General features: G+C 70.7%; 100 protein-coding genes, 3 pseudogenes and 1 riboswitch (1 of these 104 running past the window's edge). Of the genes and pseudogenes, 47 read left to right on the top strand and 56 right to left on the bottom strand.

What is annotated here, in order from left to right; translation table 11 throughout:
- The 3 genes from ACFWP5_RS00845 to ACFWP5_RS00835 form a co-directional block, all read right to left on the bottom strand.
- Nucleotides 1-553, bottom strand: partial view of a 7-epi-alpha-eudesmol synthase gene (locus ACFWP5_RS00845; protein ID WP_384148481.1) — the 5' portion only. Its footprint begins 479 nt before the window's first position; the window shows 553 of its 1032 coding nt (coding positions 1-553); it begins with the start codon at nucleotides 551-553; its stop codon lies beyond the left edge, outside the window.
- Between the two features lie 178 nt (nucleotides 554-731).
- A complete protein-coding gene (locus ACFWP5_RS00840) occupies nucleotides 732-2363 on the bottom strand; it encodes an amidohydrolase (RefSeq protein WP_384148479.1) in 1632 nt (543 codons plus the stop codon).
- Nucleotides 2364-2382: 19 nt separating this feature from the next.
- A complete protein-coding gene (locus ACFWP5_RS00835) occupies nucleotides 2383-3873 on the bottom strand; it encodes an APC family permease (RefSeq protein ID WP_384148477.1) in 1491 nt (496 codons plus the stop codon).
- Between the two features lie 134 nt (nucleotides 3874-4007).
- Between ACFWP5_RS00835 and ACFWP5_RS00830 the strand changes: the two genes are divergently transcribed.
- Together ACFWP5_RS00830 and ACFWP5_RS00825 are read left to right on the top strand one after the other, a co-directional pair.
- A complete protein-coding gene (locus ACFWP5_RS00830) occupies nucleotides 4008-4730 on the top strand; it encodes a TetR/AcrR family transcriptional regulator (protein WP_384148474.1) in 723 nt (240 codons plus the stop codon).
- Between the two features lie 16 nt (nucleotides 4731-4746).
- Entirely contained in the window at nucleotides 4747-5211 is a 465-nt protein-coding gene (locus tag ACFWP5_RS00825; RefSeq protein ID WP_384148472.1) for a pyridoxamine 5'-phosphate oxidase family protein, read from the top strand.
- Between the two features lie 29 nt (nucleotides 5212-5240).
- Here the strand turns inward: ACFWP5_RS00825 and ACFWP5_RS00820 are convergent, their stop codons facing one another.
- A complete protein-coding gene (locus ACFWP5_RS00820; protein ID WP_384148470.1) occupies nucleotides 5241-6686 on the bottom strand; it encodes an FG-GAP repeat domain-containing protein in 1446 nt (481 codons plus the stop codon).
- A gap of 169 nt (nucleotides 6687-6855) precedes the next feature.
- Here ACFWP5_RS00820 and ACFWP5_RS00815 point away from each other — a divergent pair, with 169 nt between their 5' ends.
- The gene (locus tag ACFWP5_RS00815; RefSeq protein ID WP_384148468.1) at nucleotides 6856-7248 is read left to right on the top strand and encodes a VOC family protein; all 393 of its coding nucleotides are present in this window, start codon (nucleotides 6856-6858) and stop codon (nucleotides 7246-7248) included.
- Nucleotides 7249-7296: 48 nt separating this feature from the next.
- Here ACFWP5_RS00815 and ACFWP5_RS00810 read toward each other — a convergent pair whose 3' ends face one another.
- Nucleotides 7297-7599, bottom strand: coding sequence for a DUF4235 domain-containing protein (locus ACFWP5_RS00810; protein WP_384148466.1), 303 nt, complete (start codon nucleotides 7597-7599; stop codon nucleotides 7297-7299).
- Nucleotides 7600-7717: 118 nt separating this feature from the next.
- Between ACFWP5_RS00810 and ACFWP5_RS00805 the strand changes: the two genes are divergently transcribed.
- Nucleotides 7718-8761 (top strand): cation diffusion facilitator family transporter, encoded by a 1044-nt coding sequence (locus ACFWP5_RS00805; RefSeq protein WP_384148464.1) that lies wholly within the window; start codon nucleotides 7718-7720, stop codon nucleotides 8759-8761.
- Between the two features lie 78 nt (nucleotides 8762-8839).
- On the opposite strand, the gene ACFWP5_RS00800 is transcribed toward ACFWP5_RS00805, so the two are convergent.
- Entirely contained in the window at nucleotides 8840-9289 is a 450-nt protein-coding gene (locus ACFWP5_RS00800) for a nitroreductase family deazaflavin-dependent oxidoreductase (RefSeq protein WP_384148462.1), read from the bottom strand.
- A gap of 213 nt (nucleotides 9290-9502) precedes the next feature.
- On the opposite strand from ACFWP5_RS00800, the gene ACFWP5_RS00795 reads away from it, so the two are divergent.
- The 3 genes from ACFWP5_RS00795 to ACFWP5_RS00785 all read left to right on the top strand — a co-directional run bounded on the left by ACFWP5_RS00795 (nucleotide 9503) and on the right by ACFWP5_RS00785 (nucleotide 11549).
- Nucleotides 9503-9979, top strand: coding sequence for a nuclear transport factor 2 family protein (locus ACFWP5_RS00795; protein WP_384148651.1), 477 nt, complete (start codon nucleotides 9503-9505; stop codon nucleotides 9977-9979).
- A 138-nt stretch (nucleotides 9980-10117) separates the two neighbouring features.
- Nucleotides 10118-11332 (top strand): cytochrome P450, encoded by a 1215-nt coding sequence (locus ACFWP5_RS00790; RefSeq protein ID WP_384148460.1) that lies wholly within the window; start codon nucleotides 10118-10120, stop codon nucleotides 11330-11332.
- Nucleotides 11333-11345: 13 nt separating this feature from the next.
- On the top strand, nucleotides 11346-11549 hold the full coding sequence (locus ACFWP5_RS00785) for a ferredoxin (protein WP_384148458.1): 204 nt from the start codon (nucleotides 11346-11348) through the stop codon (nucleotides 11547-11549).
- A 122-nt stretch (nucleotides 11550-11671) separates the two neighbouring features.
- Here ACFWP5_RS00785 and ACFWP5_RS00780 read toward each other — a convergent pair whose 3' ends face one another.
- Nucleotides 11672-12550 (bottom strand): sigma-70 family RNA polymerase sigma factor, encoded by an 879-nt coding sequence (locus ACFWP5_RS00780; RefSeq protein WP_384148456.1) that lies wholly within the window; start codon nucleotides 12548-12550, stop codon nucleotides 11672-11674.
- Between the two features lie 68 nt (nucleotides 12551-12618).
- On the opposite strand from ACFWP5_RS00780, the gene ACFWP5_RS00775 reads away from it, so the two are divergent.
- Entirely contained in the window at nucleotides 12619-13293 is a 675-nt protein-coding gene (locus ACFWP5_RS00775) for an FMN-dependent NADH-azoreductase (RefSeq protein ID WP_384148454.1), read from the top strand.
- Here the strand turns inward: ACFWP5_RS00775 and ACFWP5_RS00770 are convergent.
- Complete coding sequence (locus tag ACFWP5_RS00770) at nucleotides 13271-13846, bottom strand: TetR/AcrR family transcriptional regulator (protein WP_384148452.1); 576 nt, start codon at nucleotides 13844-13846, stop codon at nucleotides 13271-13273. The genes ACFWP5_RS00775 and ACFWP5_RS00770 overlap by 23 nt on opposite strands.
- Nucleotides 13847-13967: 121 nt before the next feature.
- Between ACFWP5_RS00770 and ACFWP5_RS00765 the strand changes: the two genes are divergently transcribed.
- Together ACFWP5_RS00765 and ACFWP5_RS00760 are read left to right on the top strand one after the other, a co-directional pair.
- Nucleotides 13968-14426 (top strand): nuclear transport factor 2 family protein, encoded by a 459-nt coding sequence (locus ACFWP5_RS00765; protein ID WP_384148450.1) that lies wholly within the window; start codon nucleotides 13968-13970, stop codon nucleotides 14424-14426.
- 9 nt (nucleotides 14427-14435) lie between these two features.
- On the top strand, nucleotides 14436-14960 hold the full coding sequence (locus ACFWP5_RS00760; protein WP_384148448.1) for a flavoprotein: 525 nt from the start codon (nucleotides 14436-14438) through the stop codon (nucleotides 14958-14960).
- On the opposite strand, the gene ACFWP5_RS00755 is transcribed toward ACFWP5_RS00760, so the two are convergent.
- The 6 genes from ACFWP5_RS00755 to ACFWP5_RS00730 all read right to left on the bottom strand — a co-directional run bounded on the left by ACFWP5_RS00755 (nucleotide 14957) and on the right by ACFWP5_RS00730 (nucleotide 21392).
- Nucleotides 14957-15811, bottom strand: coding sequence for a hypothetical protein (locus ACFWP5_RS00755; protein WP_384148446.1), 855 nt, complete (start codon nucleotides 15809-15811; stop codon nucleotides 14957-14959). The two genes, ACFWP5_RS00760 and ACFWP5_RS00755, sit on opposite strands and share 4 nt — an antisense overlap.
- 130 nt (nucleotides 15812-15941) lie before the next feature.
- Nucleotides 15942-17252, bottom strand: a complete 1311-nt coding sequence (locus ACFWP5_RS00750; RefSeq protein WP_384148444.1) for an alpha-glucosidase/alpha-galactosidase — start codon at nucleotides 17250-17252, stop codon at nucleotides 15942-15944.
- A gap of 38 nt (nucleotides 17253-17290) precedes the next feature.
- Nucleotides 17291-18118, bottom strand: coding sequence for a carbohydrate ABC transporter permease (locus tag ACFWP5_RS00745; protein ID WP_384148442.1), 828 nt, complete (start codon nucleotides 18116-18118; stop codon nucleotides 17291-17293).
- Entirely contained in the window at nucleotides 18115-19077 is a 963-nt protein-coding gene (locus tag ACFWP5_RS00740; protein ID WP_384148440.1) for a carbohydrate ABC transporter permease, read from the bottom strand. The genes ACFWP5_RS00745 and ACFWP5_RS00740 overlap by 4 nt, the downstream gene beginning before the upstream one ends.
- Before the next feature lie 23 nt (nucleotides 19078-19100).
- The gene (locus ACFWP5_RS00735; RefSeq protein ID WP_384148438.1) at nucleotides 19101-20384 is read right to left on the bottom strand and encodes an ABC transporter substrate-binding protein; all 1284 of its coding nucleotides are present in this window, start codon (nucleotides 20382-20384) and stop codon (nucleotides 19101-19103) included.
- 39 nt (nucleotides 20385-20423) lie between these two features.
- Complete coding sequence (locus ACFWP5_RS00730; RefSeq protein WP_384148436.1) at nucleotides 20424-21392, bottom strand: endo alpha-1,4 polygalactosaminidase; 969 nt, start codon at nucleotides 21390-21392, stop codon at nucleotides 20424-20426.
- A gap of 258 nt (nucleotides 21393-21650) precedes the next feature.
- Here ACFWP5_RS00730 and ACFWP5_RS00725 point away from each other — a divergent pair, with 258 nt between their 5' ends.
- Both ACFWP5_RS00725 and ACFWP5_RS00720 read left to right on the top strand, forming a co-directional pair.
- Nucleotides 21651-22622, top strand: a complete 972-nt coding sequence (locus tag ACFWP5_RS00725) for an aldo/keto reductase (RefSeq protein ID WP_384148434.1) — start codon at nucleotides 21651-21653, stop codon at nucleotides 22620-22622.
- Nucleotides 22623-23360: 738 nt separating this feature from the next.
- On the top strand, nucleotides 23361-25154 hold the full coding sequence (locus ACFWP5_RS00720) for a ricin-type beta-trefoil lectin domain protein (protein ID WP_384148432.1): 1794 nt from the start codon (nucleotides 23361-23363) through the stop codon (nucleotides 25152-25154).
- Nucleotides 25155-25157: 3 nt separating this feature from the next.
- On the opposite strand, the gene ACFWP5_RS00715 is transcribed toward ACFWP5_RS00720, so the two are convergent.
- The 4 genes from ACFWP5_RS00715 to ACFWP5_RS00700 all read right to left on the bottom strand — a co-directional run bounded on the left by ACFWP5_RS00715 (nucleotide 25158) and on the right by ACFWP5_RS00700 (nucleotide 29191).
- Nucleotides 25158-25649, bottom strand: coding sequence for a universal stress protein (locus ACFWP5_RS00715; protein WP_384148430.1), 492 nt, complete (start codon nucleotides 25647-25649; stop codon nucleotides 25158-25160).
- Nucleotides 25650-25665: 16 nt separating this feature from the next.
- A complete protein-coding gene (locus ACFWP5_RS00710) occupies nucleotides 25666-26916 on the bottom strand; it encodes an arsenic transporter (protein WP_384148649.1) in 1251 nt (416 codons plus the stop codon).
- A gap of 69 nt (nucleotides 26917-26985) precedes the next feature.
- Nucleotides 26986-27690, bottom strand: coding sequence for a DUF4232 domain-containing protein (locus tag ACFWP5_RS00705; protein WP_384148428.1), 705 nt, complete (start codon nucleotides 27688-27690; stop codon nucleotides 26986-26988).
- Nucleotides 27691-27820: 130 nt separating this feature from the next.
- On the bottom strand, nucleotides 27821-29191 hold the full coding sequence (locus ACFWP5_RS00700) for a serine/threonine-protein kinase (RefSeq protein WP_384148426.1): 1371 nt from the start codon (nucleotides 29189-29191) through the stop codon (nucleotides 27821-27823).
- A 46-nt stretch (nucleotides 29192-29237) separates the two neighbouring features.
- On the opposite strand from ACFWP5_RS00700, the gene ACFWP5_RS00695 reads away from it, so the two are divergent.
- The gene (locus ACFWP5_RS00695; RefSeq protein ID WP_384148424.1) at nucleotides 29238-29789 is read left to right on the top strand and encodes an RNA polymerase sigma factor; all 552 of its coding nucleotides are present in this window, start codon (nucleotides 29238-29240) and stop codon (nucleotides 29787-29789) included.
- Between the two features lie 25 nt (nucleotides 29790-29814).
- Here the strand turns inward: ACFWP5_RS00695 and ACFWP5_RS00690 are convergent, their stop codons facing one another.
- Nucleotides 29815-32190 (bottom strand): SpoIIE family protein phosphatase, encoded by a 2376-nt coding sequence (locus ACFWP5_RS00690; protein ID WP_384148422.1) that lies wholly within the window; start codon nucleotides 32188-32190, stop codon nucleotides 29815-29817.
- 256 nt (nucleotides 32191-32446) lie between these two features.
- On the opposite strand from ACFWP5_RS00690, the gene ACFWP5_RS00685 reads away from it, so the two are divergent.
- Entirely contained in the window at nucleotides 32447-35545 is a 3099-nt protein-coding gene (locus ACFWP5_RS00685; protein ID WP_384148420.1) for a glycoside hydrolase family 2 TIM barrel-domain containing protein, read from the top strand.
- A 76-nt stretch (nucleotides 35546-35621) separates the two neighbouring features.
- Here ACFWP5_RS00685 and ACFWP5_RS00680 read toward each other — a convergent pair whose 3' ends face one another.
- Both ACFWP5_RS00680 and sigJ read right to left on the bottom strand, forming a co-directional pair.
- On the bottom strand, nucleotides 35622-37022 hold the full coding sequence (locus ACFWP5_RS00680; protein ID WP_384148647.1) for a cytochrome bc complex cytochrome b subunit: 1401 nt from the start codon (nucleotides 37020-37022) through the stop codon (nucleotides 35622-35624).
- Nucleotides 37023-37132: 110 nt separating this feature from the next.
- Nucleotides 37133-38071: an RNA polymerase sigma factor SigJ gene (gene sigJ, locus ACFWP5_RS00675; RefSeq protein WP_384148418.1), complete on the bottom strand. Its 939-nt coding sequence runs from the start codon at nucleotides 38069-38071 to the stop codon at nucleotides 37133-37135.
- A gap of 179 nt (nucleotides 38072-38250) precedes the next feature.
- Here sigJ and ACFWP5_RS00670 point away from each other — a divergent pair, with 179 nt between their 5' ends.
- Both ACFWP5_RS00670 and ACFWP5_RS00665 read left to right on the top strand, forming a co-directional pair.
- Nucleotides 38251-39864 carry a DHA2 family efflux MFS transporter permease subunit gene (locus tag ACFWP5_RS00670; RefSeq protein WP_384148416.1) on the top strand — a complete coding sequence of 538 codons (1614 nt, stop codon included), beginning with the start codon at nucleotides 38251-38253 and terminating at the stop codon, nucleotides 39862-39864.
- Nucleotides 39861-40469 carry a hemerythrin domain-containing protein gene (locus tag ACFWP5_RS00665; RefSeq protein WP_384148414.1) on the top strand — a complete coding sequence of 203 codons (609 nt, stop codon included), beginning with the start codon at nucleotides 39861-39863 and terminating at the stop codon, nucleotides 40467-40469. The genes ACFWP5_RS00670 and ACFWP5_RS00665 overlap by 4 nt, the downstream gene beginning before the upstream one ends.
- 117 nt (nucleotides 40470-40586) lie before the next feature.
- Here the strand turns inward: ACFWP5_RS00665 and ACFWP5_RS00660 are convergent, their stop codons facing one another.
- Both ACFWP5_RS00660 and ACFWP5_RS00655 read right to left on the bottom strand, forming a co-directional pair.
- On the bottom strand, nucleotides 40587-41303 hold the full coding sequence (locus ACFWP5_RS00660; RefSeq protein ID WP_384148412.1) for a 2OG-Fe(II) oxygenase: 717 nt from the start codon (nucleotides 41301-41303) through the stop codon (nucleotides 40587-40589).
- Between the two features lie 14 nt (nucleotides 41304-41317).
- Nucleotides 41318-41815 carry a methylated-DNA--[protein]-cysteine S-methyltransferase gene (locus ACFWP5_RS00655; protein ID WP_384148410.1) on the bottom strand — a complete coding sequence of 166 codons (498 nt, stop codon included), beginning with the start codon at nucleotides 41813-41815 and terminating at the stop codon, nucleotides 41318-41320.
- A 137-nt stretch (nucleotides 41816-41952) separates the two neighbouring features.
- Here ACFWP5_RS00655 and ACFWP5_RS00650 point away from each other — a divergent pair, with 137 nt between their 5' ends.
- Together ACFWP5_RS00650 and ACFWP5_RS00645 are read left to right on the top strand one after the other, a co-directional pair.
- Nucleotides 41953-42198, top strand: a complete 246-nt coding sequence (locus ACFWP5_RS00650; protein WP_019057811.1) for a hypothetical protein — start codon at nucleotides 41953-41955, stop codon at nucleotides 42196-42198.
- Between the two features lie 3 nt (nucleotides 42199-42201).
- Nucleotides 42202-42579, top strand: a complete 378-nt coding sequence (locus ACFWP5_RS00645; RefSeq protein ID WP_384148408.1) for a toxin Doc — start codon at nucleotides 42202-42204, stop codon at nucleotides 42577-42579.
- 72 nt (nucleotides 42580-42651) lie between these two features.
- On the opposite strand, the gene ACFWP5_RS00640 is transcribed toward ACFWP5_RS00645, so the two are convergent.
- Complete coding sequence (locus ACFWP5_RS00640; RefSeq protein ID WP_384148407.1) at nucleotides 42652-43545, bottom strand: helix-turn-helix domain-containing protein; 894 nt, start codon at nucleotides 43543-43545, stop codon at nucleotides 42652-42654.
- A 143-nt stretch (nucleotides 43546-43688) separates the two neighbouring features.
- Between ACFWP5_RS00640 and ACFWP5_RS00635 the strand changes: the two genes are divergently transcribed.
- Nucleotides 43689-44564, top strand: a complete 876-nt coding sequence (locus ACFWP5_RS00635) for an oxidoreductase (RefSeq protein ID WP_384148405.1) — start codon at nucleotides 43689-43691, stop codon at nucleotides 44562-44564.
- A gap of 391 nt (nucleotides 44565-44955) precedes the next feature.
- Nucleotides 44956-46584: an RICIN domain-containing protein gene (locus ACFWP5_RS00630; RefSeq protein ID WP_384148403.1), complete on the top strand. Its 1629-nt coding sequence runs from the start codon at nucleotides 44956-44958 to the stop codon at nucleotides 46582-46584.
- Here ACFWP5_RS00630 and ACFWP5_RS00625 read toward each other — a convergent pair.
- From ACFWP5_RS00625 to ACFWP5_RS00605, 5 genes are all read right to left on the bottom strand, one after another.
- Entirely contained in the window at nucleotides 46577-47554 is a 978-nt protein-coding gene (locus ACFWP5_RS00625; RefSeq protein ID WP_384148401.1) for a 2-hydroxyacid dehydrogenase, read from the bottom strand. The genes ACFWP5_RS00630 and ACFWP5_RS00625 overlap by 8 nt on opposite strands.
- Nucleotides 47555-47688: 134 nt before the next feature.
- Entirely contained in the window at nucleotides 47689-48384 is a 696-nt protein-coding gene (locus ACFWP5_RS00620; protein ID WP_384148399.1) for an alpha/beta fold hydrolase, read from the bottom strand.
- 45 nt (nucleotides 48385-48429) lie between these two features.
- On the bottom strand, nucleotides 48430-49101 hold the full coding sequence (locus ACFWP5_RS00615; protein ID WP_384148396.1) for a cyclase family protein: 672 nt from the start codon (nucleotides 49099-49101) through the stop codon (nucleotides 48430-48432).
- Complete coding sequence (locus tag ACFWP5_RS00610) at nucleotides 49101-50687, bottom strand: purine-cytosine permease family protein (RefSeq protein ID WP_384148393.1); 1587 nt, start codon at nucleotides 50685-50687, stop codon at nucleotides 49101-49103. Before ACFWP5_RS00610 ends, ACFWP5_RS00615 begins: the two co-directional genes overlap by 1 nt.
- 202 nt (nucleotides 50688-50889) lie before the next feature.
- The gene (locus ACFWP5_RS00605; protein WP_384148391.1) at nucleotides 50890-51441 is read right to left on the bottom strand and encodes a hypothetical protein; all 552 of its coding nucleotides are present in this window, start codon (nucleotides 51439-51441) and stop codon (nucleotides 50890-50892) included.
- Between the two features lie 359 nt (nucleotides 51442-51800).
- On the opposite strand from ACFWP5_RS00605, the gene ACFWP5_RS00600 reads away from it, so the two are divergent.
- Nucleotides 51801-52238, top strand: coding sequence for a protease inhibitor (locus tag ACFWP5_RS00600; protein WP_384148389.1), 438 nt, complete (start codon nucleotides 51801-51803; stop codon nucleotides 52236-52238).
- Between the two features lie 138 nt (nucleotides 52239-52376).
- Here ACFWP5_RS00600 and ACFWP5_RS00595 read toward each other — a convergent pair whose 3' ends face one another.
- Nucleotides 52377-52754 carry an STAS domain-containing protein gene (locus ACFWP5_RS00595; RefSeq protein ID WP_384148387.1) on the bottom strand — a complete coding sequence of 126 codons (378 nt, stop codon included), beginning with the start codon at nucleotides 52752-52754 and terminating at the stop codon, nucleotides 52377-52379.
- A 253-nt stretch (nucleotides 52755-53007) separates the two neighbouring features.
- Nucleotides 53008-54510 carry an MFS transporter gene (locus ACFWP5_RS00590; RefSeq protein ID WP_384148385.1) on the bottom strand — a complete coding sequence of 501 codons (1503 nt, stop codon included), beginning with the start codon at nucleotides 54508-54510 and terminating at the stop codon, nucleotides 53008-53010.
- A 123-nt stretch (nucleotides 54511-54633) separates the two neighbouring features.
- Between ACFWP5_RS00590 and ACFWP5_RS00585 the strand changes: the two genes are divergently transcribed.
- Nucleotides 54634-55476 carry an alpha/beta fold hydrolase gene (locus ACFWP5_RS00585; protein ID WP_384148383.1) on the top strand — a complete coding sequence of 281 codons (843 nt, stop codon included), beginning with the start codon at nucleotides 54634-54636 and terminating at the stop codon, nucleotides 55474-55476.
- Here ACFWP5_RS00585 and ACFWP5_RS00580 read toward each other — a convergent pair.
- A complete protein-coding gene (locus tag ACFWP5_RS00580; RefSeq protein ID WP_384148381.1) occupies nucleotides 55470-56123 on the bottom strand; it encodes a TetR/AcrR family transcriptional regulator in 654 nt (217 codons plus the stop codon). The genes ACFWP5_RS00585 and ACFWP5_RS00580 overlap by 7 nt on opposite strands.
- A gap of 76 nt (nucleotides 56124-56199) precedes the next feature.
- On the opposite strand from ACFWP5_RS00580, the gene ACFWP5_RS00575 reads away from it, so the two are divergent.
- The 3 genes from ACFWP5_RS00575 to ACFWP5_RS00565 are packed head-to-tail and all read left to right on the top strand — an operon-like array spanning nucleotide 56200 to nucleotide 57587.
- Nucleotides 56200-56637: a VOC family protein gene (locus ACFWP5_RS00575; protein ID WP_384148379.1), complete on the top strand. Its 438-nt coding sequence runs from the start codon at nucleotides 56200-56202 to the stop codon at nucleotides 56635-56637.
- Nucleotides 56638-56693: 56 nt separating this feature from the next.
- On the top strand, nucleotides 56694-57053 hold the full coding sequence (locus tag ACFWP5_RS00570) for an ArsR/SmtB family transcription factor (protein ID WP_384148377.1): 360 nt from the start codon (nucleotides 56694-56696) through the stop codon (nucleotides 57051-57053).
- Between the two features lie 6 nt (nucleotides 57054-57059).
- The gene (locus ACFWP5_RS00565) at nucleotides 57060-57587 is read left to right on the top strand and encodes an SRPBCC family protein (protein WP_384148375.1); all 528 of its coding nucleotides are present in this window, start codon (nucleotides 57060-57062) and stop codon (nucleotides 57585-57587) included.
- Nucleotides 57588-57675: 88 nt separating this feature from the next.
- On the opposite strand, the gene ACFWP5_RS00560 is transcribed toward ACFWP5_RS00565, so the two are convergent.
- From ACFWP5_RS00560 to ACFWP5_RS00545, 4 genes are all read right to left on the bottom strand, one after another.
- Nucleotides 57676-60492: an NHLP bacteriocin export ABC transporter permease/ATPase subunit gene (locus tag ACFWP5_RS00560; protein ID WP_384148373.1), complete on the bottom strand. Its 2817-nt coding sequence runs from the start codon at nucleotides 60490-60492 to the stop codon at nucleotides 57676-57678.
- 1 nt (nucleotide 60493) lies between these two features.
- Nucleotides 60494-62716 carry an NHLP family bacteriocin export ABC transporter peptidase/permease/ATPase subunit gene (locus ACFWP5_RS00555; protein WP_384148371.1) on the bottom strand — a complete coding sequence of 741 codons (2223 nt, stop codon included), beginning with the start codon at nucleotides 62714-62716 and terminating at the stop codon, nucleotides 60494-60496.
- A complete protein-coding gene (locus ACFWP5_RS00550; RefSeq protein ID WP_384148369.1) occupies nucleotides 62713-63519 on the bottom strand; it encodes an HlyD family efflux transporter periplasmic adaptor subunit in 807 nt (268 codons plus the stop codon). Before ACFWP5_RS00550 ends, ACFWP5_RS00555 begins: the two co-directional genes overlap by 4 nt.
- A 125-nt stretch (nucleotides 63520-63644) precedes the next feature.
- Nucleotides 63645-63860 (bottom strand): hypothetical protein, encoded by a 216-nt coding sequence (locus ACFWP5_RS00545; protein WP_019068576.1) that lies wholly within the window; start codon nucleotides 63858-63860, stop codon nucleotides 63645-63647.
- A gap of 782 nt (nucleotides 63861-64642) precedes the next feature.
- Between ACFWP5_RS00545 and ACFWP5_RS00540 the strand changes: the two genes are divergently transcribed.
- Nucleotides 64643-66016 (top strand): S1 family peptidase, encoded by a 1374-nt coding sequence (locus ACFWP5_RS00540; protein WP_384148367.1) that lies wholly within the window; start codon nucleotides 64643-64645, stop codon nucleotides 66014-66016.
- Nucleotides 66017-66106: 90 nt separating this feature from the next.
- On the opposite strand, the gene ACFWP5_RS00535 is transcribed toward ACFWP5_RS00540, so the two are convergent.
- Nucleotides 66107-68251: a SpoIIE family protein phosphatase gene (locus ACFWP5_RS00535; protein WP_384148645.1), complete on the bottom strand. Its 2145-nt coding sequence runs from the start codon at nucleotides 68249-68251 to the stop codon at nucleotides 66107-66109.
- Between the two features lie 227 nt (nucleotides 68252-68478).
- Here ACFWP5_RS00535 and ACFWP5_RS00530 point away from each other — a divergent pair.
- Nucleotides 68479-69060, top strand: a pseudogene (locus ACFWP5_RS00530) (LuxR C-terminal-related transcriptional regulator); the annotation flags it as partial.
- Here ACFWP5_RS00530 and ACFWP5_RS00525 read toward each other — a convergent pair.
- From ACFWP5_RS00525 to lanKC, 4 genes are all read right to left on the bottom strand, one after another.
- Nucleotides 68983-70812 carry an ATP-binding cassette domain-containing protein gene (locus tag ACFWP5_RS00525; RefSeq protein WP_384148643.1) on the bottom strand — a complete coding sequence of 610 codons (1830 nt, stop codon included), beginning with the start codon at nucleotides 70810-70812 and terminating at the stop codon, nucleotides 68983-68985. The pseudogene ACFWP5_RS00530 and the gene ACFWP5_RS00525 sit on opposite strands and share 78 nt — an antisense overlap.
- A gap of 320 nt (nucleotides 70813-71132) precedes the next feature.
- Nucleotides 71133-72956 carry an ABC transporter ATP-binding protein gene (locus tag ACFWP5_RS00520; RefSeq protein ID WP_384148365.1) on the bottom strand — a complete coding sequence of 608 codons (1824 nt, stop codon included), beginning with the start codon at nucleotides 72954-72956 and terminating at the stop codon, nucleotides 71133-71135.
- Between the two features lie 91 nt (nucleotides 72957-73047).
- The gene (locus tag ACFWP5_RS00515; protein WP_363093761.1) at nucleotides 73048-73164 is read right to left on the bottom strand and encodes a SapB/AmfS family lanthipeptide; all 117 of its coding nucleotides are present in this window, start codon (nucleotides 73162-73164) and stop codon (nucleotides 73048-73050) included.
- Nucleotides 73165-73208: 44 nt separating this feature from the next.
- Nucleotides 73209-75809: a class III lanthionine synthetase LanKC gene (lanKC, locus tag ACFWP5_RS00510; RefSeq protein WP_384148362.1), complete on the bottom strand. Its 2601-nt coding sequence runs from the start codon at nucleotides 75807-75809 to the stop codon at nucleotides 73209-73211.
- Between the two features lie 207 nt (nucleotides 75810-76016).
- On the opposite strand from lanKC, the gene ACFWP5_RS00505 reads away from it, so the two are divergent.
- The 6 genes from ACFWP5_RS00505 (at nucleotide 76017) to ACFWP5_RS00480 (ending at nucleotide 82647) form a co-directional block, all read left to right on the top strand.
- Nucleotides 76017-78461 (top strand): SpoIIE family protein phosphatase, encoded by a 2445-nt coding sequence (locus ACFWP5_RS00505; protein WP_384148360.1) that lies wholly within the window; start codon nucleotides 76017-76019, stop codon nucleotides 78459-78461.
- Nucleotides 78462-78554: 93 nt separating this feature from the next.
- A complete protein-coding gene (locus ACFWP5_RS00500; protein ID WP_384148358.1) occupies nucleotides 78555-78839 on the top strand; it encodes a hypothetical protein in 285 nt (94 codons plus the stop codon).
- A gap of 91 nt (nucleotides 78840-78930) precedes the next feature.
- Entirely contained in the window at nucleotides 78931-79998 is a 1068-nt protein-coding gene (locus ACFWP5_RS00495) for a glucose-1-phosphate thymidylyltransferase (protein WP_384148356.1), read from the top strand.
- A complete protein-coding gene (gene rfbB / locus ACFWP5_RS00490) occupies nucleotides 79995-80966 on the top strand; it encodes a dTDP-glucose 4,6-dehydratase (RefSeq protein WP_262056813.1) in 972 nt (323 codons plus the stop codon). The genes ACFWP5_RS00495 and rfbB overlap by 4 nt, the downstream gene beginning before the upstream one ends.
- Nucleotides 80966-81847 (top strand): dTDP-4-dehydrorhamnose reductase, encoded by an 882-nt coding sequence (gene rfbD / locus ACFWP5_RS00485; protein WP_384148353.1) that lies wholly within the window; start codon nucleotides 80966-80968, stop codon nucleotides 81845-81847. Before rfbB ends, rfbD begins: the two co-directional genes overlap by 1 nt.
- Nucleotides 81844-82647, top strand: coding sequence for a class I SAM-dependent methyltransferase (locus tag ACFWP5_RS00480; protein WP_384148351.1), 804 nt, complete (start codon nucleotides 81844-81846; stop codon nucleotides 82645-82647). The genes rfbD and ACFWP5_RS00480 overlap by 4 nt, the downstream gene beginning before the upstream one ends.
- On the opposite strand, the gene rfbC is transcribed toward ACFWP5_RS00480, so the two are convergent.
- The 5 genes from rfbC to ACFWP5_RS00455 form a co-directional block, all read right to left on the bottom strand.
- Nucleotides 82637-83245 carry a dTDP-4-dehydrorhamnose 3,5-epimerase gene (rfbC, locus tag ACFWP5_RS00475; RefSeq protein WP_384148349.1) on the bottom strand — a complete coding sequence of 203 codons (609 nt, stop codon included), beginning with the start codon at nucleotides 83243-83245 and terminating at the stop codon, nucleotides 82637-82639. The two genes, ACFWP5_RS00480 and rfbC, sit on opposite strands and share 11 nt — an antisense overlap.
- Before the next feature lie 50 nt (nucleotides 83246-83295).
- Nucleotides 83296-85266 (bottom strand): glycosyltransferase family 2 protein, encoded by a 1971-nt coding sequence (locus tag ACFWP5_RS00470; protein ID WP_384148347.1) that lies wholly within the window; start codon nucleotides 85264-85266, stop codon nucleotides 83296-83298.
- A 137-nt stretch (nucleotides 85267-85403) separates the two neighbouring features.
- On the bottom strand, nucleotides 85404-85997 hold the full coding sequence (locus ACFWP5_RS00465; RefSeq protein WP_384148345.1) for an isochorismatase family protein: 594 nt from the start codon (nucleotides 85995-85997) through the stop codon (nucleotides 85404-85406).
- A gap of 39 nt (nucleotides 85998-86036) precedes the next feature.
- On the bottom strand, nucleotides 86037-87434 hold the full coding sequence (locus tag ACFWP5_RS00460; protein ID WP_384148344.1) for an MFS transporter: 1398 nt from the start codon (nucleotides 87432-87434) through the stop codon (nucleotides 86037-86039).
- Nucleotides 87431-87892 carry a MarR family winged helix-turn-helix transcriptional regulator gene (locus ACFWP5_RS00455; protein WP_384148342.1) on the bottom strand — a complete coding sequence of 154 codons (462 nt, stop codon included), beginning with the start codon at nucleotides 87890-87892 and terminating at the stop codon, nucleotides 87431-87433. The genes ACFWP5_RS00460 and ACFWP5_RS00455 overlap by 4 nt, the downstream gene beginning before the upstream one ends.
- Before the next feature lie 109 nt (nucleotides 87893-88001).
- On the opposite strand from ACFWP5_RS00455, the gene ACFWP5_RS00450 reads away from it, so the two are divergent.
- Both ACFWP5_RS00450 and ACFWP5_RS00445 read left to right on the top strand, forming a co-directional pair.
- Nucleotides 88002-88505 carry a metallophosphoesterase family protein gene (locus tag ACFWP5_RS00450; RefSeq protein WP_384148340.1) on the top strand — a complete coding sequence of 168 codons (504 nt, stop codon included), beginning with the start codon at nucleotides 88002-88004 and terminating at the stop codon, nucleotides 88503-88505.
- A gap of 38 nt (nucleotides 88506-88543) precedes the next feature.
- Nucleotides 88544-89956: an MFS transporter gene (locus ACFWP5_RS00445; RefSeq protein ID WP_384148338.1), complete on the top strand. Its 1413-nt coding sequence runs from the start codon at nucleotides 88544-88546 to the stop codon at nucleotides 89954-89956.
- A gap of 453 nt (nucleotides 89957-90409) precedes the next feature.
- Here the strand turns inward: ACFWP5_RS00445 and ACFWP5_RS00440 are convergent, their stop codons facing one another.
- Nucleotides 90410-91558 (bottom strand): XdhC family protein, encoded by a 1149-nt coding sequence (locus tag ACFWP5_RS00440; protein WP_384148641.1) that lies wholly within the window; start codon nucleotides 91556-91558, stop codon nucleotides 90410-90412.
- Between the two features lie 114 nt (nucleotides 91559-91672).
- Nucleotides 91673-91894 (bottom strand): annotated as a pseudogene (locus ACFWP5_RS00435) (XdhC family protein); the annotation flags it as partial.
- A 271-nt stretch (nucleotides 91895-92165) separates the two neighbouring features.
- On the opposite strand from ACFWP5_RS00435, the gene ACFWP5_RS00430 reads away from it, so the two are divergent.
- The 3 genes from ACFWP5_RS00430 to ACFWP5_RS00420 all read left to right on the top strand — a co-directional run bounded on the left by ACFWP5_RS00430 (nucleotide 92166) and on the right by ACFWP5_RS00420 (nucleotide 96909).
- Nucleotides 92166-94133 (top strand): GTP-binding protein, encoded by a 1968-nt coding sequence (locus ACFWP5_RS00430; RefSeq protein ID WP_384148336.1) that lies wholly within the window; start codon nucleotides 92166-92168, stop codon nucleotides 94131-94133.
- Nucleotides 94134-94220: 87 nt separating this feature from the next.
- Nucleotides 94221-96077: an endoglycosylceramidase gene (locus tag ACFWP5_RS00425; protein ID WP_384148334.1), complete on the top strand. Its 1857-nt coding sequence runs from the start codon at nucleotides 94221-94223 to the stop codon at nucleotides 96075-96077.
- A 178-nt stretch (nucleotides 96078-96255) separates the two neighbouring features.
- The gene (locus ACFWP5_RS00420) at nucleotides 96256-96909 is read left to right on the top strand and encodes a TetR/AcrR family transcriptional regulator (protein ID WP_384148639.1); all 654 of its coding nucleotides are present in this window, start codon (nucleotides 96256-96258) and stop codon (nucleotides 96907-96909) included.
- Between the two features lie 102 nt (nucleotides 96910-97011).
- On the opposite strand, the gene ACFWP5_RS00415 is transcribed toward ACFWP5_RS00420, so the two are convergent.
- Nucleotides 97012-98034: a helix-turn-helix transcriptional regulator gene (locus tag ACFWP5_RS00415; RefSeq protein WP_384148332.1), complete on the bottom strand. Its 1023-nt coding sequence runs from the start codon at nucleotides 98032-98034 to the stop codon at nucleotides 97012-97014.
- Nucleotides 98035-98165: 131 nt separating this feature from the next.
- Between ACFWP5_RS00415 and ACFWP5_RS00410 the strand changes: the two genes are divergently transcribed.
- Nucleotides 98166-98564, top strand: a complete 399-nt coding sequence (locus ACFWP5_RS00410) for a VOC family protein (protein ID WP_384148330.1) — start codon at nucleotides 98166-98168, stop codon at nucleotides 98562-98564.
- Nucleotides 98565-98583: 19 nt separating this feature from the next.
- On the opposite strand, the gene ACFWP5_RS00405 is transcribed toward ACFWP5_RS00410, so the two are convergent.
- Nucleotides 98584-99813 carry a glycosyltransferase gene (locus ACFWP5_RS00405; RefSeq protein ID WP_384148637.1) on the bottom strand — a complete coding sequence of 410 codons (1230 nt, stop codon included), beginning with the start codon at nucleotides 99811-99813 and terminating at the stop codon, nucleotides 98584-98586.
- 178 nt (nucleotides 99814-99991) lie between these two features.
- Between ACFWP5_RS00405 and ACFWP5_RS00400 the strand changes: the two genes are divergently transcribed.
- Nucleotides 99992-101950: a ricin-type beta-trefoil lectin domain protein gene (locus tag ACFWP5_RS00400; protein WP_384148328.1), complete on the top strand. Its 1959-nt coding sequence runs from the start codon at nucleotides 99992-99994 to the stop codon at nucleotides 101948-101950.
- Nucleotides 101951-102015: 65 nt separating this feature from the next.
- Here ACFWP5_RS00400 and ACFWP5_RS00395 read toward each other — a convergent pair whose 3' ends face one another.
- Together ACFWP5_RS00395 and ctaD are read right to left on the bottom strand one after the other, a co-directional pair.
- On the bottom strand, nucleotides 102016-102357 hold the full coding sequence (locus ACFWP5_RS00395; RefSeq protein WP_384148635.1) for a hypothetical protein: 342 nt from the start codon (nucleotides 102355-102357) through the stop codon (nucleotides 102016-102018).
- Between the two features lie 5 nt (nucleotides 102358-102362).
- Nucleotides 102363-103979, bottom strand: a complete 1617-nt coding sequence (gene ctaD, locus ACFWP5_RS00390; RefSeq protein ID WP_384148326.1) for a cytochrome c oxidase subunit I — start codon at nucleotides 103977-103979, stop codon at nucleotides 102363-102365.
- Between the two features lie 105 nt (nucleotides 103980-104084).
- Here ctaD and ACFWP5_RS00385 point away from each other — a divergent pair, with 105 nt between their 5' ends.
- Nucleotides 104085-104606 (top strand): RNA polymerase sigma factor, encoded by a 522-nt coding sequence (locus tag ACFWP5_RS00385; RefSeq protein ID WP_384148324.1) that lies wholly within the window; start codon nucleotides 104085-104087, stop codon nucleotides 104604-104606.
- 144 nt (nucleotides 104607-104750) lie between these two features.
- Nucleotides 104751-105650 carry a CU044_5270 family protein gene (locus ACFWP5_RS00380; protein WP_384148322.1) on the top strand — a complete coding sequence of 300 codons (900 nt, stop codon included), beginning with the start codon at nucleotides 104751-104753 and terminating at the stop codon, nucleotides 105648-105650.
- On the opposite strand, the gene ACFWP5_RS00375 is transcribed toward ACFWP5_RS00380, so the two are convergent.
- A complete protein-coding gene (locus ACFWP5_RS00375; RefSeq protein WP_384148320.1) occupies nucleotides 105651-106499 on the bottom strand; it encodes a bifunctional 5,10-methylenetetrahydrofolate dehydrogenase/5,10-methenyltetrahydrofolate cyclohydrolase in 849 nt (282 codons plus the stop codon). It lies immediately after the preceding gene.
- 21 nt (nucleotides 106500-106520) lie between these two features.
- Nucleotides 106521-106605, bottom strand: a riboswitch (ZMP/ZTP riboswitch).
- Nucleotides 106606-106864: 259 nt separating this feature from the next.
- Entirely contained in the window at nucleotides 106865-107230 is a 366-nt protein-coding gene (locus tag ACFWP5_RS00370; RefSeq protein ID WP_384148318.1) for a nuclear transport factor 2 family protein, read from the bottom strand.
- 171 nt (nucleotides 107231-107401) lie between these two features.
- On the opposite strand from ACFWP5_RS00370, the gene ACFWP5_RS00365 reads away from it, so the two are divergent.
- Nucleotides 107402-107695 (top strand): hypothetical protein, encoded by a 294-nt coding sequence (locus ACFWP5_RS00365; RefSeq protein ID WP_384148317.1) that lies wholly within the window; start codon nucleotides 107402-107404, stop codon nucleotides 107693-107695.
- 80 nt (nucleotides 107696-107775) lie between these two features.
- Here ACFWP5_RS00365 and ACFWP5_RS00360 read toward each other — a convergent pair whose 3' ends face one another.
- Nucleotides 107776-109530: an ABC transporter ATP-binding protein gene (locus ACFWP5_RS00360; protein ID WP_384148315.1), complete on the bottom strand. Its 1755-nt coding sequence runs from the start codon at nucleotides 109528-109530 to the stop codon at nucleotides 107776-107778.
- A 244-nt stretch (nucleotides 109531-109774) separates the two neighbouring features.
- Here ACFWP5_RS00360 and ACFWP5_RS00355 point away from each other — a divergent pair, with 244 nt between their 5' ends.
- From ACFWP5_RS00355 to ACFWP5_RS00345, 3 genes are all read left to right on the top strand, one after another.
- Nucleotides 109775-110863: an S-(hydroxymethyl)mycothiol dehydrogenase gene (locus tag ACFWP5_RS00355; protein WP_384148633.1), complete on the top strand. Its 1089-nt coding sequence runs from the start codon at nucleotides 109775-109777 to the stop codon at nucleotides 110861-110863.
- The gene (locus ACFWP5_RS00350; protein ID WP_384148313.1) at nucleotides 110863-111492 is read left to right on the top strand and encodes an MBL fold metallo-hydrolase; all 630 of its coding nucleotides are present in this window, start codon (nucleotides 110863-110865) and stop codon (nucleotides 111490-111492) included. The genes ACFWP5_RS00355 and ACFWP5_RS00350 overlap by 1 nt, the downstream gene beginning before the upstream one ends.
- An 85-nt stretch (nucleotides 111493-111577) precedes the next feature.
- Nucleotides 111578-112492, top strand: coding sequence for an SDR family oxidoreductase (locus tag ACFWP5_RS00345; RefSeq protein WP_384148311.1), 915 nt, complete (start codon nucleotides 111578-111580; stop codon nucleotides 112490-112492).
- A 9-nt stretch (nucleotides 112493-112501) separates the two neighbouring features.
- On the opposite strand, the gene ACFWP5_RS00340 is transcribed toward ACFWP5_RS00345, so the two are convergent.
- Nucleotides 112502-113029 (bottom strand): hypothetical protein, encoded by a 528-nt coding sequence (locus ACFWP5_RS00340; protein ID WP_384148309.1) that lies wholly within the window; start codon nucleotides 113027-113029, stop codon nucleotides 112502-112504.
- A gap of 49 nt (nucleotides 113030-113078) precedes the next feature.
- Between ACFWP5_RS00340 and ACFWP5_RS00335 the strand changes: the two are divergent.
- A pseudogene (locus tag ACFWP5_RS00335) lies at nucleotides 113079-113163 on the top strand (oxidoreductase); the annotation flags it as partial.

The raw sequence follows: 113163 nt of genomic DNA, 5'->3' as shown, positions 1-113163 counted from the left end.
GGTGGATGCCGACCGTACGGCGCCGGAACTCCGTGTACTCGTCGAGGTCCAGTGTGCCCGCGATGCCCCGGGCCGCCAGGTCGACCTCCTCGCAGTGCGCCACCAGGAACCGCCCCCAGGACGCGGCGAACCGGGTCCGCCACGTCAGGGACATGCCATCCGAAAGGTGGTCCCAGACCTGCGCCCAGGCCACGGTGATCGGGCAGACCACCCGGGGCCTGCTGCCCGCCGGACGCAGGGGCGTGACGATCAACTCCCGCGCCACCTCCAGTATCCGGTCGGCGCGGTCGGGCCTGCTCGCGTCGAACTGGTCGTCGAAGAGGAACGCCAGCGAGAACCAGTTCATCAGGACGACCATGTCCGCGGCCGACGCGTGCGGATAGGTGCGGGCCGCGGCCTGCGGGAGATCCCACGACCGGTACTCCTCGAACCCGGCCTGGCTGCGTACCAGGCCCATGTCCCAGATCCAGCGCAGATGACGGGCCCGGGCGTACTCCAGATGGTCGCTGACGGGGGTGTCGAAGGGGAGGTCGAAGGTGACGTCCTGAGGCATGCGCTTCCTTTCGGGAGACGGAACACTGAGTCCCCCCACTGCGAGCGGGCGGTCCGTTCGACCGCCCGCGCCCTCGAACTACGCTTCGTGGTGCGAAAGTTGGACCTAGAAGCGGTTACGAGGCTGCCCAGAGCCTAGATGATCTACACCGTGCCCCGATCGTGATCCCCGTTACTGCTCACGCCTCCTGAGCTGCGTACACTCCCGTCCCTCCCACATAAGTAAGCGCTACCTGCGTCTCCGCGATCTCCTCCGGCGGACCGGCGAACGGATCGCGGTCCAGGACCACCAGATCCGCCAACGCCCCGGCCTCCACCCGGCCCGTTTCGTCGAGATGGTTCGCGTACGCCGAACCCGCGGTGTACGCCGTGATCGCCTCCGCGAGATCGAGACGCTCGCCCGGCAGGAACACCGGTCCCGCGCCCCCGGGTTCGATCCGGTTGACCGCGACATGGATGCCCTGCAGCGGGTCGGGACTGCTCACCGGCCAGTCGCTGCCCGCCGCGAGGGTGGCCCCGGAGCGCAGCAGCGCCCCGAACGGGTACTGCCACAGGGCCCGTTGGGGCCCGAGGAACGGAATCGTCAGCTCGTCCATCTGCGGTTCGTGCGCGGCCCACAGCGGCTGGATGTTCGCCACCGCACCGAGCCGTACGAACCGCGCCACGTCGTCCGGATGCACCACCTGAAGGTGCGCCAGATGCGGCCGGGTGTCACTCGGCCCGTTGGCCGCCCGTGCCGCCTCCACCGCGTCCAACGCATCCCGTACGGCCCGGTCGCCCAGCGCGTGGAAGTGGCACTGGAAGCCGAGCGCGTCCAACTCGGTGACGTACTTGGGCAGGTGCCCCGGGTCGATGAAGCTGGTGCCCCGATTGGCCGTCGCGCAACCGCACTTGTCCAGGTAGGGATCGAGCAGGGCGGCGGTGCCGGTCTCGGCGACCCCGTCCAGCATCAGCTTCACGCTGCTCGCCCGGAACCGGCCGTGACTCAACGCGGCCCGCCGCTCGACGAGTTCGGGGATCTGCTCGGCCCCGCGCTCCCGGTCCCACCACAGCGCGCCGACGACCCGCGCGGTGAGCGAACCGCCCCGGGCGGCGGCGAGATACGCGTCCGACGGGTCGTCCATCCCCAGGAACTCCCCGACCAGCGCGTCCTGCCAGGCCGTGATGCCGAGCGCGTGCAGATGCCGCTGGGCGTGCAGCAGCGCGGCGAGCCGGTCGGCCTGCGTGGTCGGTGGCGTGAGGCGTCCGACCAGCTGCATCGCGCCCTCCTGAAGCGTCCCGGCCGGCTCGCCCGACGCGTCCCGCTCGATCCGTCCGTCCACCGGGTCGGCCATGTCCCGTGTGATGCCCGCGAGTTGCAGGGCCCGGCTGTTGACCCAGGCGCCGTGATGGTCCCGGTTGGGCAGATACACGGGCCGGTCCGGTACGACCGAGTCCAGCAACTCCTTCGTCGGCGTACCGCCCTCGAACGCCTCCATCGACCACCCGCCCCCGGTGATCCACTCCCGCTCGGGATGCGCGTCCGCATAGGCCCGCACGGCGGCGATCGTGTCCTGCGCCGTCTTGGCCCGCGTCAGATCGCACTGGGTCAGCTCCAGCCCCGCCGGCACCGGATGCACATGCGCGTCCTGGAACCCGGGCAACAGCAACCGCCCCGCCAGATCGACGACTTGAGTGCGAGGCCCGGCAAGGTCGTGCACCTCGGCATGGCCTACGGCGGTGACGCGGTCGCCGGTGACGGCCACGGCGGTCGCGGTGCGGCCCTCGGGGGTGAGGACAGGGCCGTTGGTGAAGAGGAGGTCTGCGTGCATGGTTCGTATCCTTGCGGGGTTATCGAGAGGTGGCGAGGAGCTGCGGTGCGTCGGCGTCGGTGCCTTCGCCCGAGTGGAAGTACGGGGACCTGCGCACCCACTTCGCCCACGCGGCGGCCAGGAAACCGGACGCGATCATCGCCAGCGGGGTGAGCAGCAGGAACCAGCCGTTGTCCGCGCTGACTTCGAGGTGGTCGGTGGACGTGTAGAAGGACCAGCAGAGGTAACCGCCGAGCCCCAGCAGGGTCAGGGCGCTCAGTGTGGGCAGCACCACCGCGCGCACGCCCTGCCGCCAGTCCTCTCGCAACAGCGAGCGGAACCGCACGGCTGCCGCGAGGGCGGTCAGCGCGTAGGAGAGCGCTACGACGATCCCCACGGCGTTCACCGTCGCCATGATCATGTCGGCGAGACGGGGTATCACCAGCGCCAGTGCCGCAACTGCCGTCGCCAGCGCGCCGATCAGCAGGGTGCCGAGGGCCGGAGTGCCGTAGCGGGAGCTGACCTTGGACCAGACCGGGCCGAGGGTGCGGTCGCGGCTCATCGCGAACATGCCGCGGGCGGTGGGGATCACGCCGGCCTGGAGCGATGCGACCGCCGAGAACATCAGCGCGACCAGGGGGAGAGCGGCCAGCGGCTGGGAGGCGAGGCGGTCGCCGAAGTACGCCAGGCCCTGGGCGCCGTGGCCCGCCAACTCGTCCTCGGACAGCACCCGTTGGAAGGCGATCGAGCCGAGCAGGAACAGGCCCAGCATCGTCACCAGGGTGATCAGCCCGGCCCGGGACGCGTCACGCGGGTCGCGCACCTCCTCGTTCACGGTGAACGCGGCCTCGAATCCCCAGTAGCAGAACACCGACAGCAGCAGGCCCTGAGCCAGCGCCGACGCCGAGGGGATCGCGAACGGGTCGAACCAGCTCAGGCTGAAGGCGTGCGGGCCGGTGACGATGCCGTATCCGCAGAAGCCGAGCAGGACGACGTACTCGAAGATCAGCAGTCCGGTCTGGAGGCGGGCGGCGGTGCGGACGCCGGTGACGGCGGTCAGGGTGACGGCGATCAGGACCACGATGCCCACGGCGGTCGTCTGCGCCGTCGAGCCCGGGTCGAGGGCGAGGCCGCCCGCCTCGTGCACTCCGGCCTCCCCGGCGAGCTGGATCATGGCCGAGCCGGTCACCGCCGTGGTGTACGCGAGGAACGCGATCGTGGCGACGATGTTCACCCAGCCCACCAGGAAGCCCAGCCACGGCGTGAGTGAACGGCCCACCCACACATAGCCGTTGCCCGCGTTCGGCTCCACCCGGTTGAGCCGGGAGTAGGCGCCCGCGATGCCCAGGATCGGCAGGAACGCGAGCAGCATGATGGCCGGCAGATGCAGCCCGACCACCCCGGCGGTCACTCCCAGACCGATGCCGATGCTGGTGGTCGCGGCCGTGCTGGAGGCGGCGATGGCGACGCCGTCCAACAGGCCGAGGGACTTGCGCAGTGCGGGCCCCGACGGGGGTGGCGTGTCGTTCATGGCGTGCTCTCCGCTCGCACCGGGGGGCCCGAACGGCCCCGGTGAACGCACATGAAACTGCCCGCGCGCTTAACAGGTCAACGGTGTTGTCGTAAGGTGCGGGCACCCGGACGAGACCATCGAGGAGGTTCCGTATGAGCGAGCGTGTCGTCCCGGCCGCCGCCCGGCAGCGCAGGCGCCCCACCAAACAGGGCGTCGTCCTGTCCGAGGAACTGATCGTCGAGACCGCCCTCCGACTGATCGAGGAACACGGCACCGAAGCTCTCTCCGTGCGCCGCCTCGGCCGCGCCCTCGGCGCCGACCCCAGCTCCCTGTACCGCTACTTCCGGCACACCGACGACCTGATGCTGGCGGTCGCCGACGAGCTGATCGGCCGGACGCTGCGCACCTGGCGGCCCAGCGGCGACTGGCGCGCCGACCTGCGGGAACTGGGTCTGCGCGTGCACGCCGGGGCGCTCGCGCATCCACGGGCGGCGGTGCTCAGCTCGTACCGGGTGACCGGGCGGGCCCACGAGATCCAGGCCGTGGAGGCGATCCTCGCGGTGCTGCGCGGGGCCGGGTTCCCCGACGCCGAGGCGGTGCGGATCTACCACGCCTACGTCGACCAGGCCCTCGCCTTCGGCGCCCTCGACTCCGCGAACACGGCGCTGCCGAAGCCGGCCCGCGAGGCGGAGGCAGCCGTATGGCAGGCGACGTATGCCCGGCTGCCCGCCGACACGTACCCGCACATCGCGGCCACGGCCCGGCACCTTGTGGCCACGATGCGGCACAGCTCCTACCCGGCCGCCCTGGATCTGCTGCTGAGCGCGGCGGCGGCGCGGCTCGCCGAGATCCGGGCGGCGGCGGAGGGGGGCTGAGCGGCAGACTGGGTCCATGACTCAAGAGCCCGCACGTACCGCGAAGCAGCGCTTGCAGGACACGCTCCGTCGGCTGGAGCAAGACGAGGACGCGTGGGTCGCCACGGCCGGCGAGGACGGGGGAGCGCCCTATCTCGTGCCGCTGTCGTTCGTGTGGGACGGCACGACCCTGCTGTTCGCGACCCCGGCCGCGAGCCCCACCGGCCGCAACCTCGCCTCGACCGGCGTCGCCCGGCTCGGCATCGGGCCGACCCGTGACGTGGTGCTGATCGAGGGCACGGTGGTGATGCTGACGCCGGCCGACCTGCCCGAGGAGGACGCGGAGATCTTCGCCTCGAAGACCGGCTTCGACCCGCGCCAACTGGCCACGCCCTACCTGTACTTCAGGATCCGCCCGCAGCGCGTGCAGGCCTGGCGGGAGGCCAACGAACTCAAGGGGCGGGACCTGATGCGCGGAGGGGAGTGGCTGGTGGCGGACTGAGCCCGTTTCCCAGGGGGTCGCGAGGCTTCCTACGAGGATGAGGAGCGCGGGGCGAAGTCCGTCGTCGTGAACGTCGCCTTGTTCGCGGTCGTCGTGCCGTCGGTGATCCACCAGCGCGTGGCGCGCTCGCCGTAGACGCCGAACTTTGCGTCCGCGCCCCAGTTCAGGACCAGTTCGTCCTTGCCGTCACCGTCGAAGTCGGCGGCCCCCGCGGGCCGGGCGTGCCGCCACTCCGCCGGGATCTTCTTGCCGTCCTCCGTTGCGGGCCCGTCGCGCAGGACCGTGGTCCGCCGGGTGCCGTCGATGAGCGTCGCGCCCTCGTAGGTGGCGACGAGGATGCCGTCGCGGCCGTCGCCGTCCGGGTCGGCGGACACATAACCACCGGGTCCGTAGTCGGTGCGCGCGGACTTCGGTGCCTCGGGCAGGCGGTACGTCACCGGTGCGCCGCCCGTGCCGGGATACACGGCGAGTGAGCCGTCGACGTCGGCCGGCTCGGTCTCGTAGCCGGGTTCGTCGTTACGGCTGCCGTCGTCGCCCACGGCCACATCGCGCTGCCCGTCGCCGTCGAAGTCGCCGAACGCGTGGGCGTTCCCGCTCCTCAACTGTCGTCCGGTGGAGGACAGTTGGGAACCTCGGTGGGCCGTGTAGAGCGTGTTGCCGGACTGCTCGCCGTCGCTCACCGCGTGCATCAAGAGCGAGGTCGCGTGGGGCGTGCCGGACGGGGCGATGGCGTCGGCGGTGAGATCACCGTCCGTCCAGGGGAGGCTCGTGTCGGTGCGGGCGGGGGCGCCCGAGCGCGTGAACGGGCCGTACATCACCACCATGGACGAGTGGTTGTACGCGAACCCGGCGAGATCGTGGTGCCCGTCGCCGTCGAAGTCACCGCGCACCACGGACTGGATGCCCACCTTCGTCGCGCTCCGCGGCAGTTGGACCGGCGTGGCGGAGGTCTTCCCCGTAGGTCCGCCCGGGCCGCCCCACGCTATGTACGGGAGGGTGCGCGGGGCGATGACGTTGTTGTCCGACGTCATCGCGCCCTGGACGGTGGTGACGAAGTCGGGGAAGCCGTCGCCGTCCAGATCGGCGGTGGTGAGGTCGGCCGCGGACAACGAGTCCTTCGGGGCGAGGAGTTGCCTGCCGGGTTCGGGCAGGCCCAGGTCGGCGCGGCCGTAGACCGTGCGCGTCGACGGGTCGAGTCCCTTGGCCGATCCGTAGACCACACCGACCCGTTCGTCGGTCGCGCCCTCACCGCCGCCGACGACGATCGGCACCACGAGGTCGCGGTGACCGTCGCCGTTGATGTCGTCGGGGTCCTTGGAACCCTTGCCCGGAGCGGGAGTTCGGCTCGCGGTGGCCGTGGTCGGCTTGCCCGAGGAGGGCGACGACTCGTGGGCGGTGGTGCCGCTCCCGCATCCGCCGAGCGGAGCGAGCGCGGTGCAGACGGCGAGAGTCACTACGGCTATACGGGGCTTCACCCGCCTCACTCTTACATCCGGCGTCTCACCCGAACCAGGGGAGCCGCGCGGGTTGTTGCCCATTCGTTGATCGACGCCGGTCGTCGGCATCAACTGGCCGAACGGGGATATCCGTTGGGTGCGTCGCAACCGGACTCGACCCTTGCGCGCCTGAATCTTCGGAGGACACATGGCACTGGTCAACGCTAGCTTCGTGGTGCTCGACGCGGTCGAGCCGGAGAAGCTCGCCGTGTTCTACACGGAGTTGCTGGACGGCGAGCAGACGGACATCACCCTCGACCAGGTGGAGATCAGGGGTGCCGACGGAACCCGGCTGGCGTTCCGCCGGGACCTCAGCGCCACCCCGCCGAGCTGGCCCCGCGCCGAGAACAACCAACAGGTCCACCTGGACTTCCTGGTGGAGGACCTGGACGAGGCGGAGCGCAGGATCGTCGGCCTCGGCGGACGCCCGCTGGAGACCAAGGACATGCCGGGCCCGTACGAGGAGCGCGTGTACGCGGACCCGGCCGGCCACTCCTTCACGCTCCGCCCGGTACCGCCGACGGCCACCGATCAGGGCTGAGGCGGTTTTGGGGACGCCCTGTTCCCGAGCACCCTGGTCCCAACTGCCCTACTCCCTGCCGCTCTTGTCCTTCACCGGCCAGATCCCGGTCGAGCGTTCGATGACCTTGGCGCCGGTGCGGTCCGCCGCGCTGCGCGCCACCGCGAAGAGGGCGCCCTGGAGCGCGGCGGCGAGCAGGATCTCGGCCCAGCCGCGGTCCCGGTCCAGCGGGTCGGGGGCGTTGTCCTCGTGCCGTATCGCCTTCCACGTGGCACGGAAGGCACGGCCGGCGAGGGCACCGCTCACCAGGCCCAGAACGAGGCCGACGGGCTGGTAGACGAGCGGGATTTTCTTCTTCTTGATCTTGGCCACGCGGATCTCCTTCTGCGGACGAGCGGGCGGGTCGGCACGGTCGGCACCCCGACGGTGTCATCGAAACCGGTCCTTCGGTAGAGGGTGTGAGCAGCACCTTCAGGGGCAGTCGGCGTAGATGAGCGACAAAGCCGCCGACCCTGCGAAGGATCACCCGTCCGACCGTACGACGGACCCCGAACCGGACCGTGCGACGGACCAGGAATCCGATGGCGCGACGGACCGGAAGACCCGGGTCACCGTCCTCGTCGCACTCGCCGCCAACCTGGTGATCGCTGCCGCCAAGGCCGTCGGCGGTCTGATCGCGGGGTCGCCCGCGCTGCTCTCGGAGGCCGCGCACTCGGTGGCCGACAGTCTCAACGAGGTCTTCCTCCTCGCGGCCCTGCGCCGCAGCCGCCGCCCCGCCGACCGGCAGCACCCGTTCGGCTACGGCAAGGAGCGGTTCTTCTGGTCGCTGCTCGCGGCCGTGGGGATCTTCGTGATGGGCGCCTGCTTCTCCGTGTTCCAGGGGATCGAGGCCCTGCGGAACGGAGCGGAGGAGACGTCGAGCGGTTATGTGGTGGGCCTGATCGTGCTCGCCGTGGCCCTGGTCGTGGAGGGGATCTCGCTGCTGCGGGCCCTGCACCAGGTGCGCGCCCAGGGCGGCGGCATGGACGCGCTGCGTGACCCCGCGCTGCGGACCGTCGTCGCCGAGGACGGCACGGCCGTGCTCGGCGTGACCCTCGCCATCCTCGGCATGGCGCTGCACATGATCACCGGGCAGGTGGTGTGGGAGGCGTCCGCCTCGCTCGCGATCGGAGTGCTGCTCGGCTACGTCGCCTACCGCCTGGGCCGCGACGCCCGAGACCAGCTCATCGGCGAGGCCGTCGACCCGGAACTGAGCGACAGGATCCGCTCGCTGCTGGCGGCCGAGCCCGAGATCGACAGCGTGGAAGCGCTGTTCACGATGCGGATGGGGCTCGACTCGACGATGGTCGCCGCCCGGATCGACCTGGTTCCCGGCATGGACAGCGAGCGGGTCGAGGAGGTCTCCGTGCGCATCAAGCGGTCGCTCGGCCGGGCGGTGTCCGAGGCCGGCGAGATCTTCCTCGACATCACCGACCGGCCGGTGGAGGAGGCACGGGAAAGCCCCGCCGCGACGGGGGAGCGCGGCGGGGCCTGAACGTCGGATGCCCGACGGTCACCGGTTCATGCGCCCCGGAAACAAGAAACTTTCTCCGGGCCGGTCAGGCTCCGGGACTCAGCTTCCGGCGGCCGGTTCGAGGACGAACACGGGGATCTGCCGGTCCGTCTTCGTCTGGTACTCGGCGTACGGGGGATACGCGGCGACCGCCCGCTCCCACCACGCTGCCTTCTCGTCGCCGGTGACCTCGCGGGCGGTCAGGTCCCACTTCTGCGGGCCGTCCTGAAGCTCGACGTGCGGGTCGGCCTGGACGTTGAAGTACCAGACCGGATGCGTGGGCGCGCCGCCCTGCGAGGCGACCACGGCATAGGTCCCGTCGTGCTCGACACGCATCAGCGGGGTCTTGCGGATCTTCCCGCTCTTGGCGCCCACCGTCTTCAGCAGGATGACGGGCAGACCCGTGTCCGCCAACGTCGTCCCCTTGGTGCCGCCGGAGCTCTCGTACAGCTCGACCTGGTCGCGCACCCACTGCGACGGGCTGGGTTCGTACTCGCCCTCAAGAGGCATGTCATTCGTCCCATCTCGCGTTCTACGGCTGTCTCGCACCGAGATTCAACACCAGCCGGTGCGTGATTCATCCATACCGCGACTCTCTTCGGCCACGCCCCCTCCACCGGGTGATGACCTCGGAGGTAATCGCACCGGAACGACCTCTCCGGCACAGTCGACACCCGTACGACAACCATCCGGAACCGTCCGAGAGAGGGCCGCCCCATGTCCATGACCCCGACCACGCGCACCGTCGTGGAGGACCTGCTGCACCGGATCGGCCACGCCGGGCCCGAGCACATCGCCGAGCTGTACGCCGAGCACGCCGACTGGAGACTCGACTGGCCCGAGGACCAGCACGGCAGTCCCGCCACCCCGTGGATCCGGCACCGCGCCACCCGCGCCGACGCCGCCGACCACTTCCGGGACCTCGCCGAGCACCATGTGCCCGGACAGGTGGGCACGGAGATCGAGCGCATCCTGGTCGACGGCGAGGACGCGGTGGTGCTCGGCGAGATCCGGCTGACCGCCAGGCCCACCGGACGGCCGTATCGCGCCAGGTTCGCCCTTCATCTCACCGTCCGGGACGGACTGATCGTCCGTCATCATGTGTACGAGGACAGCCTCGCCGTGTCCCTGGCCTTCGCCCCGGCGGACGGCGGGATTCCGGTCGCGGGCGGGGGAGGTTCGGCCTCCCCGCGACCGTGATCGTCGAGCGGGCCGGGGCCATCAGGATCGGCCAGATTGTAGGTACCACCGATCTGGCCGAACTTCAGGTGGCCTCATAGGTGCCTCGGGCATCTAATGAAGATCGGCAAGACGCACTCTTCGTCTGCGAGGTCTTCCATGACGGATCTGACGGAACTGACCGATCTGACCGAACCCGTCGCCTTCCCGCAGGACCGCACCTGCCCCTACCACCCGCCTGCCGCCTACGACCCCCTCCGCAGCGCCCGCCCGCTGACCCGCATCACGCTGTACGACGGCCGCACGGCATGGCTCGTCACCGGCCACGCCGCCGCCCGCGCACTGCTGGCCGACCAGCGTCTGTCCAGCGACCGTACCGACCCCGATTTCCCCGCGACCAACGAACGCTTCGCGGCGGTCCGGAACCGCAGGGTCGCACTGCTCGGTGAGAACGACCCCAAGCACCGCACCCAGCGGCGGATGATGATCCCCGCCTTCACCGTCAAGCGCGCCACCGCACTGCGGCCCGACATCCAGCGGATCGTCGACGAACGCCTCGACGCGATGATCGCCCAGGGTCCGACCGCCGACCTGGTGCCCGCGTTCGCGCTGCCCGTGCCCTCGATGGTGATCTGCGCGCTGCTCGGCGTCCCGTACGCCGACCACGAGTTCTTCGAGGCCCAGTCCCGGCGCCTGCTGCGCGGTCCGAAGGCCGAGGACAGTCAGGGCGCGCGCGATCAACTCGACGCGTATCTGGGGGAGTTGATCGACCGTAAGCAGCGGGATCCGGGCGAGGGACTGCTGGACGACCTCGTCCGGGAGCAGCTGAGCGAAGGGGCGCTGGACCGCACGGAGTTGATCTCCCTCGCGGTCATCCTCCTCGTCGCGGGCCACGAGACGACCGCCAACATGATCTCCCTGGGCACCTTCACGCTGCTGCGTCACCCCGAGCGGCTCGCCGAACTCCGGGACGATCCAGGGCTGTTGCCGGACGCGGTCGAGGAGCTGATGCGGTCGCTCTCCATCGTGGACGGGCTGATGCGGCAGGCCCTTGAGGACATCGAGGTGGACGGTACGACGATCCGGGCCGGCGACGGTGTGGTCTTCTCGGCCGCGGTCATCAACCGCGACGAGGACGTCTACACCGCACCGGACACCCTGGACTGGCACCGGCCCACCCGCCACCACGTCTCGTTCGGCTTCGGCATCCACCAGTGCCTCGGCCAGAACCTGGCCCGCGCCGAACTGGAGATCGCCCTGCGCAGCCTCTTCGACCGGCTGCCCACGCTGCGGCTGGCCGTCCCCGCGGAGGAGATTCCCTTCAAACCCGGCGACACGATCCAGGGGATGCTGGAACTCCCCGTGACCTGGTAAGAGGCTGCGCTCCATGCACACGGAAATCCACATCGACAAGGACATCTGCATCGGGGCGGGCCAGTGCGCCCTGGCCGCCCCGAGCGTCTTCACCCAGGACGACGACGGCTACAGCACGGTGCTGCCGGGCAAGGAGGACAGCGACGACCCCATGCTCAGGGAGGCGGCACGGGCCTGCCCGGTGAGCGCGATCACGGTGTCGGACACGGTGGGCTGAGCGGGTTCGCGGCGGGGGTGGCCGGCCCGCTGGGCTGACCGGTTCCTGAGGAGGAGGTGGCCGGCCCGCCGAGCCGAGCCACCCCTTCCTGCCGCGAAGCCGATCGCCCCGGCCCGCCCGCCTCAACTCCCCACACCGAGCACTCCCACCTCAACTCCCCGCAACCCCTCCCGCCCCGCGATCACCTCGTACGCGGCAACCCGCCCGCCCTCGACCCGCACCCGGAGAGCAAGCAGCAACCGTCCCCCCGGCGCGACCACGATGCCCACGTCCCCGTCGACGAGGGCCGGGGTCGCGAACCGCGTCCGGTGTCGCAGCAGTACCGTCCCCTCCGCGACCGCCCGGGCGCCGCGCAACTCGGCAGCCACGCCCGGCGGCAACACGGCGGGGTCGGCGTGCCGGACCACGTCGGGGGCGAGGACGTCGAGGAGCGCGCCGAGGTCACCGCCCCGTGCGGCGGATAGGAACGCCTCGACGACCTCCCGGTGCCGGTCGAGTTCGGCGCCCGGCACCACCGGCGTGCCCCGCACCTTGTGCCGGGCCCGGCTGGCGAGCTTCTTCGCGGCGGGCAGGGAGCGGTCCAGGACTGCCGCGACGCGGTCGAACGGCACCGCGAACAGGTCGTGCAGCACGAACGCGACCCGCTCCGCCGGACCCAGCGTGTCCAGCACCACCAGCAGCGCGAGCCCCACCGAGTCGGCGAGTACGGCCTCGTCCTCGGGCAGTTCGTCGGCGCTCGGCTCCGGCAGGTCGTCGCCATAGGGATCCTCCCGTCGGGACGCGCGCGAGCGCAGCATGTCCAGGCAGACGCGGGAGACGACCGTCGTCAGCCAGGCGGTGAGGTTGTCGATGCCGTCGCCGCCCGTACGGCTCAGCCGCAGCCAGGCCTCCTGCACGGCGTCGTCCGCCTCGCCGAGCGAACCCAGCATCCGGTACGCGACCGCCCGTAGCTGCCCGCGCCGTTCCTCGAACCGCTCCGCCAACTCGTCGTGCCCCCGCATGGGTCACCTTTCCTCATCGTGCTCCGTCACCTGTCCGACGAACCGGAACCGACCGAGGTGACCACACCATGCTGCTGCACATCGACTCCAGCGCCGACGCGACCGCCGACTCCGTGACCAGGCGACTCACCGAGACCTTCGTGCGTGCGTGGCGCACCGCGCACGGCACGGGGGACCACCGTCACCGCGATCTGTCGGCGGAACCCGTAGCGCCGATCACCCCCGCCTACACCACCCTCGGCCGCCGAGTGGAGCGCGAGGGATTCGTCCCGCCCGCCAAGGTCCCCGCGCTCATCGAGAGCGCGCCCGAGCAGCGTGAGTGGGAAACGACCCTCCCGTACATCGCCGAACTGCTCGCCGCGGACACGCTGTTGCTCGGTGTCCCGATGTACAACTTCTCGGTGCCCGCGACCCTGAAGGCGTGGATCGACCGCGTCACCTTCCCCGGCGCGCTCACCGACCCGGACACCGGCGAGAGCCTCCTGCGCCACACCCGCGTGGTCGTGGTCATGGCGCGCGGCGGCGGTTACGGCCCCGGCTCCCCGCGCGAACACTTCGACTTCCAAACGCCCTATCTGGAGGCCTACTTCGGGAATCTCGGCGTCCCGCCGGAGAACCTCCACCTCGTCGCCGCCGAACTGACCCGGGTCGACGTCCTTCCCCAGCCGGCCGGTCTGGAGGACCTGGCGGCGGCCTCCCTAGCCCGTGCCCGTGCCACGCTCACGGCCCTCGCCGCCGCCTGACCTCAGCGGGCCGCGACAGCGACCGGGCCGCCTCACGCGCCTCCGCCGCCGGTTCCGCGCTCCCGGTGATGCCCGCCGTGACCATGGCCCCCTCGGCCAGCAGGAACAACTGCCCGGCGAGTGCGGCGGGCAGCCCCGCGTCCGCCACGAGACCGGCGAGATATTCGCGGAACGCCCGCTTGTGCGCCCGCACTTGGGCCACCACCCGCTCCGAGGTCGCACCCAGCTCGCCGTACGAGTTGATCCACGCGCACCCGCGGAAATCGGCCTCGCCGAACCACTCCTCCAGCCAGTCGAAGACGGCCGGAATCCGCTCCTGCGGATCATCGTGCCGTGCGACGTGTTCGGCGAGGCGTCCGCGCCAGCGCAGGTCACGCCGTTCGAGATACGCCTCCACCAACTCCTCCTTCGCGGGGAAGAGTTGGTAGAGCCGCTTGAGGGAGAGCCCGGAGGCGGTGCGGACGGCGTCCATGCCGACGGCCTGAACACCCCGTCCGTAGAACAGCTTCTCGGCGGCGTCCAGCGCCTGCTCCCGGGCGACTGCGCTGTCCATGGAACGACACCACTCCTCGACTGCTCCTTGACGTGAGAACGAGCGTTCTCTACGTTAGCAGTCGCCCCGGAGAACGCGCGTTCTCCGCATCGTTTCACCTCATTCCCCCTCGGAGACGACCATGGCCGACCGCCCTCCCCTCCCGCCCTTCACCCGTGAGACCGCGGCCCAGAAGGTCCAGGCCGCCGAGGACGCCTGGAACACCCGTGACCCGCGGCGGGTGGCGCTCGCCTACTCGGAGGACTCCGTCTGGCGCAACCGCGACACCTTCGTCACCGGCCGTGCCGCGATCGTCGAGTTCCTCACCGCGAAGTGGGCCCGCGAGCACGAGTACGCGCTGCGCAAGGACCTGTGGGCCTTCGACGGCAACCGCATCGCCGTCCGCTTCCAGTACGAGTGCCGGGACGCCGACGGCATGTGGTGGCGGTCGTACGGCAACGAACTGTGGGAGTTCGACGAGCACGGCCTGATGACCCGTCGCGAGGCCAGCATCAACGACCTGGCCATCGAGGAGAAGGAACGGCGCGTCTTCGGGACGCGGCCCGAGGAGGAGCGCGGGCGGTCGTTCCCGCTTCAGTAGGCTCCCCGGGTGATCGAACAGGACTTGAAGCCCTTCCTCTACGTCGTCGTCTGCGCCGCCGGGATCGCCGCCGACGTCGGGCAACTGATCTCCGCCGCACGGGAGTTGGACTGGGAGGTCGGAGTGATCGCCACCCCGGTCGCCGCGTCGGGCTTCTTCGACGTCCCCGCCGTCGAGGCGCAGACCGGCCGCGCCATCCGGTCCGCCTCGCGCATGCCGGGCGATCCGCGCCCCTTCCCGCCGCCGGACGCGGTGATCGTCGCGCCCGCCACCTTCAACACCATCAACAAGTGGGCGTCCGGCACCGCCGACACCCTCGCCCTCAGCACCCTGTGCGAGGCGTACGGCCTGGGCGTCCCGATCGCCGTACTCCTTTGTGTGGCCCACGCGTTGGCGGCCCACCCCGCCTACCAGGAGAGTCTGATACGGCTGCGCGGGATGGGCGTGCGGTTCGGGGAGCCGTACTCCGGTGAGGTCCAAGAGGACGGCGGGCGGGCGGAGTTCGCGTGGGAGCGAGCCTTCGACCTGCTCTAGGCGCAGGTCACGGTCGGCCCGGCCAGCATGCCCCCGGTGTAGAGCGCCTGACCCTGCGGCATCCAGTAGCCCAGCTTCGAAACCACCGTGGAACAACGGGACTTGAGGGCGACACGGACCACCACCGTGCCCGGGTGCCCCGGCTGGAGATCGGTGAGCGCACAGTCCAGTGCGTGCGGGAGCCGGTCCTGCGAGGGGTGGCGGCCGACCAATGGATTGACGCAGCGCGGGTCGGACGTGGTCAGCTCCGCCCCCGACCCCTCCTCCGAGATCAGCCCGAACCGCGCGCTGCCGTCGCCCTCGTCGCTGTGCCGGTGGACCGTGTACGTCAGGGTCGTCACCGAGTCGGGCCGCAGCGTGCTCCGGTCCACCTCGATGCCGTGCGTGACCTTCGGCCTGGGCGCGGTCAGGGTCAGCGTGGCGTGGACGGTGCCCTGCAGGTCGACGCCCTCGGGCGCGGAGCGGACGTGCACGGTGGCCGTGAAATCGTACGTCCCCGGGCCCGGATACTGACCCGACCCGGGCAACGTGCCGGACGCGGCCGTCTCGCCGCCACGCTCGGCGGTCCAGGTGCCCGAGGTGCGGCACGCGTACCGGACGGTCGCCCTGAGCTGTCGGCAGGTCGCGGGAGCCGAGACCGCCATGGTCGGGGTGCCGCTGCCCGCGCAGAGGCTGACGACGGCATGCTGGCCGTGTGCGCCGTGCAGGGTGCCGGCGGGCGCGCACAGGGTCGACGGCGGCTCGGGCGGGGCCGGCGCCGGGTCCGTGCCGCCCCACGCGGGCGACACCAGGGCCAGCACCAGCACGGCCGCCCCCATCAGGGTTCTCAGGCTGGTCGAACGTCTCGGCATCGTGTTCCTCCCGTACGGCCGCGACCGGCCGGGCGCCGGTCGTCCGCACCGAGGATGCGCGAGCCCGGTGGCCGCCCGGCCGCTCCCACGCCGGGCGGTCAGGGGCGGTCACACCAACGCCGGACGCCCTTCAGTGGCCCAGCGGCGCACGCAGCTCCGGCTGCAACAGCTCTCCATGGGCCTCGACGAGGTCGTCGCACAGGTCCCAGATCCGCTCGACCGGCAGGGCCGCCGCCGTCGCCGGGTCGGCCATCGCCGCGTGGCGGATGTGGCGCGGGTCGCCGTCCGTGGCCGCGCGGACCACCAGGTCGGTGACGGAGACGTACGCGCTGTTGAGGGCCGCGCACTGCGGGGGCAGGGCGCCGATCCGGGTCGGCTGGACGCCCAACGCGTCGACCAGGCACGGGACTTCGACGACCGAGTCGGCGGGGAGGTTGTCGATGAGACCGCGGTTGGGGACGTTGCCGTAGACCGTTCGGGGCGTGCCGGTGACGATGCTGTGGATGATCTGCGGGGCGTACTCCAGCGTGCCCTCGACGGGGAGCGGGGTGCCTGCCGCCAGGGCCTCGCGGGTGCGTTCGTAGCTCGCGGTGTTCTCCTCGATGATCTCCAGGTACGCGCCGACCGGCAGCCGTAGCCGCTCGATCTCCTCGGGGTGGTGCAGATACCAGGGCACGTACTCGGCGGAGTGCTCGCTGGTCTCCGTGGGGTAGTGGCCGAGCCTGCGGTACATGTCCACGCGGACCCGGCGCAGCAGCTCGGGGTCCTTCGCGATCGTCTCGTCGAGGAGCGGGTAGAGGCTCTGGCCCGCCCGCTCGAAACGCAGCACCCAGGCCTGGTGGTTGACCCCGGCGGCCAGGTAGGAGACCTCCTCGAAGGGGACCCCCACGAGCTCGGACAGGTCGTGCATCGTCCAGTACACCGAGTGGCACAGGCCCGTCGCCTTCAGGGCGGGGGCGATGCGGCTCAGGTAGAGGAGGTTCATCGCCATGGGGTTGGTGTAGTTCAACAGGTGGGCGTCCGGGCAGAGTTCGGCCATGTCCTCGGCCAGTGACCGCAGCACCGGGAAGGTGCGCAGCGCGCGGAAGATGCCGCCGACGCCGAGGGTGTCGGCGATCGTCTGGCGCAGACCGTAGCGAGCGGGGATCGCGAAGTCGGTGCGGGTGGCCTCGTTCATGCCGACCTGGACGATGTTGACGACGAAGTCGGCGTCCGCGAGGGCCGCCCGCCGGTCGAGGTGCGCGGTGATCTCCGGCTCGGCCCCGCGTACTTGGGCGATGTGCCGGGCCGCGCCCTCCGCCGTCGCGAGCCGTTCCGGGTCGATGTCGTGCAACGCGATCCGGGCGTGGGCGAGTTCGGGGAAGGCGAACAGGTCGGCGAGCAGGCCCTGCGTGAACACCACACTGCCGGCGCCCACGAAGGCGATCCTGACGTCGGTCATCTGGCTCCTCTGTGAAGGGGTCAAGTACGGTGCGTGGCTCATCCCTTGAGCCCGCTCGACGTCAGCGACTGGATGAACGTCTTCTGCGCGAGCAGGAACGCCACCAGCACCGGCACCACCGTGATGACGTTGCCCGCCATCACCGCCGACCACTTGGTGTGGTGCTGTCCCTGGAAGGTCGTCAGGCCCAACTGGAGCGTGTACTGGGTGTCGTGGTTGATCGCGATCAGCGGCCACGACAGGTCGTTCCAGGTGGCCAGGAAGGTGAGGACGGCGACCGTGGCGAGCGCCGGCCGGGCCAGCGGCATGACGATCGAGAACAGCACCCGCAGCCGCGAACACCCGTCGATCCAGGCGGCCTCCTCCATCTCCCTCGGCAGCGCGAGGAAGAACTGCCGGAACAGGAACACCGCGAACGGCGTCACCAGCGACGGCAGGATCAGCGCGCCCAGGGTGTCGATCAGCCCGAACCACTTCATCACCAGGAACGTCGGGATCATCGTCAGCTGGAACGGCACGACCATCGTCGCCAGCATCAGCCCCAGCAGCAGCCGCGACCCGGCGAACCGCATCCGCGCGAACGCGTACCCGCCGAGCGACCCGAGCAGCAGATTCGACACCACCGCCACCGACGCCACGATGAGCGAGTTGGCGAACCAGCGCGGGAACATCGCGTTGCCCAGCACGTAGCGGTAGCCGCCCAGGTCAATTCCCTTGGGCCACAAGGCGGGTGGGAAGCGGTTGATCTCCGCGTTCGTCATCACCGAGCTGAGCAGCAGCCACACGAACGGCAGCGCGAAGCACAACGCCAGCGGCGCCAGCACCAGATGCCACGCACTCACCCGCCGCGCACGCCGCGCCCTCATCGGCCCCCTCCTTCCGTACGGCCCTGCCGGCGCCGTACGACCCGTAGCGCGCCGCCCGCGACCAGCAGCGCCACGGCGAGGACGTACGCGGACGCGGCGCCGTAGCCCGCGGTGAACATCTGGAAGGCCTGCTGCCAGACGAAGTACACGATCACGGTCGTCGAGCCCAACGGGCCGCCCTTCGTCGTCACATAGATCAGGTCGAAGACCTGGAGCGAGGTGATGAACTGCCACAGGAGCAGGAAGACGGTGACCGGGGTGAGCGCGGGCAGCGTCACATGGCGCAGTACCTGCGTACGGTTCGCGCCGTCGATACGGGCCGCCTCGACGAGTTCGGGCGGCACGTCCTGGAGCGCGGCCAGATAGACGACGACGCAGAAACCCACCCCGCTCCACAGCGAGATCAGCACCAGCAGGTACAGCGCCTGGTCCGGGTCGGCGAGGAAACCCTGTGCGGAGATGCCGAGTTGGTGCAGCAGCGCGTTGGCTACGCCGAACTCCGGGTCGAGGATGAACGAGAACAGCACACCCTGCGCGGTCGCCGACACCACGAACGGGATGAACACCAGCGTGCGGTACAGGCCGATGAGCCGGATCCGCCGGTTGAGCGCCAACGCCAGCGCCAGGCCGCCGACCAGGCTGAGCGGCACGTACAGCGCCGCGTACAGCAGTGTGTTGCTCACCGCCGTACGGAAGTTGGGGTCCTGGGCGAGGGCGCGGTAGTTGTCGAGGCCGACCCAGCGGCCGGGCGTGACCAGGTCGTCGGCGCGGAACGACAGCAGCAGCGACCAGACGACGGGCACGACACTCAGCCCGAGGATGACCACGACGGACGGGCCGATGAACGCCCAAGCGGTGGACCGCTCTTGACGGGCGCGACGGCGGGCGGCGCGGCGCGCGGCCTGCGCGGCGGCAGTGGGCTGTGCGGGAAGGGTGAGGGCGCGGGGCAGTGTGGACATCGGGGTCTCCCGGAAGGGGGAAGTCACCTGGGGATCAGCAGGGCCGCGTCGGCCTTGTCGGCGCAGGAACGGAGCGCCTTCTCGGGGGAGTCCCGGCCGAGCAGCACGGAGACGATCGCCTCGCCCAAGGCCTGTGAGATCTGCGGGTACGCGGCGTGGACGGGCCGGACGCGGGCCGAGCGCAGACTGTCGGTGAAGACGTCGAGCCCGACCGTACGGGCGCTGTGCTCCCGCCACTCCGGCCGTGCGGCGGTGCCCGTGCTCAGTGGCAGCCCGCCCGCCGAGATGTCCCAACGGACGTCGTGGACAGGCGAGTTCATCCACTGCACGAACTCCACGGCCGCCCGGGACCGGGCCGAACCGTTGTCGAAGACCGTCCACGTGTCGGGCCCGGAGATGGTAATCGCGTGCCCGCTGTACGTCGGCAGCGGCACGACCCCGTAGTCGATTTTCGCGGTGATGATGTCGGGCAACTGCCAGGGACCGGTGGCGACCATGGCCATACGGCTGTTGAGGAACACCTGGTAGAGCTGTTCGCTGCCGGGCTTGGTGTCGAGGTACGCGCTTTTGTCGTGGCCGAGTTGGGCGAGCGTGCGGAGTGTCCGTACGCCCTGATCGGCGAAGCCGATGTGCTTGCCGTCCGGTGCGACGACCTCGCCGCCGAGATCCCACAGCATCGGCCACAGCCGCCACACCGTGTCCTCGTCGCCCACGGCCGGCCAGCCGGTGCCGAAGACTCCCCGGTCGTGGTCGGTCAACCGCCTTGCGGTGTCGGTGAATTGGTCCCAGCTCCAGCCGGGCTCCGGGTAGTCGAGCCCGGCCTGTCGGAACAGCTTCTTGTTGTAGACGACGGCCAGCGAATCGAGCACCGCGGGCGCCGCGCGCACCCGCCCGTTGACGGTGACCGCGTCCCGCACCGGCTTCCAGAACGTGTCCCACGGTGTCGGACCGGCCCGCATCGCCGACGTCAGGTCGACGACTCGCGGGCTGCGCGCCACGCTCGCCAGGTCCGAACCGAAGATGTAGGCGATGTCCGGGTACGAGCCGGCGGCGAGCGCGGCGGTCACCTTCTGGAGCATCGCATCGGCCAACACCCCACCGCCGCCCGGGTCCACGCGGATCGTGGGGTGGGTCCGGTTGAATTCGGCGACCAGTGCCTCCACCGCCTTGCGGCCCGTGTCGACCTGCCCGTGCCACAGCTCCACGGTCACCCGGCCGTCTGCACCGACCCCGTCCGAGGCGCCGCCCGCACACCCGCTCGCGGCACCGATCGCGGCCGCCCCGAGCAGCAGCCCACGGCGTGACATTCTCTGCGTCCCCTGTGCCCTGTGTGTCATGGCGACCCCTCACCGCACCTTGCGGACGTAGTCGGCGCTGCCGGGCGTCGACACGTCCATATCCCGGCGCACGATGCTGAGCCTCCCGGCGAAGCCCGAACGGGCCTTGCGCAGACCGGAGTCGGAGTACTCGATGACGATGACCCGGTCGTCGAAGGCCTTGGCGTACTCCCCGCACTCGTCGTACTCGGCACACTCCTCCGCGATCGCGAAGTCGAGGCCGGTCTGTCTCCTGAGCCCCGCCAGCTCAACCGTGTTCTTCTGGGCGATGGCCAGCCGCCGGGCGTGCGCGTGCCGGGAGAGCAGGGTGATGAAGGCGGTCGCGTCGTTCGCCGTCAGGAGGTGGCGCGAGCGGGTGTAACTGTCGTAGTTGTCCGGCTCGACGGCGTCGAAGCCCTTGGCCGCGCAGCCGTCGATCCACCGGTTCACCCGCGCCGCCACCCGCTCCCGCTTCGCCGCCGTACCGATGTCGAGCAGCGCCTCGCCCCAGTCCTCGTCGACGACCACCTTGCCGTCCGCGTCCCGCAGCAGCAGATCGGCGGGCCAGGAGGCGCGCTCGTCCGGCTGGGCCTGGAAGGCGTTGACGTAGCAGATGTTGTAGAGGCCGGGCGCGGGTGACGCCGTACGGTCGCGGCTGAGGATCCGGACGCCGGTGGGCGGGGGATAGGCGCCGCCGATCTGGTAGTCGAAGTCGGCGTGACGCGGCGGGAGTCGCACCGCGCCGGGCGCCGAACGCGAGGGACTCGCCGACGGCGTGGAGCTTTTCGAAGGCGCGGAGCTCTTCGACGGCGCCGCGCGGGACGGGCTCGCCGATGCGGCCGAACGCGACGGCCTCTCCGATGCCGAGCGCGACGGTTGCTCCGGCCGGGCACCGGTCGAGGCTCCGCACGAGGTCAGTACCGCTGCTGTCGCGACGGCGCCGCTCAGGACCGCGGCCGTCCCGAGACCTCCGACGCGGGAGACACCCTTGACGGGCATGTCCGCTCCATCAATCGCGGGTACGACCCCGCCTCGGACCGGATGGAGCCGCGGTCCTGGCGACTGTGGCCGGGCTTGGAACCTGTCCGCTACCGGCTGGGCGCACCTCTGCGTACCGCGCCGCACGCGCGGGCACGTCCAGGATCAAAGCGCCCGGCCACGCCACCCGTCAAGGGTGCGTGCACATGCGCGACTTCGAGTACTCACGAAGTCGTACGCTCCAAACCGGTACCGAACTCGAAGGCAGGAGCAGCAACGATGCAGTACGTGAAGCTCGGTTCGACCGGCCTGGACGTCTCGCGGATCTCTCTGGGCTGCATGACCTACGGCCTCCCGGACCGCGGCACCCACGAGTGGACCCTCGACGAGGAGGCCTCGCGCCCGCTGATCCGGCAGGCGCTGGAGGCCGGGATCAACTTCCTCGACACGGCGAACGTCTACTCCGACGGCACCAGCGAGGAGATCACCGGCAGGGCGCTGCGCGACTTCGCCCGCCGCGACGAGGTCGTGCTCGCCACGAAGGTGCACGGGCGGACGCGCCCCGGACCCAACGGCGCCGGACTCTCCCGCAAGGCGATCATGTCCGAGATCGATCACAGCCTCGAACGTCTCGGCACCGACTACGTCGACCTCTACCAGATCCACCGCGCCGACCCGCACACCCCCGTCGAGGAGACGATGGAGGCGCTGCACGACCTGGTGAAGGCGGGCAAGGTCCGCTACATCGGGGCGAGTTCGATGTACGCCTGGCAGTTCGCCAAGCACCAGCACATCGCCGAGCGGCACGGCTGGACCAAGTTCGTGTCCATGCAGAACCACTACAACCTCCTCTACCGCGAGGAGGAGCGCGAGATGCTGCCGCTCTGCGCGGACCAGGGCGTGGGTGTGCTGCCCTGGAGCCCGCTGGCGCGCGGCCGCCTCACCCGTGACTGGGGCACCACCACCGAGCGCAGCAGCACCGACAATTTCGGCAACCGCCTCTACCAGGAAGGCGACCGCGCCATCGTCGAGGCGGTCACCCGCATCGCCGGCGACCGGGGCGTCCCGCGCGCCCAGGTCGCCCTGGCCTGGCTGCTGCACCAGAGCACGGTGGCGGCGCCGATCGTCGGCGCCGCCAAGCCGCAGCACATCGAGGACGCCGTGGCCGCCGTCGAACTGGAGCTGAGCGACAAGGAGTTGGAGGAGCTGGAGCAGCCCTACGCTCCGCACGCGATCAGCGGCCACTCCTGACGTGCCGTCAACACGAACTCCCTCTGGCGGATGTCAGGCAACTCCGGTGCGGGCCGCGCGGTGCCAACTTCGTGCCGCACGGTTCCGCCCCGGACGCGTTGTGAACTCCGCACAGAGCCGGTCGATTTCGTCGTACCCGAACAATCCGCGCGCGACCGTGAACCCGTTCTCCTCGGTGTTATGTCAGACCACAGTGTCAGGAGGCCGGGCTCGCGCCTATTGGTTGGTCGTGAACTCCCTCATCGGTGACGGCGTGGAAGTCGTCAACTCCTGTGACACCAGTGGCTCGTCCGGCATTGGGCCGGGCGGCTGGAACATGACCTGGGAAAACCGGAAGGAGGGGCGTCCCCGCGCCCGACGCGCGGAGTGCGCCGGGCGGCCTCCGGCCAATGGTTTCGGGATTTCCCGTGTGGATACGGTGGCAATCCCATAACGGGCCCGATTGACGAATCGTCAAAATGCGGGGGCCCGACCGCAATGCACAAAACGGAGAGAGACCTTGTTCCGCCTCGCTGACCTGTGCAAAGGTGTGCCTGTCGGCGCGCGGGCACATAGATGATTCCCCTCCGCGTGCTCGAGGCCCCTCCCGTACGTCACCCCCCTTGCTTCAAAAGAGCTGCCCCAGGCGGACGTTCGGGATGCCGTCAATCGAACGGGCGGACCCTGTCGGCCTGTCGGCAGGGTCGCATACCCGCCGGTATGGACCGAATTCCGCGTTTCACCTGGAGGAATGCAGCCGTGACGGACCCAGGTCCCTCGAATTCCCCGACTTCCGCTCACCACTTCGAAGTGACCGACGAGCAGCTCAGCGCCGAGCTGAAGAAGTGGACGGGGACGACGCCCGCGCTGCAACCCGTCGGCGAACTGCTGGACCGGCACTGGGAAGCGGCCTTCGCCTATGCGGGGCTGTGCACCGACGGACCGCACCACGCCGGAATGCTCACCACGGCCGCTTTCACCCGGCTCTTCGGAGAATCCCTGCGGCAGTCCGGACCGACCGCCGCCTGGCGCCCCCAGGTGCTCGTCACCGTGCGCCGTATCGCCGCGGAATGGGTCGCCGACCACCGGCAGGAAATGCTCCACCCCGATCTGCGCTGGGCGAACGGCGACATCGACCGCGTCGCGGCCCGACTGCTTCCGGTGCCCGAACGGCGGCTGATCTCCCGGGCGTTCCAGCGCCTTCCCCAGTCGGCCCGCACGCTGCTGTGGCACATCGAGGTCGAGTCCGAACCCTTCTCGATACCCGCCGGACTGCTGGGCATCGACGACGAGGGCGCCGACATCGAACTCGGGCGCGCCCGCGGCCGGTTGCGCGAGGAGTGCCTCCAGGTCCACCGCGAACTCGCCCAGGACGACGAGTGCCAGCGCTACATCCGGCTGCTGGACGTCACCTTCCGGCGCGGCGGCGCGGAGGTCGACCCGGACCTCGCTATGCACCTCAGCGTCTGCAAGCACTGCCGGTACACCGCCGACCAGTTGAACCAGTTCAACGCCGGGCTCGGCATCGCGCTCGCCGAAGCGGTCCTCGGCTGGGGCGCCCGGGCCTACCTGGAGGTCAGGGCCGGCAGCCGCGTCCTGCCCGCCGAGGTGTCGTCCGCCTCGACCGAAGTCGCGGTGCACCCCGGCCCGCGGCGCGGCGAACTCAGATCGGCTCACAAGGCGGCCCGGCGCGTCCGCCGCCGCAACCTCGCCGTGGCCGTGCTGACCGTGAGCGGACTGGTCGTCCTCCCGCTCGTCCTGTGGTCCAGCGGCGGCTCCGGCGGCGACAAGACCACGACCGAGAGCCAGGCCGCAGGCGCAGCCGGCACCGGCAAGGAATCCGCCGACCCCTCCTGGGTCGGCAAGAACGACACCACCCAGGGCACGCTCAGCGGCCGGCTGCACAACGTCGAGTCCGGCCTGTGCATCGGCGTCGCCGGCAACAAGCCCGCCCAGGGCACCGAGGCCGAACTGCAGAGCTGCTCCTCGGCGGCCGGCCAGCAGTGGTCGTACGAGACGGACGGACAGCTGCGCAGCACCGCCGACCCCGGCCTGTGCCTCGACTCGCACCTCGCCTTCGAGGTCCAGCTCGCCCCCTGCACGGGCACGTCCTCGGCGACCGCGAAGAACATCCGCTACGACTTCACGCTCCAGGGCATCCTCGTACCGCGCTGGAACCAGGACCTGGCCCTGACCCCCGCCTCCACGGACGGCGGCGGCGCGCTCGTCCTGAAGAACCGGGCGGACGGCTCGGCCCAGCGCTGGGTCTTCGACACCTCGAAGGCCGACCCCCAGATGCAGGTCGTCAACTGGGACACCGACAGCACCGACTCGCCGACCCCCACGACCAAGTCGGCCGCCCCGGAGCCCTCGAAGACACCGACGGCCACGCCCACCCCGACACCGAGCGCGTCGACCCCACAGTCCACGCCGACGACGGCCTCCCCGACCGTCGACTACTGCGACTACTACCCGTCCTACTGCTCAGGCGGCGGCCAGGGCGGCGGCTGGTCCGGAGGCGGCGGAAACAGCGGCGGCGGGCACCACCGCTGACTCTCAGTGGTGCGGCGGCGGTGGCGGCGGCAGGGTCGAGATGCCCGGCGCCGCCTCCGGCCACACCAGCAGCACCGGACAGGGCGCGTGATCGACGGCGAACCGTACGGCGGGCCCGAGACTGCGCGGGCCGAGCCGGGCCCGGTCGCCGTCGCGGGCCAGCACCAGCAGATCGGCGTCCCCGGCGGCGGCCACCACCTCGCGCTCGACCCGCCCGGCGCGCTCCATCCGGGTGCACGGCCGCCCCAGCCGCTCGGCCGCCGCGTCCAGCAGCTCCGCCGCCGAGGTACTGCCGAGATCCTCCAGCCGGGTCCCGGGATCGCGCTGCGGACCACGCCGGCCGAGCAGCCCGGCGAACGCCCCGTGCGCGACACCGGGCACGTCCGGCCCGCTCACATGCAGCAGCACCACCTCGGACGCCTCCGGCGCATGCGTCCGTACGGCGTCCACACAGGCGGGCCAGGTGCCCTCGACCAGCCAGGCGATCACACGCATTCGGCCTCCCACGGTGTCAGAGAACCTGGAGCGACACCCACAGTGCCACCACCGCAGGGACGAGCGCCGACGGCACGGCGAACAGCCCCAGCTTCGTGAACTCCTTGAGATCCACGCCGTGTTCGTGCTGATGCACGATCCGCCGCCACAGCAGCGTCGCGAGCGATCCGGCGTAGGTCAGGTTCGGCCCGATGTTCACCCCGAGCAGCACGGCGAGCACGGCCCCGGGCCCGGCCTCGGCGGTCAGCGGCAGCAGGACCAGCACCGCCGGCAGGTTGTTGATGAGATTCGCCAGTACGGCGGCCAGGGCGGCGATCCCGAGCAGGGCCGCGATCCCGGTCCCGCCGGGCAGGATGTGCCCGAGCGCGGCCGAGAGCCCGTTGTCGACCACGGCCCGCACCACGATCCCGAGCGCCAGCACGAACGCCAGGAAGGACGGCGCGGCGGCCCGCACGACCGTGAGCGGGGTCGCCTGCCGCCGTAGCAGCGCCCGGCCGGCGAGGACGAGCGCGCCCGCCAGCGCGGCCCACGCCGGATTGACGCCGACCGCCGAGGTCAGCACGAACCCGGCCAGCGTGCAGGCGACGGTCGCCAGCGCGAACACCGGCAGCTCGGGCTTGTCGCCGGACACCGGCGAGGGCGCCGCCGCCGTGAGGTCGCGGGCGAAGAAGCGCCGGAACACCAGGTACTCGGCGCCGATCGCGACCAGCCAGGGCAGCGCCATCAGCCCGGCGAAGCGGGTGAAGCTCAGGCCGCTCGCCGCGAAGGCGAGGAGGTTCGTCAGGTTGGAGACCGGCAGCAGCAGCGAGGCGGTGTTCGACAGATGCGTGCACGCGTAGACGTGCGGCTTGGGACGCACCCCCATCCGGGACGCCGTCGCGAACACGACCGGCGTCAGCAGCACGATGGTGGCGTCCAGACTGAGCACGGCCGTGATGAGCGAGGCCAGTGCGAACACCGCCGTCAGCAGCCGGCTCGGACTGCCCTTCGCCCACTCGGCCATCCAGGCCCCGCAGGCCCTGAACAGGCCCTCCACATCGCAGAAGTGGGCGAGCACGAGGACCGCCGCGAGGAACCCGACCACCGGCCCGAGCTGCTCGGCCTCCGCCCGCGCGTGGTCGAGCGAGATCGCCCCGGTGGCCATGGCGATCCCGGCGGCGGGGACCGCCATCACCGCCTCCGGCCACCCGAAGGGACGGACGACGGCCCACACCAGGACGGCCACGAGCAGGGCGACGGACAGGGTTTCGGCGAGCGGGGTGTTCAGGGGACGGTCCTCCGGGACGCGATCAGCGGTGCACGCCCATGAAACCAGGCCGCCGAGCGCAGCCCGTGCTCAGGCGCCCGTGCCCGCGCTGAACACCGTCAGTCGCACCGAGGACGCGTTGCCCGACACCGGCACCGTGCCGTTCGTCCACGTCACCTTCAGGGGGTCCTTCTCGTCGGGCGGGGTCACCACCAGCGTGGCGGGGGTCGCCGTCTTCGCGCCGCTGACCTCCGGGTTGGAGAAGGTCAGGCCGGCCCAGGCGCTCTGGCCCGGCTTCAGCGTGACCGTGACGGCGGTGGTGCCCGTCTCGCGCTGGGGGTCCGGGCCCAGCTGCGTGCCCGACGCGTTCACGAACGCTGCGCCGGGATAGCCGCGGACCGTGCAGGTACGGCCCGACGCGTTGGTGAGGACGATCGGGAAGTTCTCCTGCCCGGCGCCCGGGTCGTTGCCGCCCACCTTGGCTCGCAGCTCGGAGGTGTGGCACCGGGTGCTGCTCGCGGCGCTCGTACCGCCGGAGCTCGTGGACGTGGAGGTCGACGTGGAGGAACCCGACGAGGTCGAGTCCGAGCCGGTGGCGGTGCCGCTCGACGTGGAGGCCGGCGTGCCGGACCCGTCGGCCGAGGGGTCTCCGCCGGCGGGCGCGGCCGTACCCGACTGGGTCTGCGGGCTGCTCGCCGTACCGCTGCCGTTGCCACAGGCCGTCGTCAGGCCCAGTACGGCGACGGCGCTCACGAGCAGGGCCGCCCGGCGCAGGGACTGAGACGTGTTCGCCATCTTCAACACTCCTGGAGGTTCACCGCACACACTTCGATGTGCTGACCGCGCCTCGCGCGCTGTCATAAGGGTCCGATGCGGGTGCGCGTCGAAAGGTTCGCGGGATCACCGGAATTTTTTCCGACAGTGATCAGGTGACCCGCAGCGAGCGGAGTATGCGTGCGGTCGCGTCACCGCTGTGCTGCCGGATCTGGACGTAGACCTGGGGCTGCGCCGCGCCGCCGACCATGCGGAGCGCGGTCTCCGAGAGGGTGCCCGCGCTGCCCGAGCAGGCGCTCCAGGTGCGGATCGTGCCGCGCCACGTCGCGCTCGAGTAGGCGCGACTGCCGTCGTAGCGACAGCCTGAGTGGGCGATGCCGTCCACCTCGGTCGTCACGCTGCCGTGCTCGCTCAGGCCGATGAACACGCCGTTCACATTCGCCGACAGGTCCTGCCACTGCGCCAGGTCGTCGGCGATGGCCAGCCCCGGCTCGTGCCCGGACCGCAGACCGAGTGCCTGCGGATTCCAGCCCGAGTCGCGCAGCTGACGGCCCCACGCGTCGGGCACCTCGGCCACCACCCGGCCCGTGCTGTCCTTGACCCGCAGCTCGGAGGAACTCTTGGACGACGGCAGGTTGAACACGGCGACACCCGCCCCGGCGGCCACGACGACGAACAGGCCCGCCATCAGCGCGACCCCCCGGTGCCGACCGCGCGGCTTGTGCACCGGGATCTCGGCGGCCAGCCGCTCCAGCTCCTCCGCGAACGCCCGCGCCGTCGGCCAGCGCCGCTCCCGGTCCGGTTCCAGCGCGCGCAACAGGGCCCGCTGGACATCGGGGGACACGTCCGGCCGCAGCCGGTCCGGCCGTACGACCTGGCCGGGCGCCCCCGGAACCGTGCCGGTGACCAGCTCGTAGCCGACCGCGCCCAGGCTGTACACGTCGGCGCGCTCGTCGATGCCCGTGCCGGGCTGCGCCTGCTCAGGCGGCTGGTAACCCGCCGAACCCGCGGCCAGGGTGAGGCCCGACCCGTGCGCCAGGCTCTTGGCCAGTCCCAGGTCGGCGAGCAGAACGCGGCCGGTGCCGTCCGGGGTGGTGCGCAGCAGCACGTTGCTCGGCTTGATGTCCCGGTGCACGATCCCCGCCTTGTGCAGCGCGGCGGCGCCCCGGGCGGCCAGCGCGGTCAGCCGCAGCGCCTCGGAGATCGGCAGCGGACCCGCGGTGAGCAGATCGGCGAGGGTGCCGGCGTCGGCGTACTCCATGACGAAGTACGGCCGCCCGTCGGGCAGCTCACCGATGTCGTAGACCTGCACCACCCGGTTGGAGTCGGCCCTGCGCAGCAGCCGGGCCTCGGAGAGGAAGCGTTCGACGATGTCGAGGCGGTGCGCCCAGTTGTCGGCGAGGACCTTCACGGCCACCGGGGCTTCGAGCACGTCGTCGTGCGCGAGCCAGACCGTGCCGAACGCGCCGGTGCCCAGGCGGCGTTCGAGTCGGTAGCGGCCGATCTGTTCGACGAAGTGCATGGGACTATCATGCCTGCTCGTAGATCGAGGCGGAGGAGTGGATCCAGTGCGGGACACGGTACGGACCGAGGAGCTGGCGCGGCGGGCCGCGGCCGGTGACACGGGTGCCCTGGACGAGCTGCTGCGGTCGATCGGACCCGAGGTCCTCAGGCGGTGCGGGCGCTTCCTGCCGTGCCGGGAGGACGCCGAGGAAGCGGCGCAGGACGTACTGATGCAAGTCGCCCGGAAGATCGGCACGTTCGAGGGCCGCAGCCTCTTCAGCACCTGGCTCTACACGGTGATCGCCAACGGCTCCCGGCAGAAGTACCGCGAGCTGAAGCGGCGGGCCGCCGAACAGCCGGCTGCGATCGACGTGACACAGCACGTCGACCCGCGCACCACGAGCGTGATCGCCGGATCGAAGATCGACCTCCTGGAGGCGTTGGAGCGCCTTGAGCGGGAGCAGCCGCACCTCGTCGCGCCGCTGGTCTACCGCGACATCTGCAACCTGGAGTACGCCGACATCGCCGAGCGGATCGGCATCCCGCTCGGCACCCTCAAGTCCCGGCTGCACGAGGCACGCCGCCAGGTCAGGCCCTGGCTGACCGACCTCTCCTGAGCCGACCGACCTCTCCTGCTCCGGCTCAGACCTCGTCGACGAGGGAAAGCTCCGCCCAGATCGTCTTGCCGTCGGCCGTGTGCCGGCTGCCCCAGCGCTGGGTGAGCTGCGCGACCAGCAGCAGCCCGCGCCCGCCCTCGTCCCAGGTCTTGGCGCGGCGCAGGTGCGGGGCCGTGTGGTTGGTGTCGGAGACCTCGCAGATCAGCGTGGCCGCGTCATGGATCAGCCGGAGCCGGATGGGGTGCGCGCCATAGCGGATGGCGTTGGTGACCAGCTCGCTCACCACCAGCTCGGCCGTGAATCCGGCCTCGCTCAGGTTCCAGGTGTCGAGCTGCTCGACGACCTGCTTGCGGATCGGGGCGACGAGTGAGGGGTCGGCCGGGATGTCCCAGGTCGTGACCTGCTCGGCGGGCAGCCCCTGGGTGCGGGCGAGCAGCAGCGCCACGTCGTCGGCGACACCGCCCGGCGGGAGCACGGCGTGCAGGATCCGGTCGCAGGTCTCGTCCAGGGAGTCCGAGGGGGCGTACAGGGCGTCGAACAGCAGCCGTTGACTGTCGTCGAGGTCCCGCTCCCGGTTCTCGATCAGCCCGTCGGTGTACAGCGCGAGCACGGTGCCCTCGGGCAGTTCGAACTCGGCCGACTCGAAGGGCAGCCCGCCCAGGCCCAGCGGCGGCCCCGCGGGCAGGTCGACGTGCTCGGGCGGGCCGCCCGGCCGGATCATGATCGGCGGCGGATGACCGGCGCGGGCCAGCGTGCAGCGGCGGGACACCGGGTCGTACACCGCGTACAGACAGGTCGCCCCGACCTCGCCCGGGCTGCCCTCGCCGCCCGCCTCCGCGGACAGCCGTACGACGAGGTCGTCGAGGTGGGTCAGCAGCTCGTCGGGGGCCAGGTCGATGTCGGCGAGGGTGCGGACGGCCGTGCGCAGCCTGCCCATCGTGGCGGAGGCCTGGATGCCGTGGCCGACGACGTCCCCGACGACCATGGCGACCCGCATCCCGGACAGCGGGATCACGTCGAACCAGTCGCCGCCGACCCCGGCACGCGCCGCCGGCAGATAGCGCGAGGCCGCTTCCAGGGCGGCCGTGCGCGGGAGTTTGCGGGGGAGCAGGCTGCGCTGGAGGGCGAGCGCGGTCTCGCGTTCGCGGGAGAAGCGGCGGGCGTTGTCGATACACACGGCGGCGCGGGCCGTGACCTCCTCGGCCAGCAGGACGTCGTCGGCGGCGAACGGGTCGAGGCGCCGGTACCGGGTGAGGACCGCCACGCCGAGGGTGACGCCGCGGGCCTGGATCGGTACGGCCATCGAGGAGTGGATGCCGTACTCCTGGACGCGCCTGGTGCGGGTCCGGTCCCAGGAGAGCCAGAGTTCGAGGGCCCGGCCCGAGGCGACGAGTGTGCGGCCCGCGACCAGCGCGTCGGCCTGCGGGGACTGCTCCGGGTACAGGTTGAGCTGGCCCGGTTTGGCGACGGCCTCGGGGCTGCCCTGCTGCACCGACTGGTGGGCGGCCCGGCGCAGTCTGAGCGGCGCGGTGATCGCCGTCGGGGGCTCGCCGCCGTGCTCCTGCGGGTCCAGCAGATCGATGCTGACGAAGTCGGCCAGCGCCGGTACGCAGACGTCCGCGAGCTCCTGGGCCGTACGGGTGACGTCGAGGGTGGTGCCGATGCGGACGCTCGCCTCGTTGACGAGTTGCAGCCGCTCCCGTGCCAGGTAGTTCTCGGTGAAGTCGTGCGCGGCCAGACACACGCCCCGCACCCGTCCCTCGGCGTCGGTGATCGGCGCGATCCGGGCCAGCCAGGCGTGCGCGGCGTCCTCGCCGCCGGTGCGCATGTAGATCTGGAAGTCCTGGGCGGTGCCGGAGGTGAGCACGAGCAGCATGTACTGCTCCAGCTCCGAGCTCTGCGTCTTGCCGCCGATCTCGGTGATCCGCAGCCCCTGGATGCGCTCCTCGGGGAGCCCGATCACGTCGGCCATCGCGTCGTTGACCCGGCTCAGCCGCAGCCGCTCGTCGTAGACCGCGATGGCACACGGCGACTGGGTCAGCGCCGCGGTCGCGAGGGGGTCCTCGGAGGCGCGGGGACCGCCGCCCTCCAGCGGTGTCACGACGAGCCAGTCGCCCGGGCCGCCGTCCCGGGGCCGCCGGTGGTGGGCCAGCAGCCACACGGGTACGGCGTGGCCGTCGCGATGGCGCAACGCGACCGTGCCGTCCCAGCGGGCACCCGTGGTCCCGGGCAGCGCCTCGGCGCCGTCGGCCAGCAGCCGCACGGCCGGGCGGCCCACGACCTCGTCCGCGGTGTGGCCGAGGAGCCGCCTGGCCCCGTCGTTCCACTCCACCAGAGTGCCCGCGTCGTCGATGACAACCCGCGCCGTCGCGGCATCGTCGAACGGGTAGACCGGTCTCATCGTCGCCACTCCATTGCGCACACTCACAGTGAACAGGCGCGTCACTTGTGTTCCAGCCTAGTGCGTCACGGTCTCGCGCGGACGAGAACCCCCAGGGCCGGGGGTCGGGACGGTCAAGGGGGAAAACCGGTCGAAGTGGCACACAGGACAGCTGTCTGCCTCCGCACCCTTGACGGCCCGGAGTGGCACCCCGTCAGAATCTGTTCGGTCACGATCAGTTGTGAGTACTTCTGGGCCCTGATGAGGGAGAGCCGCCATGACGGTCACTCGCAGATCGGTTTTGATCGCTTCCACGGCCGCGCCGACGGCCGCATCACTCCTGTCCACCCAGGCCGCGCGCGCCGCCGGATCCACGGCGGGCGCGGCCGGCCGCCACACGGTCCCCCTCCGGGACGGCTGGCGCTTCGCGCTGGTCAACCCGGGCGGGATCACCGACCCGACCGGCGCCTACGCCGAGGCCGCCGCACCGGACTACGACGACTCGGCCTGGCGCCAGGTCGCGGTCCCCCACGACTGGAGCATCGAAGAGACCCCCACCACCGCGAACGGCACGACCAGCGGCACCGGCTTCTTCCCCGGCGGCCTCGGCTGGTACCGGATCGCCTTCACCCTGCCGCCGGCCTTCGCGGGCAAGCGGATCTCGGTGGAGTTCGACGGCGTCTACATGGACTCGTACACCTACTGCAACGGCACCGAGGCCGGCCGCCACCCCTACGGCTACACCGGCTTCGCCTTCGACCTCACCGACCTGGTGCACACCGACGGCACCACGGAGAACGTCGTCGCGGTGAAGGTCCAGAACCAGCTCCCCAGCAGCCGCTGGTACTCGGGCAGCGGCATCTACCGCGAGGCCCGCATCGTCATCACCGAGCCGGTGCACGTCGAACGCTGGGGTACGTACGTCACGACCCCGGACATCACCGCCGAGCGGGCCGTCGTACGGGTGCGGACGGCCGTGGTGAACGAGTCGGGTGCCCCGAGCGAGGTCGAGGTCAGATCGCGGGTCGTCGACCCCGACGGCCGTACGGTGGCCCGCGCCTCCTCGACGCCCACCGTCGCCGACCGCAGTACAGAGAGCCATGAACTCACCGTCCCCAAGCCCAAGTTGTGGGACATCGAGACCCCGGACCACCGCTACACCCTGGAGACCGAACTGCGGGTGGGCGGTAAAACGGTCGACACCTACCGCACCCCCTTCGGCATCCGCACCTACCGCTTCGATCCGGACGAGGGCTTCTCCCTCAATGGCACCGACACCAAGATCAAGGGCGTCGATCTCCACCACGACCAGGGCGCCCTCGGCTCCGCGATCAGCCTCGACGCCGTACGCAGGCAGTTGAGCATCATGAAGTCGATGGGCGTCAACGCCTTCCGCACCTCGCACAACCCGCCCTCGCCGCAGATCGTCCAGGCCTGCGAGGAGTTGGGCATCGTGATGATGGTCGAGGCCTTCGACTGCTGGCACACCGGCAAGACGACCTACGACTACCACCGGTTCTTCGACGACTGGTGCGAGCGGGACGCCACCGAGATGGTCCTCGCCGCCCGCAACTCGCCCGCCGTGGTGTTGTGGTCCATCGGCAACGAGATCCCCGACTCCACCTCCACCGCCGGACTGGCGATGGCCGACCGCATCATCGGCGCGATTAAGGCGGCCGACGACAGCCGGCCCGTCGTCGTCGGCTCCGACAAGTACCGCGGCGTACCGGCCAAGGGCTCCGCGGCCGACCTGATGCTCGCCAAGCTGGACGGACTCGGCCTCAACTACAACACCGCCAAGTCGGTGGACGCCCTGCACGCGGCCTATCCGGACCTGTTCCTCTTCGAGTCCGAGTCCTCCTCCGAGACCTCGACCCGCTCCACCTACCAGGAGCCGGAACACCTCAACACCGGCGAGAACTACACCCCGGGCAGACGCGCGACCTCGTCCTACGACAACAACCTCTCCTCCTGGACGATGAGCGGCGAGTACGGACACAAGAAGGACCGGGACCGGAAGTGGTTCGCGGGCCAGTTCCTCTGGTCGGGCATCGACTACATCGGTGAGCCCACGCCGTACAACGTGTTCCCGGTCAAGGCGTCCTTCTTCGGCGCGGTCGACACGGCCGGCTTCCCGAAGGACATGTACCACCTCTTCCGCAGCCAGTGGATCAGCGAGCCCATGGTCCATCTGGTGCCGATGAGTTGGAACCACGAGATGGGGGACACGGTGGAGGTGTGGGCGTACGCCAACGTCGACACCGTCGAGCTGTTCCTCAACGGAAAGTCCCTCGGGACACGGACGTTCGACACCAAGAAGACCACCGACGGCCGCGCCTACCTGGAGACCACCGAGCCCACCGGCGACGACAAGACATTCACCACCGGCCCCTACCCGGGCAGTTACACCAGCCCGAACGGCAGCGCGGGCAAGCTTCACCTGCTCTGGAAAGTCCCGTACGCGCCGGGCGAGTTGAAGGCGGTGGCGAGCAGCGGCGGGGAAGCGGTCGCTTCGGACGTGTTGCGTACGGCGGGAGCCGCACACGCCGTCCGCCTCACGGCCGACCGCACGTCCCTTGCCGCAGACGGCCGTTCGCTGGTCTTCGTGACCGCGGAGGTCGTCGACGTCCACGGTGTCGTGCTGCCCGACGCCGAGGACCTGATCGCGTTCGAGGTGAAGAGCGGGTCCCTGGCCGGACTGGACAACGGGCGGGAGGAGAGCGCCGAGCGCTACCAGGCAAGCACCCGAACCGCCTTCCACGGCAAGGCACTCGCGATCGTCCGGTCCGGTACGAAGGCGGGCTCGCTGAAGGTGACGGCGCGCGCGGAAGGGCTGCGGACCGGCACGGTGACCGTACGGACGACGCCCGGCCGGGACGTGGCCACGACGCCGGCGCCGCGATTCGAGGGCGACTACCCCACCCCGCTCAACTACCCCTATGCCGACGCGAGTTACTCCGGCCGACCCGACACGCTCCCCGCCGCCGTGCTCGACGGCGACACGGCCACCGGCTGGTCCAACGCCTTCGCGAAGTCGGCGACGGCTCTGCTGCCCGCGTTCAGTGGGGCACGCGAGAAGGACTGGGTGTCGGTGGACTGGGGGAGGGAACGGTCCTTCGACCGGGTGGAGGTGTCGTTCACGGTGGACGCGACGCACAGTCTGCCTTCGGCGGTGGCGGTCGCGGTGTGGGACGGGCACAGGTGGTCGCCGGTCGAGGGGGCCGCCGTCGACTGGGCCACGGCCTCGGACGCCCCCACCGTCATCACCTTCGGCGCCGCGCGCGGATCGCGGGTGCGGCTGACGCTGACGAGCAGCCATCCGGGGGCGGCCCAAGGGGCGGTGCGGATCAGCAAGTTGGAGGCTCCGGCCGGGTAGTGAACCCGCCAACGGTCCGGACGGGCATCCGGCCTGTCCGGACCGTTGACGGGATGCCATGAAATGGAGCCGCTGATCACGGCTCACGCTCCACGAGTTCCCTCGGTCGTTTGTGCGCGGTGAGTGTGTGGAGTTCGGCCTGGTCGAGTGGTCGGTGCAGCTCCACGTACTCGCCGTGCGGCAGCCGCTTGATCACACCTGTCTCGCGGCCGTGCAACACCAGTTCGCTGTCCCGGAGTTGGAGGCCCAGGCAGATGCGGCGGGTGACGACGAAGGCGAGTGCCGGTACGACGAACACCGCCACCCGCACCGCCCACGTCACCGCGTTGATCGACAGGTGGAGGCGGGTCGCCACGATGTCGTTGCCGCCGCCGGCGAGGAGGACCAGGTAGAGGCTGATCCAGGCCACGCCGATGCCCGTGCGGGTGGGACGGTTGCGGGGGCGGTCCAGGAGGTGGTGCTCGCGTTTGTCGCCGGTCCGCCAGGACTCCAGGAACGGGTACACGCCGATGAACACCAGGAGCAGCGGGAAGACCACGATCGGGATCAGTACGCCCAGGACCAACGTGTGGCCCCACAGCGTGACTTCCCAGCCCGGCATGACGCGGACCAGGCCCTCCGCGAAGCCCAGGTACCAGTCCGGCTGGGCGCCCGTCGAGACCTGGTCGGCGCGGTAGGGGCCGTAGGACCAGACCGGGTTGATCGATGCCACCGCCGCGAGGAGGGTGAGGGCGCCGAAGACCAGGAAGAAGAAGCCGCCCGCCTTCGCGAGGTAGACCGGCATGAACGGGGCGCCCACCACGTTGCGTTCGGTGCGGCCGGGGCCCGCGAACTGGGTGTGCTTGTGGTAGACGACCAGGAGGACGTGGACGACCACCAGTGCCGCCATGATGCCGGGGATCAGCAGGACGTGGAGTGAGTAGAAGCGGGACACGATGTCGTGGCCGGGGTACTCGCCGCCGAACAGGAACATCGAGAGGTACGTCCCGACGATCGGCACCGACAGCAGGGCCCCGTCGACGAAGCGCATGCCCGTGCCCGACAGCAGGTCGTCCGGGAGCGAGTAGCCGAAGAGGCCCTCGAACAGGCCGAGGAACAACAGGGTCCAGCCGAACAGCCAGTTGAGCTCGCGCGGCTTGCGGAACGAGCCCGTGAAGAAGTGCCGCATCATGTGCGTCAGCATCGCGGCGATGAACACCAGCGCCGCCCAATGGTGCAACTGCCGGACCAGCAGCCCGCCGCGCACATCGAAGCTGAGGTGCAGCGTCGAGGCGTAGGCGTCGGACATCCGGATGCCGTTCAGGGGGACGTAACTGCCGTGGTACGTCACCTCGTTCATCGACGGGTGGAAGAAGAGGGTGAGATAGACGCCGGTGAGGATCAGCACCACGAAGCTGTAGAGGCAGATCTCGCCGAGCAGGAACGACCAGTGGTCCGGGAACACCTTCCGCAGATACTGCTTGCCGAGGGTGTGGATGCCGAGGCGGCCGTCGAACCAGTCGGCGACGCGTTCGCCCCGCGAGGACTCGGAGGAGGATTCAGCGGGGGACTCGGAGGAGGACTCAGACGAGGGCTCCGAGAGGGTGGTCACTGTTCCTCCTCGTCCTTGTGCACGTGCGTGAGTTTCTCGGGGTTGGTCACGATGTAGACGCCGGACACCTGGTCGCCCTCGGGCGTGAGGTCCATGACCATCACCGCGTACGGCGAGTCGCCCTCGAACAGCACGGCCGCGTCGTCGCCGTTGACGCGGCGGTAGCGCAGCTCCAGGTCCTGGGGACCGCGGCGCCGGGCCGCGAACGAGTTGATGAGGCGGACCGCCTTGTCCCGCCCGTGCACCGGGCGCAGTCCCGCCGGCTTCCGGTTGCCCCCGCTGTCGGTCCACACCGTGACGTCCGGCGCGAGGATCTCCATCAGCGAGGCGATGTCCCCGCCGATCGCGGCCCGCACGAACCGCTCGGTCGCCTCCCGCCGCACCCGGGGATGCGCCTCGTACAGCGGCCGCCGCGCGTGCACATGGGCCCGCGCCCGGTGCGCGAGCTGCCGTACGGCTGCCGGGGTGCGGTCGATGATGTCGGCGATCTCGGTGTGGGCGTACCCGAACACCTCGTTGAGGACGAAGACCGCGCGTTCCAGCGGGCTCAGCGACTCCAGGACGACCAGCATGGCCAGCGAGACGGACTCGGCGCGCAGCGCGGGGTCCTCGCCGTCGCCGTCGCCGGCCTGGTCGACCAGCGGTTCCGGCAGCCACGGGCCGACGTACGTCTCGCGGCGGCGGCTGATCGTGGCGCGACGCTGGAGCGCGTGGTTGACGGCGATGCGGACGAGATAGGCGCGCGGGTTGGTGATGGTGTCCAGCGGGGCGCGCCGGGCGCGGGCCGTCCAGGACAGCCAGGTCTCCTGGAGGACGTCGTCGGTGTCGGCGACGCTGCCCAGCATGTTGTAGACGAGACCGAACAGCAGCTCCCGATGGTCCATGAAGACAGTGGTCGCCTCATCGGTGACAGCGATCTCGGAGATCTCGGACATGTATGCGCCTCCCCAGTGGCGTGCTCACTACTGCGAGGGGTGGCGGGGGTCGGAATGTGACAGCCGGCGGCCTGAATGTGACGTACGTCTCGGGAAATTCGCGCCATGTCACACCCGCCGACCGTCCGGCCCTCTTGAACGCGAGTCCGACGTGCAGTCGGGCGTAAGGAGTCGACATCGTGTTCAAAAAGTGGCACGGCAATCCCTGGGCGATCCTCATCACGCTCTCGCTCGGGTTCTTCATGACCCTCCTCGACCTGACGATCGTGAACATCGCGATCCCCCAGCTCGGCGAGGACCTCGACGCGTCCCTGGACGAGATCCTGTGGATCGTCAACGCCTACACGCTGGCGCTGGCCGTCCTGTTGATCACCGGCGGACGCCTCGGCGACCTGCGCGGCAAACGCAATCTGTTCGCCGCCGGAGTCACGCTGTTCACCCTGGCCAGCCTCGCCTGCGGCCTCGCGCAGGACCCGGCCCAACTCATCGGGTTCCGCGCGGTGCAGGGCCTGGGCGCGGCGCTGCTCATGCCGCAGACCCTGTCGATCATCGCCGAGGTGTTCCCGGCCGACCGGCGCGGTGTCGCGATGGGCATCTGGGGCGCCGTGGCGGGGGTGTCCGGCGCGCTCGGTCCGATCCTCGGAGGGGTGCTGATCACCCATCTGTCCTGGCGCTGGATCTTCTTCGTCAACCTGCCGATCGGCGCACTGGTACTCGTCCTCACCATGGCGATCATCCCGGGCGCCCGGCGCACGGTACGGCGCCGCTTCGACACCCTCGGTGTCACGCTCGCCTCAACTGCCCTGTTCTGCCTGGCCTTTGGGCTGACCGAGGGGCAGCGGTACGACTGGAACGCCGGGATCTGGAGCCTGTTCGGGGCGGCCGTCATCCTCTTCGCCGGCTTCCTGCTGCACGAGCGCGGACAGCAGAACGGTGAACCCCTGGTCCCGTTCTCGCTGTTCAAGGACCGCGACTTCAGCCTCATCAACTTCGTCGGCGTCACCGTGTCGTTCGGCGTGGTCGGGATGTTCCTGACGCTGACGATCTATCTGCAGTCCGTCCTCGGCTTCAGCGCGCAGAAGGCGGGGCTCGTCCTACTGCCCGTCGCGCTCGGCTCGTTCGTCATGGCCGGGCCCGCCGGGGCGCTCGCGGACAAGGTCGGCGGCAAGTTCATCCTGATGGGCGGTCTGCTCGCCTGGGCGGGCGGACTGATCTGGGTCGTCGGTGTCGCGGACGTCGGCACGGGCTGGCTGACCATCGCCTTCCCGCTGTTCCTCACGGGGTTGGGCGTCGGCTGCACCTTCGCCCCGATGGCCACGGAGGTCATGCGCAACGTTCCGCCCCGGCTCGCGGGCGCCGCGTCCGGTGTCACCAACGCGCTCCGGCAGGTCGGTTCGGTGCTCGCCGGTGCGGTGATCGGCGCGGTGCTCCAGGCGCAGCTCGCCTCCTCCCTGACCGAGCAGGCGCAGGCGCGGGCCGGTCAACTCCCCGTCGCCTACCGGGAGTCGTTCGTCGCCGCGTTCTCGAAGGCGGAGTCCGACGTCGGTGCCGGGCAGCAGGGTGGCGCGCCGTCCGGGGTTCCGCATGACATCGCGGAGCGGATGCGGGCCCTCGGCGGTGAGGTGTTCGGGCACGGCTTCGTCCATGCGATGGGGCCCGCCGTGTATGTCGCCGTCGCTGTCCTGCTGACCGGTGCGCTCGCGTGCCTTGCCGTACGACGACACCACGGGCCGTCCGTCAATCCGCACGCCCTGCCCATGTCCGAGCCCGAGTTGGAGGAAGCCGCACGATGAGTATCGACTTCACGCCCATGTACGCGTCCCACGATGCGTTTCGGCGCGACCTGGAGCGGCTCGCCGCGGCGGTCGCGGAGGGCAGGGCGCACACCGGTCCTGTTCGCGCCGGGTGGGAGAACTTCAAGCACCAACTGCACATCCATCACACCGCGGAGGACAGTGATCTGTGGCCGCGGGTCCGTGAGCGGGTTGCGGGGCGGGCGCGGGACCTTTCGCTGCTCGATGACATGGAGGCCGAGCACGGTCGCATCGACCCGTTGTTGGACGCGGTGGACGCTGCGCTGGCCGACCGGGCGTCCGAACTGCCTGATCTTGTACGGGCGTTGCTGGCCACCCTCGATGATCACCTCAAGCATGAGGAGGACAGTGCGCTTCCGTTGATGCAGGACACGTTGACCGGTGCGGATTGGCGGGCTTTCACCGGGCGGTTGCGTGAGGTGCAGGGGTTGCGTGGGGCGGCGGTGTTCGTGCCGTGGCTTGTCGATGGGGTGTCGGGTGTGGAGCGGGGGAGGGTTCTGGGGGCTTTTCCCGCGCCGGTGAGGGTGCTCAACCGGGTGTTCTGGGAGGGGAGTTACCGGCGGCGGGGGTTTTGGGTCGTCTAGTGGGTGCGGGGCGGTGGGGGCTGGTCGCGCAGTTCCCCGCGCCCCTGGAAAGGGGACCGGGCTTCGCCGGTCCCCTTTCCAGGGCCGATCATCCGCAACGGAGTTCATTGGTCCCCCTCAGGTCGCGTCGTGGAACACCAACCCCAACGCGTGCCGCCTGCCGGAGCGTACGGTGCTCACCCCGTGTCGCATTGGTCCGGTCGACCAGCCGCGCTTCGTCCGTACTGGTCGGTCCCGAGTCGTGAACACCAGGCCGTGGCCCTGTCGGAGCGGGGTCGCGGTGGCCCGGGACTGGGCGCGGGGCCGCTGCTCGACCATCAGGAACTCGCCGCCCGTGTAGTCGGTGCCGTACTCGTCCAGGCCGATCACCACCTGGAGCGGGAAGACCAACTCGCCGAAGACGTCGCGGTGCAGGGCGTTCCAGTCGCCCTCGCCGTAGGACAGCAGGATCTGTGCCGAACGGTCCTGGCCCGCGTCATGGCAGCGGGCGAGCCACTCGTCCAGCTCGTCGGGCCAGGGGGCCGGGCGGTCGAGTCGGGCCGCCCAGTCCCGGGCGATCGGCAGCAGGCGTGGGTAGAGCGCGGCGCGCAGGGCGGCGACGGGTGTGGGGAGGTCGTGGGTGAAGTAGCGGTACATGCCGGAGCCGAAGCGATGGCGGGCCATGTCCACGGTGGTGCGGAACAGTTCCGGCTTCTCGTACAGCGCGGCCAGGTCGCGGCACTCGGCGGGCGTCAGCAGTTGTGCGGTCGGCGCGCTGCCGTACAGGTCCAACTCCTCGGTCAGGGCCGACCAGTTGGTGTTCTCCACGCGCCGACGCGCCTCGGTGATGCGCATGACGTCTCCCTTCGTCAGCCGAGCATCGGCTGCAACGCGCCCTCGTGGGTCAGCAGTTGCACCTTGCGTTCGACGCCGGCGGCGTAACCGCGCATCGAGCCGTCCGCGCCGATCACGCGATGGCACGGGCGCACCAGCAGCAGCGGGTTGGCGCCGAGTGCCGCGCCCAGCGCACGGACTTCGGCGCGCGGTACGCCCAGGCGCTCGGCGAGGGCGCCGTAGGTCGTCGTGGTGCCGTACGGGATCTCGTGGAGGGACCGCCAGACCCGCTGCTGGAACTCCGTTCCCTCGGCGGCCAGGGGGAGTTCGAAGCGGGTGAGGTGTCCGGCGAAGTACGCGGACAGTTGGCGGGCGGCCTCGGTGAAGGCCTGGTCGTCGCGTTCCCAGTCGGTGGGGACGGTCGAGTGGTCCGGCATCGTCAGGGAGGTGAGGGTGGTGCCGGCGGGCGCCTTCTCGCCGGTGAGAAGCAGTTCGCCCACGGGGCTTTCGGTGAGTGTCCAGATGGTGGTCATGGAGACGAGTCTGCTCCGGAACGGCGGCCGGGACCGGCGGGATTCGGACATGGAGGTGGGACCCGCTCGGTACCGTCGGGCGTAGCTCTTGACCTGGGAGTATTTACGGGTAAGTACCCGAGCGGTACCGTGTTGGCATGCCAGCTCTCAACGTGGAGTTCAGCGACCGCGAGCTAGAGGACCTGCGGCAGATAGCCAAGGAACGCGGTACGTCGATGAAGGCGCTGGTGCGCGAGGCGGCCGCGGCCGACATCGCTCGGCACCGGGCGCTGCAGGAGGGCGCCGAGGCCTTCCGCCGGTTCTTCGCCACGCACGCCGACGAGTTCGCCGCCGCGTTCCCCGACGACGAACCGTCGGCCAAGGGCGAGGGGCGGGTCGCCTGACGCATGCCCCCTGCCCTCCATATCGACGTGCCCTGGCTGCTCCAGCGTCATGAGGAAGTCCTGCCGGACCAGCCCACCATCAACGACTTCTCGGCGTTAGTCGCTGCCGTCGCCCGACACCGCGTCGATCCGCCCCGCCTCGGCATCGACTCCGACCCGGCCTGGCGGGCCACCGCCCTGCTGCACACCCTCGCCCTGCTCAAGCCCCTGCCCTCGGCCAACGCCCGCTTCGCCTGTGCCACGGCGGTCGCCTACATGTTCGTCAGCGGCGTCGGCATCGATCCGCCCTACGGCGCCCTCGTCGACCTCACCCGCGATCTGATCTCCGGCAAGACGGATGTCTACGGCGCGGCGGACCGGCTGCGCTCCTGGCAGATCTGAGCGGCAGATCTGAGCGGCGGATCTGAGCGGCGGATCTGAGCGGCGGATCCGAGGGGCAGTTCTAGGCGTCTGTCACCGGTCCTCGTCGAGGCGGGCGCTCTCCTCGTGCGACCGTGGGCTGTCCTCGCGCGGGACGCCGTCGGACGCGGCGAGGCTGCCCAGCAGACCCAGCAGTTCCGCGCTGCGGCTGCCCGGTTCGGCGTGGAAGACGACCACGCTCAACGCGTTCGTGCCCGGGATCTCGAACTTGTTCGACCGCAGCTCGAAGTCGCCGACGAGCGGATGGCTGAGGAGACTGGTCCGGCCGAGCATGGGCCGTACCTCGTGGCGGCTCCACAGCAGCCGGAAGCGGTCACTGCGCACCGACAGTTCGCCCACCAGTTCCACCAGCCGGGGATCGTCGACGTCGGGGCCGATGTGGCCGCGCAGGGTCGCCACGCCCTCGGCGGTCAACTCCTCCCAGTCGCGCCGCAGTTCACGCTCGGCGGGGTCGAGGAACACCGCCCGCAGCAGGTTCGCACCCGGTGTGTAGTTCGGGGACAGCGCCCTGCACAGCGCGTTGGCCGCGAGGCAGTCCGTGAACCGGTTCTGCACATACGCCGGGTGGCCGGACCAGGTGTCCAGCAGCTCGCGGACGCTCGCCGGTACCGCCTCGGGTCTCCTGGCCCGCCTGCGCGAGACGGTCGGCCGCTCCGGCTGCGCCAGGCTCAGCAGATGGGCGGTCGCGGAGGCGTCCAGGCGCAGCACCCGGGCCAGCGCCTCCAGCACCTGCACGGACGGGTTGCGGTCGCGGCCCTGTTCCAGCCGCAGGTAGTAGTCGGAGCTGATGCCGGCCAGCAGGGCGACCTCCTCCCGGCGCAGCCCCGGCACCCGGCGCAGCCCGCCGCCGCTGAGGCCCACGTCCTCGGGCCGGACCCGCTCCCGGCGGGCCCGCAGAAACTCACCGAGCGCGTTCTTGCTGTCCACACCCACCACCGTAGGTCGGAATCCCCGGAGGTGCGTGTCCCTGCCACTACCAGGAACATCCGGGTACTGCCTGCCCGGCCGGGACAGGCGCAGAGTCGGTGGCAGGACCGAACCGTCCACCACTGATCGAAAGGCGCGCCATCATGGCCGACACCGTTTCCGGCGGCACCCTCACCCTCGCCGAGGACCTCACCATCACCCGCATGGGATACGGCGCCATGCAACTGGCCGGCCCCCATGTCTTCGGCCCACCGAAGGACCGCACCGAAGCGGTGGCCGTCCTCCGTGAGGCCGTCGAGCGGGGCATCACCCACATCGACACCAGCGACTTCTACGGCCCGGTCGTCGTCAACGAGATCATCAGGGAGGCCCTCCGCCCCTACCCGGACGACCTGCACATCGTGACCAAGGTCGGCGCCCGGCGCGGCCCCGATGGCAGCTGGATCGTGTCCCGGCACCCCGAGGACCTCAAGGCGCAGGTGTACGACAACCTCCGCAACCTCGGGCTCGACGCGCTCGACGTGGTGAATCTCCGCCTCGGCGCCCAGGACACCGCCGACGAGGAGTCGATCGGGGAGAAGTTCGGTGCCCTCGCCGAACTGCGGAAGGCCGGGCTGATCCGGCACCTCGGACTGAGCGCGGTCTCCGCCGCCCAGCTGAGCGAGGCCCAGGCGATCGCCCCGGTCGTCACCGTGCAGAACCTCTACAACCTGGCCAACCGACAGGACGACGCCCTCGTCGAGCGGTGCGCCGCGGAGAACATCGCGTTCGCCGCGTACTTCCCGCTCGGCGGCTTCACCCCGCTGCAGTCGCGGACTCTGTCCGACGTCGCCGCCCGGCTGGACGCCTCGCCCCAACAGGTCGCCCTGGCCTGGCTGTTGCAGCGCTCGGCCACCACCGTCCTGATTCCCGGCACCTCGTCCCGTGCCCATCTGCGGGACAACATCGCCGCCGCGGACCTGGTGCTGCCCGCCGACGCGATCGCCGAACTCGACGCCATCGGCCGGGCCGCGGCCTGATGCGGGGAGGGCGGGGGTGGGCCGCCCCCGCCCTCGGGGCCGCCGACCGAGGGCGGGAGGAGCAAGGTCGGCGGCCGTTTGGCGCGGGAGAGCCGCCGTCCAGCGCGTGGCCTCCGAGAAGGGCCGACTCCAGTGGACCGCCGTGAGCCGTGCGCCGGGAGCGTGCGTGACGCACCGGCGTGTGCGCATGATTCACACGGGGCGCATAGAGAGTCGAAAACCGGTGCGAGTGAACCGAGTTGTCACCGCATCTGACTTTCTTTCAATGGTATGGAAGTTACCCAAGTGCCTTGTTGGGTTCGGTGGGTTGTGCAAGGGTGAAACACCCGCGCGGGGGCAATGCCCGGGGCTCATTGACGTGTTGATGAACCGAATCCGAGGAATCCACTCCGTGTCCATCCCGCACCCCCCTCGTCCTCCTTACCCGCCGCCGGACGGCGGGGCCCCCGAGGAATCCGACGAGACCCTGGCCGCCCGGCTGCGGGGCCGTCCGGAGGGCGAGGCCGCTCATTCCGTCGCGCTGCTCATGGCGCGGCACTGGCGGCCGGTCCAGGATTACGCGGGCATCTGTCTCGCCGCCGAGGGGGCCGTGCCCGCCATGGCCGCCGCGGCCGCCTTCCACCGGGTGTTCGACCGGCTGACGTTCGGCGAACACGGCGTGGCACTGCGGCCCCGGCTGCTGCAGACCGTGCGCGACACGATCCGGGAGTGGTCGACGGAAGAGCGAATATCCAGTGTTGTTCCCGACCTGGAGAATCCCTCCGGGGGCCGCGCCATGCGGGCCGCGAAGTCCATGACGCCCGAAAATCGCAAGCTCGCCGAGCGGTCTTTCCAGACTCTTCCGCCGTTCGCCCAGTGTCTGCTGTGGCACACCGAGGTCGAGGCCGAGTCGATAACCGTGCCGGCGGCCCTGCTCGGCATGGATACCGACAACGCGTCGGCCGCTCTCCAGCAGGCGCACGAAAAATTCCGCGAAGGCTGTGTACGCGCCCACCGGGAACTCGCGCCGACCCAGGATTGCCGCTTCTACAACCGCCTCCTCGACGTCCCGATTCGCCGCGGCGGCGCACTGCTGCCGGATGTCCAGCAGCATCTCGCCCAGTGCCGCTACTGCCGTTCCGCCGCCGAACAACTCAGCTATTTCGAAGGCGGGTTGGGAGTCCTCCTCGCCGAGGCCGTGCTCGGCTGGGGAGCCCGCCCCTACCTCGCATCGCGTCCCGGCCGCGGCGGGCGCGACGCACGGACGGGGACCGCCTCCCGGCACGGCGGACATACCGGCGGCAGTACGGGTCGGCACCGGTTGCTGTCCCGGCTCCCCGCGCCCGGCCGCCGTATCGTGGGCGCGGCCCTTTCGTCCCGGTCGTCGAGATCGCTCTTCGTCGGCGTCGGCCTGGTCGGTGCCGGGGTCCTCGCGATCGTGCTCACCGTCAGCCTGTGGCCGGACCGCAGTGGTGGTGCCGCCGGTCCGGTCGCCTCCACGAACAGCGGCTCGGGACACGTGTCGTCGTCGGCACCCGGCACGGCCCGGCTCCCCGCCGTACCCCAGCGGACGCGGCTGCACAACGCCGCCGCCGACTTGTGCCTCGACATCCAGGGCACCCCTAAAGCCGGCGCCGGCACCCGCCTGGCCGTGTGCTCGTCGGCACGGACCCAGGAGTGGTCGTACGACACCGACGGGCTGTTGCGCAGTGTGGCGAGCCCGGGGCTGTGTCTGGACTCGCGCGCGGACGCCGGTGTCGTCGTCCTCGGCACCTGCGCCGACGCGAAGGCCAAGCGTGGCAACGATGTCCGCTACGACCTCACCGTGCAGGGCGAGTTGCTGCCCCGCTGGGACTCGGAGCTGGCGCTCACCTCCACCACCAAGGACCCGGGCGCCGACATCGTCCTCAAGGTCCGCGACGGTTCCACCGCGCAGCGTTGGCTGACCGACGGGGTGACGGCCAGCCCCGGTTCGCTGTCGATCGCCGGCACGGGAGCCCCGTCACCGCGCCCCGCGAAGATCGCGGACCGGCTCAACTGACCACATCGCCGGGCGCGTTGCCGGTCAGGTAGCCGGCGGCGTTCTGTACGGCGGCCAGCGCGATCCGGAGCACCGTCTCCCGGGTCACGCCGCCGACGTGCGGCGAGAGCACCACGTTCGGGGCCTTGAGCAACCGCAGGGCCGGGGTGGGCGGTTCGGGGTCGAAGACGTCCAGACCCGCACCCGCGAGGGCCCCGGCTTCGAGGGCGTCCGCGAGCGCGTCCTGGTCGATCAGGGCGCCGCGCGCGGTGTTGATCACGAACGCGGTCGGCTTGAGCAGCGCGAGCCGCCCCGCGTTCAGGAGATGCCGGGTCTCGGCGGTGAGCGGTGCGTGCAGGGTGACGTAGTCGGAGAGGCGCAGCAGTTCGTCGAGCGGGACATGACGGGCCCCGCCGAGCCGGGTCGTCGTCTCCTCGGGGACGGGGCGTCGGCCTGCGTAGAGGACGGTCATGTCGAACGCGGCCGCGCGGCGGGCGACTTGCTGCCCGATGGCGCCCAGCCCCACGATGCCGAGCGTCTTGCCGGACAGCTCGGTCAGGGAGCGCTGCAGGCGAGGCAGCGCCCAGTCGCCCTCGACGAGTGCGGTGTGCGCGGGGACGAGCTGCTTGGCCAGCGCCAGCATCAGGGCGAAGGTCTGCTCGGCCACGTTCTGCGCCTCGGCACCGCTGGAACCGATGGTGCAGACGACTACCCCTCGGGCGCGGGCGGCGTCCAGGTCGACGTAGTCGAAGCCGTGACTCGCGCACTGCACCAGCTCCAACTCCGGGGCGGCGGCGAGGTGTTCGGCCGTCACCGGGGAGAGCGCGGTGATGACGACGTGTGCCGCGCGCAGGGCTCGCGGGTCCTCGTCGACGGCCTCGACGACGGTGACGTCCACCCCGTCGGGCAGCAGCGTCGCGAGTCCGGCTCCCGCCGTGCGGCCGCCCATGTGGGGTGGGACGACGGCAAGGACGTTCTTCGTGGGGGGCATGCGGAATCCTTGATGACGGGGGTGGGGGCGAGCGTGGTGGCGTGCGTCCCGGTTCTCGTCGCCGAGCACGCGCGACCCCGACCATACCGGCGAGTAGGTGCGGGTCCGCCCGCCGGGACGGACCCGCACATGGGTCAGGGCCGGGTGGCCGACTCGTGCAGGACACGGGCCAGTTCGCGGGGCCGGGAGAACATCGGCCAGTGGCCCGTGTCCATCCTGACCAGCTCCCAGGGCCCGCTCTCGACCAGTTCGCCCACCGGGTCCATCAACTCGTCGCCGTCGAGCAGGCACTTGATGTAGGTGGCCGGGAGGTCGGCCAACGGGTGGGCCAGGACCGCCGGTTCGGTGAGCGTGGCTCCAGGGTGTGTGGTCCCCTCGGTGACCATGCGGGCGATCTGCTCGTCCGTGAGATCCTGGCCCGCGTAGTCGGCAGGGTCAAGGGTCGGCCAGTCGCCGCCGTTCTCGTCGAGCGACTTCCTGATGTGGTCGCTCGGGAAGCTGTCCAGGAACGACTTCCCGTCGACCGGCACGTTCGAGTCGACGAACACCACCCTGGCCAGCCGGTCGCCGATCCGCTCGGCCGCCTGACCGACGGGCACCCCGGAGTAGCTGTGCCCGACCAGGACGACGTTCCGCAGATCGAGGCGCTCGACCTCGTCGACGATGTCCTGGACATGGGTCCGCTGCCCGGCCGGCACCCCCTGCTTCTCCGCCAGCCCGGACAGCGTCAGCGCATGCACCTCGTGCCCGGCCTCGCGCAGCCCGGGCACCACCTCGTCCCACGCCCACGCACCGAGCCACGCGCCTGCCACCACCACGAATCGAGTCATGGTCCCAACGTAACCGCGGGGTCTGACAACGACCTTCCGGAACGATCAGACCGCCCGCGCCACGGCCCGTACCGGCGCACCGTCCGCCCCCGGCAGCCGCAGCGGGAACAGGAACAACTCCACGTCCGGGAGACCCACCACCTGATCGAGACCCGTGAGGTTCTCGGCGATCACCCCGCCCGCGCCGCACAGCACACGATGGGCGGGCAGCCCGAAGTCGGCCGTCACGTCGCCGGGTTCGGGCGTCGGATCGACACTGAGCGCGTCGACCGCGACCGTACGGACCCCTGCTGCGACGAGGGCCTCGGCCGCTTCCGGGGTGAGCCATGGGTGGGCGAGGTAGTCATCGGTGCCCCAGTGCGCCGACCAGCCCGTGGCCAGCAGAACGAGGGACCCCGGCCGCGCAAGCAGTCGGCTCAGCGCAGGCGCCAGCAGGTCGGGAGTGATCGGCGCCCGGGCCGGCAGCCCCCGTACGTCGGCCACCACCGCGTGTCCGGCGAAGCGCTCCAGGGGCAGTTCGTCGAGGCGGGGCCACGCGTCGTCCACGTGGTACGGGGCGTCGACATGCGTGCCCGACTGCGAACCCATGTGCAGCTGAAGGACGTTGACGCCGTCCCGGGGTGCGCGCAGGGCCGGGGAGACCTCGACGGCAGGGTCACCGGGATACACGGGCATCCCGGTGACGACGGGCACCGACAGGTCGATCCAGGCCGGCATCAGCTGCTCGCGGCGGCCGGCGCGAGCCCCTCGGCCTCCGTCCCGGGGCCGGTGATCGGCGGCACCGGCACCTCGACGGTACGGGCCAGCCGCGCCCCCTCCGGCCCGTACGCGGCACGGGGTTCGGGGAACAGCCTGAGCAGGCCCAGGAACAGCACGGCGGCCACGGCCAGCGACAGCGGCAGGCTGATGTCCACGCCGTTGGCCAGGTCGCCCAGCGGGCCGACGAACTGTCCCGGGATGTCGGTGAACAGCACACCGACGACGGCGGCCACCCACCAGGCGGTCATGCCGCGCCAGTTCCAGCCGTGCGCGAACCAGTAACGCCCGCCGCGCTGACGGCGGTTGAAGACCTGGAGCGCGTCCGGGTCGTACCAGCCGCGCCGGGTGTAGAAGCCCAGCATCATCACGACCATCCACGGCGTCGTACAGGTGATGATCATCGTGGCGAAGGTGGAGATCGACTGTACGAGGTCGAAGCCGAACCGTCCGACGAAGATGAACGCGATGGACAGCACACCGACCAGGATCGTCGCCTGCACCCGCGACAGTCGGGGGAACACCGACGAGAAGTCGAGCCCGGTGCCGTACAGGGACGTGGTGCCCGTCGACATGCCGCCGATCAGGGCCAGCAGACAGACCGGCAGGAAGAACCAGCTCGGCGAGATGGCGAGGAGTCCGCCCACGAAGTCGGGGGCGGCCGGGTCGACGTACTTGGGTGCCTTCGTGGCGATGATGCTCGCGGTCGCCAGGCCGAAGACGAACGGCAGCAGGGTCGCGATCTGCGAGAGGAACGCGGCCCCAACCACCTTGCGGCGCGGGGTGTTCGCCGGGATGTAGCGCGACCAGTCGCCGAGGAACGCGCCGAAGGACACCGGGTTGGACAGCACGATCAGCGCCGCGCCGATGAACGACGGCCAGAACAGCGACTGGGTCGCCGCGTCCGCCGAGGACGTGAAGGTACCGGCGTACGACGGGTCGAAGTCGCCGGCGAAGGCGATCGCGCCGAGCAGGAACAGGACCGTCGCGGACGTCACGGCGATCTTGTTGACGAACAGCATGAACCGGAAGCCGTAGACGCACACCGCGAGGACGAGCACGGCGAACAGCGCGTACGCGACGACGTACGACAGCGTGCTCTGCTCCAGGCCGAACAGCCGGTGCGCGCCGCCGACCAGGGCGTCGCCGGAGCTCCACACCGAGATGGAGAAGAACGCGACGGCGGTGAGCAGGGACAGGAACGAGCCGACGACCCGGCCGTGCACGCCCAGGTGCGCGGAGGAGGCGACGGCGTTGTTCGTGCCGTTGACCGGGCCGAACACCGCCATCGGGCACAGGATCAGCGCGCCGACGACGACTCCCAGGAGCGTGGCCGCGAGGCCCTGCCAGAAGGACAGGCCGAACAGGATCGGGAAGGCGCCCAGGACACAGGTGGAGAAGGTGTTGGCACCGCCGAACGCGACCCGGAACAGGTCGAGCGGGGAGGCGGTGCGGTCCGCGTCGGGGATGCGCTCGACGCCGTAGGTCTCGACCTCGGTCAGGGACTGGCTCGGCGCGGCGGGGGAGGGGGCGGGCTGCGAGGGCAAGGGGGCTCCAGCGGGGGACGGCGGTGGAGCGCGTTGTAGCGCGGTGGCGGAGTGGACGGCCGTTCACGCGCGCGGGGTGGGCGGGGTGAGCGGATGCCGTCCTCAGGGTGTCTGCCGACGCTATTGCCGGCCGCGACACCCGCACCAGAGGACGGTTCATCCATCTTCCGTGCCATGGGTGGAGGAATCATCCACCCTGGAGTCACTCGTCTTCGCCCGGGGCGTCCTCCGGTTCGGCGTCGGGGCCCTGGGCGCGGACCCGCTGGACGTGTTCGAGGGAGTCGCGCAGTTCGCTGAGCCAGTCGTCGGTGTGGCGCTGGACGAGGCGGACGCACCAGGCGAGCGCGTCGCTGCGGCTGCGGGCCACGCCGGCGGCGATGAGGGTGTCGAGGACCTGGCGCTCGGGCTGGCGCAGCCGGGTCATGACGGGCGCGGAGATGTGCGTGAACAGGGACCGCTCCCCGGCGCACTCCACACCCCACGAGACCTTCCTGCGGAACCGGTGCTCGGCCTCGCGCGCGACCGCGATCCGGGTCTCCCGGGTGCGCTCGCGGAACTCCTGGACCCGCCCCTGGACGGCCGCGTCCTTCTCGGCGTCCGAGACGTCCTCGGCGAGCCGGGGCGCGGGGATACGGCCGATCACGGTGACCTCCTCGCGGTCGACCGTGACCTCGACCAGCTCCTCGAACAGGTCGTCGGGCAGACGGCCGGTGAACCAGCCGCGAAGCTTCTCCTGCTGCTCTGTCGTAATCATGTAATGACGATTACTCGTGAGCAGAGCGAATGCAAGGGGCTGCGGCGGAGTGCGCCGAGAGCTGAAGCGGAATGTTTCGGGACTGTTTCAGGACGATTGGCGAGCACGGGTAAACCGGCCATCCGACCCGCTTCGACGATCAAGAACCGTGCGGTTGCGGGGTCGGCGCGTTCGAATTCTGTGACTTCACGCCACTGATTCAACACGCAAGGTTACTGAAACCTGTGGGTGGGATGTGAGTTTCCGCGACGGACTCGGCAGAGTGGCGCCCGCCGGTCCGGCACCGACCGAGCGGGACCGGCACCTCTTCGAACCGATCGTTTCGTGATCGGTTCGCATCGAGCGGAAGGATGCACACAATGCGGAACACCGCGCGCTGGGCAGCGACCCTGGGTCTGACGGCCACCGCCGTCTGCGGACCCCTGACCGGGTCGGCCCTCGCGGCCCACGGAGCCGGGCTGGCCTCGCTCTACGCCCCCTCGGCCCTGGTGCTGACCATGGGCCACGGCAACGACGCCGCCCTCGCCACACCGGAACGCGCGGTGACCCTCACCTGCGCGCCCACCTCCTCCGGCACCCACCCGGCGGCCGCCGAGGCCTGCGCCGAACTGCGCGGCGTCGGGGGCGACTTCGACGCCCTCATGGCCCGGGGCGACGTGCTCTGCAACAAGCTCTACCGCCCCGTCGTCGTCACGGTCGACGGTGTCTGGCAGGGCAGACGCGTCTCCTACGAGCGCGCCTTCTCCAACGAGTGCGTGAAGGACTCCTACGGATACGGAGGCGTCTTCACGTTCTGAGAGACCGGGATCGCACGGTCTCCGTGAGCGACAGGGAGGGTCCGTAGCTGGGGAGTGCGTACCCCTGTCACGGAGTACCGCGGTCCCGCACCAGGGGTCGGCCGGGCGGTGTGGGGTCGCCCGTGCCGGCCCCTGTCGTCATTGCGGCCTCTCGGCCTGCGAGGGCAGCACGCGGAGCGGCGGAAAGCGGCCGAGCAGTCCCGAGGCGCGCAGCAGCCGGTCGATGCGCGGCCCGTCCGAGATGACGCGCAGCCGCCCGCCACGTTCCCTGGCCCGCCGTTCGGCCCGGCACAGCACACGCAGCCCGGAACAGTCGAAGAACTCGACGGGCCGCAGGTCCACCAGTACGTCCGGCTCCCCGACCGCCGTCGCGGCGTCCAGATGTTCCACGACGAAGTCGGCCGTCGCCATGTCGATCTCCCCCGACACCTCGACCACCGTGAAGGGGCCTCTCGACCGCGTACGGGCACAGGAGTTGGCCGCGGGACTGCCGTGTTCGTCCGTTTCCGCTGTCATGGCCGCTCCACCTCGGCATGGGGCGCGTTGGATCTCGGTAGCTACCCCGGTGATGCCCTGGGCATCCCTGAACTCGCCGCCCGCAAGATCTAGTTCACTCGACATGGTGAATTCCGGTCCGAAAGGTTGACTTTCTGTCAGTAGGTGGTCGCGATCGGGCGACGGCGCTCGGGGTGAGCGGTGAAGAGGGGCCGCCGTCTCCCTGCGGACGGCGGCCCCTCGGTCTGTGCGGCTCAGGCTCGGGCGGAGCCGATCACATGTGGACGACCGGTGCGGCGTCCGCCTCCTGCTGCGGAACCCCGCGACGGTAGAGCACGAACGCGATCAGTGTGCCCGCGGCGAAGAAGCCCGCCGACCACCAGAACGCGGTGGTGTAGCTCTCGATCGTCGCCTGCGCCTGGACCAGCTTGCTGCGCGCGTCCTTCCCGGCCAGGTAGTCGGTCGCGGCGCTCGCGGCCAGCGTGTTCAGCAGCGCCGTACCGATCGAACCGCCCACCTGCTGCATGGCGTTGACCGTCGCCGAGGCGACACCCGCGTCCTCGGCGGCCACCCCGCCCGTGGCGAGCTGCATCGCCGGCGGCATCACCATGCCGAGGCCCGCGCCGATCACGATCAGCTGGGGCAGGACATGGGTCGCGTAGGACGAGGTGGTCCCGATGTCGGTCAGCCAGGCCATGCCGACCATGGCGATGGCGAAGCCCAGTGGAATGACGACCTTCGGGCCGAGACGCGGCACGAGCATCGTGGTGCCGATCTGCGCCATGACCATCAGGGCGCCGATCATCGGCAGGAACGCGACACCGGTCTTGGTGGGGCTGAAGCCCAGGTTCAGCTGCAGGTAGTAGGTGAGGAAGAGGAACACGCCGAACATGCCCGCACCGGTGATCAGTACGGCGAGGAACGAGGCGCCCCGGTTGCGGTCGAGCAGGATGCGCAGCGGCAGCAGCGGGTGCGCGGCGCGGTTCTGCCACCAGGCGAAGGCGGCGAGCAGCAGACCGCCCGCGATCAGGAAGCCCCAGGTCTGCGGCGAACTCCAGTCGTGCGTCTCGGCGTTGGAGAAGCCGTAGACGAGGGAGAAGAGACCACCGGCGACCAGGACCGTGCCCGGTACGTCCAGCTTGGAGCCCGCGGCGTCGCGGTGGTTGCTGAGCAGGACCCAGCCGCCCGCGAAGGCGACGAAGGCGATGGCGACGTTGACGTAGAGCGTCCAGCGCCAGTCGAAGGCGTCGGTCAGCACACCGCCGAGCAGCAGACCCACCGCACCGCCGGCGCCGGCGATGGCGCCGTAGACGCTGAAGGCCCTGGCGCGCTCGCGGGCGTCGGTGAACGTCGTGTTGAGCAGGGAGAGCGCGGCCGGCGCGAGCAGCGCGCCCGCGACACCCTGGAGGGCGCGTGCGGTGACCAGCATCTCGAAGCTGGTGGCGGCGCCGCCGAGCGCGGAGGCGGCGGCGAATCCGACGACACCGGCGAGGAAGGCGGTCTTCCGGCCGAACAGGTCGGCGATGCGGCCGCCGAGCAGCAGCAGGGAGGCGAACGCCAGGGCGTACGCGGTGACGATCCACTGCCGGTTGCCGTCGGAGAAGCCGAGGTCCTTCTGGGCCGACGGCAGGGCGATGTTCACGATGGTGGCGTCGAGGACCACCATCAACTGCGCGACGGCGACGATCGCGAGGATCCACCACCGCTTCGAGGAGGACGCGGACTGCTCCTCCGCGGCACCCGACCGGGTGCCTTCGGTCAGAGTCTTCTGGGACATCGGGAACCACTCCAGGGAAGTCGTTCGGGGTTTACCAAAACGTAAACGAAACGGTTTCGTACACATGGAGACTAGAGCACTTTCAGCGAAACGGCAACGTTTCGCTGAGGATGGGGAGCAGGCATGCGCAGTGGAGTGTTCGAGGTCGATGGAGCCGGGCTGTACTACGAGGTACGCGGCACCGGCCCGGCGCTGTTGATGGTCAGCGGGGCCGGGGGAGACGCCGGCTACTACTCCGGCATCGCCGAGACCCTTTCCGACGCTTTCATGGTGATCTCCTACGACCGACGCGGCAACTCGCGCAGTTCCGGCAGGTCGGAGACGCCGATGGACCTTTCCGTGCAGGCGGCCGACGCCCGCGCACTCGTCGACGGACTGGCCGACGGGCGGGCGCTGGTCTTCGGCAACAGCGGAGGCGCGATCATTGGCCTCACGCTCGCCGCGCTGCATCCGGAGGCGATGGCGGGCCTCATCGCCCATGAGCCGCCCGCCGTGAACGTCCTGCCCGACGGCGACCCCGGCCGCGGTTTCTTCATCGAACTGGCCGCACTCTACGAGCAGGGCGGGGCACCCGCGGCCGGCCGCCGGTTCGCGGAGACGACACGCGGCGAGGGAACGTACCGCTGGCCCGCCGACCTCTGGAAGCGGTTCCTCGGGAACCAGGACCACCTCTTCGGCACGGAGTGGCCCGGCTTCGCCGCCTTCCGGCCCGACGAGACCGCGCTCAAGTCGGCCCCGTTTCCTGTCGTGTTGGGTGCGGGCGCGGAGGACCGCGGTACGTACTACGCCCGGCCGTCGATCGAGATCGCCCGCCGGATCGGCGTGCCGTGGGTCGAATTCCCCGGCATCCACATGGAGTTCCTGCGCAACCCGGCCCAATTCGCGGCGGCGGTAAGAGTGTTGGCGACCCAGATGTACAGCCGCGAAGGTGATGTCCCGCGACTCTGGCAGGGCACCGTTCAGTGAGACCCGAGCAGCTCCGCGACCAACGCCCGCCGCAGCCACGCCCGATAGGCATCCCGGGTCCAACCCCGGTGCCTGCGCAGGAGTTGATGCGTGTGCGGTGACGCCAGGGCGTAGAGCGTGTCGGCGGCGGTGCCCGCGTCGAGGCCCGGGCGAAGGGCTCCGCGCTCCTGAAGTGCCGTGGCCAGGGCCAGATGCACGCCGTACGTCGCCTCGGCACCGGCGTCCGCGGACGCCCGCATGTCCGGGTCGGTGCCGGCCGCTTCGACGGTCACCATGATCAGGTCACCGGCGCGTTCCAGCAGGTCCGTCGTCTGGTCGACGGTGCGGGCGATCGCGCGCTCGGGGTCGGGCTCGTCCCGGATCGCCAGGGTCTCGGGGCGCTCCGGGACGGCGACCGGCTCCTCGTCACCGGCGAGCGTGACGCCCAGGGTGTGCCCGAACAGCGCGGCCTTGGTGGGGAACGCGTCGTACAGCGTGCGCTCGCCGACATCGGCCAGCGCCGCCACCTCCTTCATCCGCGTGCCCGGGTACCCCTTCTCCGTGAAGAGCCGCGCGACCGCCTCCCGGATACGGGCGCGGGTTGCCTCCGCCGCCTCGGCGCGCTTGGCCGAGCGATACGGCCTCTTCTGGGTGACGGGGTCGGGCATGGGGAGGAGCCCAGAAGAAAATCGTCGCAGTGGTACTGCGGTGAAATGAGTCAGGGCGATGAGGAGTGTGGGTGCCATGCCGGAGCTCGCCGGAATCCACCACGTGAAGATGCCCGTCACCGACCTCGACCGCCCGCGCGACTGGTACGGCCGTGTCCTCGGTTTCAAGGTCACCCATGAGTTCCGGGACGCGGACGGAGTCGTACGCGGGCCGGAGGGGGAGGTCCCGGGACTCGGCGGCTCGATGCTCTGCCTGCGCGTCAACTCCGAGGCGGCGCACGGCTGTCGGGGCTTCGACCCGGTCAGTTTCGCGGTCCGGGACCGCGCCGACGTCGAGGCCTGGGCCGCTCATCTCGACACCCTGGGCATCCCGCACTCACCGGTGATCGAGGCCTCGATCGGCTGGCTGTTGGTGTTCAACGACCCGGACGGCCTCGACCTGCATCTCTACAGCTGGGCCGCGCACGGGGTGGATCACGGGGGTGCCGCGGGGTACGGCCGCGCGGTCGCGTGAGCGCGAGGGCTGTACATTCCTTGACGGGAATATAACCCCCGAGGCATATTGGAGTCATGTCCGACGCCTCGCTCTGGACCGCCCTCGCCGATCCCCACCGGCGGGCCATCGTCGCCCTGCTCCTGGAGCGGCCCCGGCCCGTCGGCGAGATCGTGGAGGCATGCGGTCTGAGCCAGCCGAGCACGTCGAAGCATCTGCGGGTGCTGCGGGACGCGGGCCTGGTCCGCGTACGGCAGGACGCACAGCGCCGTGTCTACGCCCTCGACCCGGCCCCGATCGCCGAACTCGACGCCTGGCTCGCCCCCTACCGCGAGCTGTGGAACCGCAGCCTGGACGCACTGGGCCGCCGCCTGGACGAGACATCGGACGACACCGACGACACCGACGTCACCAAGGAACCCACCCCGAAGGACTGATCCGCCATGTCCGTCGACCTCACCGGCACGTACCTGACCCTGGAAGACGGCCGCGCCGCCGTCCGTTTCAGCCGCACCTACGACCAACCCCTCGACCGTGTCTGGCAGTTCGTGACCGACCCCGACGAACTCGCCCAATGGTTCCCCTCCCGCGTCGAGTTCGACCTACGGCCCGGCGGCACGGTCACCTTCAGCGGAGACCCCAACATGCCGGAGTCGACCGGCCGGGTCATCGCCGTCGACGCACCCCGGCACCTCTCCTTCGAATGGGGCGGCGACGAGCTGCACTTCGACCTGGAGGAGGTCGAGGAGAAGCGCACCCGCTTCACGCTCACCAACGTCCTGAGCGCCGTGGACACCGCGTCCCGCAACGGCGCCGGCTGGGAGGTCTGCCTGGCCGCCCTGGACGCGAAGGCCCGCGGCGAGCACGTCGAGGGACCGCATTCCGGTGCCGGTGTGCCCTGGAAGGCGTTCTACGACGGCTACTTGGCGGCCGGGATTCCCTCCGGCGCGGCCGTCCCGGGCCTGGACTGACCCGTCACGCCGACCGGCCTGTCAGGCCGGCTGACCCCTCACGCCGACCGACCCATCACACCAACGGACCTGCACGCCGACCAACCCGTCACGCCATCTGTCGCCGCACCAGCTCGTGCAGCCTGCCGCCCGTGTCCGCCAACAGCTCGGCGGGCGGCCCCTGTTGGGCTACCTTGCCGTCCTCCATGACGACCACGCGATCGGCGTCGAGCACGGTCGACAGCCGGTGCGCGATGACGATCCGGGTGGCGTTGAGGGCCTTGGTACTCTCGATCACCGTGCGCTGGGTCTCGTTGTCCAGGGCGCTGGTCGCCTCGTCGAAGAAGAGGATGCGCGGCCGGCGGATCAACGCCTGCGCGATCATGAGGCGTTGACGCTGGCCGCCCGACACCGCGCCGCTGCCGGCGACGATCGTGTGCAGGCCCATCGGCATCCGCTTGATGTCCTCGGCGAGCCCCGCCATCTCGGCCGCCGCCATCGCCTCCTCCGGCGTGAACGGTTCGGTGCCGCAGATGACGTCCAGGATGGAACCGGTGAACGGCTGCGCGTGCTGGAGCACCACCCCGCACTGCCGCCGCACCGCCGACTGGTCGAGGGCGCCCAGGTCCTGGCCGTCGTAGAGGACGCTGCCGGAGACCGGTTTGTCGAAGCCGATGAGGAGGCGGAGCAGGGTGGACTTGCCGCAGCCGCTGGGGCCGACGATCGCCACGAACTCGCCCGCGCGGACGTCGAACGAGACGTCGTCGAGGACGAGGGGGCCGTCGTCGGCGTACCGGAAGGAGACCCGGCGGGCCTCGATCGCGCCGGACAGTTGGCCGGGGCGGGTGCTCGCGGTGCGGACCTCCGGGGCCGCGTCCAGGACCGGCCTGATCTCCTCGAAGAGGGGGAGTGCGGACACCGCCGAGACGAAGGCGCCGGTGAGGCTGGTGACGGAGGTCAGGAGCATCGTCACCGAGGTGTTGAAGCTGAGGAAGGAGGCCGCCGACATCGAGCCGCGCGCCGGGCCCGCGAGGATCATGAACATCAGCAGGGTGCAGACCGGCAGATACACCGCGCCCATGACCGTGGTGAGGTTCTTGATCCGGCCGACCCGCTGTTGGAGTTCGCGGCTGCGGGCGAACTCGGAGGCCCAGGCGGCGTAGGCGTAGTTCTCGGCCGCCGCGACGCGGAGTTTCGGCAGGCCGCGCAGGGTCTGGAACGCCTGGTTGTTCAGCTTGTTGTTGAGGACGACCAGCTTGCGCTGCCAGCGCACCTGCCACAGGCCGAGGCTCAGGAACACGGCCGCGATCACGACGAGCATGCCGATCGCCGCTAGCGCCATCGAGGGGTTGTACCAGAACAGCAGGCTCAGGTTCATCACGCCGACCGTCACCGACTGGGCGACGACGGGCCCAACTCCCGCCAGCAGACGGCGGATCGAGCTGATGCCCATCGCCGCGCTCGCCAGTTCACCCGTCGAGCGTTCGGTGAAGAACTTCGTCGGCAGTCTCAACAGCCGGTCCCAGACAGCCGGTTGGAGTGTGGCCTCGATCCGCCCTTCCAGGCGGAGGATGGTGAGGTTCTCCAGCAGCATGAAGGCCGCCGCCACCACGCTGGTGATCATCACGGCCAGACAGACCTGGACGATCAGGTTCGTCTGCGCCTTCGGCACGAACTCGCCGAGCACCTTGCCCGTCGCGATCGGCACCAGCGCCCCGATCGCGACTGTCACGAGTCCGCTGATCAGCAGGTTCGTCAGGTCGCTGCCGGTGCTCTGCATGCTGAACCGCAGCAGCCTGAGCGGGCTGAGCCGTCGTTCGGGCAGCGGACGGTAGAACATCACCGCGCGCGGCTCGAACTCCTCCGCGTTCGCCTTCTCGATCGGCGTCTCACGCCCGGTCGCCGGATGCACGGCGACATAGCCGCCGCGCCGCCACAGCAGCGCGACCGGCGCTCCGGACAACGCCCGATGACCCACCAGCGGGCCGACGTTGTCGCGCCACCAGCGTCCGTCGAGCCGTACGGCCCGCACCCGGACCCGGGAGGCGAGGGCGATGCGCTCGACCGGGTCGAGGCGGTCGCTCTCACTGCCGCTCTGCGCGGGTTCGGCGAGGGTGATGCCGGCCGCCTCGGCGACCAACTTGCAGGCCGCGTACGACGCGTCGGCGTCCGCGGCCGTCGTACGCCGGGCCGACGACTTGCCGATCGACGCCAGCAGCGTCCGGTCGGCCTGCGCGCGGACCGCCTCACCGGCCTTGATACCGGCGGCGGTTCGGGTCTCGTGGGTGCGCTCCAGCTGCTCGATCCACTTGTCCAGCGTGGACAGCAGCCGGTACTGCTGGTCGACCATGCCCTGCCAGACACCCGGGTCCATCAGCAGATCGGCGGCGGCCTCCGCGCCGTACATCGAGCCGTACTGCACGCTGCCCGGGGGCACTTGCATCCAGAACACGTCGTCGTCGGTGAGCGCGGCGGCCCGGTCGGTGGCCATCGGCGCCTGGAAGAGGATGGAGAGACCGCGGCCGACGCCGAGGGCGAGGGCGTATTCGAGCGGGCTCGACGTCGGGGGCACGTACTGGGGGTTGCCGTACTCGTCGTACGACCAGGTCTGGGTGTTCGCGGGCTGGTACAGCTCGCGCAGGCCTATACGGTGCACCACGCAGTCGCGCAACGGCCGCGCCACCAGCGTGTGTTGGGGACCGGCGACCGGGCCGAGCAGCAGCGAGCCCGCCTCCAGACGGCCGAGGTGGTGCCAGTGGCCCTGCTGCACGGCGTCCACCGCGAACAGGTCGATGGCGCCCGACGCGACGAGCCACAGCACCTGCGGGCCTTCGAGGTCGAGGCGGTTGAGTCCGGCGGAGTCGATCGGCGTGCCCAGGTTTCCCAGTGCGCCGAGGACCAGGTCGCCCTCGTGAACGGACGTCATCTCAGTGCTCCTTGACCAGCGTGGCGTACGCGCCGCCGGCCGCCACCAGGGCGTCGTGCCGCCCGCGTTCCACGATCGTCCCGTGTTCGAGTACGACGATCTCGTCGCTGTCGCGCACGGTGCTGAGCCGGTGTGCGATCACCACGCAGGCGCAGCCGCGCTTGCGCAGGTTGTCCATCACCACCTGCTCGGTCTCCGCGTCCAGGGCGCTCGTCACCTCGTCGAGGACGAGGATGCTGGGCCTGCGCACCAACGCCCTCGCTATCTCCAGGCGTTGACGCTGACCGCCGGAGAAGTTGCGTCCGTCCTGCTCGACCCGGCTGTGGATGCCGCCGGGCCGCCGCATGACCACGTCGTACAGCGCCGCGTCCCGCAGCGCGTCCTCCACGGCCTCGTCCGGGATCGACGGGTCCCACAGCGCCACGTTGTCGCGGACCGACCCCTCGAAGAGGAACACGTCCTGGTCGACGAAGGAGACGGAGGCGGCAAGCGCGCCGCGCGGGATGTCCTCCAGCCGATGGTTGTCGATGCGGATCACGCCTTCCCAGGGCGTGTAGAGACCCGAAATCAGCCTGGACACCGTCGACTTGCCGCTGCCGGAGCCGCCGACCAGTGCCACCTGCTGACCCGGGCCGACCGTCAGGTCGAAACCGGTGAGGAGCGGCTTGTCGAGCGGGCTGTAGCCGAAGGTGATGTTCTCCAGCTCGACGTGCCCTTGCAGCCGGCGGGTCGAATCGCCGCCGCCCGCACGGGAGTAGAGCGGGTCGGCCTGGAAGTTCTCGACGTCCTTGAGGCGGGCCACGTCGGCCGCGAAGTCCTGGATGCGGCCCGCGACGCCGTTGAGCCGGGTGATCGGCGCGGTGAAGCGGGTGACCAGCGCCTGGAAGGCGACCAACAGGCCTACGGAGATGTGTCCTTCCACCGCCCGCATCCCGCCGATCCACAGGATCAGCCCGCTGTTGAGCGAGGCGAGCGTCGGCGCGACCACACCCAGCCAGGCGCTCGGCACACCGAGCCGCTGCTGCTCCTCCAGGGTCGTGGCGTGCTGTCCGGCCCACTTGCGGAAGTAGCCGTCCTCGCCGCCGGTCGCCTTCATCGTCTCGATCAACTGGAGCCCGGTGTAAGCCGTGTTGGTGAGCCGGGCGGAGTCGGCGCGCAGCTTCGCCGTCCGGGTCGCGCGCAGCCGGATGACGACCCGCATCGCCACCACGTTCAGCAGTGCGACACCTATGCCGACGTACGTGAGTTGGGGGTCGTACGTGTAGAGCAGGAACGCGTAGAGCACCACGACCACCGCGTCCACGCCCGCCGCCGACAGGTCGCGGGCCAGGGTCTCGGCGACGGCGTCGTTCGACTGGAGGCGCTGCACCAGGTCGGCCGGGCTGCGCTGGGAGAAGAACGTCACCGGCAGCCGCAGCAGATGACGCAGGAAGCGGGCGCTGGAAAGAGTGGAGGAGATGATGCGGCCGTGCAGCAGATTCGCCTGTTGCAGCCAGGTCAGCGCCAGCGTGAGCAGCACGCATGTGCCCATCGACGCGAACAGGACGCCCAGCAGGGACGTCTGACCACCAATCAGGAACATGTCGATGTAGGTCCGGCTGAGCGCGGGCATCGCCGCACCGACCAACACCAGCAGCAGACTCGCGAGAACGGCGGCGGGCATCGTGCCGGCGGTACCGCGCAACCGGGCCGGCATCGCGCCCAGGACGCCCGGCTTGCGCCCGCCCTTCTCGAAACCGTCGCCCGGCTCCATGACGAGGACGACACCGGTGAAGCTGGCGTCGAAGTCCTCCATGGGCACGAACCGGCGGCCCTTGCCGGGGTCGTTGATGTACACCCCGCGGCGGCCGAAGCGGCGCCCCATGCCGTCGTAGACGACGTAGTGGTTGAACTCCCAGAACAGGACGGCGGGCGAGCGCACTTCGGCGAGGGCGGCCGTGTCCATCTGCATGCCCTTGGCCGTCAAACCGTAACTACGCGCCGCCTTCAGCAAGTTGCTGGCACGCGAGCCGTCGCGGGAGACACCGCAGGCGATGCGCAGTTCCTCCAGCGGGATGTGACGGCCGTAGAAGCCGAGCACCATCGCGAGGGAGGCGGCGCCGCACTCGACGGCCTCCATCTGGAGGACGGTGGGTGAACGGACCGTCTTCACACGGCCTTTGGGGACCGGGCGTTTCGGCGGGGCGGAGCGGCGTCTGCTCCGGGTGTCCTGTACGGAGCTCACGGCAGCAGCCAATCGAGGGGACGCTGATCGGCCAGCCGGATCGAGGCCGAGGCCATGGTCATGGAGGTGAGGGCGAACGGCGGTCCGTCCGCGGACGACCACTTGTAACCGCTCTTCGTCCCCGACGACTTGTCGAGCCTCACCAGCACGGCCACCGGCCTGCCCTTCTTGGTGAACTGCTCGCCGAGCTGGCTGTCCCCGAGGAACGCGGAGATCTGCTGCGCCGACTGGGCGGACCGGTCCACCGCCTTGACCTTGCCGCGCAGCACGCCGTACGTCTGTGTCGGCACCGACGAGACGGTCAGGTCTACGGCGGCGTTCGCTGGGATGGAGGCCGCGTTCTCGGCGGGGACGTACACCGTCGCGTACAGCGGGTCGGTGGCGTGGGCGACCTTCTCCACGGCGGCGACGTTCGCGCCGGTCTGGATGATCTGGCCGATGGTGGCGGCGAGCGCGGTGATCCGGCCCGCGGCGACCGTGCGCACGACGGAGTCGCCCTCGCTCGTACGGACCTTCAGGACGGGCGAGTTGGCGGGCAGCCGTTCGCCTTCCTGCGCGAGGACGGCGGTGACCTGTCCGGCCACGGGACTCTGCAGGATGTAACTGCCCTCCCCGTGCGTGAGGATGGCGGACGCCCCGACCGTGGACGCCACAGAACCGGTGACCGCCCACACGGACGCGGCGGCCACCACGACCACCGTCACGGAGAGCACGAGCCAGCCCTGCGGACGCGCGAAGCGCACCGGAAGATCGAGCTCTTCGGGCGACTGGAGCTTGGCGAGGGCCTGTTGGCGGAACTGCACGATTTTCCCTCACCTGTGAAGGCGCTGGTGACTGACCCGGCGAGTGAGCCGAGCCCAAAAATAGGAGGGCACCCGAAATCCCGGAGCCGGGAAACGGCTCCGGGACTCGGTGTAACAAGGTGCGATCAGAGACCGGCGACCAGGCTCGTGACCGGGGCCACGTTCAGGCCGGTGGTGCCCTCGACCGTGCCGATGACCGAGTCGACCAGGCCGGAGACCGGGACAACGCCGTCGACCAGGCCGGTGACGGTGCCGAGCGCGTTCACGGACAGACCGCCGGAGACGTTGTCGAGCTCGGCGTCGGAGATCTCGACGGTCTCAACCTGGGGGGTGGAGTTCATGGGGGAACTTCCCTTCATATGGATATTCACAAGGGGGGAGCGGCCCCCTCTGGGGACAGACGACGGCCGCGACCGCAGGCGCCGGGCGCCGTTTCCGGAGCCCTGGTGGCTCCTGCGGTGCGATGGATCAAAGCACGCTGCGGGTGGACGCAGCCAATCAAACTCCCGTCCCACCAGGGCACTTGAGTCCCAGGGGTCGCGAACCGTGCAGGCGTGGGCACGAGGTGTCGGCGACTTCTTCACACGCAGCGCGGCATCGTTCCGCGGGAGGGCTTGCGGACCCGGAGCGGAATCGGGCACTCCCCACCAAAGGCGCTCCGGGGGGCGTGTGCATGTGCAGATCCGTCGAGTCCGGTGACTTGGTTGGGGATGCGCTGTGCAGATTCCCTGAAGTGAGGATTCCGCTCACTGTTCTCGACTGACCGTTGTCGACCGGTCGCGTTCCGTGTCGGTCCGGGTGGCGCCGGGGAGCGTGCCGGGAGTGTGCGAACCGAGCCCGCGCGTGGGCAGGTTCGGCCGGCACCGATTCGATCAAGACATCCGCCCGCTCGCCGCGCGCCGGTACGGACAGGGGCAGCCACGCCGTCGGCACTGGCCCGCAGCCACCTCGTACCCCTGCCAGGTCAGGGCTTGCACATGGCCGATTCCCGGTTTCGTAAAGGAAGTTGGGAAACGGAATTGAACGCCCCGCGTGACACGTGCGTATCAACGGGCATCCAGGCGCCCCCCCCATAAGCCGCCACACGGCGGCGCAGACCCCGGTCCCCAGGAGGTCGAGAAGTTTGAGTCACAAGCGAATTCCGAAGCGCAAGGCAGTGATAGCGGTTGGCGGTGTCGCGGCTCTCGGAGCGGCGGCGATCCTGCTCCCGAACGCCAACGCGTCCCAGGACAATTCGGCAGGCGCCGCCACCCCCAAGACCCTCAAGGCGACGGGCGCCTCCGACCTCTCCTCGCAGATCGCCGGACTGCTGGGTGACGCCTTCGCCGGGTCCTACTACGACAGCGCCACACAGCAGCTCGTCGTCAACGTGATCTCGGGCGACAACAACAACGTGGTCGTGCAGGCGGAGAAGGCCGGCGCCAAGGTGCGAGAGGTGCAGAACAGCACCGCCGAACTCACCGCCGCCGCCCAGACGTTGAAGACCAAGGCGACCGTCCCCGGTACGGCCTGGTCGGTCGACCCGAAGACCAACAAGATCCAGGTCCTCGCCGACAGCACCGTCACCGGCTCCGACTGGGACACCGTGCTCTCGACCGTCAAGAGCCTCGGCACCGGCATGGCCACCGTCAAGAAGACCGGCGGCTCCTTCAAGACGCTGGTCTCGGGCGGCGACGCCATCTTCGCCCAGACCGACCAGGGCGGCGTGCGCTGCTCCCTCGGCTTCAACGTCACCGCGAGCGATGGCACCCCCGCCTTCCTGACGGCCGGACACTGCGGCGTCGCGGCGAAGCAGTGGTCCGACTCGCAGGACGGCCAGCCGATCGCCACCGTCGACCAGGCCACCTTCCCCGTCAACGACTTCTCCCTGGTGAAGTACGACGACCCGGCCACGCAGACCACGAGCGACGTCAACGTCGGCAACGGCCAGACCGTCCAGATCACCCAGGCCGAGGACGCCACGGTCGGCACGCAGGTCTTCCGGATGGGCAGCACCACCGGTCTGCACGACGGCACGGTCACCGGACTCGACGCGACCGTCAACTTCCAGAGCGAGACCGACCCCAACGGTGTCGACACCGTCAACGGCCTCATCCAGACGGACGTCTGCGCCGAGGCGGGTGACAGCGGCGGCTCGCTCTTCACCCAGGACGGCGGCGCGGTCGGCCTCACCTCGGGCGGCAGCGGCGACTGCACCGCCGGCGGCGAGACCTTCTTCCAGCCGGTCACCGCCGCGCTCACGGCGACCGGGGCCACCCTCGGCGACGCCGGCGCGGGTGCCGGCGCGGGCGGCGACACCGCCACGGCGGACCCGTCGGCGACCGCCGCGGACCCGTCCGCCACCGCTGCGGACCCGTCGGCGACCGCTGCGGACCCGTCCGCCACGGATGGCACCGGTGACCAGTCCGGAGCCGTGGACCCGTCCGCCACCGACGGCACCGGTGACGGGACGGGCACCGGAGCCGGCGACGGCTCCTCGCTCACCTCAAGCCACTGACCCGACCCCTTCCAGCGTTTCAGGTCGGCGGTGGATCGGTCCGGCCCTCCGGCGGGAGGGCCGGACCGCCCTGCGTTCACGTCGTGTACGTCATTCCGGTCCCGGCTCCCGGGCCCGCAGCAGAAGCAGCGCCACGTCGTCGATCCGCTCCCGCGCCGAGGCACTGTGCCGCACGAGTTCGTCGGCGATCTCCTCCAACGGCAGGTCCCCGGCCGCGGCGAGGCGTTGCCCCAGTTCGGCCAGGGCGTCCTCGATGTCGACGCCGGGGGACTCGATGAGCCCGTCGGTGTAGAGGGCGAGGACGGAACCGGGCGCGAGATCGACCTCCGTCGTCGGATAGACGGCGTCGGCGTCGATGCCCAGCAGCGGACCGCCCGCCAGGTCCAGCACCCGCACCCGCCCGTCCGGACGGCGCAGCAACGGCGGCGGATGCCCGGCCCGCGCCATCACGGCCGTACCGCGCGCGGGATCGAGCCGTAGATACAGACAGCTCGCGAAGAGTTCCGAACCGAGGTCGATCAGCAGCCGGTTGGTGCTGCGCATGACCTCCTCCGGAGCCTGACCGACTGTCGTGTACGCGCGGACGGCGGTCCGGATCTGCCCCATCAGCCCGGCCGCGGTCACGTTGTGCCCCTGCACGTCACCGATCACGGCCGCCAGTCCCTCTGAGGTCACCAGGTCGTAGAAGTCGCCGCCGATCTCCATGCCCTGGGTGGCCGGCAGATAGCGGGCGGCGGCCTCGATTCCCGGCAGCGGCGGCAGCGAGTGCGGCAGCAGCGCCGCCTGCAGCCCGTGCGCCAGCTGGTGCTTCGCGTCGTAGAGCAGCGCACGCTCCAGGGCCTGCGCGATCAGCCCGCCCAGGCTCGTCAGCACGGCCCGCTCGTCCGCGGGGAAGACATGCGGCTCGCCGTAGGCCAGCACACAGGTGCCGACCGGGCGTCCGGACGCGATCAACGGCAGATACGCCCAGGCCTCGAACCCGTCGGGTGTGGCGTACCGGCTCGGATACAGCCGTTCCAGCTCCTGCCGGGAGTCGAAGAACGCGGGCACACCGCTGCTCAGCGCGGCCGTCCCCGGCGTCGATTCGGTCAGCGCCATCCCGTCGAAGCGCTCCACGACATGCGGGTCCGGATAGCCGCGGTGCCCCAGCACATGCAGCCGCCCGCCCTGTGAACCGAGGACGACCAGCGCCTGGCTGCCGACGGCCGGGGCGACCTCGTCCGCGATCAGCTGCACCACGTCCTCCACCCCGACCGCCTCGGTGAGCGCCCCGGCCAGGCTCAGCACCTGCGAGATGGTCACAAGGCGCGACGGCCCTTCACCCGGCTCCGGTGCCGCCCGGCTCAGCTCCGTCACCGCCCGCGCCCGGCTGATCCGTACGCTCAGCCCGGTCGTGGTCGGATACAGCCGGAACGACAGCCACTCGCCCGGCGGCCGCAGCGCCACGAACGACGTGACCTGCTGACTCAGCAGCGCGGCCCGGTAACGGTCCTCGTACACCGGGTCGTTGAGCCAGGACACCGCCGCCCACAACTGGGTGCCGAGCAGACTGCTCACCGACATGCCGAGCAGCTCCCCGGCCGCCGCGTTCGCGAAGCCGACCCGCCCGTGCAGATCCAGCGAACACAACCCGTAGGGCAACCGGGCCACCATCCGCGCCGCCTCGACCGTGCCCAGCGTCCCGGCCCCGCTCGTCGCGGGCCCGGTGGCGAGCAGATCGGGCTCGGCGCGCACCGGGCGCCGCTCCTCGCTCGCGCGCTCCAGCCGTACCGCGAGCCGGTCGCAGGCGGAGGTCAGCTGGTCGCGGTCCCGGTCGGAGAGGACCGGGGGATGCGAACCGGGCCAGGTCACGAAGACCGAGCCGTAGACCGTGGACGCCGTGGCCACCGGCACCGCGGCCAGAGCGAAGGGGTACGGCAGCACCACCGCGATGCGCGGATAGCGGCGGGCCATGTCCTCCTCGCCGCCGACCCAGATCAGCCGCCGCTCGCGCACCGCCTCGGCGACCGGGATCGGCGCGCTCAGCCCGACCCGCTCCCAGGGCGCCGCGAAGGCGCGGGGCAGCCCGGCCATGACCGCCATCTCCAGCACCGGCTCGTCGGGCGTCAGCAGATACACCGCACCCGAGTGCGCGTGGACACCGTCCATCATCGCGGCCAGGGCAAGAGACAGCAACGGCCGCCCGACCGGCGCCCCGGCGACCGCCGGAACCTGCCCGTCCGACACGCCGACCACCTCCTCGTACGGCCGCGCGGTCTCAGGGATCAGGCTCCACCCTGGGGGCCCGACGCGCACGGCGAGCGAGATCGTCCCCCGGTGGAGAGGCGGTCGGGCGTACCCCGAGGCCCCTGTTGTATACCTCCCGAATCGAAGCGCGCGGCGGCGTACGGGCGCCTCGCGTGCGCCCCCGCGCACCCTGTTGGCCGGTTCTCCGCGACCGCGCGCGGTCGCGGAGACGAACAATGGGGTACGCGCGAAACCACCGTGAAACCGGCGAACGGCGAGCTGAAGGGACGGCAGTGATCCGGCTACTTCTGGTGCAGGACGCGTGTCTGGTGCGATCGGTTCTCGCGGAGTGGCTCAGCCGAGAACCCGACCTCGGGGTCTACGACACGCCGTGGCGCACCGCACCCGGTCGCGTCCGGTCCGTACGGCCGGACGTCTGCGCGGCGGACCTCGACTGCTCCGACACGTACGGCATGCCGCCACTCGCCGAACTCGGCCCGCGCGGCACCGGCCCCACCCCGCCGGGCCTCCTCGTCCTGGCCACCGCGCACCGCTCCGGCCTGCTGAAACGCGCGCTGGAGGAGGGCGCGCTCGGCTATGTCGACAAGGCGAGCCCACCGAACCGACTGGTGCACGCCATCCGGCGCGTCGCCGAAGGGAAACGTTTCGTTGACGACTCGCTGGGCTTCGGATTCCTCAAGGCCGCGGAGATGCCGCTGACCCGCAGAGAGCTGAACGTGTTAACCCTGGCCGCCGAGGGCGCCTCCGTCGCGGAGATCGCCGGGAGCCTGCACCTGTCCCACGGGACCGTGCGCAACTACATGGCGGCCATCACCCGCAAGACCGGGGCCCGCAACCGCGTCGACGCGATCCGTATCTCGCAGGGCGAGGGCTGGCTCTGACGACCAGCTGCCCACCAGCTCCCGATAGAGCGGGGAGCGACGGAGCAAATCGTCGTGCGTGCCGAGCGCGGTCTCCCGCCCGTCCATGACCAGCACCCGCCCGGCCCGCCGCGCCGAACTGATCCGATGCGCCACGACGACCAACGCCCCGCCCGGCCGCCCCCGCCCGGCGAAGGCACGCTCCGCGCGCTCCTCCGCCTCCGGGTCCAGATGGCAGGTCGCCTCGTCGAGAAGGGCGAGCGGCGCGTACGACAGATAGGCCCGGGTCAGCGCGATCAACTGCCGTTCGCCTGCGGAGAGCGCCGCAGGGTCGACCGACGCGCCGGGCCCACCGAGGGCATCGAGCAGCGGCCCGAGCCCGACGGCCTCGGCTGCCTCCAGCAACTCCGTTTCGGGCACAGAGCCCGGCCGCAGATGCCCGAGGTTCTCGCCGAGCGTCCCACTGAAGACGTACGCCTCCTGCGGGATCAGCACCCGCTGGGCCACCGTTTCGGACACCGGCCGCCCGTACACCCGGATCGTGCCGTGTCCGGGCTTCAGCAGTCCGGCTGCGAGGGCGGTGAGCGTGGATTTCCCGATACCGCTCGGGCCTACGACGGCCAGGTGGGCGCCTTGGGGGAGGGCGAGGGTGAGGTCACGGAGGACGGGTTCGCCGGCGGTGCCGTAGGCGAAGGTGACGGAGGTGAGGGAGAGGGCTGGGGGGTTGATCGGTGGGGGTGGGGTGAGGTGGGGGACCGTGGTCGGAGGTCGGGAAGCCGACGGAGGTGCCAGGCGGCGTAGGACCACCGCGAGGCGGGAGCCGCTGGTGCCCAGGCCGTGGACCAGGTTCTGGAGGGCGGGGAGCAGGGACTGGGTGACGTAGGCGAGGGCACCGACCAGAGCGCCGGGGGTGACGCCGTGCCCGAGGAGCCAGGGGGCGGTGGCGAGGAGCAGCAGGATCGGCAGTTGGCCGCCGATCGCCAGGGCCGCCACGCGCAGGACGCCCCAGCGGGCCAGTGAGCGGGCGGCACGCAGTTCGGCGTCGACGAGGTGACCGGTGTCAGCGGCGACCTGTTCTTCGGCACCGGCCGCCGTGATGTCCCGCAGACCGGGGCAGACGGTGCCCAGCCGGTCGGCGAGGGCCTCGTCGGCGAGGAGGAAGGCCTCCTGCCGCCGGGCCAGCGGACGCAGGGTCGCCGCGAACAGGGACACCCCGGCGACGAGCGGTGGCGCCACGACGAGAAGCAGCAGCGGGTCGAGTGAGAAGAGCCCTGCCAGCGCACCCACTGCGGTGAACAGGAACGACCGGGACACCATCACCATTCCGGCGAAGGTGTCCCGGGCCAGCTCCACCTGCTGGGTCAGCCCGGACAACGCCCCGCCGTCCGCCTCCCGCACCCCGCGCGCGACGACCCGCTCCACGAGCCGGTCCCTGAGCGGCTCGACCAGATCGGCGACACCGCGATAGACCCGCCCGGTCCCGAAGGCCCCGACGACCACCCCGACCCCCGCCACTCCGAGCCACCCGAGCCCGACGCCACCCCGCCCGGCGAGGAACCCGGCGTCCAACGCCCGAGCGAGTCCGTACCCGACGAGGAAGGTCTGCCCGGCTTCCAGCACGGACCAGGCGGCGAGGCGGACCAGCACGGGCCGGCGGGCGCGGAGGAAGCGGAGGCCTCGGCGGGGGATGCCGGTGGCGTCGTGAGGGCGGGCGTCGAGCGGCGCCGGTTCTCGCGGTCGGGCGCGCAGGAAACGGAGGCTGCCGCGAGGGACGCTGCTGGCGTCCGGGGTCCGGGTGCGTCGCCGGGGATCTGCCGACCCGGTGCCGGGTGACACAGGGTTCCGCCGGCGCCCGTGCAGGAGGCGGAGGCCGCTTCTACGACCACGACCGTCGTCCTCGGCCCCGCAGCGAGGTCCGGTCTCGGCCGCGCCGCGTCGCGCACGCTCCCCGGGCCCTCGGCGCGTCGGGTCCTCCGCGCCCGCCTTCCGCACGCTCCGCTCGTCCGACATCAGCCCGCCCCGCCCTCCGTGCGCCGAGCCCCTCCGCGCAAGACCCTCCCCGCACCCCTCGATCCCTCCGCGCCACGCACCACCTCCACGCCGATCTCATCCCTCCCCGCTCTCGCCAAGTGCTCCGCATCCCCGAACACCCCGCGATATCCCGCCATCCCCCACAACGCCGCATGCGTCCCCACTGCGCGCACCCGCCCCCCGTCCAACCACGCCACCAGGTCCGCGCGGGCCGCCGTAGCGGCGCGGTGGGCGATGAGGAGGCGGGTGCCGGTGGAGGCGGGGCCCGTGAGGGAGTTCGTGATGCGGTGTTCTGTGATCGTGTCGAGGCTGGAGAGGGCGTCGTCGAGGATCAGGACGCGGCCCTCGTGCGCGAACGCCCTTGCCAGACCGAGGCGTTGGGACTCGCCGCCGGAGTGGGGGGCGTCGGCGACCGGGGTGGCGTAGCCGTGGGGGAGGCGGCGGACGAAGGAATCCGCGTGGGCCATGAGTGCCGCTTCTCGGACTCGGGCGGGGGACGGCGACCGCAGGCCGAACGCGATCGTGTCCTCGATCGTCGTGCCGAGCAGTGCCGGGCGGTCGAAGGCGTAGCCGATCGCGCCGCGCAGCTCGTCGTGGCGCAGGTCGCGGAGGGGGACCCCGTCGAGGAGGACCTCGCCCGCGTCCGGGTCGGTCAGGCGGCCCGCGATCGCCGCGAGGAGTGACTTGCCGGCGCCGGAGCGGCCGACGACGGCGAGGGTCGTGCCGCCGGGGATCACCAGGTCGATGCCGTCGAGCACGGTGCGTTCGCCGTGCCGGGCGGTCACCGCGCGCAGCTCCAGGCGCCCGGTGCCCGGCGGCAGTCGGCGGTCTCCGTGGACGGGTGCCGGTTCGGCCAGGATCTCGTCGAGGCGCCGGGTTGCCGCCTTCGCCCGGAGCAGGCCCGCCAGTTGGCCGACGAGCACTCCGACGCCGGTCGCCAGGACCGCGTACCGGGACGCGGCCAGCACCTCGCCCACGGTCAGGCGGTGCCTGGTCAGCAGGTAGCCCGCCACGGCGACGACGGCGAGTTGGAGGAGGGGCGCCACGGTGACCGCCTGTGCGGCCGCCCGTCCCTGCACCCGCCACATGCGGTGACCCGCGCGGGAGAGTTCGGGCAGCGGTCCCAGGATCCGTGCCGTCTCCCGGTCCGCCGTCCCCGCCGCCTGGATCGTTCGGAAGCCGCTCATCGCCTCCGCGAGCGTCGCCGCGATCCGCCCCTGAACCTGCTGGTAGCGCGTCACGCACTCCGAGGTGTCTCGGGCGAAGGTACGGAGGAGGAAGGTGAGGACCGGCGCCCCTGCCAGGAAGACGGCCGCCAGCCACGGGTCGATCAACGCCAGCGCGATGACGCCTCCGACCGGCCCCGCCAGTGCCGCGAGCAGCGCGGCCACCGCACCCGGCGCCGTTCCGGCCTGCGCGGCGTTCCCCACCAGTCGGGCCACCAACTCCCCTGCGCCGAAACGGGTGTTGGCGCGCGGTCCGAGGGCCACCACATGCCCGGTGACGCGTCGGCGCAGCCAGGCCGTCGAACCGGCCGTGACCGTGCCGCCGAGCACCGTCCCGCACGCGTCCAACAGCCCGGTCAGCACCACGAGCCCCGCGCAGCCCCACACCCAGCGCGCCGCCGGGGCATGCGCCAGCAGGTGGTCCAGGGTCCGGCCCAGCACGGCGGGCAGCAGCAGCGCGGCGGCCGTGGACGCCGTACTGACCGCGCCCAGCGCCGCGCAGCGCACCCCGGCGGCGCGGACGGCCGACCGGAGCAGCGAGCCGGTGACCGGGGCGCCCTCGGTGTACGTCGTCATACGGCGGCCCCTCGGGGTGACGTGACGTGGACCCCGGGCGGCCCTGCCCTCGTGGGAGGGGGCCACCCGGAGCCGTGGGTTCACCGTGTCGTCAGAGACAGAGCAGAACGCTCGCCGCGCTGATGCAGGAGAGCAGGCTGACGGTGCTCGCGCCGCCGCCGTCGTTGTGCTCGTCGGATTCCATCGTCTGCAGGTCGAGAAGTGCCATGGGATGTCCTTTCGTTGTGGGGACGGGGTGGTGTCACGACTCCGTCAGATCGCGGAGCCGCGTTGAGTGGGCCGCCTGAGTGGCGGCAGGAAGGGCAGCCCGGGCGCGGACCCGGCATCGCCGAAGGCCGCGCCGAGCGCGAGCAGGCACCCGGCCGTTCCGGTGCCCAGATCCATGGACAGCCGCATCATCTGGTGTCCGGGGAAGGCGAGTTGACCTTCGTACGACATCGCGAACCAGCCGAGACCGGCGACCTGTTCGGTCAGCCTGCGGGTGTCGGCGCCCGGCGCGGTCGTACGGGCGAGGTGCAGGATCATCCCCGCGCGGCCCTGGAAGAGCCCGGGCTGCGCGTAGAAGCGGGAGGTCGCGGCGGTGAGGATGCCGGCGCGGGCGCGCTCGAACTCCCCGTCCTCGTCCGTGACTTGGTCCAGGAGGTCGTCCAGGACCATGCCCAGGCCCACGCTGCCGTCGCCGAGGTACGGCAGCGTCCGCCACCCCTCGTCGACTTCGAGGCCGCCGCCGCGCTGCACGACACAGCACTCCAGGTCCCGGCGCAGCGCCCCGGCCGCCGCGTCCAGCAACCGCCGGTCACCGGTCCACCCGTACTGCCGCAGCAGGAACAGCGCGGGCCCGCTCGCGCCCCGCAGCAGTCCGGCCCGCCGCCGGGGCGTCGCGGGGCGCGGCTCCGCGAGCCGTCGTACGAGGATGTCCGCGGCTTCCGCCGCCCGCTCGCGCAGCTCCGACTCGCCGGTGTCGGCGGCCAGTTGACCGAGGACCAGACCGAGACCGGCCAGTCCGCCGTGCAGGTCGGAGGAGAGGTTCTGCCAGCGTTCCGCGAGGATGCCCGAGATCAGGTCGAGGGCGCGTTGGCGGTGGCCGAGCCGGTCGAGGACGTGGGCGACGCCCGCGAGACCGTCGTAGAGACCGAGCGGGGTGCCGACCGGGGGCGGGGCGGTGCGGTCGAGGAGCCAGCGCTCGCCCTCCTCGTAGCGGCCGGACCCGGTCGCGTCGAGCGCGTACAGCACACCGGCCGCGCCGTGCGCCAGGCCGAGTCCGCCGCCGTCGGAGAACTGGGCGACATCGCCGGGGAAGAGCCGGTCGTCGCGCTCCGGGTTCGCCGAGGCGAGGATCGCCTTGACCATCGAGTCACGGCTGTGGGGCCAGTCGCCGGGCCGTACGAAGTCCGGAGCGATCGTGCTCGTGCCCCGGGTGATCTCCGCGACCGCCTTGTCCAGGAACTCCCTTGGTACGTCCGGGAATTGGCCCGCGATCACCTCGGCCAGGTGGGCCGCCTTGCCGCGGTCGACCACGAACAGCGTGGTCACCGGCAGGAACAGGGCGAGCCGCAGACAGGCCAGCGCGTACCGGTCGACATCGACGCCCCTGCGGTCCGGCGGCGCGAAGAAGCCCGGGTGGGCGACGACTTGACGGCCGTTCTCCTCGGCCGGGGCCGCCGCCTCGAAGTCGACGAGGAACACGGACTCCTCGTCGGGCGCGACGATGACGTTGAAGATGTGCAGGTCGTTGAAGACGATCCCGCGCGCGTGCACCGCCTCCATCGCCCGCTCGACCGCGCCGTGGATCTTCAGCGCCCATGCCGTGTACGCGGCCACCGCGTCCGGGTCGGGGTCCGGGGTGAGCAGCGGATGCCGTTCCGCGAAGAAGGAGTTGAGGGGGCGTCCCTCGACGAAGTCCATGACCAGGAACCGGTGTTCACCCAGCAGGAACCAGTCCCGCACCTCGGGCACCACCCCGGTCCCGGCGACCCGCTCCAGCGCCAGCCTCTCGCGCTCCAGCCGGACGATCGCGTCGGCACCGTCCGAGGCGAGCCCCGCGTGCGGCCGCCCCTCCTTGAGGACGACCTTGCGCCCGTCCCGGGTGTCGGTGCCCGCGTACACCCCGCCGCCGTTCGAGAAATGCAGCGCCTTCTCGATGCGGTACGGCAGTTCGCCCACCGTCGTGGTGTTGCGTGCCGCGAGCTGCGGCTCCAGGAACGACGGCAGGGTCACCCACTCCGGGACCTGGAAGGACGGCGCCCGCTGGTCCGGCACCAACTGCCCCGAGCCGTCCCGCACCGCCGGCACCAGCGAGCCCCGCTCGTCGACGACGAAGCTGCGCGCGAAAGCGCCGTAACGGACGTAGAGCGGACCGTCGTACCAGCGGAGATCGGTGAGGATGTACGGGCCCTCGAAGCCCTCCAGGAGTTTGCCCAACTCGCCTAGGATCTCGTGGAGTTGTTCCTCGTCGGACGGGTAGACCGTGACGAACTTGCCGCTGGTGTCGCGGCCCGCGTACTTGGTGTTGCGCAGGTGCAGTAAGTGCGGTCCCGGTACCAGCTTGAAGGGGATGCGGCGCGGTACGCAGTAGTCCCACACGAGGGCGGCGATGCGGTCCGCGTTCGCCCGGGTGGCCGAGGCGTGGATCTTCCAGCCCTGGGCCGGGCCGGGGAGCGGGCCGCCGTCCTCGTCGAGCGGGGTGAGCGTCAGCCAGTCGCCGATGCGGGCCGAGCTCCAGCTCTCCGGGACCTCGCGGCGCGCCGTCTCGAACAGGGGCGCGGCGGCGTCCGTGCCGGGTGCGGACAGGCGGTCCGGCGTCTCGTAGAAGTGTTTGTCGGCGAGCGCGTACACCTCGTACCGCTTGTCCATGGTCGTCCCCCTCTATGGCCCGGCTCGAATCTCCCAGCCGGACGACGGACGCGGACAGTCACGCCTGTCACGAGATCCCTGTGCGGTACGCACGGGTAAAGACTTGTTCGGCAGCTTTCGAGCCGGAAGAGGGCCATCCGGTCCTTCATGTCCACGGAACGGTCACAGGGGCTGCGCAGTCGCTGCATAAGCGCTGTAATTGCGGACGTGGTCAGTGAGGGCGCTGAGGGACGCGGAACGCGAACGCTGCGTGCCGAACTTGCCCTCAAAACGCTCACCGTCGATCTCGACCCCCGCGAACGGCTGCGCCGCGTCCTCGAACAGGCCCTCGTCTTCGCGGGCGCGAGCTTCGCCGGGGTGTACACACCCGGTGACGATGCCGACCTGCTGTGCCTGGTCGAGTCGGTCGGGGTGCCGCGGACGCTGTACGGGCTGCGGGACGGCTATCCGACGTCCGGCGGATCACCGGTCGCCGAGGTGCGGCGGGCCGGGCACGCGGTGTGGCTCGGCCCCGAGGAACTGGCCGCGGGCGGCGACGCGCGACGGCTGCCGTCGGGGGAGTTCCATCTGGCGGCGCTGCCCGTGGGCGGTGACCGGGGCGGCGGCTGTCTGCTCGCGGTGAGCGAACGCCCGGACGGCTTCGGCGCCGAGGACCGCGAGTGCCTCGCGCTGATCGCCGAGGCGGTCGCGATCCCGGTACCGGCCGAGACCGCGGCGGGCGAGGACGTGGCCGCGGGCGCGTTCGACCTGGCCATGGACACCGGGCGGGTCGAGGTCGGCGGCGACGTCCTGGAGCTGTTCGGGCTCGGCCCGGACGACTTCGACGGCAAGGTCGAGACCCTGCTGGGGCTGACCGTGCCGGAGGACCTGCCCTCGCTGATGTCCGTCGTCGAGGCCGACCACATGGCCATCGGCGACCGTGAGCTGGAGTTCCGGGTGCTGCAGCCCTCGGGAACGCCGAAGTGGCTGCGGCTGCGCGGCCGGCTCCTGCCCGGCGGCGACGGCCGCCCCGCCCGCCTCGTCGGCACCGTCGGCGACGCCTCCCAGCTGCGCTCCGGCGTCAACGACGTGGCCCGCGTCCAGCGCCTCGCCGCCGCGCTCGCCATGGCCGGCACGGTCCGTGACGTCAGCCAGGCCGTGGTCGCCGCGCTGCGCAAACCGCTGCGCGCCGGCCGGATCGCCCTCGCCGAACTGGAGGGCGACCGGCTCGTCGTCACCGTCCTCGACCCGCCCGAACCGGAGGCCTGGCCCGAGCTGTGGCGCCTGGAGTGGCGCAGCGAATGGCCCGACGCGCCCGTGCGCACGATGCCCACCCTCGCCGCCGCCCTGCGCGAGGGCCGCGCCGCGATCTGGCCCGCGGGGACGGCACTGGAGCCGGCCCTCGCCGAGGTCGGGCCCGGTGGCCTCGCCGTACTGCCGTTGTCCGCCGGCGGACGCGTGTCCGGGGCCTGCCTGATCGGCTGGGACGACCCGCACGTCTTCGGCCCCGACGAACGCGCCCTGCTCACCGCCTCCGCAGGCCTCGCCGGCCAGGCCCTGATGCGCGCCCACGCCTTCGACGCCGAGCACGAACTCGTCGGCATGCTCCAGCGCCAGCTGCTGCCGCGCCGCCTGCCCACCCTGCCCGGCGCGGTCGCCGTCGCCCGCTATCTGCCGACCACGGCCGGGCTGGAGGTCGGCGGCGACTGGTACGACGTGATCCCGCTGCCCGACAACCACGTCGCCCTCGTCATCGGCGACGTCCAGGGCCACAACGCGGGCGCCGCCACCCTCATGGGCCAGATGCGCACCGCGCTGCGCGCCTACGCCGTCGAGGGGCACCCCCCGGACGTCGTCGTCTCGCACGCCAACCGCCTCCTCATCGACCTGGAGACCGACCTCTTCGCCACCTGCTGCTACGTCGACGTCAACCTGGAGGAGGGCTCCGCCTGGTACGTGCGCGCCGGTCATCTGCCGCCCGTCCTGCGCCACCCGGACGGCAGCACCGAGATCCCCTACGCGGACGGCGGACCGCCGCTCGGCGTGGTGACCCAGGCCGACTTCCCCATGAGCCCGCTGCGGCTCCAGCCCGGCACCGTCGTCGCCCTCACCACCGACGGCCTCGTGGAGTCCAAGGAGGCCGACATCGACGAGGGCCTCGACCGGCTCGCCCACGGCCTCGCCGTCTCCGACCCCGCCCACCTCGGCCTCGTCGCCGACGCCCTGCTCGGCAACGCCCGCCGCGAGGACGACGTAGCCCTCCTCCTCATGCGCTACGACGGCCTGGCCACCCGCCCACGGCGCGAGAACTGGACGGTGTGGCGCGTCCCCGAAGCCGCCCGGCACGCCCGCCGCTTCACCAAGCGCACCCTGCGCACCTGGGGTGTCACCGAGGAGACCGACACCATCCTCCTGGTCGTGTCCGAGCTGGTCACCAACGCCCTGGTGCACACCGACGGGCCGGTCCGCCTCGACCTCACCCTCGTCAACCGGCGGTTCCGCGTCGCCGTCGCCGACTCCTCGCCGCGCACCCCGGTCAAACCGACCAGTATCGGCTGGGAGGCCACCGGCGGCCGCGGCATCCTCCTCGTCGAGGCCATGTCGGCGGCGTGGGGCACGGTGCCGGTGAGCGGCGGCAAACAGGTGTGGGCCGAGGTCGCACTCGACCAGTGAACGGCCGCAGGGACCGCCGCACGGGTGCCTGTACGGGCACGTAGCGGCAGGTCGGGACGGTCGCGCGGGCTCGCCGTGATGGGGTGCGTGCTTGTGGCACACACCTTCGAAGAACTGGTCGAGAAGCACCGCGCGGCCCAGGCGGCACGCGCCCGGGTCCAGGAGATGCGGGACTCCCTGGGAGCCCCCGCCCACGAGTCATGGACCGAGACCGAGACCGACATCTACGAGACCGCCTGGCGGGCCTGGCGCGACCTGGCCCGTGACATGCAGGCCGCGGCGGACGAGTACGCGAGGGACGAGGGCCTCAACCGGGCCGAGGTCGAGGCGGACGTGGCACGAGCGGCGGGTGATTTGTCCGGTCCGGCCGCCGGATAGACACCTCCCGGCCCACTCATCGTTGGCTGGTCGTAATAAACGAACATAGGGAGGAACGATGCACGTCCAAAGATGACGCTAAGGTGAAGCGATGAAGGCTCTCGTTCTCTCCGGCGGCACTGGATCCCGCCTGAGGCCGATCACACACACATCGGCAAAACAGCTCGTCCCGGTGGCCAACAAGGCCGTCCTTTTCTACGGGCTCGAATCACTCGCCGACGCGGGAATCACCGAGGTCGGCATCATCGTCGGTGACACCGCGGCGGAGATCGAGGAGGCGGTGGGAGACGGGTCGAAGTTCGGCCTGCAGATCACCTACATCCCGCAGGACCGCCCCCTCGGACTGGCCCACGCCGTCCTGATCGCGCGCGAGTACCTCGGCGACGACGACTTCGTGATGTACCTCGGTGACAACTTCATCGTCGGCGGCATCACCGGCCTCGTCGAAGGCTTCCAGACCAACAAGCCCGACGCCCAGATCCTCCTCACCCACGTGCCCGACCCCCGCTCCTTCGGCGTCGCCGAACTCAGCGAATCCGGCCAGGTCATCGGCCTGGAGGAGAAGCCGGAGCACCCCAAGAGCGACCTCGCTCTGGTCGGTGTCTACCTGTTCACGCCCGCCATCCACGACGCCGTGCGCGCCATCAAGCCGTCCTGGCGCGGCGAGCTGGAGATCACCCACGCCATCCAGCAGCTGATCGACGACGGCGCCGACGTGCGCTCCTCGGTCATCCACGGCTACTGGAAGGACACGGGCAACGTCGTCGACATGCTCGAGGTCAACCGGACCGTCCTGGAGAGTATGGACCGCCGTATCGACGGCGAGGTCGACGACGTCTCCGAGACCATCGGCCGCGTGGTGATCGAGGAAGGCGCGCGCATCGAGAAGTCGCGCATCGTCGGACCCGTCGTCATCGGCGCCGGAACCGTCGTCAGCAACTCCTACATCGGACCGTTCACCTCGGTCGCGGAGAACTGCCGGATCACCGACAGTGAGCTGGAGTTCTCCATAGTGCTGCAGGACTCGTCCATTCTCGGGGTGGGCCGGATCGAGTCCTCGCTCATCGGCAAGCACGTCGAAGTGACCCCCGCTCCGGGGGTACCCAGCGCCCACCGCCTCGTTCTCGGAGACCACAGCAAGGTGCAGATCCGTTCATGAATCTCCTCGTCACCGGCGCCGCCGGCTTCATCGGTTCCACGTACGTCCGCACGCTCCTCGCCTCGGACGCGGCTGACGCGCCCCGCATCACGGTGCTGGACAAGCTCACGTACGCCGGCACGCTCGACAACCTGGAAATAGGCCACCCGCGCCTGGAGTTCGTCCAGGGCGACATCTGCGACGCCGAACTGGTCGACAAGCTGATGGCCGAGGCGGACCAGGTCGTCCACTTCGCCGCCGAGTCCCACGTGGACCGCTCGATCAACGGTGCCGCCGACTTCGTCCGCACCAACGTGGTGGGCACCCAGGTCCTGCTGGACGCCGCCCTGCGCTACCGCACCCCGTTCGTGCACATCTCCACCGACGAGGTCTACGGCTCCATCGAGACCGGCTCCTGGCCCGAGACCCACCCGCTGGCGCCCAACTCGCCGTACTCCGCGTCGAAGGCCTCCTCCGACCTGCTCGCCCTGGCCTACCACCGCACCCACGGCCTGGACGTGCGCGTCACCCGCTGCTCCAACAACTACGGGCCGCACCAGTTCCCCGAGAAGGTCATCCCGCTGTTCGTCAGCAACCTCCTCGACGGCAAGAAGGTCCCGCTCTACGGCGAGGGCCTCAACGTCCGCGACTGGCTGCACGTCGAGGACCACTGCCAGGGCATCGAGCTCGTGCGCACCAAGGGCCGGGCCGGCGAGGTCTACAACATCGGCGGCGGCACCGAGCTCAGCAACAAGGAGCTCACCGGCCTGCTGCTGGAAGCCTGCGGCGCGGACTGGGACCGGGTCGAGCGCGTCGAGGACCGCAAGGGCCACGACCTGCGCTACTCCGTCGACTGGTCCAAGATCCACGACGAGCTCGGCTACCAGCCCCAGCATGACTTCGCGAGCGGCCTGGCCGACACCGTCGCCTGGTACCGCGACAACCGCGCCTGGTGGGAGCCCCTCAAGGCAAGGGTGGAGCGCGCCTGATGAAGTGGCTGGTCACCGGTGCCGGCGGGATGCTCGGCCACGATGTGCTGGAGGAGCTCGCCGGCCGCGGTGAGCAGTTCGTCGGTCTCGCCCGCGGCGCCCTGGACATCACCGACCCCGCGTCGGTGGACCGGGCGTTCGCCGAGCACCACCCCGACGTGGTCGTGAACTGCGCGGCGTACACCGCCGTCGACGACGCCGAGACCGACGAGGAGCGGGCCTTTCGCATCAACGGCGAGGGGCCCCGGCTCCTGGCCCGCGCCTGCGCCGCCTCGGGCGCGCGGCTGGTGCACGTCTCCACCGACTACGTCTTCGACGGCGAGGCCCGCAGCACGCCGTACCCGGAGAATCACCCCACCGTCCCTCGCACCGCGTACGGCCGTACCAAACTCGCGGGCGAGCAGGCCGTGTTGGAGGAACTGCCCGGTGCGAGCGCCATTGTGCGCACGGCTTGGCTGTACGGAGCCTGTGGGGGTAACTTCGTCCGCACGATGATCGAGCTGGAGGCACGTCGCGACACTCTCGACGTCGTCGACGACCAGCGCGGTCAACCGACCTGGACCGCCGACGTCGCCGTAAGGATCGCCGATCTCGGCGCCCGCATCGGCCAAGTCGAAGGCGCGCACGGGGTGTTCCACGCGACCAGCTCCGGCGAGACCAGCTGGCACGGTCTCGCACAGGAGGTGTTCCGGCTCATCGACGCCGACCCGGAGCGCGTCCGCCCCACCACGAGCGCGGCCTTCGTCCGTCCCGCGCCCCGCCCCGCCTACAGCGCCCTCGGGCACGAGCGGTGGCGGGAGGTCGGTCTGGAACCGCCGAGGGACTGGCGGTCCGCCCTGCACGAAGCACTTCCTCACATCCGCAAGGAGATTTCTTCGTGAAACGCCATGAGTTCCTGCGGGGGCTCCACAAGTCAACCGCGAACCGCAACTACCTGGAGATCGGCGTCAACGACGGCCGCAGCCTGACGCTCTCCCGGGTGCCCAGCGTCGCGATCGATCCCGCGTTCAAGGTGGTCACGGAGATCCGCTGTGACGTCCACCTGGCCAAGGCGACGAGCGACGACTTCTTCGCCCGGGACAACCCGCTGGTGCACCTGCGGGGCGGTCGTCACCCGCTGCGTCAACTGGCGCGCAACCGCAGCCCGTTGGGCTGGTGGCGGACCACCACGCTGGACCTGTCGTTCATCGACGGCATGCACCTGTTCGAGTACGCGCTGCGCGACTTCATCAACGTGGAGAAGCACTCGGACTGGGCCAGCGTCATCGTCTTCGACGACATGCTGCCCCGCAGCATCGACGAGGCGGCCCGGGACCGGCACACCGACGCCTGGACCGGTGACGTCTACAAGCTCGTCGAGATCCTCAACCGCTACCGTCCCGACCTGCTGACGGTCCTGGTCGACACCCAGCCCACGGGGCAGCTCGTGGTCTTCGGCGCGGACCCCGAGAGCACCGTCCTCAAGGACAAGTACGACGAGATCGTCGCCGAGTTCGAGGTCCCGGACCCGCAGAAGGTGCCCGAGGCGATCCTGGAGCGCACCACCGCGGTGAAGCCCGAGGCGCTGCTCGGCGCCGGTTTCTGGGGCCCCCTCGCCACGGCCCGCAACCGCGGGACCAAGCGGTCCCGCGGCTGGGAGCCCCTGCGCCGCTCGGTGGAGCAGCTCAGCGTCAGTCGCTGAGCTGCCCACTCCGCAGTCGCTCGTAGTAGGCGGAGCAGTCCGCGTAGGACGGAAGAAGTCCTGACTGCTCCGCCTCTGCCAATGTCGGAGCCTCCGCGTCCTTCTCCGACAGCACCGGCTCGATGCCCTCCGGCCAGGCGATGCCGAGCGCGGGGTCGAGCGGGTTGATCCCGTGCTCACGGCCGGGCGAGTAACCCGTCGAGCACAGGTACACCACCGTCGCGTCGTCAGTCAGGGCCATGAACGCGTGCCCCAGCCCCTCCGCGAGGAACACGGCGTGCTTGGTGTCGTCGTCCAGCCGGACGGCCTCCCACTGTCCGAACGTGGGAGAGCCGACGCGGATGTCCACGATCACGTCGAGGACGGCGCCGCGCACGCACTTCACATACTTGGCCTGGCTCGGCGGTACGTCGGAGAAGTGCACTCCGCGCACCACACCGCGCCGCGAGACCGAGCAGTTGGCCTGGGACAGAGCCAGGTCGTACCCGGTGGCCTCGCGGAACTCCGCACCGCGGTACCACTCGTGGAAACTGCCCCGGTCGTCAGGGAAGACCTTGGGTTCCAGGACCCAGGCGCCTTCAATCCCCAGTGATCGCACGTTCTTCCGTCCTCCGGCTTGCTCGGGCACTGCTACTTGCTCGGGTACCGCTACTTGTTCAGGGCGCGCTTCAGCTTGCGTGCCACCCGGCGGGCCAGCCCGGGCTTGGGCTTGGCGGCCACCGGCTTCGGCGCCGGCTTGGGCTCGGCGGGCTTGGTGGCGGACTTCGGCGCCGCCTCCACCCGGATGCCGCCGGTGTCACCGGTCAGCCGGACCGGCAGCGCCAGGAAGCGCTGCCCGGTGGCGGCCGGGGTGAGACACACCGAGGCGTTCCACGCCGCGTCCTTCAGATCGGCCGCAGGCACCTCGGCGGCCAGCCGTGCGCCGGAGGACTCGGGGGAGACCACACCGGGCACGTCCAGGGTCGTACCGGACGACTTGTGGGTCAGACGCAGCAGGACGTCCGTGGCGGCCGGGACGTAGAAGGGGAGCAGTACGCCGACGCGGGCGCCGGTGACCGTGAAGTCGCCGGGCTTGAGGTCGGCGAGGCCGAGGCGCTTGCTCGCGCGGTCGACGTCCAGGGAGAAGTTGCCGTGCGGCTCCGTGTAGTACGGGAGCAGCACCTGGCCTGCGACGACACCGGCGTGCCCGGCGTTCTCGCCGTGCTGCGGGACCGGGCCGAGGCGGCACTCCTTGTTCCAGGAACCGATCACGACGCGGACGTAGGTGTCCCAGAGGCCGCCGCCCAGCGGGGCGCCGCCGGCCGCGGTGGCGGGGTCGACGGTGGCCGTGACGTGCAGCACCAGGCGGACGCCGTTGCCGTCGGCGACCGTCTCGTGCGAGATCTGCACGGGCTGGAAGTGCGAGGCGGCGCTGGTGCGTTCGCGGACGACGAGGTCGGCCGTCGCCTTCTTCAAGGTGGCGGTGGCGTCGGCCGTCAGCATGGCCGTCGCCTCGGCGAGGGTCTTCGGCTCCGGGTGCTTGGGAGCGGGGGCGCCCTTGGCCTCGAAGATCGCCGGCTTGCCGTCGATGACGAACTCGGCCTGGTAGTGGACCAGCAGCTTGCCGTCCCGCCACTCGATCTCGCCGGGGACCGCCGTCGGCTTGAGGGAGGCCTCCCACTGGGCGAGCTCGACGAGGTCGTCGTAGCGGTCGGCGGCGGCGAGGGCGGCGACGACCCGCAGCCGCGGGCCGAGACCGGCCGCGACGCCGGGGCCGAAGCGCTCGGTCATGACACCGCGGATCTCCTTGAGGAGTTCGCGGCGGTACTCGTCGGGGGCCTTGAGCAGTCGGCCGCCGCCGAGGCGCTCCATCATCTCCACGCGCAGCCAGCGACGGAAGATCTTGTCGCGGGCCGGACCCGGCTCGGTGTACTTCTCGACGACGTCGAGGGCCTCGCGCAGGTTCTTGAAGTACCCGACGGGGTCGAAGCGCTGGAAGCCGGCGTTCGAGGCGTCCTCACGCTTGATGTGGTAGTAGCAGACATAGTCGCTGAGCACGGCGACGTTGTCCGCGGCGAGGTAGGCCTCCGTCACGAAGACGTGGTCCTCCAGGCGTCGACGCCCCTCGGGGAACCGCAGGTTGATGCGGTCGAGGAACGCGCGGCGGAGCATCTTGTGCGGGGTGAGGCTGTCCATCAGCGGCGCGGTCGCGACCGACGCGTGCGGATAGTTCTTGCGGAACAGCTCCACGGGTACGGCGCGGCCCTTGCCGGCCATCTTGCCGACGATGACATCGGCGCCGTTGGCCACGCCGTACTCGTACATCCGCTCCAGGGCCTCGTCACCGAGGTAGTCGTCGTTGTCGACGAACATGACGAACTCGCCCTTGGACGCGGCGATGCCGACGTTCCGGGGCTTGCCCGACCAGCCCGAGGCCTCCTGGTGGATCACGTGCATGTGGGGGTGCTCGGCGGCGATCTCGTCGAGCCGCGCGGGCGTGCCGTCCGTCGAGCCGTCGTCGACGAAGATCGCCTCGTACTCGTCGTTAGGCAGGGACTGCCTGAGGAGAGAGGAGATGCAATCCTCGATATAAGGCCCTGGATTGTACACAGGGACGACGACACTGACCTTGACCGACATCCGGCTACTAGCCCCCTTGTTATCGCTGCCCGTTTCCCGTTGCGGAACGGCGCGGATGGGGTGATGCTAACCCGGTCTGTATCGATGCCGCCCATTGGGCTGGTGTTGGGCAACGGTTAACCCGCCATGGACCGACGTCACCTCACGTGGTGGGTCTTGGTCAGAAGTTCCAGGATTTCGGCGGACGTGCCCGTTTCGCCCAGACGCGGAAAGATCCGCTCGATGCTGTGGGCGTGCGAGATGGCGTCCAGGTCACTCATCGCGTCCGTGGCCAGGGTCACGTGGTAGCCGTGCTCGTGGGCGGCCCGGGCGGTTGACTCGACACCGATGCTGGTGGCGATGCCGGTCAGCACGATCTGCGTGATGCCGCGGCGGCGCAGCTGTACGTAGAGGTCGGTGCCGTGGAAGGCACCCCAGTTCCGCTTGACGATGTGGATGTCTCCGGGGTGCCCGGCCAGGTCGTCGACGATGACGTCCCAGCCCTCGGCGCGGGTCGCGCCACCGGCGCGCTGCTGCGCGGTGCGGCCGGGCACCGCGTCCGCGCCGTCGGCGGCGAAGCTGACCCGGACCAGCACCACGGGAAGGTCGGCGGCCCGGAAGGCGTCGGCGAGTTCGACGGTACGGGCGACGACCTCGGGCCCGCTGTACGGCTGGGTCGGGGCGCCGACGATGCCGCCCTGGAGGTCGATCACGACGAGGGCGGTGCGGGGGTCGAGGGTGGTGAGTGCCATGGGGCAGGCCTTTCAGGGGTGTTGGGGATTCCTGGAGTGTCAGACGGTTCGGGGGGTGAGGGTGCGCAGGGATCGGTCCGGCAGGGTGATCGCCAGGAGCAGCGCCGACCCGACGGCCATGAACAGGGCCAGGTCGTGCAGTCCGGGGGTGTCGGCGCGGTGCGGGAAGAAGGCCGCGGTGGCCGCCGACGCGGCCAGTGCGCCGAGGTACATGAAGGTGCGCAGCAGTCCGGCGGCGGACGCGATGCGCGCGGGCTCGGCCTGCCGGTACAGGGCGTTCTGCCCGGCCAGACCGAGCAGGCCCTGCGGTACGCCCAGCACGGCGCCGACGGCGAGCAGCAGCCAGACCGGACTGTCGGACCCGACCAGGAACAACCCGGCACAGCCCACGACCTGGATGGCACCGCCGACGAGCAGCTTGGCGCGGACCGCCTCACGGCGCCCGGTGAGGGTGGAGACACCGAGGGCGGTGGCCGACAGGGGCAGCAGGATGAGCCCGGCGGTGGAGGCGTGCAGGCCGCGCCCCTCCTCCAGCCACTGCGTGTAGCCGTAGAGGAAGGCGTACGAGGTGGTGTAGCCGAGGAACTGGCGTATGTACGTGGTCACCAGGGGGAGGTTGCCGCCGAGGACGCGCAGGTCGACGAAGGGTTCAGGGACGCGGAGTTCGCGTTTCGCGAAGGCGACGGCCGCGGCGGCGCTGAGGACCGGGAGGTACCACTCGGAGAGCTTGGGGGCGGTCAGGAACATCATCAGCGAGACCAGCATGACGGCGAACAGGAGCATGCCGGGCGGGTCGACATCGCGTCGGGTGCCGGCCGTGTCCTTGCTCATTCTCGGCAGCCGTAGCGCGCCGAGGACCAGACAGGCCAGGGAGAGGGGCACGTTGACGGTGAAGATGGCGCGCCAGCCGCCGACGCCGATCAGGAAGCCGCCGAGCGTCGGCCCGATCACCGACACCGTCTGACCGGCGACGGCCAGCGCGGTGAGGACGCCGGCCGGGCTGTCCTGGCCGGTGCGTTCGGCCTCGCTGCGGGTCAGCTGCATCGCGGCCGGATACGCGGCCGAGGTGCCGAACCCGAGCAGGACCCGGGCGGCGATCAGGACGCCCAGCGACGGCGCGAGGGCGCCCATGACTCCGGCGACGCCGACCAGGGCCGTACCGATGAGGTAGAGACGGCGGGGCCCGTACATGTCGACGAGTCGCCCGATGACCGGCTGGCCCACGGCCGTGGCGAGATAGAGCGCCGAGACCAGCCAGACCGTCCGCGAGGGCGGGGCCCCGAAGGCGATGCCGATCGGCACGAGGGCCACGGCGATCATCGAGGAGTTGATCGGGTTCAGCACGGAGCCGAGGACCATCGGCGCGATCAGCCGCCGATTGAAGCCGGTCGGTGCGGGACGCGAGGTCCGTAGTGCCTGGTTGAGCTTGGGTATCACTGCTCCGACAGCCGTTCCATCAACGTCAGCGCGTCGAGAATCGTCCGCCGTTCCGTCTCGGTGTACCGGTCCTCGAAGGCGCGCGCGAGCCACTCCTCACGGACCTGCCGGTTGTCCTCGATGCGCTCGCGGCCGGTTTCGGTGAGGGTGACGAGCTGCCTACGGCCGTCCTCGGGGTCGGGGCTGCGCCGGATGAGCCCGTGCTGGTCGAGGGCGGCGAGGGTGGCGGCCATCGACTGCGGCCTGACCCCCTCGGCGGACGCCAGCGCGCTGGCCGTGGCCGCGCCGTGCTTGCCGACGAGCGTGAGCGCCGACTCCTGCGAGGGCGTCAGGTCCTCGTCCGTCGCGACCTCGCGGATTCTCCGCCGCAGCCGGCTGAACACCACGCGCAGATCGCGCGCGGAGCGGGCCGCCGAGTCGGAGATGCCCGCGGGTGTCTCGGTGGGCTGGTGATCCATGAGCCCCACCGTAAAACCATCAGAGCAGACTGTCCAGTCGCAACTGAACAGTTTTGACTGTAGATCTCTTCCGGAAGCCGTGACAAGGGCACGCCCCTAGGCTGAGACCGTGCGTCTGCTGCTGATGTCCGACACCCACCTCCCCAAGCGCGCCAAGGAACTCCCCGCGCAGCTCCTCGCCGAACTCCCGCGCGCCGACGTCGTGTTCCACGCCGGCGACTGGGTCGACACCGCGACCCTCGACCTGCTGGAGAGCCGCAGCCGCCGGCTCGTCGGCGTCCACGGCAACAACGACGGCCCCGAGCTGCGTGCCAGGCTCCCCGAGGTGGCCTACGCCGAGTTGGGCGGCCTGCGCTTCGGCGCCGTCCACGAGACGGGCCCCGCCCAGGGGCGCGAGACACGCTGCGCGGCCCGGTTCCCCGACCTGGACGTGCTGGTCTTCGGGCACAGCCACATTCCCTGGGACACCACGGCTGCCACCAGGCTGCGCCTGCTGAACCCGGGGTCTCCGACCGACCGGCGACGCCAGCCGTACTGCACGTACATGACGGTGACGGTGAACGACGGCACGCTGACGGATCTTGTGCTGCATCAGTTGCCGCCCAGAGGCTGACCGGGATCACCGGCGCCCGGTGGGGTACGCAAGACAGCATGGCCGATACACGAGAAACCCGGCGGCAACCAGGACACCGGGACACCGCGCCCCGCACCGTCCTGCTCGTCATGTGCGCCGGCTACTTCCTGGTGCTGCTCGACGTCACCGTCGTCAACGTCGCGCTGCCGCGCATCGGTTCGGGCCTGCACACCGACATCGGCGGCCTCCAGTGGGTCGTCGACGGCTACGCCCTGGCGCTCGCGGCCCTCATGCTCACCAGCGGCACGGCCGGAGACCGGTACGGTCACCGACGCGTCGTGCTGGCCGGACTCGCCGTCTTCGGCGCCGGTTCCCTCGCCTGCGGGCTGGCCCCGGACGTGGCCGTCCTGGTCATCGCCCGCGTGGTGCAGGGCGTGGGCGCCGCGCTGCTGCTGCCGGGGACACTGGCCATCATCAGCCGCGCGTATCCCGACGACGCGGCACGCGCGCGTGCCATCGGTGTCTGGGCCGGTGTCGGCAGCCTGGCCCTGCCCGCGGGCCCGCTGCTCGGCGGCGCGCTCACCGACTGGCTCGGCTGGCGGGCGATCTTCCTGATCAACGTGCCCGTCGTGCTCTTCGCCCTCGTCCGGTCCGCGGCCGTCGTGGAGGAGAGCAGGGAGGCGTCGGCCCGACGGCTCGACCCGCCCGGCCTCCTGCTCGGCGGTCTCCTGCTCCTCGCGACGACGTACGCCTTCATCGAGGGCGGGCGCACGGGAGCCGGTTCCCCGTACGTCGTCACCGCGGCGACGGTCGCCGTCCTGGCCCTTGTCGCGCTCACGGTGGCCGAACTCCGGCGCGGCGACGAGGCGATGCTCCCGCCGGCACTGCTGCGCAGGCCCGCCTTCGACGCGGCCAACGCGACCGCCGGGATCATGAACCTCGGCACCCTGGGCACCCTGTTCGTGCTGATGCTGTTCCTGCAGTCCGTGCAGCACCGCTCGGCACTGGTGGCGGGATTCGCCGTCCTCCCGCTGTTCGCGCCGCTCGCGGTGATCGCCCCCTTCGGCGGCCGGATCACCAGCCGGATCGGTTCGCGCGTGCCGGCCGCGGCGGGACTGCTGATCGCCGCGGCGGGCCTCGCCCTGCTGGCCCGCGCCCAGCCGCACTCGGGGCTCCCGGTTCTCCTCCCCGCGCTCCTCCTGTGGGGCATTGGCTGCGGTCTGCTCACCCCGGCCGTCGTCGCCGCGGCCATCGCCACCGTCCCCGCCGACCGCGCCGGACTGGCCTCCGCCGTCAACAACACCGCCCGCCAGACCGGCGGCGCGATCGGCATCGCGGTGGCGGGCGCGATCGCCGGACCACCGCAGGACGCGGGCCGATTCCTGCGCGGGTTCCATACGGTCGCGGTCGGCTCGGCGGGGCTCTACGGTGTGGCCGCGGTGGTCGCGGTCGTGCTGTTGCCGGGGGTGTGGCGGCCGCTGAAGGGGTGACAACTGTCGGGGCTGGTAGGGCTGGTAGGGCTGTTGGGGCGTGCGAACTGGTGAGCCCGCCAAGGCTTGTTCGGGGCGTGAGAGCTGGTGGGGGTGCTGTGGCTGTTCAGGGGCGGGCGGCCAACTGACGGGGCTGCCGAGGCAGTTGAGGATGTGTGAACTGGCTGGGCTGCCGCGGCCGTTGAGGACATGAGCGCCCGTGTCCGGCGGCCGGTACGAGGTCGGCGCCGACACGCGGCCGTCTTCGTCGCGGGCGCCCGCGTCACACGGACGGCACCCTCGACGCGGCGGCCCGCTCGTCGGTAGGCAGCTCACTGCCCGGTTCCCGAACCGGCCCAACTGTCCATCTCCCGGGTCCCGTTGCGGGGCACGGGCGACGCTCCCATCCGCCTGGGTGCCTCGGTGACGGCCGGTCGGTACGGCTGCCTCGGTGCGCCCACCGAGTCCGCCAGGTCACCGCACCGGCCCCCGATGAATCGCCGCCACCGCCCCCGTCAACGGAGCCCCCGTCCCGCCCCACCGCAGCGCGACGATCTCCGCGGCCACGGACACGGCCACCTCCTCGGGCGTACGCGCGCCGAGGTCCAGGCCAACTGGTGAGCGCAGTCGGGCCAACTCGCCCTCGTCCAGGCCGGATTCGAGCAGTCGCCGCAAACGGTCGTCGTGGGTACGGCGGCTGCCCATCGCCCCGATGTACGCGGCCGGCCGGCGCAGCGCCTCCTCCAGCAGCGGTACGTCGAACTTCGGGTCGTGGGTCAGGACGCAAATCACCGTCCGCTCGTCGGTGTCCGTGCCGTGCAGATAGCGGTGCGGCCAGTCCACGACCACCTCCACGCCCGCCGGGAACCGCTTCGGTGTGGCGAACACCGGGCGGGCGTCGCACACGGTGACCCGGTAGCCGAGGAAGTCGCCGATCCGGGCCACCGCCGCCGCGTAGTCGATCGCGCCGAAGACCAGCATCCGGGGCGGCGGCGCGAAGGAGTGCAGAAACACGGCGACGGAGTCCTCACGTCGCTCACCGTGCGGACCGTAGTGCCGCAACCCCGTCGCACCGAGGGCGAGTTCACCACGGGCGTCGGCCGTGACCGCGACGTCCAGGCCGGTCGAGCCGAGCGTGCCGAGCGTGCCGAGGGTGCCGGGGGTGCCGGGGGCGCCGAGTGTGCCGGGGGTGCCGAGTGTGCCGGGGGTGCCGAGTGTGCCGGGGGTGCCGGGGGTGCTAGGGGCGCCGAGGGTGCCGGGGTCGCGAGGGGTGTTGGGGTCGTGAGGGGTGCCCAGCGTGTCAGGGGCACCAGGGGCACCAGGGGCACCGAGAGTGCCGAGGGGGCCAGGAGCGGCTGGGGCGCCGAGGGAGCCAGCGGTGCCGGTGCTGCCAGGAATGTCGAGGCCGCTGGGGGCGCCGAGAGTGTCGGAGGTGCCGGTGGTGCCAGGAGTGCCGAGGGTGCTGGGGCCGCCGGCAGTGCCAGAGGTGCCGGGCCCGCTCACAACGCCGGCGCCGCCGCCCACCCCCTCCGGCCAAACGGCAAGTGTGGCCCCTCGCCGCGCCGGACCATCGATCACCGTCGCCACCGTCACCGGCTCACCCGCGGCGACCGACCGCGCCACCGCCCCGAACGCGGGATCGGTCTCAGGCGTGACGGGCCGTACCAGCACGGTGATCTCGCCGCCGCAGGTGAGCCCGACCGCGAACGCGTCCTCGTCGCTGTACCCGAAGGTCTCAAGCCGGGCCTCGCCGCTCGCCACGACCTCCCGTGCCAGTTCGAAGACCGCGCCCTCCACACAGCCGCCGGACACACTGCCCACGACCTCGTCGTCCGGGCCCACGGCCATCGCCGCGCCGGGGTCGCGCGGTGCGCTGCGGCTGACCGCGACCACCGTGGCGAGGCCGAACGGGGCGTGTGCGGCGTACCAGCCGCTCAGTACCGGGAGAAGGTCACGCATGCTCGGCTCCTGTCACCATCAGTACCACCACTACCGCCGCCGGACGGCGCAAGCGTCGCATCCGGGCCCTGGCCTGCGCCGGAGCGCCACGCGCCCACCCCACCTCCCCGGGCCCTCGCCCTCGGCCGGGCGTTAATCCGTTGCCGCCCCACCTCCGCGCCTGCTGCACTACGGGGGACGAGTCAGCGACGACCGAGGAGTACTGAGATGCGCGCACCGTTCATGTCCGCCCAGGAAGGAACGACCCCCTCATCAAAGGACATGACACCAGGTGCACTTGCTCAACCTCGGGATTCTCGCGCACGTAGACGCAGGTAAGACCAGCCTGACCGAGCGCCTGCTGCACTCGGCCGGCGTGATCGACCAGATCGGCAGCGTCGACGACGGGAACACCCGCACAGACACCCTCGCGCTGGAGCGCCGGCGCGGCATCACCATCAAGTCGGCCGTCGTCTCGTTCCCGGTCGACGACGTGACCGTCAACCTGATCGACACCCCCGGTCACCCGGACTTCATCGCCGAGGTGGAGCGGGTGCTCGGTGTGCTCGACGGCGCGGTTCTCGTGGTCTCCGCCGTCGAAGGCGTCCAGCCGCAGACCCGCATCCTGATGCGTACGCTCCAGCGGCTGCGCATCCCCACGCTCCTCTTCGTCAACAAGATCGACCGACGCGGGGCACGCTACGACGACCTCCTGCCGGTGATCTCCGAACGGCTCAGGGCGGCCGTCGTACCGATGGGCTCGGTCGACGGGCTCGGGACCCGCGAGGCCGGTTTCCTGCCGGGACTCCGCTCGGGCGCCGCGGCCGTCCTCGCCGAGCACGACGACGAACTGCTCACCGCGTACGTCGAGAACACCGTGTCGTACGACCTCCTGCGCGCGGCCCTCGTCACCCAGACCCGCCAGGCCCTCGTGCACCCCGTCTACTTCGGCTCCGCCATCACCGGCGCCGGCGTCGACGCGCTGATCGCCGGCATCAAGGAACTGCTGCCCCCAGCCGAGGGCGACCCCCAAGGCCCGCTCTCCGGCACGGTGTTCAAGGTCGAGCGCGGCCCGGCGGGGGAGAAGGTCGCGTACGCGCGGATGTTCTCCGGCACCCTCCGCACCCGCGACCGGATCACCTTCGGTGACGCGGGGGAAGGGGGCAAGGTCACCTCGGTCAGCGTCTTCGACCACGGTACGGACGTCGAGTGCGACTCCGTACAGGCGGGCCGGATCGGCAGGCTGCGGGGGCTCGGCGAGATCAGGATCGGCGACGCGATCGGCGTACCGAGGAAGGCGTACGAGCACTTCTTCGCGCCGCCGACCCTCGAAACCGTCGTCGTCCCGGGCCCGGACGCCGACCGGCGCGCCCTGCATCTCGCGCTCACCCAACTCGCCGAACAGGACCCGCTGATCGGTCTGCGCCACGACGAGGTGCGCCGGGAGACCGCAGTCTCCCTCTACGGCGAGGTCCAGAAGGAGGTCATCCAGGCCACGCTCGCCGACGAGTTCGGGGTGCGTGTCACGTTCAGGGAGACGACTCCGCTCTGCATCGAGCGGCCGGTCGGCACGGGCGCGGCGGTCGAGTTCAACAAGAAGGAAGCCAACCCGTTCCTCGCCACGGTCGGCCTGCGCGTCGAACCGGGCCCGGTCGGCTCGGGCGTGCGGTTCGGCCTGGAGGTGGAGCTGGGTGCGATGCCGTACGCCTTCTTCAAGGCCGTCGAGGACACCGTGCGCGAGACGCTCGGGCAGGGCCTGTACGGCTGGAAGGTCACCGACTGCGCGGTGACCATGACGCACTCCGGCTACTCGGCCCGGCAGAGCCATGCCCATCAGGGCTTCGACAAGAGCATGTCGAGCACCGGCGCAGACTTCCGCGGGGTGACCCCGCTCGTTCTCGTCGAGGCGCTGCGGCGGGCGGGGAGCCAGGTGTACGAGCCGATGCACCGGTTCCGCATCGAGGCCCCGGCCGACACCCTCGCCGTCCTGCTGCCGGTCCTCGCCGCGCTGCGCGCCGTACCGCAGACCACCGAGACGCACGGGCTGCTCTGTGTGCTGGAGGGGCAGGTGCCGGCGGCCCAAGTGCACGGACTGGAACGGCAGTTGCCGGGGCTGACGCGAGGGGAGGGGGAGTGGGAGAGCGCCTTCGACCACTACGCGCCCGTCGCGCACGGCACCGTTCCGGAGCGGGCGCGCACCGACCACAACCCCCTGAACAGGAAGGAGTACCTGCTGAACGTGGCACGCCGGGTCGCCTGAAATGCGTCAACAGGGCTTGCGGGGCGCAAACTTACTCACGAGTCAGAAGTGTTGACAGTGTCAGGAAATCACCGGACTGTAGTGGACATGACGAATATCCGGGCGCGGCTGATCGTTGTCCTGGTTGTCCTCTGCGGATTCCTGTCGGTGGCGGGCGCCGGTCCCGCCACCGCCGCCACCCCAACCGACTCCCTCTGGTTCGACGGCTCACCCCTGACCGTGCAGAACGGCAGCTTCGTCGACAGTTACGGCCGCCAGGTCGTGCTGCGCGGCTACAACGTCTCCGGTGAGACCAAACTGGAGGAGAACAGCGGTCTCCCCTTCGCCTCGGTCGCCGACGCGAAGAAGTCCGCGACCGCGCTGCGCGCCCTGGGTGGCGGCAACTCGGTCCGCTTCCTGCTCTCCTGGGCCCACGCCGAACCGGTACGCGGCCAGGTCGATACCGCCTACCTGGCCGCCGCCACCGCCCAGATGCAGGCGTTCCTCGACGCAGGTATCCGCGTCTACCCCGACTTCCACCAGGACCTCTACTCCCGCTACCTGTTCAACAGCGGCAGCTGGTACACCGGCGACGGCGCCCCCAAGTGGGCCGTAACAGCCGGGAGTTACCCGCAGGAGTCCTGCGGGATCTGCCTCTTCTGGGGCCAGAACATCACCCAGAACTCGGCCGTGACCAAGGCGCAGTACGACTTCTGGCACAACAACTACGGTGTCCAGGACGCCTTCCTCGTCACCGCGCAGTCGACGATGTCGTACATCCAACAGCACCTGAGCACCGACGAGTTCGCGGGTGTCGTCGGCTTCGACCCGTACAACGAACCCTTCGCGGGCACCTACGACTCCGGCCAGACCAGCCGCACTTGGGAACAGAACCTGCTCTGGCCGTTCTATGTGAAGTTCCGGGCCCGGATGGACGCGGCCGGCTGGACGGCCAAGCCCGCCCTCGTCGAGCCGAACCTCTTCTGGAACTCCAACATCTCCAGCCAGGTACAGGTGGGCGGACTCCTCGACGCTGGCACGCTCGGGTCGCGCTACGTCTTCAACACCCACTTCTACGACCAGAAGGCGATCTCCGGGGTCCTGATGTGGGGCAACGCGGCCGACGGCCAGTACTCGACCGACTTCGGCACCGTCCGTGACCGGGCCACCGCGGCCGGCACCGCCGCCATCGTCAGCGAGTTCGGGCATCCACTGTCCGGAACGGTCGCGGGCAAGGCGCCGACCGTCCTCAAGGCGATGTACCAGGCCCTCGACTCCCGTCTGCCGGGCGCCAGTTGGTGGTCCAACCCGGCGGGCTCCGGGCCGGTCCTCTCCGGCACCCAGTGGCAGTGGGACATCTACAACGGCCGCCACGACGAGGTGATGAACGACAACCCCGACAAGGTGCTCACCTCCGGCGACGCGTGGAACGACGAGGACCTCTCGGCCGTCGACATGACCGACTCCGGCACGGTGACGCTCCGTCAGGACGCCCGTCTGCTCGACCGGATCTACCCGAGCGCGACCGCCGGCACCACGGTCGCCTTCACCTACGAGGACCGCTCCCGCGACGGTTCGACGACCCTGACCTGGAACCCGGTCCCCAGCTCCCTCCCGAACGTGTCCTCGCTGGTGGGCTCCGGCCAGTACGGCCTGCTGATGTGGCGCTCCAACAGCTCCACCGCACCGACCGAACTCCACCTCCCGGCGTCCTTCCCGGCCGCGTCCACGACCGTGGTCTCCGACCTGGGAGCCGTCTCGGGGGTCCCGGCGTACACGTCGTCGACCCCGATCGGCTACGCCAACGAGCCCGGCGGCACCGGCAGCCACCGCCTCCTGCTCTCCGCCACCGGCTCGGGAACCCTGCACTACGCCCTGATCACCAACGGCGCGTCGAGCCCCTCCTCGACACTGCTGACCGCGGCCAAGTCCGAACTGGCCACCTGGGCGGCATCGCACAGCTGAGCAACACGGCGGCACGGGCACCGGTCCATTCGGGGGACCGGTGCTCCCGCATGTGAAGACATACGCACAAATGCAAATTCAGAGTGAACTTGATGAAAAGTGAGGAAGGAGTGCTCTTTTCCGCAAGACCACGGACACGACAAGATTGGTCGGTGGTCAACGAGACAGGGGTGTGACAGTGGTGGGCAGGCTCAAGGCGCCGACCGGTCGTTACGGCGGCAAGTCCGCCGAGGAACGGCAGGCCGAGCGGCGCGGACGCTTCCTGGACGCCGCGCTCCAGCTATTTGGCGACACCCCTGGCTACCGCGCCACGACCGTCGCCGCGCTCAGCGAGGCCGCCGGTCTGTCCACCCGGCAGTTCTACGAGGAGTTCCGCAGCCTGGAGGACGTCCTGGCCGCCCTCCACCTCCAGGTCAACGACTGGGCCGAGGAAGCCGTACTCGTGGCGCTGAAGTCCGCGGAGGGCCTGCCGCTCGCCGAGCGGTCCACGGCGATCTTCCACGCCTACGCCGCGAACGTCACCGTCGATCCGCGCCGCATCCGCGTCACCTTCGTCGAGATCATCGGCGTCAGCGCCCGGCTGGAGGAACAGCGGCTGGCCCGCCGCGCCCGCTGGATCAACCTCATCTGTGCCGAGGCGAGGGCCGCCGCCCAGCGCGGGGAGGCGGCGCGGCGCGACTACCGGATCGCCGCGACGGCCTTCATCGGCAGCGTCAACGGCCTGCTCCACGACTGGAGCGCGGGCTGGGTGGACGCCACGCTGGACGAGGTCGTGGAGGAACTGGTCCGGCAGTTGCTCGGCATCATGCAGCCGCCCGGCTGGAAGCGCTAGGGCCTGTCCGGCGGATCAGGTCGCGGGAAATGAGCGGTCTCTCACCAGCGCGGATGGGCGTGCCACACCCCGCGTCTGCGGCATGATCCGGCCAGGCAGGTTCTAGGCCGAGTCGTCGTCGTGCGCGGCGTGCTCGTCCAGGCGGCGAGCGAGCGCGCGTACGAGATCGCGCAGGGCGGCGGGGTGTTCGATGACGAACGGGCGGTCGAGGGTGGCGAGGACGGGCGGGATCCAGTCCAGCCGCTCGGCCCGGATCCGGACGTGGACCCATTCGCCGCGTTCGCCCGCCTCTGAATCGTCGGGCGGGGTCTCGCCGGTGCTGGCCGGGACCGCGGACAGGGTGGCGATCTCGGCCGGGAGCCGCGTGCGAATGTGCTGCACGCTGCCCTGGATGCGCAGCGAGACATCGTGGGTCCACGGCGTGCGCGCGAGGCTGTCCAGCACCGCCGCCGCCGGGTCGAACTCGGCCGGGACGGCGAACGAGCCGGGCCGCACGTTCATGGCGGTGATCCGGTCCAGACGGAAGGTGCGCACCTCCCCGTCGGCGGGGTCCGCGCCGGTCAGGTACCACCGTCCGGCATGCGCCACGAGACCGTACGGCAGGACGGTACGGTCGCTGGCGCGGCCCTTGCGGTCGGTGTAGCCGATCGCCACCGGCCGCCGATGGAGCGCGGCCTCGGCGAGTTCGAGCAGTACCCCCGTCTCCGGGGCGGTGGCGGTGCGGGGCCGCGCGGTGAAGTCGGCCGTGTCCAGCAGGGCGTCCAGCCGTCGGCGCAGGGCGGCGGGCAGGACGCGCAGCAGTTTCGCCGTGGCGCTCTCGCTCGCCGCCGCGGACGCGGTGACGAGCCCTGCCTTACGGCCGGCCAGGAGACCCAGCACCACGGCCAGGGCCTCCTCGTCCGTCAGCATCAGCGGAGGCATCCGATAGCCGGGAGCGAGCCGGTAGCCGCCGTAGCGACCACGCACCGAGTCGACCGGCACGCCCAGTTCCAGCAGGTGGCCGACGTAGCGGCGGACCGTGCGTTCGTCGACGCCCAGCCGGGCGGCGAGGTCGGGGACGGTACGGAGGCCGCCGCCCTGGAGGATCTCCAGCAGGGCGAGCACGCGCGCGGTCGATGTGGTCACCCCGAAAGTCTGCCTCGGATACCGGGCGGAAACTGTCCGGTATTGGTCCTAGCGTGGGAGACGCCCCTTCGTCCGGTACCGCCTCTGACCGCTCCTCCGGTACCGCCTCCTACTTTTGACAGGAAGCCGCCATGAACTTCGTCTCGATCCGCGTCATCACCGACGACGTCGCCCGTCTCGTCGGGTTCTACGAACAGGTCACCGGCGTCCCGGCCACGTGGTCGACGCCCGACTTCGCCGAACTCGTCACGCCCGCCTGCACGTTGGCCATCGCGAGCACCCGCACCGTGGCCCTGTTCGGCACCGGCTCCGCGCACCCCGCCGCGAACCGCTCGGTGATCACCGAGTTCCGCGTCGCCGACGTCGACGCCGAACACGAGCGTCTGACGCCCCTCGACTGCGAGATCGTCCAGAAGCCCACGACGATGCCGTGGGGCAACCGCTCCCTCCTCTTCCGGGACCCCGACGGCAACCTGATCAACTTCTTCACGCCGGTCACTCCCGAGGCCGCGGCGCGGCAGGAGCGCTAGAGCGGACCTGCGTGCCGCTCTATGTGCCGAGCCTGTCCAGGGCGGCGAGTACGGGCGCGACGCCGTCCTCGGCCCGTACCCGGGTGCCGAGGGCCCGCGCGCGCTCGGCGTAGGCCGGTTCACGCGTGGCCCGTACGAGTGCGGCGGCCAGGGAGTCGGCGGTCAGGCCGCGCAGCGGTACGGCATCCGGAGCCACGCCCAGGGCGACCAGGCGTGCGGCCCAGAAGCCCTCGTCGAACTGGATCGGCACCGGTACGGCCGGTACCCCGGCGCGCAGCCCGGCCGCGGTCGTGCCCGCGCCGCAGTGATGGACCACGGCGGCCATCCGCGGGAACAGCGCCGCGTGCGGGACCTCGCCGACGGTCAGGACGTCGTCGCCGGCCGCTTCGAGGCCGCCCCAGCCGCGCTGGATCACCCCTCGCAACCCCGCCCGGCGCAGCGCGCGCACGATCTCGGCGCTCAGCCGCTCCGGATCGGGCACGGTGGCGCTGCCCAGCCCCACGAAGACCGGGGCCGGACCGGCGTCGAGGAAGTCCCGTAGCTCCGCCGGGAGTTGGGCGGCAACGTCGTACGGCCACCAGTAGCCCGCCACCGTCAGTCCGGGCCGCCAGTCGGCCGGGCGGGGCACGATCAGGGGGCTGAAGCCGTGGTGGACGGGCCAGTCGTGCCGGTCGCGGGCCCGGAGCGCGGCGCCGGGACGGGCGCGGGCCAGGCCCAGTTGGGACCGCACCTCCGCCACGGAAGGTGCGAAGATGTGCTCCACCGTACGGTCCACCCCGTGCCCGGCGACACGGTTGCCGACGGCGCCCCAGGAGCCGCCCCCGAGTACCGGTGGCGCGAACTCCCTTGTGGGTGCGATGGGTTGGAGAGAGACGCCCATGCTCGGCAGCGACAGCCCCTCGGCGACGGCATGGCCCAGCGGCCCCAACGAGCTGGCCAGCAGCAGCACTTCACTCGCCCGGGCGGCTGTCAGGAGGTCGTCGGTCATGCGTCCGAGCACCTCCCGCGCCATCCCGGCCAGCCGCAGCATCTTGCCGGCACCCGAGGCGCTGCGATGCAGCGCACGCCCCCGCGAGGACTCCAACTCGGCCCGGGGATCGACCGGAAGAGGATGGAAGCCGACGCCCGAGCCCGCCACCAGGGGCGCGAAACTCTCGTGGGTCACGAGGGTGACCTCGTGGCCCGCCCTGGCCAGGGCATGCCCGAGTCCGGTGTAGGGGGCCACGTCGCCCCGGGAACCCGCCGTCATGATCGCTACGCGCACGACGGTCAGTATCGCGTCCGGTGGCCGACGGGTGGGGGATTCCAACTGCCCCTCGTGTCACAGCCGTTGACTTCACCCTCCGCTGGCTCTACTTTCAGCGCGCTGTTTCGTTCGATTACTCGATCCTTGTTCGAGATTTCGAAAATATCGGCAAAGGAGCCGCATGTTCCGCACCCCCTTCCTGCGCGTCCTCGCGATGGCCGCAGCGGCAGTCACCCTGCTTCTCTTCACCAGACCCGCCCCCGCGGACCCCCTTCAGGCGGCCCCGGTCGCCTCGACGACCCGTCAGATGGCCGTGCCCACCGCCCCGATGGGCTGGGCCTCCTGGAACAGCTTCGCCTCGAAGATCAACTACAGCGTCATCAAGCAGCAGGTCGACGCTTTCGTCGCCTCGGGCCTCCCCGCGGCCGGCTACAAGTACATCAACATCGACGAGGGCTGGTGGCAGGGCACCCGCGACAGCGCGGGCAACATCACCGTCGACACCAGCGAGTGGCCCGGCGGGATGAGCGCCATCGCCGACTACATCCACAGCAAGGGCCTCAAGGCCGGCATCTACACGGACGCCGGCGCGAACGGCTGCGGCTACTACTACCCGACGGGCCGCCCCGCCGCCGCGAACACGGGCAGCGAGGGTCACTACGACCAGGACATGCTGCAGTTCTCCCAGTGGGGCTTCGACTTCGTGAAGATCGACTGGTGCGGCGGTAACGCCGAGGGCCTCGACGCGGCGACGGCGTACAAGGCGCTCAGCGCCTCGGTCACCAAGGCCACCGCGAGCACCGGCCGCGCGCTGACCTTCTCGATCTGCAACTGGGGCTACCAGAACCCCTGGAACTGGGCCCCCGGCCTGGCCCCCATGTACCGGACGAGCACGGACATCATCTACTACGGCAACTCGCCGTCGACGACGAACATGCTGTCCAACTTCGACCAGGGCCTGCACCCGGCCGCCCAGCACACCGGCTACTACAACGACCCCGACATGCTGATGGTCGGCATGTCCGGCCTCACCGCCGCCCAGAACCGCACCCACATGGCCCTCTGGGCGATCTCCGGCGCACCCCTCCTGGCCGGCAACGACCTGACGACCCTCACCACCGAGACCACCGGCATCCTCACCAACCCCGAGGTCGTCGCGGTCGACCAGGACGCGCGCGGCCTCCAGGGCGTCAAGGTCGCCGAGGACACGACAGGGCTCCAGGTCTACGGCAAGGTCCTGTCGGGCCTCGGCAACCGCGCGGTCACCCTCCTCAACCGCACCTCCGCCGCCCAGAACATCACCGTCCGCTGGTCCGACCTCGGCCTGACCACCGCGTCCGCCACCGTCCGTGACCTGTGGTCCCGCACCAACATCGGCTCCTACGGCACGAGTTACACGGCGAGCGTCCCGGCCGGCGGCTCCGTGTTCCTGAAGGTCAGTGGCGGCACCGAGGCGGCGAGCACCAACTACACCGCCGCCTCCACCGGCAAGTACACCGGCGTCAGCGCGGCGAGCACCGGCCTGAACGTCGTCGACGTCACCTACACCAACACCGGCTCCGCCGCCGTCACCGGCACCCTCCAGGTCAACGGCCAGACCGCGACGACGGTCTCCTTCCCGCCGACCGGCTCCAGCGCCGGCACGATCTCGGTCCAGGCCAACCTGTCGAAGGGCGCGGCCAACTCCCTCACCCTGACGGGCAGTTCACTCCCGACCCTGGGCGCGATCAACGTTCAGCCAATTCCGGGCACGAACGGCTCCCTGGTCGTCGGCACCCAGTCCGGCCGCTGCGCCGACGTGTACAACAACACCATCACCAACGGCACGCAGGCCGAGATCTGGGACTGCAACGGCGGCCAGAACCAGGCCTGGACGTACACCTCCCGCAAGGAACTCGTGGTCTACGGCAACAAGTGCCTGGACGCCTACAACAACGGCACCACCAATGGCACGAAGGTCGTCATCTGGGACTGCAACGGCCAGAACAACCAGAAGTGGACCGCCAACTCCGACGGCACCCTGACCAACGTCAACGCGGGCCTGTGCCTGGACGCGTCCGGCGCCGCCACCGCCAACGGTACCCAGCTGATCCTCTGGAGCTGCGGCACGGCGGCCAACCAGAAGTGGACGCTGACGTAGCCGTACCGGCCTCTGAGCAGCACATCGTCCCGCCGGTCGTCAGGACCGGCGGGACGCGCATCCCCTTAGGCCAACGCGATGGTGACCAGGCCCGTCGCCGCCAGCAGGGCGCAGGCCAACAGGCAGCAGGCGAGGGTGCGTTGCCGCAGTCGCCGGTACGTCTCCTCGTACTCGTCCCGCAGTTGACGGCCCCGCTCGGCCGTGCGCTGCCACGACAGGCGGGTGAGGGCCAGGTACTCCGCCTCGAACTGCCGCTCCACCTCCGCCCGTTGGCCGTCGGTGAGCCAGTCCAGCCGCGCCGTGAAGCGGACGGCGGCTGTACGGCCCTCCGCGTGGGCGGTGGCGATCAGCAGATGGCCCTCGATGTCGTTGAGGAAGGCCCCGGTGTCGAGGGGGTGTTCGTCCATCGCGGTCACCGGGTCGTCAACTCCCGTTCCAAGGCCGGGATATCGGCGTGGTGGAGGTCGAAGGCGGGGGACTCGCTGCGGATGCGGGGGAGCGAGACGAAGTTGTGCCGCGGCGGTGGGCACGAGGTCGCCCACTCCAGTGAACGGCCGTAGCCCCAGGGGTCGTCGGTCTCGACCTTCTTGCCGTACTTGGCCGTCTTCCAGACGTTGTAGAAGAACGGCAGGATCGACAGGCCGAGCAGGAATGAGAAGATCGTCGACACCGTGTTGAGCGTCGTCAGGCCCTCCACCGCGAGGTAGTCGGGAATCCGGCGCTGCATCCCGTTCACGCCCAGCCAGTGCTGGACCAGGAAGGTGCCGTGGAAGCCGATGAACAGCGTCCAGAAAGTGAGCTTGCCGAGGCGTTCGTCGAGCATCTTGCCGGTCATCTTCGGCCACCAGAAGTGGAAGCCGGAGAACATCGCGAACACGACGGTGCCGAACACGACGTAGTGGAAATGGGCGACGACGAAGTACGAGTCCGAGGTCGAGAAGTCGAGCGGCGGGGACGCGAGCATGACGCCGGTCAGGCCGCCGAACACGAAGGTGATGAGGAAGCCGGTGGCCCAGAGCATCGGGGTCTCGAAGGACAAGGATCCCTTCCACATGGTGCCGATCCAGTTGAAGAACTTCACGCCGGTTGGTACGGCGATGAGGAACGTCATGAAGGAGAAGAACGGCAGCAGCACTCCGCCGGTGACGTACATGTGGTGCGCCCACACCGTCACCGAGAGACCCGCGATGGAGATCGTGGCCGCTATCAGCCCCATGTAGCCGAACATCGGCTTGCGGGAGAAGACCGGGATGACCTCGGAGATGATGCCGAAGAACGGCAGGGCGATGATGTACACCTCTGGATGGCCGAAGAACCAGAAGAGGTGTTGCCACAGCAATGCACCGCCGTTCGCCGCGTCGAAGACATGTGCCCCGAATTTCCGATCCGCCTCCAGCGCGAAGAGCGCGGCGGCGAGAACGGGGAAGGCCAGCAGGACCAGGACGGCGGTCAGCAGCACGTTCCACACGAAGATCGGCATGCGGAACATCGTCATGCCGGGTGCGCGCATGCAGATGATCGTGGTGATGAAGTTGACCGCGCCGAGGATCGTGCCGAAGCCGGAGAAGGCCAGGCCCATGATCCACATGTCGGCGCCGATGCCCGGCGAACGGACCGCGTCCGACAGCGGGCTGTAGGCGAACCAGCCGAAGTCGGCCGCACCCTGCGGGGTGAGGAAGCCCCCGACGGCGATCGTCGAGCCGAAGAGATAGAGCCAGTAGGCGAACATGTTCAGGCGGGGGAAGGCGACGTCCGGGGCGCCGATCTGCAGCGGCATGATCCAGTTGGCGAAGCCGGCGAACAGGGGCGTCGCGAACATCAGCAGCATGATCGTGCCGTGCATCGTGAACGCCTGGTTGAACTGCTCGTTCGACATGATCTGCAGTCCGGGTCTGGCGAGTTCGGCGCGCATGAGGAGCGCCATCATGCCGCCGATGCAGAAGAACCCGAACGCCGTGACCAGGTACAGCGTGCCGATCGTCTTGTGGTCCGTGGTCGTCAGCCACTTGATGCTCTTGAGGTCTCTCACGCCCCGCCTGTGTCCGCGCCCCGCCCGCACGTCACACTTGACGGGCGCGAGGAGAATCACGAAACCGGGTGTGACGATCGCCCCGGTGCCGGACACGAACGGGACATGAGCAACGACGAGAACTTCGCCGCTGCCTATCGCGAGCACTACTGGGCGGTCAGCCGCTATGTTGCGCGGCGACTGGACGGGCGGAGCAGCGAGGTCGAGGAAGTGGTGGCGGAGGTCTTCACCGTCGCCTGGCGCCGCCGCGCCGACCTGCCGCCGTCCCCGCTGCCCTGGCTGTACGGCGTGGCCCGCAACTGCCTGGCCAACGCGGTACGCGGCTACGGGCGGCGCCGCAGGCTCGTCGACCGGCTGGGCAACGACGCGGCCGCGCACGGGCGGCAGGTCGCGGCCGGCCCCGATGCGGATGCCCCTGGCTCTTGGGTGCATGAGGCGCTGGCCCGGCTCTCCCCGGCTGATCAGGAGGTGCTGAGGCTGACGGCGTGGGAGGAACTGGGCGTGGAGGAGGTCGCCGTTGTTCTTGGGTGCGGTGTGCGGGCTGCGGCTATGCGGTTGCATCGGGCGCGGGGGCGGTTGAGAGCGGAGATCGACCGACGGGCGGCTGTCGGAGGGGTGGGGCGATGACCAGGTGCTCTTCGGGTAGTGCCGCGATGTGCCCTCGTTCGTCTGCGGCTCCGTCGTGGCTGGTCGCGCTCACGCGGCGGAGCCGCATGTTGACACGCCCCGCGCCCCTTTGGGGCGCCACCGCTGAACCGAAGGATCATCGTCATGGCTGATGAACTCGAACTCCTGCGCAGCGCCAACCCGTTCACAGGCGACGGCCCCCTCTATGGCGATGGACCGCTCGATCATCACGCCGAGCGTCGGCTCAACCGGCTGCTGTACGACCGGCGTTCACGGCGTCGCCGACTGCTGTGGAGCTTCGCGGCCACCGCCGCCGTGGCCGCGACCGTGCTCACTCTGTTGTTGAGCGGCCCGAGCACCGCGCCGGCGGTCGCGGCCCCCCGCGCACTCGTCGTGCAGGCCGGCTCCACACCCGTATCCCTGAAGCAGCTCGCCGCCCTCGCCGCGGCGACCGCAGTCGACGGAACTCCCGCTCTGCGCAAGGGAACTCACGTGCAGTCATGGAGCCTCGGCATGTCCGACGACAAACCACCGGTCACCATCCCCGAGGAACGCATCGTGCGCTGGAACGCGGACGACAGTCACACCGAACGTCTCGTCGAGGACGGGCATGTCTTCAAGGACACGACGTATCCGCCGAGTTGGAGCGACGTCCCGCCCGCGTCGCAGCCGCCGCGTGATGTCGTACGGCTGCGGGCCTATCTCCAGGAGACGGCGAACAGCAAGACGCCGCTGACCACACCCGAACTCCTTGATGCCGTACAGGAGTTGCTGAACCAGTGGACGCTCGGGGCGCGTGAGTCGGCGGCGCTGGCGCGGCTGCTCGCGGCTGCGGACGGGTTGCGGCCGGTGGGGGAGGTGACCGACCGGCTCGGGAGGCACGGGCAGGCGTACGTCTATCGGCAGTCCGCCACCCGCCGGATGCTGATCATGGACCCGGCCACCGGCGCCGTCCTCGGACTGGAGACCACCTACACGAAGGACCAGCCCGAGTACGGCGTCAAGGCCGGGGACGTCATGGAGTACAGCGCGTGGACGCGCTGATCACACCCCGAGCTGCCGGGCGGCGGCGGTCACGGTCTGTTCCAGGAGCGTGGCGATCGTCATCGGGCCGACACCGCCCGGCACCGGCGTGATCAGCGAGGCGCGTTCGGCGGCGGAGTCGAAGTCGACGTCGCCGACGTTGCCCGCGTTGTAGCCGGCGTCGATGACGACCGCGCCGGGCTTGATGTCCTCGCCGCGGATCAGCCGGGGGCGTCCGACGGCGGCGACCACGATGTCCGCCTCGCGGACCACCGCGGACAGGTCCCGGGTGCGGGAGTGGCAGTAGGTGACCGTCGCGTCGCGGGCCAGGAGCAGCATGCCGGCCGGCTTGCCGAGGATCGCGCTGCGGCCGACCACGACGGCCCGCTTGCCGGACGGGTCGACGCCGTACTCGTCGAGCAGCCGCATGATCCCGCCGGGCGTGCAGGACACGAAGCCCGGCAGGCCGAAGCTCATCGTCGCGAACGACGCGAAGGTGACGCCGTCCACGTCCTTCTCCGCGGCGATCGCCTCGAACGCGGCCCGCTCGTCGATGTGTTCACCCATCGGGTGCTGGAGCAGGATGCCGTGCACGGCCGGGTCGGCGGAGAGCGCGGTGAGGGTGGCGACCAGTTCGGCGGTGGTCGTGGCGGCGGGCAGTTCCACGTGCCGGGACTCGATACCGGCCTTGCGCGAACGGTTCTGCTTCATTCGGACGTACGTGACGGAGGCCGGGTCCGCGCCGACCAGAACCGTCGCCAGACAGGGCGCCGTACCGGTGCGCTCCGTGAGGTCGGCGGCCTTCTTCGCGGTGTCCTCGACGATGCGCCGGGCGAGCGCGGTGCCGTCCATGAGCCGTGCCTGAGACATGATCCACTCCTGAGCTGGTTGACCAATCGCCCAGGCGCACGGCATCGACTCCGCGTGGGCCGCTCCACGGTGGTGCTCCACCTCAGCGCCAGTCACGACCCACGAACAGCCTAACCGACGGTCCCTACGACCGACCGGGCCCGCTCAGTGACGCCGGATACCCCGCGTCCGACCGGCAGGCGGTGGCGGAAGCGGACGGGATCGTGCCGCTCGCAGCACTGACCCCAGCAGGGCGGCGGACGCGCGCAGGCCTGCTGCGGAAACCGGTGCTCGCCGTCGAGTCGTAGCGGAGCCTCCGGGGACCGTGCTCGCCGAGAAGGTCCAGGTCAGACGGGTGCTGATCCGGACCCTCGGCACCAGCCTCGCTAGCCGTCCCATGCTTGGATCATGGTCTGCCGGGTGATCTTGCCGTCCTGCAGCAGGAGCATCGACTCGGCGAGGACCCGTGCCCCGTCCGGGTACTGACAGGACTCGCTGTAGGCGACCCGGTCCCCTTGGACGACGCACTCCTCCAGCTTGTGCGTCATGTCGCGGCTGTAGACGTCGGCGAGCATCGCGCCGATCTCGTCGCGGCCGTGCAGGACCTTGGGGTGACTGGGCTGGGTCTGGTGGTCGACGACGTGGATCTCCGCGTCGTCCGAGTAGAGCGACAACAGTGTCGCCGCTGTGTGATCTTCGATGCCCCGGCGCAGGGCTTCGGTGTCGAAGCCGGGGCGTGCCGCGGTGCCCATGGTGACCTCCTCGGAGGGTCGCGTCCCGCACAGGAGCGAGCCGCGATGGGCCTCTCCTACGAGACTCCTCCGCCGCGCCGGGGTCGGCAAACGCAACGGGACGCTCGTCCTGACGGGTGAGGGGTGCCCCGTGCCCGTGACCGTGCGGGGACCGTCCGCGTTGCTGAGGGCATGATCTCAACACGACGTATCGCCGCCGCCGTTGGTCTCGCCGTCGGGGTCACCGGCCTCGTCGCGCCGATGGCGAACGCCGCCGACGCGCCCGCCTTCAAGGACGGCAAGGTCAGCCCGGTCGCCCTGCTGGACTCGCTCGCGGTGAGCGAGATCCCCGCCGAGCACCGGGCGGAGATCCCCCGGGTCGCCGGCCAGCTGCAGGGGCTGAACCACCTGAACGACCTCCAGCAGCTGCACCAGGTCACCGACCTCGCCGCGCCGGTCACGGGACTCCTCCCCGCTGTCGAGTAGAGCCTGCGGTACTGATCCCGCTGAGCACGCGCTTTCTGAGGGCCGTCCGGAAACGGGCGGCCCTCAGCCATTCCACAGGATCAGCCCGCCGTCGCCAGGAACTGCGTCGCCGCCAGCTCCGCGTAGAGCGGGTCGGCGTGCACCAGCTCCCGGTGCGTGCCCACCGCGCGGACGCGGCCCGCGTCCATGACGACGATCCGGTCCGCCATCGTCACCGTGGACAGCCGGTGCGCCACGACCAGGACCGTCGTCGTACGGGCCACATCGGCGACGGTGTCGCGCAGGGCCGCCTCGTTCACCGCGTCCAGCTGCGAGGTCGCCTCGTCGAGGAGCAGCAGGCGGGGGTGCCGCAGCAGGGCGCGGGCGATGGCGACGCGTTGGCGTTCGCCGCCCGAGAGGCGGGTGCCCCGGTGGCCGACCAGGGTGTCGACACCCTTCGGCAGCCGGGCGAGCAGGCCGTCGAGGCGGGTCGTCTTCAGGACGCGGGTGACGGCGTCGTCGTTCGCGTCCGGGTTGCCGAGCAGCAGGTTGTCGCGCAGGGAGCCCGACAGGACCGGGGCGTCCTGCTCCACATAGCCGATGGCGGACCGGAGTTGGGAAAGCTCCCAGTCCGCGAGGTCCCGGCCGTCGAGGGTGATGGCGCCGGACTCGGGGTCGTAGAAACGCTCGATGAGGGAGAACACGGTGGTCTTGCCCGCGCCGGACGGGCCGACGAACGCCGTCATGCCCTGGGCCGGTACCTCGAAGGTCACGCCGTGGTGGACGTAGGGGAGGTCGTCGGCGTAGCGGAAGCGGACGTCGTCGAAGGTGAGGGCCGCGGGCTGGGCGCCGGGGGAGGGCAACTGGGCGGGGAGGGAAGGGGGTTCGGCGGGGAGTTGGAGCGCCTCCTGGATGCGGGAGAGGGCCGCGGCGCCCGTCTGGTACTGGGTGATCGCGCCGACGACCTGCTGGATCGGCTGCATGAGATAGAAGACGTAGAGGAGGAAGGCGACCAGCGTGCCGATGTCGATCGCACCCGTCGCCACCCTCGCCCCGCCCACCGCCAGCACGGTGATGAACGCGACCTGCATCGACAGAGCCGCCGCGTTGCCCGCCGCCGCCGTCCACTTGGCGGCCCGCACGCTCTGCCGCCACGACTCCTCGGCCGCCGCGTGCAGGGTGCGCTCCTCGCGGTCCTCGGCGCCGGACGCCTTCACCGTGCGCAGCGCGCCGAGGATCCTCTCCAGCGAGGCGCCCATCACGCCGACCGCGTTCTGCGCCTGCCGGCTGGCCCGGTTGATGCGCGGCACGATGAAGCTGAGCACGGTCCCCGCGCCCGCGATCACGGCGAGGGTGACGCCCAGCAGCACGGGGTCAACGAGGCCCATCATGACGACAGTTGCGACGAGCGTGAGCCCTCCGGTGCCGAGGCCGACCAGCGAGTCCGTGGTGACCTCGCGCAGCAGGGTGGTGTCCGAGGTGATGCGGGCCATCAGGTCGCCGGGCTCGCTGCGGTCCACGGCGGTGATCCGCAGCCGCAGCAGATACGACGACAGGGCGCGCCGCGCACCGAGCACCACCGACTCGGCGGTGCGCCGCAGCACATACGAACCCAGCGCGCCCAGCGCTGCGTTGGCGACCACCAGCGCCGACATCGCGAGCAGCGCCCCGGTGATCGTCCGGTCGTGCGACAGGTCGTCGATGAGCCCCCGCGCCACCAGCGGCAGCAGCAGCCCGGTACCCCCGGTGACCAGCGAGAGCAGCGCGCCCGCCAACAGGGCCCAGCGGTGCGGTCGTACGTAGTCGAGGAGAAGCCGCCAGGCCGGCGGACCGCTCTGAGTCCCTGCGATGCTCACGGCGCTCCTCGGGAGTCGGTCGGAGCATTCAGGCTACGTCGGTCGCTGCCCGGGGTGTCGGCCGGTTCGGGGTGGTCGGCACCGCGCCGGGCACGCAGGCTTCCGGCATCCCCGACAGGGCCTCCCTGGCTTGCCCGGTACCTCGATCAGGACGCTGGCGGCGACGGCCCTACGCGTGGCCCTTACCGATCAGTCACGCGTAGGGTCGGAGGCAGGGACAACGGCGACGAAAGGGTTCATGACCATGGCGCAGGAAGTACGCGGCGTGATCGCACCGGGCAAGAACGAGCCGGTCCGGGTCGAGACGATCGTCGTACCCGATCCCGGACCCGGTGAGGCCGTGGTGAAGGTACAGGCCTGCGGGGTCTGTCATACCGACCTGCACTACAAACAGGGCGGCATCAGCGACGACTACCCTTTCCTGCTCGGGCACGAGGCCTCCGGAATCGTGGAGTCGGTCGGCGTGGGCGTCACCGACGTGGTCCCCGGCGACTTCGTGATCCTCAACTGGCGTGCCGTGTGCGGTAGTTGCCGCGCCTGTCTGCGCGGTCGCCCCTGGTACTGCTTCAACACCCACAACGCCAAGCAGAAGATGACCCTCGCCTCGACCGGTCAGGAACTGTCCCCGGCCCTGGGTATCGGTGCCTTCGCCGACAAGACGCTGGTCGCGGCCGGCCAGTGCACCAAGGTCGATCCGGCCGTCTCCCCGGCGGTCGCCGGGCTGTTGGGCTGTGGCGTGATGGCCGGCATCGGTGCGGCCATCAACACCGGCAACGTCGGGCGCGGCGACACCGTCGCGGTCATTGGCTGCGGTGGGGTCGGTGACGCGGCGATCGCCGGGTCCCGGCTCGCGGGCGCGGCGCGGATCATCGCCGTGGACATCGACGACCGCAAGCTGGAGAAGGCCCGCACCATGGGGGCCACGCACACCGTCAACTCCAAGGCCACCGACCCCGTTGAGGCGATCCGTGAATTGACCGGTGGCTTCGGCGCCGATGTCGTCATCGAGGCGGTCGGGCGCCCCGAGACGTACAAACAGGCCTTCTATGCCCGTGACTTGGCGGGCACGGTCGTCCTCGTCGGCGTACCGACCCCCGAGATGAAGCTCGAACTCCCGCTCCTGGACGTCTTCGGACGCGGTGGCGCGCTCAAGTCGAGTTGGTACGGCGACTGCCTGCCCTCCCGTGACTTCCCGATGCTCATCGACCTGCATCAGCAAGGGCGCCTGGACCTGGCCGCGTTCGTGACGGAGACGATCCAACTCGACGAGGTGGAGAAGGCGTTCGAGCGGATGCACGGCGGCGACGTACTGCGTTCGGTGGTGGAGCTGTGATGGCCGCTCGCATCGAACACCTCGTCACCTCCGGGCAGTTCAGCCTGGATGGCGGCACCTGGGACGTCGACAACAACGTCTGGATCGTCGGCGACGACCACGAAGTCGTCGTCATCGACGCCGCCCATGACGCCGACGCCATCGTCGAGGCGATCGGCGACCGCAGGCTGACCGCCATCATCTGCACCCACGCCCACAACGACCACATCGACGCGGCGCCCGAACTCGCCGACCGCACCGGCGCCACGATCTGGCTGCACCCCGACGACCTGCCGCTGTGGAAGCAGACTCACCCCGACCGCGACCCCGACGCCCATCTCGCCGACGGTCAGGTGATCGAGGCCGCGGGTGCCGACCTGAAGGTCCTGCACACGCCCGGTCACGCGCCCGGCGCGGTGTGCCTGTACGACCCCGGGCTCGGCACGGTCTTCACCGGCGACACCCTCTTCCATGGTGGTCCGGGGGCCACGGGACGGTCGTACTCCCACTTCCCGACCATCATCGACTCCATCCGCGACCGCCTGCTGACCCTCCCGCCCGAGACGAAGGTGCTCACGGGGCACGGCGACCAGACGACCGTCGGCGCGGAGGCCGCGCACTTGGAGGAGTGGATCGCGCGGGGGCACTGAGACACCGGTGAATCCCGACAGAAGGTGTCCGGCTTCTCCCGCACGATCGACATGACAGAGGTCGAACGAGCACGGGAGGTCGGACATGCCGGGTCCACTGGAAGACAAGGTCGCGCTGGTCGCGGGGGCGACGCGCGGAGCGGGACGCGGGATCGCCGTGGAGCTGGGCGCGGCCGGCGCCACCGTCTACGTCACCGGACGCAGCACCCGCGCCAAGCGCTCCGAATACGACCGGCCCGAGACCATCGAGGACACCGCCGACCTCGTCACCGCGGTCGGCGGCCAGGGCATCGCCGTACCAACGGACCACCTGGAACCGTCGGCCGTACGGGCCCTCGTCGACCGGATCGACGACGAACAGGGCCGCGTCGACATCCTCGTCAACGACATCTGGGGCGGCGAGCACCTCTTCGCCTGGGACACCCCCGTGTGGGAACACGACCTCGACAAGGGCCTGCGCCTCCTCAGGCTGGCGGTCGAGACGCACGCGATCACCAGCCACCACGCGCTGCCCCTGCTGCTGCGCCGGCCCGGCGGCCTGGTCGTCGAAATGACCGACGGGACCGCCGAGTACAACCGCGACACCTACCGCGTCTCCTTCTTCTACGACCTCGCCAAGACGTCCGTCCTGCGCATGGCCTTCGCCCTCGGCCACGAGCTCGGCCCGCGCGGTGCCACCGCTCTCGCGCTGACCCCGGGCTGGCTGCGCTCGGAGATCATGCTCGACCAGTTCGGCGTACGCGAGGACAACTGGCGCGACGCCCTGGAACGCGTCCCCCACTTCGCCATCTCGGAGACCCCGCGCTACGTCGGCCGCGCCGTCGCCGCCCTCGCCGCCGACCCCGAAGTGGCCCGCTGGAACGGGCAGTCGCTGTCCAGCGGCGGACTCGCCCCGGTGTACGGCTTCACGGACCTCGACGGCAGCCGCCCGGACGCGTGGCGGTACCTGGTGGAGGTGCAGGACGTGGGGAAACCGGCGGACGTGACCGGGTATCGGTGAGGTACGAGGTCACTCCTGGGTCGTCAGCCAGCGGCCCGAGTGGCCGGGCGGGAGTGCCAGATCCTCCCGTACGGCCGCGTAGTAGCCCTCCCGTCCGGCACGCTGACGCTCCATCAACTCCCGCCAGGTGTCCGGGTCGTGGGTCTCCGTGCGCATGAAACGCTCCATCTCCATCACCGCGCTGACCCACATCCGGGCCTTGTCCACCACCTCCCGGCTCCCCAGCAGGATCAGCGCCTCACCGGACGGATCGCGGTCCACGGTCGCCTCGGCCAGTAGCGGTTTCGCCTCGGCCAGGGGCAACGGGTGCGGATGCGGGTCGTTGCCGAGATGGGACGCGACCCGGTAGGTAAGAGTCACGGACCTCTTCAGCGTCCGGGCGTACTCGGCGTACACATCGAGCCGCCGCTCCTCCCAACGGGCATCCCGCTCACGGCGGAACCTCGCCCGATCGCCCCGCACGATGGCCAGGTACGAACCAAGCGCGCCGATCACGACACCGATCAGCGCGGGAAGTTGCTGTATGAACGCGTTCATGTCCGCACGCTATCTGCCGAGTTGATCGTTCCGGCAGTACGTTCGGTTCATGACTGACTCAACGCGCTTCGAGGGGTACGGAGTTCTCGTCACCGGTGCGGCCCGCGGCATCGGTGCGGCCGTCTCCCGGCGGC

Source organism: Streptomyces sp. NPDC058469 (assembly GCF_042721125.1).
In the GTDB taxonomy this organism is placed as follows: domain Bacteria; phylum Actinomycetota; class Actinomycetes; order Streptomycetales; family Streptomycetaceae; genus Streptomyces.
The sequence above is the reverse complement of the archived record's forward strand: the minus strand, read 5'-3'. Positions and strand labels throughout refer to the sequence as shown.

Coding starts and splice junctions, on each gene's coding strand:
- ACFWP5_RS00745 (WP_384148442.1), bottom strand. CDS start 18,118: ATGAGGGCGCGGCGTGCGCGGCGGGTGAGTGCGTGGCATCTGGTGCTG.
- ACFWP5_RS00735 (WP_384148438.1), bottom strand. CDS start 20,384: ATGTCACGCCGTGGGCTGCTGCTCGGGGCGGCCGCGATCGGTGCCGCG.
- ACFWP5_RS00515 (WP_363093761.1), bottom strand. CDS start 73,164: ATGGCACTTCTCGACCTGCAGACGATGGAATCCGACGAGCACAACGAC.
- ACFWP5_RS00340 (WP_384148309.1), bottom strand. CDS start 113,029: ATGAACGCGTTCATACAGCAACTTCCCGCGCTGATCGGTGTCGTGATC.
- ACFWP5_RS00750 (WP_384148444.1), bottom strand. CDS start 17,252: ATGACCGACGTCAGGATCGCCTTCGTGGGCGCCGGCAGTGTGGTGTTC.
- ACFWP5_RS00780 (WP_384148456.1), bottom strand. CDS start 12,550: ATGCGGGGGCACGACGAGTTGGCGGAGCGGTTCGAGGAACGGCGCGGG.
- ACFWP5_RS00740 (WP_384148440.1), bottom strand. CDS start 19,077: ATGTCCACACTGCCCCGCGCCCTCACCCTTCCCGCACAGCCCACTGCC.
- ACFWP5_RS00605 (WP_384148391.1), bottom strand. CDS start 51,441: ATGATTACGACAGAGCAGCAGGAGAAGCTTCGCGGCTGGTTCACCGGC.
- ACFWP5_RS00725 (WP_384148434.1), top strand. CDS start 21,651: ATGCAGTACGTGAAGCTCGGTTCGACCGGCCTGGACGTCTCGCGGATC.
- ACFWP5_RS00800 (WP_384148462.1), bottom strand. CDS start 9,289: ATGCCTCTTGAGGGCGAGTACGAACCCAGCCCGTCGCAGTGGGTGCGC.
- ACFWP5_RS00520 (WP_384148365.1), bottom strand. CDS start 72,956: ATGACGACGTACACCGAGGGCGCCCCGGTCACCGGCTCGCTGCTCCGG.
- ACFWP5_RS00730 (WP_384148436.1), bottom strand. CDS start 21,392: ATGCCCGTCAAGGGTGTCTCCCGCGTCGGAGGTCTCGGGACGGCCGCG.
- ACFWP5_RS00370 (WP_384148318.1), bottom strand. CDS start 107,230: ATGGGCACCGCGGCACGCCCCGGCTTCGACACCGAAGCCCTGCGCCGG.
- ACFWP5_RS00405 (WP_384148637.1), bottom strand. CDS start 99,813: ATGACGGCGGGTTCCCGGGGCGACGTGGCCCCCTACACCGGACTCGGG.
- ACFWP5_RS00590 (WP_384148385.1), bottom strand. CDS start 54,510: ATGTCCCAGAAGACTCTGACCGAAGGCACCCGGTCGGGTGCCGCGGAG.
- ACFWP5_RS00595 (WP_384148387.1), bottom strand. CDS start 52,754: ATGACAGCGGAAACGGACGAACACGGCAGTCCCGCGGCCAACTCCTGT.
- ACFWP5_RS00830 (WP_384148474.1), top strand. CDS start 4,008: ATGAGCGAGCGTGTCGTCCCGGCCGCCGCCCGGCAGCGCAGGCGCCCC.
- ACFWP5_RS00470 (WP_384148347.1), bottom strand. CDS start 85,266: ATGTCGGTCAAGGTCAGTGTCGTCGTCCCTGTGTACAATCCAGGGCCT.
- ACFWP5_RS00625 (WP_384148401.1), bottom strand. CDS start 47,554: ATGCCCCCCACGAAGAACGTCCTTGCCGTCGTCCCACCCCACATGGGC.
- ACFWP5_RS00465 (WP_384148345.1), bottom strand. CDS start 85,997: ATGGCACTCACCACCCTCGACCCCCGCACCGCCCTCGTCGTGATCGAC.
- ACFWP5_RS00365 (WP_384148317.1), top strand. CDS start 107,402: ATGATCTCAACACGACGTATCGCCGCCGCCGTTGGTCTCGCCGTCGGG.
- ACFWP5_RS00570 (WP_384148377.1), top strand. CDS start 56,694: ATGTCCGACGCCTCGCTCTGGACCGCCCTCGCCGATCCCCACCGGCGG.
- rfbB (WP_262056813.1), top strand. CDS start 79,995: ATGAATCTCCTCGTCACCGGCGCCGCCGGCTTCATCGGTTCCACGTAC.
- ACFWP5_RS00700 (WP_384148426.1), bottom strand. CDS start 29,191: ATGCACTTCGTCGAACAGATCGGCCGCTACCGACTCGAACGCCGCCTG.
- ACFWP5_RS00400 (WP_384148328.1), top strand. CDS start 99,992: ATGTTCCGCACCCCCTTCCTGCGCGTCCTCGCGATGGCCGCAGCGGCA.
- ACFWP5_RS00350 (WP_384148313.1), top strand. CDS start 110,863: ATGGCCGCTCGCATCGAACACCTCGTCACCTCCGGGCAGTTCAGCCTG.
- ACFWP5_RS00545 (WP_019068576.1), bottom strand. CDS start 63,860: ATGAACTCCACCCCCCAGGTTGAGACCGTCGAGATCTCCGACGCCGAG.
- ACFWP5_RS00840 (WP_384148479.1), bottom strand. CDS start 2,363: ATGCACGCAGACCTCCTCTTCACCAACGGCCCTGTCCTCACCCCCGAG.
- ACFWP5_RS00795 (WP_384148651.1), top strand. CDS start 9,503: ATGACCCCGACCACGCGCACCGTCGTGGAGGACCTGCTGCACCGGATC.
- ACFWP5_RS00375 (WP_384148320.1), bottom strand. CDS start 106,499: ATGTCTCAGGCACGGCTCATGGACGGCACCGCGCTCGCCCGGCGCATC.
- ACFWP5_RS00775 (WP_384148454.1), top strand. CDS start 12,619: ATGCTGCTGCACATCGACTCCAGCGCCGACGCGACCGCCGACTCCGTG.
- ACFWP5_RS00755 (WP_384148446.1), bottom strand. CDS start 15,811: ATGCCGAGACGTTCGACCAGCCTGAGAACCCTGATGGGGGCGGCCGTG.
- ACFWP5_RS00600 (WP_384148389.1), top strand. CDS start 51,801: ATGCGGAACACCGCGCGCTGGGCAGCGACCCTGGGTCTGACGGCCACC.
- ACFWP5_RS00635 (WP_384148405.1), top strand. CDS start 43,689: ATGGCCGACACCGTTTCCGGCGGCACCCTCACCCTCGCCGAGGACCTC.
- ACFWP5_RS00445 (WP_384148338.1), top strand. CDS start 88,544: ATGGCCGATACACGAGAAACCCGGCGGCAACCAGGACACCGGGACACC.
- ACFWP5_RS00565 (WP_384148375.1), top strand. CDS start 57,060: ATGTCCGTCGACCTCACCGGCACGTACCTGACCCTGGAAGACGGCCGC.
- ACFWP5_RS00645 (WP_384148408.1), top strand. CDS start 42,202: ATGCCCCCTGCCCTCCATATCGACGTGCCCTGGCTGCTCCAGCGTCAT.
- ACFWP5_RS00620 (WP_384148399.1), bottom strand. CDS start 48,384: ATGACTCGATTCGTGGTGGTGGCAGGCGCGTGGCTCGGTGCGTGGGCG.
- ACFWP5_RS00805 (WP_384148464.1), top strand. CDS start 7,718: ATGAGCGACAAAGCCGCCGACCCTGCGAAGGATCACCCGTCCGACCGT.
- ACFWP5_RS00560 (WP_384148373.1), bottom strand. CDS start 60,492: ATGACGTCCGTTCACGAGGGCGACCTGGTCCTCGGCGCACTGGGAAAC.
- ACFWP5_RS00345 (WP_384148311.1), top strand. CDS start 111,578: ATGCCGGGTCCACTGGAAGACAAGGTCGCGCTGGTCGCGGGGGCGACG.
- ACFWP5_RS00495 (WP_384148356.1), top strand. CDS start 78,931: ATGAAGGCTCTCGTTCTCTCCGGCGGCACTGGATCCCGCCTGAGGCCG.
- ACFWP5_RS00765 (WP_384148450.1), top strand. CDS start 13,968: ATGGCCGACCGCCCTCCCCTCCCGCCCTTCACCCGTGAGACCGCGGCC.
- ACFWP5_RS00655 (WP_384148410.1), bottom strand. CDS start 41,815: ATGACCACCATCTGGACACTCACCGAAAGCCCCGTGGGCGAACTGCTT.
- ACFWP5_RS00395 (WP_384148635.1), bottom strand. CDS start 102,357: ATGGACGAACACCCCCTCGACACCGGGGCCTTCCTCAACGACATCGAG.
- ACFWP5_RS00580 (WP_384148381.1), bottom strand. CDS start 56,123: ATGCCCGACCCCGTCACCCAGAAGAGGCCGTATCGCTCGGCCAAGCGC.
- ACFWP5_RS00575 (WP_384148379.1), top strand. CDS start 56,200: ATGCCGGAGCTCGCCGGAATCCACCACGTGAAGATGCCCGTCACCGAC.
- ACFWP5_RS00650 (WP_019057811.1), top strand. CDS start 41,953: ATGCCAGCTCTCAACGTGGAGTTCAGCGACCGCGAGCTAGAGGACCTG.
- sigJ (WP_384148418.1), bottom strand. CDS start 38,071: ATGTCCGAGATCTCCGAGATCGCTGTCACCGATGAGGCGACCACTGTC.
- ACFWP5_RS00585 (WP_384148383.1), top strand. CDS start 54,634: ATGCGCAGTGGAGTGTTCGAGGTCGATGGAGCCGGGCTGTACTACGAG.
- ACFWP5_RS00815 (WP_384148468.1), top strand. CDS start 6,856: ATGGCACTGGTCAACGCTAGCTTCGTGGTGCTCGACGCGGTCGAGCCG.
- ACFWP5_RS00690 (WP_384148422.1), bottom strand. CDS start 32,190: ATGAGACCGGTCTACCCGTTCGACGATGCCGCGACGGCGCGGGTTGTC.
- ACFWP5_RS00785 (WP_384148458.1), top strand. CDS start 11,346: ATGCACACGGAAATCCACATCGACAAGGACATCTGCATCGGGGCGGGC.
- ACFWP5_RS00790 (WP_384148460.1), top strand. CDS start 10,118: ATGACGGATCTGACGGAACTGACCGATCTGACCGAACCCGTCGCCTTC.
- ACFWP5_RS00385 (WP_384148324.1), top strand. CDS start 104,085: ATGAGCAACGACGAGAACTTCGCCGCTGCCTATCGCGAGCACTACTGG.
- ACFWP5_RS00355 (WP_384148633.1), top strand. CDS start 109,775: ATGGCGCAGGAAGTACGCGGCGTGATCGCACCGGGCAAGAACGAGCCG.
- ACFWP5_RS00665 (WP_384148414.1), top strand. CDS start 39,861: ATGAGTATCGACTTCACGCCCATGTACGCGTCCCACGATGCGTTTCGG.
- ACFWP5_RS00770 (WP_384148452.1), bottom strand. CDS start 13,846: ATGGACAGCGCAGTCGCCCGGGAGCAGGCGCTGGACGCCGCCGAGAAG.
- ACFWP5_RS00835 (WP_384148477.1), bottom strand. CDS start 3,873: ATGAACGACACGCCACCCCCGTCGGGGCCCGCACTGCGCAAGTCCCTC.
- ACFWP5_RS00410 (WP_384148330.1), top strand. CDS start 98,166: ATGAACTTCGTCTCGATCCGCGTCATCACCGACGACGTCGCCCGTCTC.
- ACFWP5_RS00715 (WP_384148430.1), bottom strand. CDS start 25,649: ATGCGTGTGATCGCCTGGCTGGTCGAGGGCACCTGGCCCGCCTGTGTG.
- rfbD (WP_384148353.1), top strand. CDS start 80,966: ATGAAGTGGCTGGTCACCGGTGCCGGCGGGATGCTCGGCCACGATGTG.
- ACFWP5_RS00380 (WP_384148322.1), top strand. CDS start 104,751: ATGGCTGATGAACTCGAACTCCTGCGCAGCGCCAACCCGTTCACAGGC.
- ACFWP5_RS00660 (WP_384148412.1), bottom strand. CDS start 41,303: ATGCGCATCACCGAGGCGCGTCGGCGCGTGGAGAACACCAACTGGTCG.
- ACFWP5_RS00425 (WP_384148334.1), top strand. CDS start 94,221: ATGACGAATATCCGGGCGCGGCTGATCGTTGTCCTGGTTGTCCTCTGC.
- ACFWP5_RS00705 (WP_384148428.1), bottom strand. CDS start 27,690: ATGGCGAACACGTCTCAGTCCCTGCGCCGGGCGGCCCTGCTCGTGAGC.
- ACFWP5_RS00455 (WP_384148342.1), bottom strand. CDS start 87,892: ATGGATCACCAGCCCACCGAGACACCCGCGGGCATCTCCGACTCGGCG.
- lanKC (WP_384148362.1), bottom strand. CDS start 75,809: ATGGACAAGCGGTACGAGGTGTACGCGCTCGCCGACAAACACTTCTAC.
- ACFWP5_RS00615 (WP_384148396.1), bottom strand. CDS start 49,101: ATGCCGGCCTGGATCGACCTGTCGGTGCCCGTCGTCACCGGGATGCCC.
- ACFWP5_RS00825 (WP_384148472.1), top strand. CDS start 4,747: ATGACTCAAGAGCCCGCACGTACCGCGAAGCAGCGCTTGCAGGACACG.
- ACFWP5_RS00685 (WP_384148420.1), top strand. CDS start 32,447: ATGACGGTCACTCGCAGATCGGTTTTGATCGCTTCCACGGCCGCGCCG.